The 112842-nt window shown below is 66.2% G+C and carries 109 protein-coding genes and 1 pseudogene (2 of these 110 running past the window's edge); 75 read left to right on the forward strand and 35 right to left on the reverse strand.

Going from position 1 to position 112842, the window contains the following annotated elements:
* The 5 genes from atpA to DFO58_RS09065 form a co-directional block, all read left to right on the forward strand.
* Window positions 1-998, forward strand: partial view of a F0F1 ATP synthase subunit alpha gene (atpA, locus tag DFO58_RS09045; protein WP_120990280.1) — the 3' portion only. It extends 640 nt beyond the left edge of the window; the window shows 998 of its 1638 coding nt (coding positions 641-1638); the start codon falls outside the window, past its left edge; its stop codon occupies window positions 996-998.
* A 78-nt stretch (window positions 999-1076) separates the two neighbouring features.
* Complete coding sequence (locus tag DFO58_RS09050; protein ID WP_047118750.1) at window positions 1077-1970, forward strand: F0F1 ATP synthase subunit gamma; 894 nt, start codon at window positions 1077-1079, stop codon at window positions 1968-1970.
* A 33-nt stretch (window positions 1971-2003) separates the two neighbouring features.
* Window positions 2004-3452 carry a F0F1 ATP synthase subunit beta gene (gene atpD / locus DFO58_RS09055; protein ID WP_047118751.1) on the forward strand — a complete coding sequence of 483 codons (1449 nt, stop codon included), beginning with the start codon at window positions 2004-2006 and terminating at the stop codon, window positions 3450-3452.
* Window positions 3453-3454: 2 nt separating this feature from the next.
* On the forward strand, window positions 3455-3724 hold the full coding sequence (locus DFO58_RS09060) for a F0F1 ATP synthase subunit epsilon (protein WP_047118752.1): 270 nt from the start codon (window positions 3455-3457) through the stop codon (window positions 3722-3724).
* 8 nt (window positions 3725-3732) lie between these two features.
* Entirely contained in the window at window positions 3733-4161 is a 429-nt protein-coding gene (locus tag DFO58_RS09065; protein WP_052772306.1) for a DUF2550 domain-containing protein, read from the forward strand.
* 199 nt (window positions 4162-4360) lie between these two features.
* Here DFO58_RS09065 and DFO58_RS09070 read toward each other — a convergent pair whose 3' ends face one another.
* Window positions 4361-5569, reverse strand: a complete 1209-nt coding sequence (locus DFO58_RS09070; RefSeq protein ID WP_047118753.1) for an N-acetylglucosamine-6-phosphate deacetylase — start codon at window positions 5567-5569, stop codon at window positions 4361-4363.
* A 9-nt stretch (window positions 5570-5578) separates the two neighbouring features.
* Window positions 5579-6274 (reverse strand): endonuclease NucS, encoded by a 696-nt coding sequence (gene nucS / locus DFO58_RS09075; RefSeq protein WP_047118754.1) that lies wholly within the window; start codon window positions 6272-6274, stop codon window positions 5579-5581.
* A 60-nt stretch (window positions 6275-6334) separates the two neighbouring features.
* On the opposite strand from nucS, the gene DFO58_RS09080 reads away from it, so the two are divergent.
* Window positions 6335-6715, forward strand: a complete 381-nt coding sequence (locus tag DFO58_RS09080) for an ATP/GTP-binding protein (protein ID WP_120990282.1) — start codon at window positions 6335-6337, stop codon at window positions 6713-6715.
* A gap of 27 nt (window positions 6716-6742) precedes the next feature.
* Here the strand turns inward: DFO58_RS09080 and DFO58_RS09085 are convergent, their stop codons facing one another.
* The gene (locus tag DFO58_RS09085) at window positions 6743-8146 is read right to left on the reverse strand and encodes an AI-2E family transporter (RefSeq protein WP_082124043.1); all 1404 of its coding nucleotides are present in this window, start codon (window positions 8144-8146) and stop codon (window positions 6743-6745) included.
* 161 nt (window positions 8147-8307) lie between these two features.
* On the opposite strand from DFO58_RS09085, the gene DFO58_RS09090 reads away from it, so the two are divergent.
* From DFO58_RS09090 to DFO58_RS09105, 4 genes are all read left to right on the forward strand, one after another.
* Window positions 8308-10023, forward strand: a complete 1716-nt coding sequence (locus tag DFO58_RS09090) for a hypothetical protein (protein ID WP_147407233.1) — start codon at window positions 8308-8310, stop codon at window positions 10021-10023.
* Window positions 10024-10025: 2 nt separating this feature from the next.
* Window positions 10026-10937 (forward strand): tetratricopeptide repeat protein, encoded by a 912-nt coding sequence (locus DFO58_RS09095; protein ID WP_183043141.1) that lies wholly within the window; start codon window positions 10026-10028, stop codon window positions 10935-10937.
* 139 nt (window positions 10938-11076) lie between these two features.
* Window positions 11077-11841, forward strand: a complete 765-nt coding sequence (locus DFO58_RS09100) for an ABC transporter ATP-binding protein (protein ID WP_047118758.1) — start codon at window positions 11077-11079, stop codon at window positions 11839-11841.
* Window positions 11817-13382 carry a transporter gene (locus DFO58_RS09105; RefSeq protein ID WP_120990285.1) on the forward strand — a complete coding sequence of 522 codons (1566 nt, stop codon included), beginning with the start codon at window positions 11817-11819 and terminating at the stop codon, window positions 13380-13382. Before DFO58_RS09100 ends, DFO58_RS09105 begins: the two co-directional genes overlap by 25 nt.
* Before the next feature lie 78 nt (window positions 13383-13460).
* On the opposite strand, the gene DFO58_RS09110 is transcribed toward DFO58_RS09105, so the two are convergent.
* Window positions 13461-15431, reverse strand: coding sequence for an HNH endonuclease signature motif containing protein (locus tag DFO58_RS09110; RefSeq protein WP_120990288.1), 1971 nt, complete (start codon window positions 15429-15431; stop codon window positions 13461-13463).
* Window positions 15432-15741: 310 nt separating this feature from the next.
* Here DFO58_RS09110 and DFO58_RS09115 point away from each other — a divergent pair, with 310 nt between their 5' ends.
* Genes DFO58_RS09115 through DFO58_RS09135 form a run of 5 tightly spaced genes read left to right on the forward strand, consistent with a single transcriptional unit; the run spans window position 15742 to window position 21155 of the window.
* On the forward strand, window positions 15742-15993 hold the full coding sequence (locus DFO58_RS09115; RefSeq protein WP_047118761.1) for a DUF3039 domain-containing protein: 252 nt from the start codon (window positions 15742-15744) through the stop codon (window positions 15991-15993).
* 58 nt (window positions 15994-16051) lie between these two features.
* Window positions 16052-17818, forward strand: a complete 1767-nt coding sequence (locus DFO58_RS09120) for a DEAD/DEAH box helicase (protein ID WP_047118762.1) — start codon at window positions 16052-16054, stop codon at window positions 17816-17818.
* Between the two features lie 51 nt (window positions 17819-17869).
* Window positions 17870-19561, forward strand: a complete 1692-nt coding sequence (locus DFO58_RS09125) for a phosphatidylglycerol lysyltransferase domain-containing protein (RefSeq protein ID WP_147407234.1) — start codon at window positions 17870-17872, stop codon at window positions 19559-19561.
* Window positions 19561-20436 carry a hypothetical protein gene (locus DFO58_RS09130; protein WP_120990292.1) on the forward strand — a complete coding sequence of 292 codons (876 nt, stop codon included), beginning with the start codon at window positions 19561-19563 and terminating at the stop codon, window positions 20434-20436. Before DFO58_RS09125 ends, DFO58_RS09130 begins: the two co-directional genes overlap by 1 nt.
* The gene (locus DFO58_RS09135) at window positions 20433-21155 is read left to right on the forward strand and encodes a DUF998 domain-containing protein (RefSeq protein ID WP_183043142.1); all 723 of its coding nucleotides are present in this window, start codon (window positions 20433-20435) and stop codon (window positions 21153-21155) included. The genes DFO58_RS09130 and DFO58_RS09135 overlap by 4 nt, the downstream gene beginning before the upstream one ends.
* Before the next feature lie 76 nt (window positions 21156-21231).
* Here the strand turns inward: DFO58_RS09135 and DFO58_RS09140 are convergent, their stop codons facing one another.
* Window positions 21232-21825 (reverse strand): isochorismatase family protein, encoded by a 594-nt coding sequence (locus DFO58_RS09140; protein ID WP_120990296.1) that lies wholly within the window; start codon window positions 21823-21825, stop codon window positions 21232-21234.
* A gap of 89 nt (window positions 21826-21914) precedes the next feature.
* The gene (locus DFO58_RS09145) at window positions 21915-23213 is read right to left on the reverse strand and encodes a nicotinate phosphoribosyltransferase (RefSeq protein ID WP_120990298.1); all 1299 of its coding nucleotides are present in this window, start codon (window positions 23211-23213) and stop codon (window positions 21915-21917) included.
* A 143-nt stretch (window positions 23214-23356) separates the two neighbouring features.
* Between DFO58_RS09145 and clpS the strand changes: the two genes are divergently transcribed.
* The 5 genes and pseudogenes from clpS (at window position 23357) to DFO58_RS09170 (ending at window position 26773) form a co-directional block, all read left to right on the forward strand.
* Entirely contained in the window at window positions 23357-23641 is a 285-nt protein-coding gene (gene clpS, locus DFO58_RS09150; protein ID WP_047120652.1) for an ATP-dependent Clp protease adapter ClpS, read from the forward strand.
* Between the two features lie 2 nt (window positions 23642-23643).
* Entirely contained in the window at window positions 23644-24222 is a 579-nt protein-coding gene (locus DFO58_RS09155; RefSeq protein ID WP_120990300.1) for a DUF2017 domain-containing protein, read from the forward strand.
* A 5-nt stretch (window positions 24223-24227) separates the two neighbouring features.
* Window positions 24228-25151 carry a glutamate racemase gene (gene murI / locus DFO58_RS09160; RefSeq protein ID WP_053797803.1) on the forward strand — a complete coding sequence of 308 codons (924 nt, stop codon included), beginning with the start codon at window positions 24228-24230 and terminating at the stop codon, window positions 25149-25151.
* A pseudogene (locus DFO58_RS09165) lies at window positions 25148-25942 on the forward strand (MBL fold metallo-hydrolase); the annotation flags it as partial. The gene murI and the pseudogene DFO58_RS09165, both read left to right, overlap by 4 nt.
* Window positions 25943-26323: 381 nt before the next feature.
* Window positions 26324-26773 carry a PACE efflux transporter gene (locus DFO58_RS09170; RefSeq protein WP_113608149.1) on the forward strand — a complete coding sequence of 150 codons (450 nt, stop codon included), beginning with the start codon at window positions 26324-26326 and terminating at the stop codon, window positions 26771-26773.
* Between the two features lie 100 nt (window positions 26774-26873).
* Here DFO58_RS09170 and DFO58_RS09175 read toward each other — a convergent pair whose 3' ends face one another.
* The 3 genes from DFO58_RS09175 to DFO58_RS09185 all read right to left on the reverse strand — a co-directional run bounded on the left by DFO58_RS09175 (window position 26874) and on the right by DFO58_RS09185 (window position 29295).
* Window positions 26874-28106 (reverse strand): FAD-dependent oxidoreductase, encoded by a 1233-nt coding sequence (locus DFO58_RS09175; RefSeq protein ID WP_120990302.1) that lies wholly within the window; start codon window positions 28104-28106, stop codon window positions 26874-26876.
* A gap of 56 nt (window positions 28107-28162) precedes the next feature.
* Window positions 28163-28717 (reverse strand): GTP cyclohydrolase I, encoded by a 555-nt coding sequence (gene folE, locus DFO58_RS09180; protein WP_053799365.1) that lies wholly within the window; start codon window positions 28715-28717, stop codon window positions 28163-28165.
* 104 nt (window positions 28718-28821) lie between these two features.
* Window positions 28822-29295: a hypothetical protein gene (locus DFO58_RS09185; protein ID WP_286163541.1), complete on the reverse strand. Its 474-nt coding sequence runs from the start codon at window positions 29293-29295 to the stop codon at window positions 28822-28824.
* Window positions 29296-29385: 90 nt separating this feature from the next.
* Here DFO58_RS09185 and DFO58_RS09190 point away from each other — a divergent pair, with 90 nt between their 5' ends.
* Genes DFO58_RS09190 through rdgB form a run of 3 tightly spaced genes read left to right on the forward strand, consistent with a single transcriptional unit; the run spans window position 29386 to window position 31457 of the window.
* Window positions 29386-30045 (forward strand): helix-turn-helix domain-containing protein, encoded by a 660-nt coding sequence (locus tag DFO58_RS09190; RefSeq protein ID WP_120990306.1) that lies wholly within the window; start codon window positions 29386-29388, stop codon window positions 30043-30045.
* A 45-nt stretch (window positions 30046-30090) separates the two neighbouring features.
* Window positions 30091-30825 (forward strand): ribonuclease PH, encoded by a 735-nt coding sequence (rph, locus tag DFO58_RS09195; RefSeq protein WP_047118770.1) that lies wholly within the window; start codon window positions 30091-30093, stop codon window positions 30823-30825.
* Window positions 30822-31457, forward strand: coding sequence for an RdgB/HAM1 family non-canonical purine NTP pyrophosphatase (rdgB, locus tag DFO58_RS09200; protein ID WP_120990308.1), 636 nt, complete (start codon window positions 30822-30824; stop codon window positions 31455-31457). The genes rph and rdgB overlap by 4 nt, the downstream gene beginning before the upstream one ends.
* Window positions 31458-31571: 114 nt before the next feature.
* Here the strand turns inward: rdgB and DFO58_RS09205 are convergent, their stop codons facing one another.
* The 3 genes from DFO58_RS09205 to DFO58_RS09215 are packed head-to-tail and all read right to left on the reverse strand — an operon-like array spanning window position 31572 to window position 34692.
* The gene (locus DFO58_RS09205) at window positions 31572-33224 is read right to left on the reverse strand and encodes a CotH kinase family protein (protein ID WP_120990310.1); all 1653 of its coding nucleotides are present in this window, start codon (window positions 33222-33224) and stop codon (window positions 31572-31574) included.
* 11 nt (window positions 33225-33235) lie between these two features.
* Window positions 33236-34027: a polyphosphate polymerase domain-containing protein gene (locus DFO58_RS09210; RefSeq protein ID WP_286163542.1), complete on the reverse strand. Its 792-nt coding sequence runs from the start codon at window positions 34025-34027 to the stop codon at window positions 33236-33238.
* Complete coding sequence (locus DFO58_RS09215) at window positions 34024-34692, reverse strand: DUF4956 domain-containing protein (RefSeq protein WP_120990312.1); 669 nt, start codon at window positions 34690-34692, stop codon at window positions 34024-34026. Before DFO58_RS09215 ends, DFO58_RS09210 begins: the two co-directional genes overlap by 4 nt.
* Window positions 34693-35025: 333 nt before the next feature.
* On the opposite strand from DFO58_RS09215, the gene DFO58_RS09220 reads away from it, so the two are divergent.
* The 5 genes from DFO58_RS09220 to DFO58_RS09240 all read left to right on the forward strand — a co-directional run bounded on the left by DFO58_RS09220 (window position 35026) and on the right by DFO58_RS09240 (window position 38850).
* Window positions 35026-35385: a GntR family transcriptional regulator gene (locus tag DFO58_RS09220; protein ID WP_047118773.1), complete on the forward strand. Its 360-nt coding sequence runs from the start codon at window positions 35026-35028 to the stop codon at window positions 35383-35385.
* Window positions 35386-35421: 36 nt separating this feature from the next.
* Window positions 35422-36339: an ABC transporter ATP-binding protein gene (locus DFO58_RS09225; RefSeq protein ID WP_120990314.1), complete on the forward strand. Its 918-nt coding sequence runs from the start codon at window positions 35422-35424 to the stop codon at window positions 36337-36339.
* Between the two features lie 8 nt (window positions 36340-36347).
* Window positions 36348-37031, forward strand: a complete 684-nt coding sequence (locus tag DFO58_RS09230) for a hypothetical protein (protein ID WP_231735970.1) — start codon at window positions 36348-36350, stop codon at window positions 37029-37031.
* A 331-nt stretch (window positions 37032-37362) separates the two neighbouring features.
* Complete coding sequence (locus DFO58_RS09235) at window positions 37363-38364, forward strand: exonuclease domain-containing protein (protein ID WP_120990316.1); 1002 nt, start codon at window positions 37363-37365, stop codon at window positions 38362-38364.
* 96 nt (window positions 38365-38460) lie between these two features.
* Window positions 38461-38850: a hypothetical protein gene (locus tag DFO58_RS09240; protein WP_053797806.1), complete on the forward strand. Its 390-nt coding sequence runs from the start codon at window positions 38461-38463 to the stop codon at window positions 38848-38850.
* A 71-nt stretch (window positions 38851-38921) separates the two neighbouring features.
* Here the strand turns inward: DFO58_RS09240 and DFO58_RS09245 are convergent, their stop codons facing one another.
* Window positions 38922-39863 carry an ADP-ribosylglycohydrolase family protein gene (locus tag DFO58_RS09245; RefSeq protein WP_052772310.1) on the reverse strand — a complete coding sequence of 314 codons (942 nt, stop codon included), beginning with the start codon at window positions 39861-39863 and terminating at the stop codon, window positions 38922-38924.
* A 52-nt stretch (window positions 39864-39915) separates the two neighbouring features.
* On the opposite strand from DFO58_RS09245, the gene DFO58_RS09250 reads away from it, so the two are divergent.
* From DFO58_RS09250 to DFO58_RS09260, 3 genes are all read left to right on the forward strand, one after another.
* Window positions 39916-41082 (forward strand): exonuclease SbcCD subunit D, encoded by a 1167-nt coding sequence (locus tag DFO58_RS09250; protein ID WP_113608141.1) that lies wholly within the window; start codon window positions 39916-39918, stop codon window positions 41080-41082.
* Entirely contained in the window at window positions 41079-44183 is a 3105-nt protein-coding gene (locus DFO58_RS09255) for an SMC family ATPase (RefSeq protein ID WP_120990318.1), read from the forward strand. The genes DFO58_RS09250 and DFO58_RS09255 overlap by 4 nt, the downstream gene beginning before the upstream one ends.
* A 158-nt stretch (window positions 44184-44341) precedes the next feature.
* Window positions 44342-45571, forward strand: a complete 1230-nt coding sequence (locus tag DFO58_RS09260) for an MFS transporter (RefSeq protein ID WP_286163543.1) — start codon at window positions 44342-44344, stop codon at window positions 45569-45571.
* A gap of 105 nt (window positions 45572-45676) precedes the next feature.
* Here the strand turns inward: DFO58_RS09260 and DFO58_RS09265 are convergent, their stop codons facing one another.
* Entirely contained in the window at window positions 45677-46372 is a 696-nt protein-coding gene (locus tag DFO58_RS09265) for a helix-turn-helix domain-containing protein (RefSeq protein ID WP_120990322.1), read from the reverse strand.
* 279 nt (window positions 46373-46651) lie between these two features.
* Between DFO58_RS09265 and DFO58_RS09270 the strand changes: the two genes are divergently transcribed.
* On the forward strand, window positions 46652-48022 hold the full coding sequence (locus tag DFO58_RS09270) for an MFS transporter (protein WP_053797810.1): 1371 nt from the start codon (window positions 46652-46654) through the stop codon (window positions 48020-48022).
* 119 nt (window positions 48023-48141) lie between these two features.
* Here DFO58_RS09270 and DFO58_RS09275 read toward each other — a convergent pair whose 3' ends face one another.
* On the reverse strand, window positions 48142-49155 hold the full coding sequence (locus DFO58_RS09275) for a LacI family DNA-binding transcriptional regulator (RefSeq protein WP_113608144.1): 1014 nt from the start codon (window positions 49153-49155) through the stop codon (window positions 48142-48144).
* 111 nt (window positions 49156-49266) lie between these two features.
* Complete coding sequence (locus DFO58_RS09280; protein WP_120990843.1) at window positions 49267-50946, reverse strand: glycoside hydrolase family 13 protein; 1680 nt, start codon at window positions 50944-50946, stop codon at window positions 49267-49269.
* A 267-nt stretch (window positions 50947-51213) separates the two neighbouring features.
* On the opposite strand from DFO58_RS09280, the gene DFO58_RS09285 reads away from it, so the two are divergent.
* The 7 genes from DFO58_RS09285 (at window position 51214) to DFO58_RS09315 (ending at window position 59058) form a co-directional block, all read left to right on the forward strand.
* Window positions 51214-52476 carry a maltose ABC transporter substrate-binding protein gene (locus DFO58_RS09285; RefSeq protein ID WP_120990324.1) on the forward strand — a complete coding sequence of 421 codons (1263 nt, stop codon included), beginning with the start codon at window positions 51214-51216 and terminating at the stop codon, window positions 52474-52476.
* Between the two features lie 129 nt (window positions 52477-52605).
* Complete coding sequence (locus DFO58_RS09290; protein WP_120990326.1) at window positions 52606-54201, forward strand: ABC transporter permease subunit; 1596 nt, start codon at window positions 52606-52608, stop codon at window positions 54199-54201.
* A complete protein-coding gene (locus DFO58_RS09295; protein WP_053797814.1) occupies window positions 54201-55094 on the forward strand; it encodes a sugar ABC transporter permease in 894 nt (297 codons plus the stop codon). The genes DFO58_RS09290 and DFO58_RS09295 overlap by 1 nt, the downstream gene beginning before the upstream one ends.
* Before the next feature lie 84 nt (window positions 55095-55178).
* A complete protein-coding gene (locus DFO58_RS09300) occupies window positions 55179-56168 on the forward strand; it encodes a hypothetical protein (protein ID WP_147407235.1) in 990 nt (329 codons plus the stop codon).
* Between the two features lie 52 nt (window positions 56169-56220).
* Window positions 56221-56964, forward strand: a complete 744-nt coding sequence (locus DFO58_RS09305) for a TetR/AcrR family transcriptional regulator C-terminal domain-containing protein (protein WP_120990330.1) — start codon at window positions 56221-56223, stop codon at window positions 56962-56964.
* Between the two features lie 140 nt (window positions 56965-57104).
* Window positions 57105-58595, forward strand: coding sequence for an MFS transporter (locus DFO58_RS09310; RefSeq protein WP_120990332.1), 1491 nt, complete (start codon window positions 57105-57107; stop codon window positions 58593-58595).
* 85 nt (window positions 58596-58680) lie between these two features.
* Window positions 58681-59058, forward strand: coding sequence for an META domain-containing protein (locus DFO58_RS09315; RefSeq protein ID WP_047118789.1), 378 nt, complete (start codon window positions 58681-58683; stop codon window positions 59056-59058).
* 22 nt (window positions 59059-59080) lie between these two features.
* Here DFO58_RS09315 and DFO58_RS09320 read toward each other — a convergent pair whose 3' ends face one another.
* From DFO58_RS09320 to DFO58_RS09335, 4 genes are all read right to left on the reverse strand, one after another.
* Window positions 59081-60178, reverse strand: a complete 1098-nt coding sequence (locus tag DFO58_RS09320) for an acyl-CoA desaturase (protein ID WP_120990333.1) — start codon at window positions 60176-60178, stop codon at window positions 59081-59083.
* A 122-nt stretch (window positions 60179-60300) separates the two neighbouring features.
* Window positions 60301-61941: an ABC-F family ATP-binding cassette domain-containing protein gene (locus DFO58_RS09325; RefSeq protein WP_120990335.1), complete on the reverse strand. Its 1641-nt coding sequence runs from the start codon at window positions 61939-61941 to the stop codon at window positions 60301-60303.
* Window positions 61942-61973: 32 nt separating this feature from the next.
* Window positions 61974-62639 (reverse strand): phosphoribosyltransferase family protein, encoded by a 666-nt coding sequence (locus DFO58_RS09330; RefSeq protein WP_120990337.1) that lies wholly within the window; start codon window positions 62637-62639, stop codon window positions 61974-61976.
* Between the two features lie 44 nt (window positions 62640-62683).
* Window positions 62684-63160: an HD domain-containing protein gene (locus DFO58_RS09335; protein WP_120990338.1), complete on the reverse strand. Its 477-nt coding sequence runs from the start codon at window positions 63158-63160 to the stop codon at window positions 62684-62686.
* A 144-nt stretch (window positions 63161-63304) separates the two neighbouring features.
* On the opposite strand from DFO58_RS09335, the gene DFO58_RS09340 reads away from it, so the two are divergent.
* Window positions 63305-63598, forward strand: coding sequence for an META domain-containing protein (locus DFO58_RS09340; RefSeq protein ID WP_047118795.1), 294 nt, complete (start codon window positions 63305-63307; stop codon window positions 63596-63598).
* Between the two features lie 112 nt (window positions 63599-63710).
* Here the strand turns inward: DFO58_RS09340 and hpaD are convergent, their stop codons facing one another.
* The 6 genes from hpaD to ilvD form a co-directional block, all read right to left on the reverse strand.
* Window positions 63711-64808 carry a 3,4-dihydroxyphenylacetate 2,3-dioxygenase gene (gene hpaD, locus DFO58_RS09345; protein WP_047118796.1) on the reverse strand — a complete coding sequence of 366 codons (1098 nt, stop codon included), beginning with the start codon at window positions 64806-64808 and terminating at the stop codon, window positions 63711-63713.
* 33 nt (window positions 64809-64841) lie between these two features.
* Entirely contained in the window at window positions 64842-66347 is a 1506-nt protein-coding gene (hpaE, locus tag DFO58_RS09350; protein ID WP_047118797.1) for a 5-carboxymethyl-2-hydroxymuconate semialdehyde dehydrogenase, read from the reverse strand.
* A gap of 52 nt (window positions 66348-66399) precedes the next feature.
* Entirely contained in the window at window positions 66400-67059 is a 660-nt protein-coding gene (locus DFO58_RS09355; RefSeq protein WP_047118798.1) for a GntR family transcriptional regulator, read from the reverse strand.
* Window positions 67059-68561 (reverse strand): fumarylacetoacetate hydrolase family protein, encoded by a 1503-nt coding sequence (locus tag DFO58_RS09360; RefSeq protein WP_113607875.1) that lies wholly within the window; start codon window positions 68559-68561, stop codon window positions 67059-67061. The genes DFO58_RS09355 and DFO58_RS09360 overlap by 1 nt, the downstream gene beginning before the upstream one ends.
* 1156 nt (window positions 68562-69717) lie before the next feature.
* Window positions 69718-71301 carry an HNH endonuclease signature motif containing protein gene (locus tag DFO58_RS09365; protein WP_120990341.1) on the reverse strand — a complete coding sequence of 528 codons (1584 nt, stop codon included), beginning with the start codon at window positions 71299-71301 and terminating at the stop codon, window positions 69718-69720.
* Between the two features lie 826 nt (window positions 71302-72127).
* On the reverse strand, window positions 72128-74056 hold the full coding sequence (gene ilvD, locus DFO58_RS09375; protein ID WP_120990344.1) for a dihydroxy-acid dehydratase: 1929 nt from the start codon (window positions 74054-74056) through the stop codon (window positions 72128-72130).
* 84 nt (window positions 74057-74140) lie between these two features.
* Here ilvD and DFO58_RS09380 point away from each other — a divergent pair, with 84 nt between their 5' ends.
* Entirely contained in the window at window positions 74141-74920 is a 780-nt protein-coding gene (locus tag DFO58_RS09380) for a helix-turn-helix transcriptional regulator (RefSeq protein ID WP_120990346.1), read from the forward strand.
* Between the two features lie 101 nt (window positions 74921-75021).
* Window positions 75022-76266 (forward strand): AAA family ATPase, encoded by a 1245-nt coding sequence (locus DFO58_RS18210; protein ID WP_147407236.1) that lies wholly within the window; start codon window positions 75022-75024, stop codon window positions 76264-76266.
* A 1059-nt stretch (window positions 76267-77325) separates the two neighbouring features.
* Here DFO58_RS18210 and DFO58_RS09385 read toward each other — a convergent pair.
* Window positions 77326-78030, reverse strand: coding sequence for an alpha/beta fold hydrolase (locus DFO58_RS09385; RefSeq protein ID WP_183043143.1), 705 nt, complete (start codon window positions 78028-78030; stop codon window positions 77326-77328).
* Window positions 78031-78209: 179 nt separating this feature from the next.
* On the opposite strand from DFO58_RS09385, the gene DFO58_RS09390 reads away from it, so the two are divergent.
* The 5 genes from DFO58_RS09390 (at window position 78210) to DFO58_RS09410 (ending at window position 84010) form a co-directional block, all read left to right on the forward strand.
* Entirely contained in the window at window positions 78210-78950 is a 741-nt protein-coding gene (locus DFO58_RS09390) for an NUDIX domain-containing protein (RefSeq protein ID WP_113607870.1), read from the forward strand.
* Window positions 78951-79039: 89 nt separating this feature from the next.
* Window positions 79040-80341: a quinolinate synthase NadA gene (nadA, locus tag DFO58_RS09395; RefSeq protein ID WP_120990350.1), complete on the forward strand. Its 1302-nt coding sequence runs from the start codon at window positions 79040-79042 to the stop codon at window positions 80339-80341.
* Complete coding sequence (locus tag DFO58_RS09400) at window positions 80338-82005, forward strand: FAD-binding protein (protein WP_120990352.1); 1668 nt, start codon at window positions 80338-80340, stop codon at window positions 82003-82005. Before nadA ends, DFO58_RS09400 begins: the two co-directional genes overlap by 4 nt.
* The gene (nadC, locus tag DFO58_RS09405) at window positions 82002-82868 is read left to right on the forward strand and encodes a carboxylating nicotinate-nucleotide diphosphorylase (RefSeq protein ID WP_120990354.1); all 867 of its coding nucleotides are present in this window, start codon (window positions 82002-82004) and stop codon (window positions 82866-82868) included. Before DFO58_RS09400 ends, nadC begins: the two co-directional genes overlap by 4 nt.
* Window positions 82865-84010 (forward strand): cysteine desulfurase family protein, encoded by a 1146-nt coding sequence (locus DFO58_RS09410; protein WP_120990356.1) that lies wholly within the window; start codon window positions 82865-82867, stop codon window positions 84008-84010. The genes nadC and DFO58_RS09410 overlap by 4 nt, the downstream gene beginning before the upstream one ends.
* Before the next feature lie 11 nt (window positions 84011-84021).
* Here DFO58_RS09410 and DFO58_RS09415 read toward each other — a convergent pair whose 3' ends face one another.
* Window positions 84022-85611 (reverse strand): MFS transporter, encoded by a 1590-nt coding sequence (locus DFO58_RS09415; protein ID WP_286163567.1) that lies wholly within the window; start codon window positions 85609-85611, stop codon window positions 84022-84024.
* 476 nt (window positions 85612-86087) lie between these two features.
* Here DFO58_RS09415 and DFO58_RS09420 point away from each other — a divergent pair, with 476 nt between their 5' ends.
* A complete protein-coding gene (locus tag DFO58_RS09420; protein WP_053799371.1) occupies window positions 86088-86597 on the forward strand; it encodes an N-acetyltransferase in 510 nt (169 codons plus the stop codon).
* A gap of 28 nt (window positions 86598-86625) precedes the next feature.
* On the opposite strand, the gene DFO58_RS09425 is transcribed toward DFO58_RS09420, so the two are convergent.
* Window positions 86626-87231, reverse strand: coding sequence for a dihydrofolate reductase family protein (locus DFO58_RS09425; RefSeq protein WP_120990361.1), 606 nt, complete (start codon window positions 87229-87231; stop codon window positions 86626-86628).
* Between the two features lie 117 nt (window positions 87232-87348).
* Between DFO58_RS09425 and DFO58_RS09430 the strand changes: the two genes are divergently transcribed.
* On the forward strand, window positions 87349-87825 hold the full coding sequence (locus tag DFO58_RS09430; RefSeq protein WP_120990363.1) for an SRPBCC domain-containing protein: 477 nt from the start codon (window positions 87349-87351) through the stop codon (window positions 87823-87825).
* 78 nt (window positions 87826-87903) lie between these two features.
* Here the strand turns inward: DFO58_RS09430 and DFO58_RS09435 are convergent, their stop codons facing one another.
* From DFO58_RS09435 to DFO58_RS09460, 6 genes are all read right to left on the reverse strand, one after another.
* A complete protein-coding gene (locus DFO58_RS09435) occupies window positions 87904-88362 on the reverse strand; it encodes a MarR family transcriptional regulator (protein ID WP_231735968.1) in 459 nt (152 codons plus the stop codon).
* Entirely contained in the window at window positions 88346-89482 is a 1137-nt protein-coding gene (locus tag DFO58_RS09440; protein WP_113607862.1) for an LLM class flavin-dependent oxidoreductase, read from the reverse strand. The genes DFO58_RS09435 and DFO58_RS09440 overlap by 17 nt, the downstream gene beginning before the upstream one ends.
* 222 nt (window positions 89483-89704) lie before the next feature.
* Window positions 89705-90079, reverse strand: a complete 375-nt coding sequence (locus DFO58_RS09445) for a flagellar assembly protein FliW (protein ID WP_120990365.1) — start codon at window positions 90077-90079, stop codon at window positions 89705-89707.
* On the reverse strand, window positions 90076-90951 hold the full coding sequence (gene flgL / locus DFO58_RS09450; protein WP_047118815.1) for a flagellar hook-associated protein FlgL: 876 nt from the start codon (window positions 90949-90951) through the stop codon (window positions 90076-90078). The genes DFO58_RS09445 and flgL overlap by 4 nt, the downstream gene beginning before the upstream one ends.
* A gap of 9 nt (window positions 90952-90960) precedes the next feature.
* Window positions 90961-92373: a flagellar hook-associated protein FlgK gene (gene flgK / locus DFO58_RS09455; protein ID WP_120990367.1), complete on the reverse strand. Its 1413-nt coding sequence runs from the start codon at window positions 92371-92373 to the stop codon at window positions 90961-90963.
* A 9-nt stretch (window positions 92374-92382) separates the two neighbouring features.
* Window positions 92383-92874, reverse strand: a complete 492-nt coding sequence (locus DFO58_RS09460) for a flagellar protein FlgN (RefSeq protein WP_047118817.1) — start codon at window positions 92872-92874, stop codon at window positions 92383-92385.
* 257 nt (window positions 92875-93131) lie between these two features.
* Between DFO58_RS09460 and DFO58_RS09465 the strand changes: the two genes are divergently transcribed.
* The 26 genes from DFO58_RS09465 to fliR form a co-directional block, all read left to right on the forward strand.
* The gene (locus DFO58_RS09465; RefSeq protein WP_183043144.1) at window positions 93132-93950 is read left to right on the forward strand and encodes a sigma-70 family RNA polymerase sigma factor; all 819 of its coding nucleotides are present in this window, start codon (window positions 93132-93134) and stop codon (window positions 93948-93950) included.
* Window positions 93951-94063: 113 nt separating this feature from the next.
* A complete protein-coding gene (locus tag DFO58_RS09470; RefSeq protein ID WP_047118819.1) occupies window positions 94064-94930 on the forward strand; it encodes a flagellin in 867 nt (288 codons plus the stop codon).
* A 147-nt stretch (window positions 94931-95077) separates the two neighbouring features.
* A complete protein-coding gene (fliD, locus tag DFO58_RS09475) occupies window positions 95078-96382 on the forward strand; it encodes a flagellar filament capping protein FliD (protein ID WP_147407237.1) in 1305 nt (434 codons plus the stop codon).
* On the forward strand, window positions 96382-96795 hold the full coding sequence (gene fliS, locus DFO58_RS09480) for a flagellar export chaperone FliS (protein WP_047118821.1): 414 nt from the start codon (window positions 96382-96384) through the stop codon (window positions 96793-96795). The genes fliD and fliS overlap by 1 nt, the downstream gene beginning before the upstream one ends.
* Window positions 96788-97111, forward strand: a complete 324-nt coding sequence (locus DFO58_RS09485) for a hypothetical protein (protein WP_120990374.1) — start codon at window positions 96788-96790, stop codon at window positions 97109-97111. Before fliS ends, DFO58_RS09485 begins: the two co-directional genes overlap by 8 nt.
* Before the next feature lie 123 nt (window positions 97112-97234).
* The gene (locus tag DFO58_RS09490) at window positions 97235-97576 is read left to right on the forward strand and encodes a flagellar basal body protein (RefSeq protein ID WP_047118823.1); all 342 of its coding nucleotides are present in this window, start codon (window positions 97235-97237) and stop codon (window positions 97574-97576) included.
* Entirely contained in the window at window positions 97573-97968 is a 396-nt protein-coding gene (locus tag DFO58_RS09495) for a flagellar basal body rod C-terminal domain-containing protein (protein WP_047118824.1), read from the forward strand. Before DFO58_RS09490 ends, DFO58_RS09495 begins: the two co-directional genes overlap by 4 nt.
* Entirely contained in the window at window positions 97968-98273 is a 306-nt protein-coding gene (gene fliE, locus DFO58_RS09500; protein WP_052772314.1) for a flagellar hook-basal body complex protein FliE, read from the forward strand. The genes DFO58_RS09495 and fliE overlap by 1 nt, the downstream gene beginning before the upstream one ends.
* An 8-nt stretch (window positions 98274-98281) precedes the next feature.
* Window positions 98282-99883: a flagellar basal-body MS-ring/collar protein FliF gene (fliF, locus tag DFO58_RS09505; RefSeq protein ID WP_120990845.1), complete on the forward strand. Its 1602-nt coding sequence runs from the start codon at window positions 98282-98284 to the stop codon at window positions 99881-99883.
* Complete coding sequence (fliG, locus tag DFO58_RS09510; protein ID WP_120990376.1) at window positions 99880-100902, forward strand: flagellar motor switch protein FliG; 1023 nt, start codon at window positions 99880-99882, stop codon at window positions 100900-100902. Before fliF ends, fliG begins: the two co-directional genes overlap by 4 nt.
* Complete coding sequence (locus DFO58_RS09515) at window positions 100892-101500, forward strand: FliH/SctL family protein (RefSeq protein WP_047118825.1); 609 nt, start codon at window positions 100892-100894, stop codon at window positions 101498-101500. Before fliG ends, DFO58_RS09515 begins: the two co-directional genes overlap by 11 nt.
* Window positions 101497-102825 (forward strand): FliI/YscN family ATPase, encoded by a 1329-nt coding sequence (locus tag DFO58_RS09520; RefSeq protein ID WP_120990380.1) that lies wholly within the window; start codon window positions 101497-101499, stop codon window positions 102823-102825. Before DFO58_RS09515 ends, DFO58_RS09520 begins: the two co-directional genes overlap by 4 nt.
* Window positions 102825-103247, forward strand: a complete 423-nt coding sequence (locus DFO58_RS09525) for a flagellar FliJ family protein (RefSeq protein ID WP_183043145.1) — start codon at window positions 102825-102827, stop codon at window positions 103245-103247. The genes DFO58_RS09520 and DFO58_RS09525 overlap by 1 nt, the downstream gene beginning before the upstream one ends.
* Window positions 103244-104065 (forward strand): C40 family peptidase, encoded by an 822-nt coding sequence (locus DFO58_RS09530; RefSeq protein ID WP_120990384.1) that lies wholly within the window; start codon window positions 103244-103246, stop codon window positions 104063-104065. The genes DFO58_RS09525 and DFO58_RS09530 overlap by 4 nt, the downstream gene beginning before the upstream one ends.
* Window positions 104066-104082: 17 nt before the next feature.
* Window positions 104083-105531 (forward strand): flagellar hook-length control protein FliK, encoded by a 1449-nt coding sequence (locus DFO58_RS09535; protein WP_183043146.1) that lies wholly within the window; start codon window positions 104083-104085, stop codon window positions 105529-105531.
* A 17-nt stretch (window positions 105532-105548) separates the two neighbouring features.
* Window positions 105549-106091, forward strand: a complete 543-nt coding sequence (locus DFO58_RS09540; protein WP_120990388.1) for a flagellar hook capping FlgD N-terminal domain-containing protein — start codon at window positions 105549-105551, stop codon at window positions 106089-106091.
* A 57-nt stretch (window positions 106092-106148) separates the two neighbouring features.
* Window positions 106149-107327 (forward strand): flagellar hook protein FlgE, encoded by a 1179-nt coding sequence (locus DFO58_RS09545; protein ID WP_047118830.1) that lies wholly within the window; start codon window positions 106149-106151, stop codon window positions 107325-107327.
* 67 nt (window positions 107328-107394) lie between these two features.
* A complete protein-coding gene (locus DFO58_RS09550; protein WP_047118831.1) occupies window positions 107395-107634 on the forward strand; it encodes a flagellar FlbD family protein in 240 nt (79 codons plus the stop codon).
* 15 nt (window positions 107635-107649) lie between these two features.
* Window positions 107650-108462, forward strand: a complete 813-nt coding sequence (locus DFO58_RS09555) for a MotA/TolQ/ExbB proton channel family protein (protein ID WP_113607847.1) — start codon at window positions 107650-107652, stop codon at window positions 108460-108462.
* A complete protein-coding gene (locus DFO58_RS09560) occupies window positions 108459-109298 on the forward strand; it encodes a flagellar motor protein MotB (protein ID WP_053797849.1) in 840 nt (279 codons plus the stop codon). The genes DFO58_RS09555 and DFO58_RS09560 overlap by 4 nt, the downstream gene beginning before the upstream one ends.
* Window positions 109299-109395: 97 nt before the next feature.
* Window positions 109396-110313: a flagellar motor switch protein FliM gene (locus DFO58_RS09565; protein WP_286163544.1), complete on the forward strand. Its 918-nt coding sequence runs from the start codon at window positions 109396-109398 to the stop codon at window positions 110311-110313.
* 2 nt (window positions 110314-110315) lie between these two features.
* Entirely contained in the window at window positions 110316-111062 is a 747-nt protein-coding gene (fliN, locus tag DFO58_RS09570) for a flagellar motor switch protein FliN (protein ID WP_120990392.1), read from the forward strand.
* 2 nt (window positions 111063-111064) lie between these two features.
* Window positions 111065-111583, forward strand: coding sequence for a flagellar biosynthetic protein FliO (locus DFO58_RS09575; protein WP_183043147.1), 519 nt, complete (start codon window positions 111065-111067; stop codon window positions 111581-111583).
* Window positions 111580-112413, forward strand: a complete 834-nt coding sequence (gene fliP / locus DFO58_RS09580; RefSeq protein ID WP_120990396.1) for a flagellar type III secretion system pore protein FliP — start codon at window positions 111580-111582, stop codon at window positions 112411-112413. The genes DFO58_RS09575 and fliP overlap by 4 nt, the downstream gene beginning before the upstream one ends.
* Before the next feature lie 3 nt (window positions 112414-112416).
* Window positions 112417-112692: a flagellar biosynthetic protein FliQ gene (locus DFO58_RS09585; protein WP_047118838.1), complete on the forward strand. Its 276-nt coding sequence runs from the start codon at window positions 112417-112419 to the stop codon at window positions 112690-112692.
* A protein-coding gene (gene fliR, locus DFO58_RS09590) for a flagellar biosynthetic protein FliR (protein WP_053797854.1) crosses the window boundary here: on the forward strand, window positions 112692-112842 show its 5' end (the start). 614 nt of this gene lie beyond the right edge of the window; 151 of the gene's 765 nt are visible here — the first part of the coding sequence; the start codon lies at window positions 112692-112694; its stop codon lies off the right edge, out of view. The genes DFO58_RS09585 and fliR overlap by 1 nt, the downstream gene beginning before the upstream one ends.

Raw genomic sequence — 112842 nt, forward strand, 5'->3', positions numbered from 1 at the left:
CTTCGACCATCGCAGCCGTGCGCCAGACCCTCGAAGAGCAGGGCGCCCTGGAGTACACCACGATCGTGGCCTCCCCGGCATCCGACTCTGCCGGCTTCAAGTACCTGGCACCATACGCAGGCTCGGCCATCGGCCAGCACTGGATGTACGGTGGCAAGCACGTTCTGATCGTGTTCGATGACCTGTCGAAGCAGGCTGAAGCCTACCGCGCCGTGTCGCTGCTGCTGCGCCGTCCGCCAGGACGCGAAGCTTACCCGGGCGACGTCTTCTACCTGCACTCCCGTCTGCTTGAGCGTTGCGCCAAGGTTTCGGACGAGCTGGGCGCAGGTTCGATGACCGGTCTGCCGATCATCGAAACCAAGGCGAACGACGTCTCGGCCTTCATCCCGACCAACGTCATCTCGATCACCGACGGCCAGATCTTCCTGCAGTCGGACCTGTTCAACGCCAACCAGCGCCCAGCTGTCGACGTGGGTGTTTCGGTTTCCCGCGTGGGTGGCGCCGCACAGGTCAAGGCCATGAAGAAGGTCTCCGGTACCCTGAAGCTGGAACTGGCTCAGTACCGCGACATGCAGGCTTTCGCCATGTTCGCTTCGGACCTGGATGCCGCTTCCAAGCAGCAGCTGACCCGTGGTGCACGTCTGATGGAACTGCTGAAGCAGGGCCAGTACCAGCCGTACGCCGTCGAGGATCAGGTTGTCTCCGTGTGGGCCGGCACCAACGGCTACCTGGACGATGTTCCAGTGGAAGACGTGCTGCGCTTCGAGCGCGAGTTCATCGACTACCTGCGTCACCGCACCGAGGTTCTGACCGTTCTGGCTCAGACCGGCAAGCTGGAAGACGAGACCGTCGACGCCATGAAGGCGGCCATTGCTGACTTCAAGGCCGGCTTCTTCGGCCAGGGCGACGACCAGCTGGTCGCCGCAGGTCACGAAGAGCACGACGCTCTGGATGCCGAGTCCGTCGACCAGGAACAGATCGTCAAGCAGAAGCGCTGACAATTTCCTTGACGTTTAGGGGTACGGCGCCGGCGACGGCGCCGCACCCCAAACGTTGGGAATAAGGAAAGGACACACATGGGAGCCCAGATTCGGGTCTACCGCCAGAAGATTGCCTCGACCTCGTCGATGCGCAAGATCTTCAAGGCGATGGAACTGATCGCTGCATCCCGCATCGGCAAGGCACGTAGCCGTGTTTCGGCTTCGCTGCCGTACGCCAATGCGATCACCCGTGCAGTTACCGCCGTCGCGTCCCAGGCCGATGTTGAACACCCGCTGACCACGGAACCGGCGAATGTTCGCCGTGCCGCGGTGCTGGTGATGACTTCGGACCGCGGACTCGCCGGGTCCTACTCCGCCAGCGTTCTGAAGCAGGCAGAGCACCTCGTGGAACTCCTGCGTGGAGATGGCAAGGAAGTCAAGACCTACTTGGTCGGCCGCAAGGCCCAGGCTTACTTCGATTTCCGTTCGCGCGAGTACGCCCGAGTGTGGACCGGGAACACCGATTCCCCGCAATTTGAAACCGCACGCGAGCTGCGCGAAATCCTCCTTGAGGACTTCGCTAACGATTACGAGCAGGGTGGCGTGGACGAGATCCACGTTGTTTATACCCAGTTCAAGTCGATGGTCACGCAGGAACCGACGGTTATCCGTCTGTTGCCGTTGGAGGTTGTCGAGGGTGAAACCGAGACTCCTACCGACGAGCTGTTGCCACTGTACGAATTCGAGCCGTCGCCGGAGGAAGTGCTGGACGCACTGCTGCCGCGTTACATCGATTCGCGTCTGTTCAACGCCCAGCTGCAGGCCGCAGCCTCCGAGCTCGCTGCACGTCAGCGCGCGATGAAGGCCGCAGGCGACAACGCCGGCGAGTTGATCAAGAAGTACACGCGACTGCGTAACAACGCCCGTCAGGCTGAAATCACCCAGGAGCTTTCGGAAATCGTCGCCGGCGCAGACGCGCTGAACGACTAGCCGAAACCTCCTACCAGACAAGAAGTGAGAAAGATGACTGCCCAACTCAACGAGCAGGTTACCGCAGGGGCCACCGGTCGTATTGCCCGCGTGATTGGCCCGGTCGTGGACGTCGAGTTCCCTGCCGATGCACTGCCTGCAATCTACAACGCACTCACCGCTGAGCTGACCCTCAACGGTGTAACCAAGACCATCACCTTCGAAACCAGCCAGCACCTCGGTGACGGCCTGGTTCGCGCAGTATCGCTGCAGGCCACCGACGGCCTGGTCCGCGGTGCAGCCGTGAAGGACACCGGCGCTTCGATCTCCGTCCCGGTTGGCGACGGCGTCAAGGGCCACATCTTCAACGTGCTGGGCGACGCCCTGGACGTTGACAACTCGGAGATCCAGGTCACCGAGCGCTGGCCAATCCACCGCCAGGCACCGAAGTTCTCCGATCTTGAGGGCTCGACCGAGATGCTGGAAACCGGCATCAAGTCGATCGACCTTCTGACCCCCTACATCAAGGGTGGCAAGATCGGTCTGTTCGGTGGCGCAGGCGTGGGTAAGACCGTGCTGATCCAGGAAATGATCACCCGTGTTGCACGTAACTTCGGTGGTACTTCGGTATTCGCCGGCGTGGGCGAGCGCACCCGTGAAGGCAACGACCTCTGGGTCGAAATGGACGAGGCCAACGTTCTGAAGGACACCGCCTTGGTGTTCGGCCAGATGGATGAGCCACCAGGAACCCGCCTGCGCGTGGCACTGTCCGCTCTGACCATGGCGGAGTACTTCCGCGATGTGCAGAACCAGGACGTGCTGCTGTTCATCGACAACATCTTCCGCTTCACCCAGGCCGGTTCCGAGGTGTCGACCCTGCTGGGCCGCATGCCTTCCGCCGTGGGTTACCAGCCGAACCTTGCCGATGAAATGGGCCTGCTGCAGGAACGCATCACCTCGACGAAGGGCCGCTCGATCACCTCGATGCAGGCAGTCTACGTCCCGGCCGATGACTACACCGACCCGGCTCCGGCGGCAACCTTCGCCCACCTGGATGCAACCACCGAGCTGTCGCGTGAAATCGCGTCGCGCGGTCTGTACCCGGCAATCGATCCGCTGACCTCGACCTCGCGAATCCTGGATCCGCAGTACATCGGTCAGGCTCACTATGATACGGCCATCCGCGTGAAGGCCATCCTGCAGAAGAACAAGGAACTGCAGGACATCATCGCGATCCTCGGCATCGACGAACTGGGCGAAGAGGACAAGGTCGTCGTGGCCCGTGCACGTCGTATCCAGCAGTTCCTGTCGCAGAACACCTACACCGCGAAGCAGTTCACCGGTGTGGAGGGTTCGACCGTTTCCATCAAGGACACCATCGAGGGCTTCACCGCCATCTGCGATGGCGACCTGGACCACATCGCAGAGCAGGCGTTCTTCAACGTCGGTGGTTTGGACGACGTCGAGCGCCAGTGGGCTGAGATCCAGAAGGCCAGCAAGTAACGATGGCCGAACTTCAGGTCGAAATCGTTGCGGCCGACCACTTCGTGTGGTCCGGCCCGGCGAAGCTGGTCAAGGCTCGTTCGGTAGACGGCGAGATCGGAGTTCTGCCCGGTCACGTCCCGATGCTGTCGGTGCTTGCCGCTGGGGATCTGGAAATCGATCCGGTTTCCGCATCCCGCTTCACGGTCCAGATCGATGGAGGGTTCTTCTCGGTCGACTCGGATCGCGTCGTGATCGTTGCTGACAACGCTGTTCTGGAAAACGCAGCGTAGGCGATGAATTGATTGAGATTACCGCACCAGTTCTCATAGCGCTGCTGGTTCTAGCCGGCATCGTCATGTTTTTTGGCGCCATGGCCGTGCGCCGCATTCAGTTGCGGCGCACGCTGGGCACCTTCGACGCCTCCATCCTCACGCCCAAGGGCAAGTGGATGATGGTGATCGGCCGCTACGGCGGCGGACATGTGGATCTGTTGCGGTTTTTCTCTGTCTCGCCGATCCCCAGCTTCGTGGTCGAGCGCCGCGGGCTGGATGTCACGGGGTGGCGTCGCGCCGACGAGCAGGAGGCCTTGCGGATTCCGCCGGGCTTCGTGATCGTTGAGCTGACCCGCAACGGCGAACCCCTGCTGCTGGCGATGGACTACCGGGACTATACTGGGTTCTCGTCCTGGCTCGAAGCAGGGCCGATTGCCGGCTCCTGGCAGATCTAGACAAAAACGTCTGATCCCGCTTCCGGGCGGCCGATCCATTCGTGGAACGGCCGCCCGGAGGCGGGATTTTTTGCGACCTCGCACCGGATGCGCCGGGTGCGCAGAGTCGGGGCAACGGGGGAGCCTATGCCAAGGCCCGCCGCTTCGGAAGCTGGTTCCGAGGCGGCGGGCCCGATGCATCATGCGGACGGCGCTGCGGCTAGAGCAGCTGGCCCTTGCGGAAGGTTTCCACCAGCTGCAGCTCGGCATCGAGCACCAGCACGTCGGCGGCGAAGCCGTAATGCAGGGAGCCGACTTCGTCGGCCAGCCCGATCAGCGAGGCGGGGTTCACGGTGGCCGCGTAGACGGCCTGCACCAGCGGGATGCCGGCGGCCACTGTCTCGCGCACGATCTGCAGCAGCGTGGCGGTGCCGCCGGCCAGCGAGCCGTCGGTGGCCAAGCGCGCCTGCCCGTCGGCGACTTTGACCTCCTGCGGGCCCAGCGAGTAGCTGCCGTCGGCCAGCCCGGTGGCGGCCATGGAGTCGCTGACCAGCAGGATGCTGCGGGCGCGCACGAGGTTGAACATCAGGCGCACGGTATCGGGGGACAGGTGCACCCCGTCGCCGATCAGCTCCACGTAGGCGTCCCCGCGCTGGGCGGTCTCCAGGCAGGCGGCCACCGGACCGGGCTCGCGGTGGTGCAGCGGCGGCATGCCGTTGAACAGGTGGGTCACCGTCGGCTTCTCGGTGAAGCCGTCCACGCCGGCGCTGCGCAGCTGCTCGCGGGCGAACAGCAGCGAATCGGAGGTCTGCGTGGCGGTGGCGTTGGTGTGGCCCAGCGACGGGACCACGCCGTAGGAAACCAGCTGGCTGATCAGCTCCTCGCTGCCCTCCAGCTCCGGGGCGTAGGTCATGGTGCGCAGCTGGCCGCGTGAAGCGGCGAACAGCTCGTCGACGAACTCGGGCTGCGGATTGGACAGGAAGCGCGGGTCCTGGGCGCCGCAGCGCGCCTCGGAGAGGAACGGCCCTTCGGCGTGGATGCCGGCGATCAGCCCTTCTTCGGCGAATTCGGCGAGGATTTCCGCCGCCTCCACCATGGCGCCGCGATCGGCGGTGACCAGGGAAGCCAGCAAGGTGGTGGTGCCGGCCTTGTGCAGGTAGCCCAGGGCCTCGGTGACCGCCTGGTGCTCCGGGGCCGCGAAATCGGCGCCCACCGCGCCGTGGCAGTGCAAGTCGATCAGTCCGGGGATCAGGACGGCGCCCTCGGGCACCGGATGCACGGCGAATTGGCCGGCGTCCTCCTTGGCGAGGAAGTCGTCGCGGTTGCCGGCGAAGGCGATGCGGTCATCTTCGATGGCCAGTGCGCCATCGGTGACCTTCATTCCGTCGGAGACCAGGGTGGCGAACAGTACTAAGCGCGAAGCAGTCATGCTCCTAGCTTAGAAGAGACGGCCCTCCGAGTCATCGACGCCGCGCATTGCATCGTAATCGAGGGTGAGGCAGCGGATGCCGCGGTCCTCGGCCAGGGTGCGGGCCTGCGGCTTGATCTGCTGGGCGGCGAACACCCCGGAGACCGGCTTGAGCAGGGGATCGCGGTTGAGCAGCTCCAGGTAGCGGGTCAGCTGCTCCACGCCGTCGATGTCGCCGCGGCGCTTGAGCTCCACGGCTACGGTGGCGCCTTCGCCGTCGCGGGCCAGGATGTCCACCGGGCCGATCGCGGTCATGTATTCGCGGCGGATGAGCTTGTGCCCGGCGCCCAGCAGCTCGATCTGCTCGGCCAGCAGGCGCTGCAGGTCGGCCTCCACGCCGTCCTTGATCAGGCCCGGGTCGTTGCCCAGCTCGTGGGCCGAGTCGTGCTCGATCGAGTGGAACTGGATGATCAGCCGGTCGTCGGTCTTCGCGCTGGCCACGGTCCAGGTGGTCACCGAGCCCAGTGCGGCGGCCTCCTCGTCGGGGGAGCCTTCCCGCAGGGTCAGCGGCGGGTTCATCCAGTTCAGGGGCTTGTAGCTGCCCCCGTCGGAGTGGATGAGCACCGAGCCGTCGGCCTTCACCATGATCAGGCGGGTAGCCAATGGGAGGTGGGCCCGCAGGCGGCCTTCGTAATCTACTGAACACTTCGCAACCACTAAACGCACCTGACACACTCTACTAGGTGCGTGCGGTGCACGCGCCCGGGATACGGCATGATTAATGACATGCCACGTTCGAACCGCCCCCGCCGCCAGTCCAAACCCCGAGGCAATTCCCGGGGTGCCTCCGGCGGAGGATCGCGCTACGAGGCCGACTCCGAGGCGGATTTCGGGTCGGCGCGCCGCGAGGACGACTGGATGCAACGGGCCCGCTACGGGGTGGTCATGCTGCAGGACGCGCCCGACGGCCAGTGGCATGTGCGCAAGATTTCCTCGCTGAACGCCCAGAAGACCTACACCTGCCCGGGCTGCCACCGGCAGATCACCGTGGGAGTGGCGCACCTGGTAGCCTGGCGCGCGGATCACTGGTCGGGGGACGACGCAGCGGCCACCGCCCGGCGCCACTGGCATCCGCGCTGCTGGGAAACCCGCTCCTACAAGTACTAGATGCCGCAGGACAGCCGCAGGGAATTCCTAGAGTCGGTCCTGCCGGGCGATGAACACCTCGCGCAGCAGGATCATCGCGCTGGCGGCGACCGGGATGGCCATCAGGGCTCCGGTCACCCCGGCCAAGGTGCCGCCGGCGATCACGGAGATCACCGCGACGGCGCCGGGCACCGCCACCGCGCGGCGCATGATGCGCGGCGAGACGAAGTACGCTTCGAGCTGCAGGTAGCCGAAATAGCACAGCGCGTAGATCAGCGCCGTCTGCCAGCCCAGCGAGAGCGTCACCAGCGTGACCAGGATGCCGGCGATGACCCCGCCGACCAGCGGGATGAACGCCAGCACCGCGACCAGCAAGGTGAGCAGCGCCGCGAACGGCACGCCCAGGATCGTCATCAGCAGCAGCGCCACCAGCGAATTGAGGAACGCGACGGTGGCCTGCCCCATCACGTAGTTGCCGACCGAACTGGTGATGCGCACCGCCAGCTCGCCGGCGCGTTCGCGCTTGGAACGCGGGGCCAGGCGCAGCCCGAAGGCCATGATGGCGGGCAGCGAGGCGAGGAAGTAGATCGCCAGCACCAGCACGATCAGGATGCCGAACATCGACTGCGCCACGGTCTGCGAGACGCCCAGCACGCCGCCGAAGACGTTGGTGATCGCGCCGGAGTCGCCGAAGAATCGGTTGACCTCGTCGTCGAGCCGCTGCGTCAACGCGTACTGGCGGTCGATCTGCACCAGCCAGTCGCTGCTCAGGAAGTTGTTGATGATGGTCGGCGCATCGGTGATGAACGAGGTGATCTGCGTGACCAGCGTCGGGATGATGAGCGCCATGAATCCGCCGAAGAGCGCCAGGATGCCGAACATCGTGGCGGTCACCGCCAGCGGACGGCTGAGCCCCTTCGAGACCATCCAGCGCACCACCGGGTCCAGTCCCAGCGCGATGAACAACGCGATCGCGATCCAGGTAAGCAGCGATCCGACATTGGTCAGCACGTAGTATCCGCCCAGGGCCAGGCCCACGCCGGTGGTGCCCAGGAAGCCCATGGCGATCGGGTGCAGCGCCGGGATCGGATCCGGTGCGCCCTGGTCGTCATAGGGCACCTCGCCCAGCGCATCGTGGCGCGGGGTGTTCAGCATGGCCGTCAGACGCCGGGCGAGCCGGCGGCGCAGCGAAGCCTTCTCGGCTGGGGCGGGGGACTCGCCGCGCGGGGCCGCAGGCTGCGTCCCGGGAACCCGCGGAGTTGATGCGGTATCAGGCGCCGGATGCTCAGCGGCGGATTCAGCGTCAGGGTCGCGGTGCTGGCGACGGGGAAGCTGGTGCAGCGGATCGGCCGGCGACGGGTTCTGCCGGCCGTCCGATTCCCCCGCGGCGGAGGGGATCTGGCCGGTGTGCGGAGCTGGCTCGTGTGGCTCGTGCGGCTGATCTGACTGCATGGCACCGAGCATACCGCGCAAACGGCTTTTCGGTGTGCCCAAAGACACCGCGGACTTGGGCGATTGAGGCAGTTCACAGGCAGTGGCAGGAACCATGCGGGCACCGGACTCGTTAGACTGGGGATAGTACAGCTGTGAGACGTAGGTGAATAGGTGAAATCGTGCGAAAAGTAATCTCCGTGATCGCGATGCTGCTCGGGGCCGCGGCCCTGATTGTCGGCATCGGGCAGAAGACCTTTTGGGCTCCGCCCGAAACGGTGACCGCTACCATGCCGCAGTTCGACGGCAAGGCCCCGCTGACGCTGATTGAATCCAGCGTGAACTCCGAAAAGCTCGCCCCGGTCGAACTGGTCATCAGCGGCGAGGGCGAATTCACCGCCTCGCTGGGACGCAGCTACGACGTCGAGGCCTGGGTAGGCAAGACCGCCCACGCAGCCGTCACCGGCATCGACACCGAAAACCACCAGATGCAGGCCAACTTCGTCGAGGGCGACGCCACCGCGCCGGATCCGAAGAACGCCGACATCTTCTTCGACTCGCAGACCGCGCAGGGCACCATGACCTACCGCTGGACCGCCCCGGACACCGGCGACTGGTCGCTGCTGCTGGCCGCCGGCGGCAAGGACGCCGCCCCGGTGGACATCTCCGTCACCTACGCCAACGACGAAGCTATGCCGTTCGCGCTGCCGCTGATCATCGCCGGCGCGCTGCTGCTGGTCTTCGGGCTGGCGCTGCTGGTGATGCGCACCGCAAAGCCAGGCGCCGCCGCACCGGCCAAGGCCAAGAGCACCACCCAGAACTCCGTGGCCGCCGTGGCCGTCGTCGCGCTGGCCGTCTCCGGCGTGGCCCTGCCGATGGCCCCGTCCGAGGACGCCTCGCAGTCGCCGGCCCAGAACGCCACCGAAAGCGCTTCGCCGAGCGCCACCGAGCAGGCCAGCGAGTCCGCCGAGGCATCCGCCCCGGCCGAGTCCGAGCCGACCGCCTTCCCGGTGGTCACCGAGGAGCAGCTGACCCGCATCCTGGGCGATGTGCAGAAGCAGATCGGCAACGCCGATGAGAAGCGCGATAAGAAGCTGCTCGAATCCCGTGCAGCGGGCGCGTTCAAGTACATCCGCTCCAGCCGCTACGACATCCTGAACGACGACATCAAGGTCGCCAAGCCGCTGACCCTGAATACCTCGGTGATCCGCTCGGCCGCCGTGCCCAACACCTCGGACGCCAGCTTCCCGCGCGTGATCACCGTGGTGACCGCCAAGGATTCGGACGCCGAGACCCTGCCGCAGGCGCTGACCCTGGTGCAGGCCACCGCCCGCGACAACTACCAGGTGATCTTCGCCGAGCAGATGCTGCCCGGCGCCAGCTTCCCGGGCATCGCCGTCGGCGACCCGTCGATCAAGCAGCTGGACGTGAACGCCAAGGGCCTGCAGCAGACCCCGAAGGACGCGCTGAAGTCGCTGGCCGACGTGCTGACCAACGAGAAGTCGAAGAACAAGGACAAGTTCGCCGAGTCCGAGTTCATCAAGGCCATCCACGCGGGCCAGAAGACCGAGTCGCAGAATGCGAACGAAGCGAAGGTCAAGTACGCGCGCACCGTGACCGAGGGCGACACCCGCGTAGTCTCCACCCCGGACGGCGGCGCGATCGTGACCGGTAAGCTGAACCAGCGCGCGGTGTTCGAGCGCACCGAGGACTCCGATCCGCTGGAGGGCACCGACGAGCTGACCAAGAAGCTGCTGGGCAAGGCCAGCTCCACCGGCGACGTGGAAATCAACTACGCCGAACCGGTCATGTTCTACCTGCCGGCCGAGGGCTCGGAGGATAAGATTCAGCTGATTGCGGCCGAGGTAGTGCTGCTGAACGTGAAGGAAGTGAAGTAACCGTGAGCGAAGAGCCAACGATCCCATCGTCCCGCGGCGCCGTGGATCTCAGCGCGCTGTCCTCGCACCGCCTGCAGGCCACCGACGCGACTGCGCCGGAAGCCGGCGCCACCTGGGCCATGGAGCTGGACGAAGCGGCATTCCAGCAGTTCGTGGGCCTGTCCCAGCGGGTTCCGGCCATCGTGTCGCTCGGTTCCCCGCGCGTGCCTGCCTCGACCGAGCTGGACGCCTCGCTGCGCAAGCTCGTCGACGCTCGCGGCGGCAAGTTCGTGCTCGGCCTGGTCGACGCCGAGGCGCGCCCGCAGATCGCCCAGGCCTTCCAGGCCCAGCAGATCCCGCTGGTGGTCGCGCTGGTCAACGGCCAGCCGGTGCCGCTGTTCCAGGGCCCGGCCGGCGAGGAGCAGATCGAGCAGGTCTTCGGGCAGCTGGAGCAGCTGGCCGCGCAGCAGGGGCTGGGCGGCACCGTGCCTCCGTTCGCCGGAGCCCCTGCGGAGCCTGCGCTGCCGCCGCTGCACCAGAAGGCGGTGGACGCCATCGAGGAGGGCGACTACGCCGCCGCCGAGGCCGCCTACATGCAGGCCCTGAACGAGAAGCCGAACGACCACGAAGCCCAGGTGGGCCTCTATCAGGTGCGCCTGCTTTCGCGTACGCAGAACCTTGATTTGAACCAGGCCCGCGCCGAAGCGGCCTCGAACCCCGACGACCTGAACGCCCAGCTGAACGTGGCTGACCTGGACATCGTCGGCGGCCATGTGGAGGATGCCTTCTCCCGCCTGGTGTCGCTGGTGGCCCGACTGGCCGACGAGGACCGCGAACGCGTCCGCCGCCGCCTGGTCGAGCTCTACGCGGTGATCGGCACGAACGATCCGCGGGTCGCCGCCTCGCGCCAGAAGCTGGCCCGCGTGCTCTTCTAGCAACGCGGTTCCACGCCAACGCCCAGGGCGCCGGTGCACCTCGAGAAGTATTCTCGTGAGGCATCGGCGCCCTTTGTCGATCGCGGATTAATTCAAAAGGATGATGATGGATGACTTGGGCTGTTGCTAGGCTCGAGGCATGAATCCGATCGCACTAGATATTCGCTCCCTGGCCAAGCAGTTCGGGGCCAAGGTCGCAGTGAACAACGTCAGCCTGCAGGTTCCCGCCGGCTCCTTCTATGGGTTGGTCGGGCCCAACGGCGCCGGCAAGACCACGATGCTTTCCATGGCCACCGGGCTGCTGCGCCCGGATGCGGGCTCCGCGCTGGTCAACGGGATCGACATCTGGGCGGACCCGCACGCGGCCAAGGCCACCCTCGGGGTGCTGGCCGACGGGGTGCGCCAGTTCGACCGGCTGACCGGCCGCCAGCTGGTGACCTATTCGGGCCTGCTGCGCGGCATGGACCGCGAGGAAGTCGCGGTCCGCACCGAAGACCTGCTGCGCGTCATGGACCTGACGCAGGACGGCGACAAGCTCGTCGTCGACTATTCCGCGGGCATGACCAAGAAGATCTCGCTGGCCACCGCGATGATCCACTCGCCGAACCTGCTGGTGCTCGACGAGCCCTTCGAAGCGGTCGACCCGGTCTCCGCGGCGAACATCCGCGACATCCTGAACGGCTACGTCCAGCTGGGCGGCACCGTCATCGTCTCCTCGCACGTGATGGACCTGGTCCAGCGCATGTGCACGCACGTCGCGGTGATCGCCGACGGCGTGCTCAAGGCCCAGGGAACCGTCGACGACGTCCGCGCCGGCAAGTCCCTGGAAGAACGCTTCGTCGACCTGGTCGGCGGACGAGCTACGAACGAGGGGCTGTCATGGTTGCGCACATCCTCCAACTGAAACTCCGTCTGCTGGGCAACGGCTTCAAGCGGTCCACCGGCCAGCTGGTCGCGGTGATCATCGGCGGCCTCTATGCATTGGGCATGGTCGTGCTGCTCTCCGGGGCGAGCTGGGCTACCGCGGAGCAGAACCCGTTCCCGGGCCAGCTGACCATCATCATCGGCTCGGCCGTGGTGCTGGGCTGGGCGGTCATTCCGCCGCTGCTCACCGGTGTCGACCTGACGCTGGAGCCGGCCCGCTTTGTGCATTTCGGCATCGATACCAAGGTGCTGGCCCCCGCGCTGGTGCTCGCCGGGTTCATCTCGGTGCCCGCCGTGCTGACCTTCCTGGGCCTGCTGGGCGCCTCCATGATGTGGCGGCTGGATCCGGCGGTGCTCGCTCTGGCCATGGTCAGCGCGGTTGCCACCGCGATCATGGCGGTGCTGGTCTGCCAGTACCTGACCATCATGGCCACTGCGCTGCGCTCCAAGCGGCGTTTCCGCGAGTTGACCTTCGCCCTGCTCTTCCTGCTGCTGGTCTCCCTCGGGCCGTTGCTGTCTTCGGTGTTCGCCGCGGCGGAGAGCATCGCCGACTGGATCAACCCGATCTCCGCGGTGCTCGCCTATACGCCGCTCGGCGCCTTCGCCGCCCTGCCTGGGGCACTGGCCGCCGGGAACATGGCGCAGCTGGCGCTGTGCGCCGTGCTGGGAGTCGTCTACCTGGTGGGCCTGTACCTGCTGCTGGTCCGGGCTACCGGGGCCGCGACCGTCGCGCCCCCTGCGCAACAACGTGCGGCCACTGCCCGCGGGCTGGGATTCTTCAAGCTGCTGCCGGCAACTCCCACCGGAGCCGTGGCGGCACGCTCGCTGACCTACTGGTTCAAGGATCCGCGGTACGCGCTGAGCATCCTGATGGTGCCGATGCTGCCGCTGATCTTCTGGTTCGCCGGACGCCAGTCGGGGGAGTACACGATGATGTTCGCGCTCGGCCCGCTGATCGGCATCCTGATGGGTTTCGCGATCTCCGCCGATGTCTCCTATGACAACACCGCTTTCGCCCTGCATGTGCTGACGGGGGTATCGGGCAAGGCCGACCGGGCTGGACGCGTCATGGCCTGCTTCGCCATCGGCATCATCCCGCTGCTGCTGGCGGCAACGCTTCCTGCCATCCTGTCCGACCAGCTGTGGCGTCTGCCAAGTGATCTGGGCTTGTCGCTGGCCGCGTTCCTGGTATCGCTGGGCGTCTCATCCGTTGTCTCGGCACGCTACACCTACGCCGTGCCGCTGCCGGGCGAGAACCCGATGAAGACACCTCCGGGCAACGGCCTGCGTGTAGCGCTGACCCAGATGGGCACCATGGGTTTCATGGCAGTGCTGCTGATTCCAGTGGTCATCCCGGCTGTGATTTCCTGGACGACGCAGTCGCAGGTCGCAGGGTTCATCGCACTGGGTATTGGACTCCTGCTCGGTGTCGGGATGCTGATCGGTGGCGTGCATTTGGGTGGCAAGTGGTTCGACCGCCGCCAGCCTGAACTCATGCAAGCGGTCATGATCAACCGATAGCTGGTGCACATGGTGGGGTTGCCATTCGAATAGTCGAATGGCAGCCCCACTTTTTCGTGGGTACCGCTGAGAGAGGAATCAGCCGGAGTCCGGTAGCGGGATGCTGGTCGGGACGCCCGGTGGACTGTAATTCCTGCGCAACCGCTGCGCCGGATCCCTGTCCTTGGGCAGCAGCACCCACGGCAAGCCCTTCACCCACACGATCTTGATCATCTCATGGTCGAACTCGATGTGGTGGTTCTTGCACCCCGGAGCGATCTTGTCCAAGTTCGTTTCCCCGCCCAAGGCGTACGGGTCGGTGTGGTGGAATTCCAGCTGCTCCACCGTCGCGGTGCACCCGGGCACCAGGCAGTACCGGTCCCTGGCCAGCACCGCACGCTGCAGCACCTCGGGCACGAAGCGTTTGGTCCGCCCGAAGTCCAGCAGCACCCCGTCCGTGTTGAACACCGCCGGGATCAGATCCGCCTGGCACAGCAGCTGCCGCAACGCGGCCGGCGGCAGGTCCACCCCGTGCGCGGTCTGCGCCGTCGAGGAGGCCAGGTGTTGCAGGTCGTTCAGCTGCAGGTGGGCGATGACCACCGGCCGCAACCGCTTGCGCTTGTGCTGTGGCGGGGATCTGTCGGGCTCCCCGGCGGAGCACTCCTCCCCATCCTCGGCCCAGCCGGCCTTGCCGGTGCCGCCGGCGCTGCCGTCGTCGGCGTTCGCGGGGTCGGAATCGAAGAGGGATCCCTGGCCCGGGCCGCCGTCCCCGAAGGCGGTTCCGGGCGGGTCGTCGCCGGTGGCGTCCAGCAGGATCTCCAGCAGCGCGTTCAACGCGCGTTCGGGCGGGGTCGCTTCGGGGATGAACAACTCGTCATCGTCCCAGCGCAGCTGCTCGGATCCTTCGGGCAGCAGGTCCTGGATGGACCAGCCGCCTTCCCCGTCGGGGCCGGCCCCGGTAACTCCGGTAGCCCCGGCGCTGGTGGCTTCGGTCCCGGTGGTTTCGCTCTCGGTGGCGGCATCCGCCTGCGGCTGCGGGTCCTGCCCCGTGGGCTGGTTCGGATTATCGGCAGGGTCCTTGAAAAACGACGCCCCCGCCACCGGCCCGCCTGAGCCCGGCCCCCGGTTCGGGTTCGCCGAGGCCGGGTTCCTCCGCGCGGCCTGCCCGGCCCGCGTGGTGGCCTTGTTCGCCGCCGCGATCAACGCATCCACCCACGCCCCCTCCGCCGTGGAAGTCCGCACCAAAAACTCGCGGAAGTGCGGGCTGCGGATCGGCAGCGGGAACACCCCGCGCCGCAGCGACGCCGGCGGGACCGGCCCGGACCGGTTGATGGCCTCCAGAATCAAGGAGGCGATCTTCTTCACCGCCGCGAACGGGATGAACTCCGCCGCCAGGACGTGGGCGGCGTGTTCCTCCACCGTGCGCCCATCGGCATGCAACAGGGTCGGGCTGGTGGCGGTGCCTTCGAAGGTGCGGTCTTCGGGTTCGACCTTGGCCAGTTTCCGGCTGGCCTGCCGCACCACCGTCGGATCCACCCCGGCCTGGAAGAGCAGGGCGGCCAGGTGCTCGAAGCGTGGGGCAACCCGGGCCCCGGTGAAGTCCTTGCGCCCCACCAAGTCCATCGAGTCCAGGACCAGGCGGTGGGTGTGCCAGTAGGGGGTGCGGGTCCAGGAGGCCAGCAGTTCTTCGGGGTTGCGGTAGCAGGCGCGTCCGGAGGCGCGCACCGGGGTGCTGGTGGTGTCGGCGGGGTGCTCGCGCAGTGCGTCCAGTTCGCTTTGGGCCAGGGTGTGGGCGGCGGTGGCGGCAGTGCGTTCGGCGGCGACCAAATCCATGCGGGTCGCTTCGAAGCCGAGCTGCTGGGCGGTGGTCGCCAGTTCCAGGGCCAGGCGGGGATCGGTGGTATCGGAGAGGGTTTCGCGCAGGGCGGCGAAGGTGTCCAGCAGGCTGGTGCGCAAATCCCGCAGCTGGGTGCCCGATAGTTCGGGCAGGGCGGCACCGGGCGCGGGACGTACCTGGGTCAGTACGTGGTGCAGGCTGGTGAGGCCTTGGGCCAGTGCGGTGGTGTTCATGGCTCCAGTGAACGCCCGGGCGCACTGGCTGGTGGTGGGTGGGGTGCGGATTGTGGAGAAGTGCCGGAAAATTTTTTTGCGGGTTCCGGACATGCCACGCGGCACCATGGCGTGTGGGACACGGCACTGGACGCTGTCCGGCGCGGATGCGGCGGGCCGACGGAGCGGTCGAACATCGATAGAACACTCTGTGACCTGTAGATACCGTGCGCGGCGGAAGCGCCGGGAGGCGGGGGAGGAGCGGGCGATGTGGACAAGCTCCCATGCCTGTGCGCCCCATGAAAGCGTCGTACGTACTAGACTGGATGGCATGGTGGAACAGTCTGAAGAAACCCGCGGTGGCACGGCCACGATCGAACGCACCGAGACGACCCAGAGCGTCGAGGCCGGCGATCACGAGCGTTTTGCGCACTATGTGCAGAAGGACAAGATCATGGAGTCGGCGCTGTCCGGCGAGCCGGTGATCGCCCTGTGCGGCAAGGTCTGGACCCCTGGCCGCGACCCGAAGAAGTTCCCGGTATGCCCGGAGTGCAAGGAAATCTACGAATCCTTGATGGGGTAGTGCGGCGTTTCAAGCACGCACTTCCTACAACTTCTGCACGCGGCCGGGAAAAGGGTAAATGACGCAGGCACTTTTTGACTTTGGTGACAAGCTTCCTCTGGAAGACAAGCTACCGGTAGCGTATCCGGAGCGAGCGGCCTGGGGCACCGGGCCGAAGCTCCGCGCCTGGCAGGCCGAGGCGCTGGCCAAGTACTTCGAGGCGGAGCCCAAGGACTACATGGCCGTGGCGACCCCCGGAGCGGGCAAAACCACGTTCGCGCTGCGCTTGGCCAAGGTGCTGATCGACTCCGGAAAGATCAACCGAATGATCGTCGTCGCGCCTACCGACCACCTGAAGAAGCAGTGGGCGGACGCGGCGGCGCGCGTGGGCATCGCGCTGGATCCGAACTACAAGAATTCCGACGGGCGCCACGGCTCGCACTACATGGGCGTCGTCGTGACCTACGCCCAGGTGGCGCTCAAGCCCGCGGTGCACCGCGCGAAAACCGAGAACGCGCGCACCCTGGTGATCATGGACGAGGTCCACCACGCAGGCGACGCACTCAGCTGGGGCGATGGCATCCGCGAGGCCTTCGAGCCCGCCGCCCGGCGCCTGGCGCTGACCGGCACCCCGTTCCGTTCCGACGCGGCCCCGATTCCCTTTGTGCAGTACGTCGACGAGGGCGACGGCATCCGCCGCTCCAAGGCCGACTACACCTACGGCTACGGCAGCGCGCTGGCGGACCACGTCGTGCGCCCAGTGCTGTTCATGGCCTATTCGGGCAACATGCGCTGGCGCACCGCCGGCGGGGAGGAGATGGAGGCTAACCTCGGCGAGGGCTTCACCAAGGACGTCACCGCGCACGCCTGGCGCACCGCGCTTGACCCGCACGGCGACTGGATCCCCTCGGTGCTGCAGGCGGCCGACCGCCGCCTGTCCGAGGTGCGCCGCACCGTGAAGGACGCCGGCGGCCTGGTGATCGCCACCGACCACGAGGATGCGCGCGGCTACGCGGCCCAGCTGGAGGCGATCTGCGGGGAGAAGGTCACCACGATCCTCTCCGACGACCCGAAGGCCTCGGAAAAGATCGACGAATTCTCCGCGTCCGATTCGCGCTGGATGGTCGCCGTGCGCATGGTGTCCGAAGGCGTCGACGTGCCCCGGCTGTGCGTGGGCGTGTACGCCACCTCCACCTCCACCCCGCTGTTCTTCGCGCAGGCCGTGGGCCGCTTCGTGCGAAGCCGCAAGCGCGGCGAGGTCGCCAGCGTGTTCCTGCCCTCCGTGCCGGTGCTCATGGCGCTGGCCAACGAGATGGAGGTCGAGCGCGACCACGCGCTGGACCGCGAGGGCGACAAGGTCGAGGACGGCCTGGACGATGCGCTGCTGGAAGAAGCCAACAAGGAGGACAAGGCCAGCGACGAGCTGACGCGCAACAAGTTCGAGGCGCTGAACTCGCAAGCCTCCTTCGACCGCGTCTTGTTCGACGGCGGCGAGTTCGGCACCGGCGCCGACATCGGCAGCGACGAGGAGCTGGGCTTCTTGGGCATCCCCGGGCTGCTGGACACCGAGCAGGTCTCCGAGCTGTTGCGCGCGCAGCAGAACAAGCAGATCAGCCGCGGCGCCTCCAAGCCCGCCCCGGTCTCCGACCACCGCCGGATGATGGACCTGCGCACCAAGCTGTCCAAGAACGTGTCGGCCTGGTCCGCGCGCACCGGAACCCCGCACGCGCAGATCCACACCAAGCTGCGCACCGTGTGCGGCGGGCCGGCCGTGCCGCAGGCCACGGCCGAGCAGCTGCAGGCCCGGCTGGACAAGCTCTCCGACTGGTTCGTCGGCCGCAAATAAGCCGCCGGAACCGGGCGCACGCCGCCCGGCTTAAGTGGCATACTTCCTGCTATGACCAGCAGGAATCCCTCCATCGCCGTCCGGGTGCAGCGGCGCGACCGCTCCCGGGCGGCGTCCGCGTACCTGGGCATCGGACTCGGGCTGCTCAGCCTGCTCTCCGCGCTGCTGCGCCCGCTGCACTCGTGGCTGCACGGGCCGCTGGCGGTGCTGCCCGAATTCCTCATCCAGGTCTCCGCGATCTACGTGGTGTTCGGCTCCTTCGGCCTGTTCGTCCTCGCGCGCTACCTGCGCTCGGGCAACCGGGTGGCCTGGGCCGGATCGGTGCTGCTGCTGGCGCTGATCGCGGTGCTGCACGCGGGCAAGCGCGCTGACTGGCCGCTGGCGGCGCTCTGCGCGGCGGCCGCGCTCTGGCTGGGGCTGCAATACCGCGCCTTCCCGGTCCGGCCCGGGCGGCTGGCCTTGAAGCGCGCGCTGCTGGTGGCCGGGGCGGCACTGGCGCTGGCGAGCCTGCTGGCCGGCGCGCTGGTGCTGCGCCTGGCCCTGGCCACCGACCAGGACCTGGGCTCCGGCGCCCGGCAGTTCGCCGCGGTGCTGGACGCCGAACTGCATGAACACCACCTGGCGCTGAGCTTCGCGCTGGTCGCCGCGGTGCTGCTGGGCCTGGCCGGGCTGCTGTGCTGGTACCAGTACACCGGCTCGCACACCGCCCCCGCCGACGCCGCCGCGCACCTGGCCGACCGCGAACGGGCACGGGAGATCGTCGCCCGCCACGGCGGCGGCACCCTTGACTATTTCGCGCTGCGCGACGACAAGCGCTGGTTCTTCCTCGGGCAGAGCGTGATCGCCTACGCGGTGCGCGGCTCGGTCTGCCTGGTCTCCCCGGATCCCATCGGGCCGGCCGCCGAGCGCGGGGAAACCTGGGCCGAATTCATGGTGTTCGCCGAGCAGCGCGGCTGGTCGGTCAGCGTGCTGGGCGCCGCGGAAAACTGGCTGGAGACCTACGAGCGCTCGGGCCTGCGCACGGTGTACCTGGGCGACGAGGCGATCGTGGACAGCGCAAGCTTCAGCTTGGCGGGCAAGAAATCCAAGTCGCTGCGCCAATCCCACGCCCGGCTGCTGCGCGCGGGCTACCGCGTCGAGCACGTGGACCCGCTGCGGCTGGATCCGGCGGTGCGCGCCCGGCTGGCCGACCTGGCCGGCGAGAGCCGGCGCGGGGAGGCTGAGCGCGGCTTCTCCATGACGCTCTCGCGCCTGTTCGACCCGGCGGACACCGGCCTGCTGCTGTCCATCGCCTACGACGGGGCCGGCACCCCGCAGGCGTTCATCCAGTGGGTGCCGGCCCCCGCGCTGCGCGGCTGGTCGCTGGATGTGATGCGGCGCAGCACCTCCGGGCAGCTGCCCGGCGGCCTGATGGACTTGTTGATCATCGAGATGCTCGGCAAGCTGGCGGGCGAGGGTGGCGGCGAGCTGGGGCTGAACTTCGCGGTGCTGCGCGAGGCGGTGGCCGGCGGGCAACAGGCAGCCGGCGGCTGGTTCGAACGCCTGGTCGCCAAGCAGGCTTCCAAGCACGCCCAGGTGGAGTCGCTGTACCGCTTCAATACGAAGTACGATCCGCGCTGGCAGCCACGCTACGCCGCGGTGGGCACCGTGGATTTGTGGCTCTCCCAGGGCCTGCGCATGGCCCAGGCCGAGGGGCTGGCCGAGCTGCCGGCGCTGCCCAGGCTGCGTCCGGAGCGTGCCTGATGCTGCCGGGGCTCACCGCGGCGCTGGCCGCCAGCATCGGCTACGGCACCGCCTCGGTGCTGGAAGCCGTGGCGGCGCGCCGGGTCGGCGGGGCGAAAGTCTACGCCCACCCGCTCTACCTCGCCGGGATCGGCCTGGACCTGTTGGCCTGGCTGTGCTCGCTGCTGGCCCTGCAGCATCTGACCCTGTTCACGGTGCAGGCGTTGCTGGCTGGATCGCTGGTGGTCACCATGCTGCTGGCGCGCTGGGTGTTCGCCAGCGAGCTGAGCCGCGCGCAGCTTCTCGCCATGGGCCTGCTGATCGCAGGGCTGGCGGTGCTCGCCCTGTCCACCGGAACCCAGCCAGCGCAGCCCGCCGCCCAGCCGCTGGTCTGGACGCTGGCCGGAGCGCTGCCGGTGCTCGCTGCGGCTCTGGCAGTGCTCTACCGGAAGCGGGCGCCGATGCCGACCGCGGTGCTCGCCGGGCTGGCCGCCTCCGGCGCTGCGCTGGGCGCCCGCGGGCTGGTGCTGGACGGCGGGGTGATCCAGCTGCTGCGCGAGCCGATGCTCTGGCTGGTGCTCGGCTTCGGGGTGGTGGCGATGGCCGGCTACACCCGGGCGCTGGAATTCGGCCACGTGGGACCGGCGACAGCGGTGTTCACCGTGATCGAGGTGGTGGTGCCGGGCATTGCAGGCATGCTGCTGCTGGGCGATGCGGCCCGCGAGGGCTGGGAGCTGGCCAAGTACGGCGCCATCGCGTTGAGCCTTGGATCCTGCCTATGGCTGACCCTGGGCTGCCCGGGCGCAGGACTGCCGGCCGAGCCGGCGCTGAAGGCGGGCGGCTCCGAGAGGGAGCACGACGCAGCGGAGCACGGCGAAGGGAGCGCAGGAGAATGAACGAAATCCAAGACCCTGGCGGGGGCGCGGAACTGCGGCGTGCGAGGATCCGGGCGGCGGCGCTGGGCGCGGGCGCCGCGGCCTACTCGCTGGGCATCCTGGGGGAGGCGGTGCTTGGCTGGCCGCTGGATCCGCGCACCGCCATGCTCTCCGAGCTCGCCGCCCGGGACCGCTGGCATCGGGGGCTCTTCCAATGGACAGATATGGCCTCGGCCGGGTGCTACCTGGTGGCGGCCTGCGCCTCGCGGCCGGGGGACTCGGATCCGCGCGGGCTGCTGAGCGCGTCGCTGGCCGCCTTCGGGGCCGCGACCATCGGCGATGCGCTCAGCCCGCTGGACTACCCGGTGTCCTTCGACGATCCAGGATCCCCGCGGCGCGCCGAGCGCCCGGAAGACTCCGGAACCAGTGCCAGCCACGGGCGCCACTATGCGACCACGGCGCTGGCCTCGGCCGCTTCGATGGGGCTGGTGGCGAGCTACTGGCGGGAGTTCGGCCGGCAGCCAGGGGCCTCGGCGCGCCGCCGGCTGGCGGCTCCCGCGGTGCTGGGCCTGCTGGCGGCCAGCGCGGCGAGCCTGGTTTCCCCGAAGCTGCACCCGGGCACCGTGCAGCGCCTCTACACCCTGGGATTCAGCGCGCTGTGCGTGGACTTCGCCCGCCGGGACCTTGCCCGCAGCAATCCGGCCAGCAGCGGCCCGGCCCACGCCGTCGCACCGCGCTAGGCGGTACCAGTCAGCGCAACGCAACAGGCCGCCGGAAAACCGGCGGCGGACTGCCGCAGGAGCGTGGAGGGGAAAGCTAGCCCAGGGTCAGCACCGTGACCCCGGCGGCGCGCAGCTGGTCGTTCACCGCCGGCATGTTCTCCGGGGAAACCGCGGCGGTCAGCGGGGCGAGCACGGTGGTGGCGAAGCCCGCCGCGGCCGCGTCCAGGGCGGTGGCGCGCACACAGTAGTCGGCGGCCAGGCCCACCACGTCCACGGCGGTGATGCCGCGTTCGGTGAGCCAGTCGCCCAGCAGCGCACCGGACTCGTCGGCGGGGTCGGCGGCCGGGTCGAGCCGGCGCGCCTCGAAGCCCGAGTAGGCGGCGGCGAAGCGGCCCTTGGCGAAATGCGCGTCGACTTGGAGCCCGGCGATCTGCGGGTGCAGGGCCGCCCCGTCGCTCCCTGCCACGCAGTGCACCGGCCAGGAGTCGATGAAGTCCGGCTCCTGCGAGAAGTGCGCCCCGGGATCGATGTGCCAGTCCTGGGTGGTGGCGATCGCGGCGTAGCTTGCGCGGCGCGAGCGCACGTCCCCGGCGATGCCCGCGGCGACCAGGTTGCCCCCGGCCACGGCCAGCGCACCTCCTTCGCAGAAGTCCGGTTGCACGTCGATGATCAGCAGGGCGCGGTTCATGGCAGCCTCCTTGGGGCGTGGCGGTATAACGCTCGGGTGGATGGATCTTAACGCCCGCCGCTGTGCGTGTGGTGGGCATCGGGTGCGGGTTAGCTGCGCACCATGACGGTGGGGATGACCGGTTCGCCGCGCTGCAGCTTGCGGGCCTCGCCGGGCATTTCCTGGATCGAGGCGCGGTGCCGCGCGGCGGCCTTGGCCACGCCCTGCGGGCCGATGAACGAAGCATCGATCTCGCCGTTGACCACCAGCGGGACCATCAGGTCGCGCTCGGGCCCGCCGGTGGTGTGCTCGGAGGTGGAGACGACCTCGGCGACGGCGCGGCCGCGCTCGTTCAGCTCGCGCACCGCGTACTTGCGTCCGCCCACGCTGGCCTTGTTCGCGGCGGCCTTGGCCACCGGGATCCAGTCGCCGGCGTCGTTCTGCCGGGAGACCAGCTTGTAGACCATGGAGGCGGTCGGGTGGCCGGAACCGGTGACCAGGGCGGTGCCCACGCCGTAGGAGTCCACCGGGGCGCTGGCCAGCGCGGCGATGGCGTATTCGTCCAGGTCCGAGGTGACGGTGATCTTGGTGTTCCAGTTGCCCAGATCGTCCAGCAGGGCGCGCACCCAGCCGGCCTGCTGGACCAGGTCTCCCGAGTCCAGGCGCACGCCGCCCAGCTCGGGACCGGCCACCTCCACCGCGGTGCGCACGCCGGTTTCCACGTCGTAGGTGTCCACCAGCAGGATGGTGTCGCGGCCCAGCGAGGCGACCTGCGCTTCGAAAGCCGCGCGCTCGGTGTCGTGCAGCAGGGTGAAAGAGTGCGCGGAGGTGCCCACGGTCTTCAAGCCGTAGCGGGCCCCGGCCTCCAGATTGGAGGTGGAGTCGAAGCCGGCGATGATCGCGGCGCGGGCCGCGGCGACCGCGGATTCCTCGTGGGTGCGGCGCGAGCCCATCTCGATGCACGGGCGGTTCGCGGCGGAGGCGATCATGCGCGAGGCGGCGGAGGCGATGGCCGAGTCGTGGTTCATCACCGAGAGCAGGTAGGTCTCGATCACGCAGGCTTCGGCAAAGGTGGACTCGACCATGAGCAGCGGCGAGTTCGGGAAGTACAGCTCGCCCTCGGCGTAGCCGGTGATGGTGCCGGTGAAGGTGAAGTTCTCCAGGTACTTCAGGGTCTCGGCATTCACGACCTTGTTGTCCGAGAGGAACTTCAACTCGTCATCGCCGAAGTGGAAGTCGGCCAGTCCTTCGAGCAGGCGGCCGGTGCCGCCGACCACGCCGTAGCGCCGACCCTCGGGCAGCCGGCGGGAGAAGGCTTCAAACACGCTCGGGCGGTGCGCCGCGCCGGAGGCCAAGGCGGCCTGCAGCATGGTCAGCTCGTAGTGGTCGGTGAAGAGGCTGGTGCGCATGAACGCTCCTGAATCGTGTGTGTGCTCTGGACTCTGCCGCCTCCTGGGAGGCGAACCAGCTTTTACTGTATAACGGCTGACCGCTTTGCCGTGATTCGGGGCGGACGGCGCCGCGCTCAGGAAGCGGGCGTAAAATGGTTGGCATGACCGCAATGCCCGATGTACTTTCCTCCCCTGAGATCCGGGAATCCACCGAGAAGGCCTGGCGCCTGATCGTGTGGAACGACCCCGTCAACCTGATGAGCTACGTGTCCTACGTGTTCCGCTCGTACTTCGGTTTCAGCCCGGAAAAAGCCGACAAGCTGATGCTCCAGGTGCATCACGACGGCTTCTGCACCGTGCGCAGCGGCGCGCGCGAGGCGATCGAGTCCGACGTGCACGCCATGCACGGATTCGGACTGCAGGCCACCATGACCCAGGAGGCCTAGGCGTGGCGAAAGCCTTCAAGTACGGCTCGTGGGGCATCTCCGGCTCGCTGCATTCGGCCGAGCGCAAGCTGCTGCGCGACCTCTTTTCCGACATCATCCACATGCTCGAAGAGCGCGCCGAGATGCACCGCCTGCCCGAGGACATCGATCCGCTGTACGCGCTGACCGGCATGCGCCCGGCGGACTTGAAGCTGCCGCCGATCAGCGACCCGGCGCTGGCCCGGCTGCTGCCCGACGCGAGCGATGACCCGCAGGTTGCCGAGGAGCACCGCCGGCTGACCGAATCGGATCTGATCGGTGAGAAGATCGGCCGGCTGCGCGAGGCGCAATTCCTGCTGGAAACCGACAAGATCGTGCTCGACCCGGCCGGGGCCCGGCGTTTCGCCCAGGCGCTGAACGACGTGCGCCTGGTGCTCTCCGAGCGGCTGGAAATCCGCAGCGAGGCGGACTCCGAGCGCATCTCGCAGATCAACGACGCCAAGGACGTGACCACCCCGGAGGAATACCTGGGCCTGGTCTACAACCTGGTTTCCTGGGTGCAGGACACCTTGATGCACGCGCTGATGAATGCGGAGTACTAGGACACGTGAACTCATTTTTCGCCACCGGACAGGTTTCCGCACCGGACGCCGACACCCCCATCGGCATCTTCGACTCGGGCGTGGGCGGGCTGACCGTCGCGCGCGCCATCATCGACCAGCTGCCCGGGGAGTCGCTGATCTACGTCGGGGACACCAAGAACTCTCCCTACGGCCCGCTGCCCATCGCCCAGGTGCGCGCGAACGCGCTGGGCGTGATGGACGAACTGGTGGACGCCGGGGTGAAGCTGCTGGTCATCGCCTGCAACTCGGCCTCCGCCGCGGTGCTGCGCGACGCCCGTGAACGCTACACCGCCCGCTACGGCATCCCCGTGGTCGAGGTCATCCAGCCGGCCGTGCGCCGCGCGGTGGCAGGCACCAAGAACGGCAAGATCGGCATCATCGGCACCCAGGCCACCGTGGGCTCGCGCGCCTACGAGGACGCCTTCGCCGCCGCCCCGAACCTGGAAGTGACCTCCGTGGCGTGCCCGCGGTTCGTGGAGTTCGTCGAATCCGGCATCACCGCCGGACCGGAGCTGCTGGGCATCGCCGAGGAGTACCTGGCCCCGCTGCAGGCCAAGGGCGTGGACACGCTGATCCTGGGCTGCACCCACTACCCGCTGCTCACCGGCGTGATCTCCTACGTGATGGGGGATTCGGTGACCCTGGTGTCCTCCGCGGAGGAGACCGCCAAGGACGCGTTCAGGGCGCTGACCAAGCATTCCCTGGTCCGCGAGGACGGGGCGACGGCGCGTCACGAATTCCTTGCGACGGGCAACGCTGATAGCTTTGGGATACTGGCACGCCGCTTCCTCGGCCCCGAGGTATTGCAGGTGCGCCATGTGGACCATGTGGCCGCCCACTATCCGACAGGAGCCATCGCGCGGATTACCCCGCAGATGATCGCCGCGTCGAAAGCGAGAACCGAATGAAGTTGACCATCATTGGATGCACCGGGTCGTTCCCGGGGCCGGGCTCTCCCGCGTCCTGCTACCTGGTGTCGGCCTTTGATGGCACGCGTGACTGGAAGATCCTGCTGGATCTGGGCTCCGGCGCGCTCGGCGTCCTGCAGCGCTACACCGATCTGAAGGACATCGACGGGATCATGATCTCGCACCTTCATCCGGATCACTGCATGGACTTGTGCGGCCTGCACGTGGCGATCCGCTGGGATCCCACCGGCTGGGGCCGCGAGAAGATGCTGGTGCACGGCCCGGCCGACACGGCCAACCGCATCGAGACCGCCTACGGGCTGCCCGAGGGCGACACCATGCACCAGGACTACAACTTCCAGGTCTGGGAGCCGCTGACGCCGGTGCACCTTGGACCGTTCACGATCACCCCGTACCCGGTACGCCACCCGATCGAGGAGGCCTACGCCCTGCGCGTGGAGGCTCGCGAACCGACCCCCGAGGGCGAGATCATGACCAGCGTGCTCACCTATTCGGGCGACACCGACACCTGCCAGGGCCTGGTCGATGCAGCCCACAAGGCGGACATGTTCCTGTGCGAGGCAGCCTTCGAGGAAGGCCGCGACGACGCGATCGACGGCGTGCACCTGACCGGCAAGCGCGCCGGCGAAATGGCGACCGCCGCGCAGGCCGAACGCATGCTGCTGACCCACATCCCGGTGTGGACCGACATCAACAAGGTGGTCGAAGAGGCTCGGGAAACCTACGACCGCGGCATCGCCGTGGCGGTTTCCGGTGTCACTTACGGCGTGTACTCGGGCAGCCTGAAGGACGGCAAGGATCCGGAGCTGTTCAAGGGCGACCGCGGCACCGACTACATCGTCTCGGAAACCGGTACGCTGCCGGTGGTCAAGTACGAGAAGACCCGCAAGTTCCCGCTGCTCAAGCGCAAGAAGTAGCAACGCGGCAACGCGCATCAGGCCCGGAACCGGTATCACCGGTTTCGGGCCTGATGAGTTAATGCGTAGGTGGTGAGCTTGATTACCAGTTAATGCCCCGGTGTTTCCTTGGTGCTAGCGTTAAATCAGCAGGGCAGGCAGGATTACCGCCGCCTTGCCGGTTTATTCACTGACCATGGACGCGAAACCTCATCGAGGACTTCCTGTGGCATCAACGTATTGGGAGAGATTTTCGTGTCCGCCACGCTTCGCCGGGTTGTTTACGTCGTCAGCTATGAGCTCATCGCCATTGTCGCGACCACCTTCGGCCTTTCGCTTCTCGGGTTTTCCGGATCGCATTCATCCACCGTCGCAGTCGTTTCCTCGGCGGTCGCGCTGATCTGGAACTACCTCTTCAACATGATGTTCGACGCGTGGGAGCAGCGGCAGGACAACACCCAGCGCACGCTGCGCCGCCGCATTGCCCACGCGCTGGGCTTCGAGGGCGGACTGGTGGTCATCCTGGTCCCCATCCTCGCGCTCATCCTCGGCGTCACGATTCTTGAGGCGCTGATGCTGGAAGCAGGCCTGCTGGTCTTCTTCCTGATCTACACCTTCGTTTTCGCCTGGGTCTTCGACAAGATCGTCCCGCGCGCCAAGCAGAAGGCAGCCGCGCCGTCCACGGAGCACTGCGCGAGCATGTAGCCGCTGGCTGCCGGCCAAGGCAATCGGCCATCCGGGACTTCCCAGAAGGGAGGTTCCGGATGGCCGACTGCTTTAACCTGATGGTGCCTGACCGGATCTCCTAGAACAGATCGCCCAAGGGAACTGACGGATCGGCGAGCTTGGCCGGATCAACGCCCTTCCGGGACAGGATCAGCGCCTTGAAGTCGTCCATGACATCCCAGATGTTCACGTTCATGCAGGCGAGCACCTGGTTCCGGGCATTGACCCAGAACGCCATGAATTCGCGCACTGATGGATCCCCGCGCACGATGATGCGGTCGTAGGATCCGTGGGGCGCGTGCCCGATGTACTCCATACCCAAGTCGTACTGGTCGCTGAAGAAATAGGGCAGCTCCGTGTATTCGGTGCGTGTGCCGGTGATGCTCGCCGCCACGGCGGCCGGCTGGTTCAGCGCGGTGGCCCAGTGCTCCACGCGCACCCGGCGTTCAAGGACCGGATGGTTGTGGTTCGCGATGTCGCCCACCGCGTAGATGTCCGGATTGCTGCTCTGCAGCGCGGAATCCACCAGCACGCCGTTCTCCGTTTTCAGCCCGGCGGCCTGCGCCAGCTCGATCTGCGGGGCGACGCCGATGCCGATGACCACCGCATCGGCCGGCACCACCTCGCCGTCGGCCAGCAGGACCCCGGCGGCCCTGCCGTTCTGGGTGGCGACCTCGGTGATCTTCACGCTGCAGCGCAGGTTGACCCCGTGGTCGGTGTGCAGCTTGGCGAAGTGCGAGGAGATCTCCGGGCCGAGCACCGCCAGCAGCGGCTGCGCGGCTCCCTCCAGGATGGTCACCTCGGTTCCTGCCAGTTGCGCTGCGGCGGCGACCTCGAGTCCGATCCAGCCGCCGCCGATGAGCACCAGCCGCCGGCCGGGCCCGAAGTGCTCGCGGATCGCGGTGGAGTCCTCGACGGTGCGCAGGTAGTAGACGTTCTGAGCGTCGGTGCCGGGCAGCGGCAGGCGGCGCGGGACGGAACCGGTGGCGAGGATCAGGGTGTCCCAGTCCACTGTGTCCCCGGCCGAGGTCCGCAGCTTCTTGTCCACCGGGTCGAGCGCCACGACGCTGGTTGCCTGCCGGACATTGACGTGGTTGACCGCGTACCACTGCTTGGGGTGCACCAGCGCCTGGTCGAACTCAGACTTGCCCTGCAGGTAGTCCTTGGAAAACGGCGGGCGCTCGTAGGGCAGGTGGTCCTCGCCGGCGAAGATCGTGACCGGCCCCGTGTAGCCCTGCAGCCGCAGGTGCTCTGCGCTCTTTGCCGCGGCCAACCCGCCGCCGACGATCACCAGATGTCCATCGCTGCTCATTGGATGTTCCTTTCACTAGGCGTGCAGTCCGGGCAAAGCGCTGTCGAGCCGGAATCTCAGTTGTTCATCAGGCCGGAGAAGGACAGGAATTCCTGCCGTGCGCCGGCGTTGTCCCGCAGGTGCCCGAGCAGGGCGGAGGTCACCGTGCTGGTGCCCGGGGTGTTGGCCCCGCGCAGGCTCATGCACGAATGCTCGGCGGAGATCACCACTCCGACCGCCCGCGGGCTCAGCACCTTGCGCAGCCAATCGGCGATCTGCTGGGTCAGCCGTTCCTGGGTCTGCGGACGGCAGGCGAAGTGCTCGACGATGCGCGCCAGCTTCGACAGGCCCACGCTGCGCTCGCCGGGCAGGTAGCCCACGCCGGCCCGCCCGGTGAAGGGGTGCAGGTGGTGCTCGCACACCGAGCGAACCGGAATATCGCGCAGCACCACCAGCTGGTCGTAGTGCTCCTCGTTGGGGAATGTCGTGAAGGTGAAGTCGCGCGGGGTCAGCATCTGCGCCCAGGCTTGCGCCATGCGGGCGGGGGTGCGCTGCAGATGCACCGCGCCCAGGTCCATGCCCAGCGCGCGCAGGAATTCGCCGGCGGCGTGTTCGGCGGCCGCGAGGTCCATTTCCCCGGCCTGCTGAGGAGACAGCACCCGGGTGGGCAGGCCGGGAGCCTGCCCGTCGAGTTCCTCCACCTCGGCCAAGGTCTCGTCGAGTTGGTCGAGTGGATTCATGAGGTGCGTGCCTTCCGCTGGCGCGCACCGAAGGGCGGATCGAATTCCGCGGCGAGGCGGGAGAGCGCCAGCGCCGCGACGAGCAGCCCGACATCGCGCAGGGCGACATCCAGCACGCCGCCGAGCAGCAACAGGTTCACGATGATGCCAAGCAGCCAGAGGGCAACGATGTAGCTGGCATAGCGCGGCTTGATCGCGATCGCGATGCCTGCGATGATCTCCACCGCCCCGACCAGGTACATCGCCGTGGCCGCCGAGAACGGCAGCAGCGAGAGAACCCACGGGGCCAGGTAGTCCGGCCAGTAGGTCATGCCGTTGATGAACTTGTCCACGCCCATCAGCAGCGGCAGGAGGACAAAACCGATGCGCAAGATCCAGAACGCACCGAACGACGGATCACTGAAGATCCGCGCACCAAAAGTTGCCGGGGCCAGGGACGCAGGGAGACGTCCGCTGTAGGCAGCATTCATGATCACCACCCTCTAAAACTAATGTATGTGCATCTTAGAATTCTCCGCTTAACCCTATTTGTCAAGATCTATTGTTGATAGAATTCGGTCATGTCGAAGATGCAGAAACCCATGACCCAGCAAATGCTCAAAACGCTGACGGATCCGGTGCGCCGCCGCCTCTTCGACTACGTCCTTTCCCGTAGCGAGCCGGTTAGCCGGGACGAGGCGGCGGCCGCCGCCGGGATCAGCCGCACGCTGGCCGCCTACCACCTGGACAACCTGAGCGAGGCAGGGCTGCTCGCGACTACCTATGCCCGGCTGCAGGGGAAAACCGGGCCCGGCGCCGGCCGTCCGGCCAAGCTTTACGAGCCTGCGCAGCAGGAGATCTCGCTGACCGTGCCACCGCGCAACTACCGGCTGCTCGGAAGCCTGCTGGCCACCGCTGCCGCGAGCGATAGCAGCGGCGTCGTGATGGGTGCGCTGCTGGCCGCCGCGCGCAGCGCGGGGATCGAGCTGGGGGAGTCGGGCGAGAACTTGATGCAGCTGCTGCGCGAGCTGGGCTACGAGCCGGTGCAGGAGGAGAACGGCGACATCACCATGGCCAACTGCCCCTTCCACCTGGTGGCCCAGCACCAGACCCAGATGGTCTGCTCGATGAACCAGGAGCTGGTCTCCGGGGTGCTCGCCGGATGCCGCTGCGATGCGCGGCGCGCCGAGCTCAGCCCCGCCGAGGGGCGCTGCTGTGTGGTGATCCACCCCGAAGCGTAGGCCCGATGTGCGCGGCGGAGCCCGGCCAGTGGATAGGATGGAAGCATGACTTTACGTGCCGACGGCCGAGGCGCCGCGCAACTTCGAGACATTACCATCACCCGCGGCTGGTCCGCCCAGGCCGAAGGCTCGGCCCTGATCGAATTCGGCAACACGCGCGTGCTGTGCACCGCGTCGTTCACCGAAGGCGTGCCGCGCTGGCTGAAGGGCGAGGGCACCGGCTGGGTCACCGCCGAATACGCCATGCTCCCGCGTGCCACCAACACCCGCAACTCCCGCGAATCGGTCAAGGGCAAGCTCTCCGGGCGCACCCATGAGATCTCCCGCCTGATCGGCCGCTCGCTGCGCGCCGTGGTGGACACCAAGCAGCTGGGCGAGAACACCATCGTGCTCGACTGCGACGTGCTGCAGGCCGACGGCGGCACCCGCACCGCCGCGATCACCGGTGCCTATGTGGCGCTGGCCGAGGCCATTGAGTGGGCCCGCTCCCAGGGCATCCTGAAGCAGAACGCCAAGGTGCTGACCGACTCGGTCGCCGCCATCTCGGTGGGCATCATCGACGGCACCCCGATGCTTGACCTGCCCTACGAGGAAGACGTGCGCGCGGAGACCGACATGAACGTCGTGGTCACCGGCTCCGGCGACTTCGTCGAGGTGCAGGGCACCGCCGAGGGCGCGCCGTTCAAGCGCGCCGAGCTGGACGCGCTGCTGGACCTCGCCCTGGGCGGCACCAACGAGCTCGCGCAGATCCAGCGGGAGACCCTGCGGGCCGCCCAGTGAGCGCGCCCGTGCTGGTCCTGGCCTCGCACAACGCCGGCAAGCTGCGCGAACTGCGCGAGCTGCTGCGCGGCAAGGTGCCGGGGCTGGACGTCGACACCCAAGTGATCGACGCCGCCGCCGCCGGGGCCAGCGACCCGGTCGAGGACCAGGTCACCTTCGCCGGCAACGCGCTGAAGAAGGCCCGCGAGGTCGCCGCCTCCAGCGGGCTGATCGCGCTGGCCGACGACTCCGGGCTGAGCGTCGACGTGCTGGGCGGCGCCCCGGGCATCTTCTCCGCCCGCTGGTCGGGCGTGCACGGCGACGACGAGGCGAACATCGACCTGCTGCTCGCTCAGCTGGGGGATATCGGCGCAGAGCACCGCGCCGCGCAGTTCGTCTGCGCCGCCGCGCTGGCCACCCCGGCCGGTGCCGAGCACGTGGAACTGGGCGCCTCGGCCGGAGTGCTGCGCACCCAGCGCGCCGGATCCCACGGCTTCGGCTACGACCCGATCTTCGAACCCGAGGGCTCCGGCAAGACCATGGCCGAGCACACCCCCGAGGAGAAGAACGCCATCTCGCACCGCGCCCGCGCGTTCGCCGCGCTGCTGCCGGTGATCATCGACGAGGTGACCAGGGCGCTCGCCGCCCGCTAGCAGCCGGCTGCAAAATCACAATCCGGCATCCTTCCGCCTCGCAGCGGCGGGATGCCGGATTTTTTCCTGCCCCTGGATGGTTCAGGACTGGCCGGAGTCGGGGTCCGCCGTGTTTTACGTCGCCTCGTCCTGCCGGGAACCGCGTTGCGGAGCCTGGCCTGGAACCAGACCCGGCGCCTGGCCCGCGCCCGAGCCGGTGTCCTTGGTGAAGTAGGCGCTGATCGCTTCCGCCTCCGATGCCACCGTATCCGCGTCGACCAGGTCGTCTGCCTGGCTGGTGAGCAGCGCGCTCCAGGTGTCCAGGATCTGCTGCGCCGCCCCCGAATCGTAGAGCTTCGCGGTCAGTTCGGTTTTCGCCTGTTCGACCTTGGCACTGAAGTCCGTGTTGGCCAGGAACCGGGTGACCAGCGGATTGTCGTTCGCTGCGCGCGGGCGCCCTGCCTGGAGATCGCCCTGCCCGTCGCCCTGCGCCCCGGGGTCGGCAGATCCGCCTGCGTCCTGCTGCCCGGGGCCCTGCCCGTCCTGCAGTGACAGGCCGGCGGGCATCTCGCCCTTGGCCAGCTGCTGCAGCACCTGCAGCAAGGTGGTGTCCCCGGTGAGCTTCATGCCTTCGGGCAGGGCCGCGCCCTCGGGCAAGATTCCCTGCGTGATCTGCGCCGTCGCCGCCTGCACATCCGCGCCGGCGGGAAGGAAGCGTTCGAGCATCGCGTCGGTCCCCGGGCCGCTCCCGACTGGGCCGTCGGCGTCGCCGCGAGCACTGCCCATGCCACCCATGCCGCCGAAGGACAGGTTCTGGTCCCACGCGACCACGGTCATCGTGCCGCTGGAGGTGTCGTAGCGCAGGAACGAGTTGTTGCCCGGCCCGTCGATGTCATCGGAATTCGCGACCAGGTCCTGCATCGCCAGATAGGTCGCGAACTGGTCGACGTCCAGGTGCTCGGCCAGCTGTGCGGCGAAGTCCGCGTCGGAGGAGTTGTTCACGAAGTCCAGGAACTCGGCGATCGGCGTCAGGTCCTCGGCCCCTGACTCCACGCTGAAGGCGCTGTCGTAGTCGCTGCCGCTGGCGCCTCGGTAGGAGTAGTCGCCGCTGGAATCGGCCTTGTAGGTGATGCCTTCGCCGGTGAACACCGCCGCGCTGTACAACTCATCGGAGGGATTGTCGATGACCAGCCGGAGCTGGGCCGCGGAGCCGTTCAGCATGAACCGGGTGGCCGCCGCCTGCTCGGTGGCCAGCCCCGCCTCGCCGAGCAACGCCAGCGCCACTGCCTCGTTCAGCGAGGTCTGCGAGGTGTTGGTGCGCACCACGAACTGCGTGCGGCCCGCGTAGCTCTGGCCGTCGACGAATTTGTCCAGCCGGATCTGCCAGGGCAGGTCCTGCGGGTCCGAACCGGTGTCCGCCTGGCGCAGCGTGGAATTGCCCTTCAGCCGCAGGCCGGCGTTCAGGAATACGGTGCCGTCGATGGTGACGGTTGCGCTGATCCATTCCTTGGACTGCTCCGACTCATAGGCCTCCAGCGCTGCGGCCACGTCCTGCTCGTCGGCCTCGACGTTGATCTCGTGCACCGAGTCGCTGTTGAAGAAGCTCGCGGTCTCGGCGCTGACCTGGGTGTTGACGATGCCGTCGGAGGCCTGGGCGCCGGGGACCGGGCTGCATCCGGCCAGCGCCATGGCGGCGATGGACAGCGTCGCGGCCATGGTCATCAGGTTGCGGGCGCCGCGCCGGGGACCGTCGGGGGCGGAATGCGTGAATTTGTCGCGGGGATACATGTTCCGTGCTCCTAGTCCTGGAGGGAAAACTCGGTGGTGATCTTGTATTTGGTGCTCTGGTGCCAGCGGTTCGCCGGGAGCCCTGCGTGCAGCAGGCCCATTCCGGTGGCGAACTTGGAGATGCGCGAGGGGCGCACCCCGTGGCGCCACAGCAGCCGGTCGACCTCCCCGGCATTCAGCGCCGACTTGGTCTCCAGCACCACCTCGTTGCAGCGCAGCAGGCCGCGCCCGAGCGGATCGGCCCAGCGCAGCTGCTCGTCGATCGTGACGCGGCTGCCGGATTCGGCCCGGTAGAGCGTGGTGCGCCGGTAGGAGGACTCGATGACCGGTGCGAGCAGTTCAACGTCGATTCGGCAGTCGCCCAGTTCGTGCTCCAGCGTCTGCCGGACGTAGTCGCGGGCTTCGGCGTCCAAATTGCTGCGTTCAGCCGGGTTGTGTTCGATGCGCTCCTTGACCGTCTGCTCCCGTGCGCCTTCGGTCTTGACTTCCAGGAAACAGGCTCCGGTGTCCAGGTAGCTTCGGGTGCGGACCTTGAAGCGCCGCCGCCGCGGGTGGGCCGCGAGGTGGAAGCTGGCCAATTCGGGGGTGTCGAAGTAGACCGACGAGTACCTGAAACTGCGCAGCTGGTCGATCTGCAGCACCTGGGCCCCGGCGGCCAGCACCGGAAGCAGCTGACCTGCTTGCGCTGCGGTGAGGATGTACTTGCGGTCGACACGGGTTTGCAGCGCCGCGTTGTCGTTGAGCTCCTCCAAGGTGATGGAGGGAAGCTGATGGACCCAATCCATGACGGTTTCCCGGTTCATCGCGACTCCTGGGAGATGGCTTCATGGTTTTCGGCGGTCAGTGCGGTGCCGGCCGGCTTCGTGCGCGGCAGCGGCGGAACGGGTCTGGCCGAAGCAGGGCCGCCAAGCCCGCTGGACGGCGCGGCGGCGGAGAAGCGGACCTTGACGATCGTTTTGTCATTGACCAGATCCACCTGCTGCACCGTGCACTGGTGGATCCAGGCACCGGGAAGGACCGAGGACAGATAGGCGTGCAGCTCCTCGTCGCCGCCCAAGGCCCGGTCCAGGACGATTTCCTGGTGTCGGTAGCGGGGCAGCACCTTGGAGCCGTCGGCGGCGAACATGACCAGCAGGATCAGCGCGATCAGCGCGATCGGCAGCCACAGCGGATCCGGGGCCATGCCCGCAATCAGGCCGATGGCCAGGGCACAGAAGTAGTAGGCGATCTCATGCTGCTCAAGCTCGGTGGAACGCAGGCGGATGATCGACAGAACGCCGAACAGGCCGAGTCCCATGCCGATGCCGACGGAACTGCCGGATAGGGCCGCGGCCACGGCGAAAACGCCGACGTTGATGCCGAAGTAGGACACCACCAGATCGCGTCGTCGATGCCGGGGCAGGTAGAGGCCGATGGCCAGCACCGCGATGGCTACCAGGTCCACGGCGGCGAAAAGCAGGATATTCATGGGGTTTCTTCCTTGGAGGGGACGTTGGGGAGGGGCGCTTTCAGCTTTGTACCAGTGACTGTGTGCTTTCTTTGGCTGCCTCCTGAAACACCTAAGGCGCAGGTCAGATGCGGGTCAACGGGCTTCCGGCGGAGCTTTTTGCTGTGAATGGAATCGCTGGATTTCCGCGGGAATCCGGGCGTTGGACGACTTTGCTTGAGCAAGCAGTTTGAGAATTCTTAGAATCCATTCGCCCCGAGGTATTGCGTCACCATTGCCAAGGTCCTATGGTTAGTTACATGAGTAACGAACCCACTAAGTAAGGTGTGGGATCGGGCGTGGAGAGGAGCAAAGATGATCGATGATTCCAAGCCGATCTTCATGCAGATTTCCGAACTGATCGAAAACGACATCATTTCCGGAACCCTGCCCGAAGAGTCGCAGGTTCCATCCACCAACGAGTTCGCCGCCTTCTACCGGATCAACCCGGCAACCGCCGCCAAGGGCATCAACAGGCTGGTGGAAGAGGGGCTTTTGTACAAGAAAAGGGGCATCGGAATGTTCGTCGCCCAGGGCGCGCCGGCCAAGCTGCGCAGCAGCCGCCGGGAACACTTCGCCAAACAGTTCGTCACCCCCTTGACCGCCGAAGCGGCCAAGCTCGGGATCGAAATGGATGAACTGATTGCCATGATCAAATCAACCTCGGCCGGTTAACACCGCCGGACTTAGAAGCACAGGCAGGAATGAGCCATGAGTGAAACACCAGCCATCACCACCCGGGACCTGGCCAAGACCTACAAGGATGTCAGGGCGCTGGATGGGGTCAGCCTCAATCTCGCGCCGAACCGGATCTACGGGCTGCTCGGACGCAACGGAGCGGGCAAAACCACGTTGATGTCCATCCTCACCGGGCAGAACTTCGCGGACCGGGGCACGGCTGAAATTTTCGGGCACACGCCCTTTGAGCATGACCCCACCTTGGAGCGGCTGTGCTTCATCCGCGAATCGCAGAAGTACCCTGACGATTTCAAGGTCCGACAGGCATTCAGCGCCGCGGCTATCTTCTTCGAGAACTGGAACGAGCAGCTCGCCCAGGACCTGGTGAAGGCCTTCAACCTTCCGCTCAATCGGCGGATCAAGAAACTCTCGCGCGGCCAGCTTTCCGCGGTGGGCGTGATCATCGGGATGGCCTCGCGTGCCGAGATCACCTTTTTCGACGAGCCCTACCTGGGACTGGACGCCGTGGCCCGGCAGATCTTCTACGACCGCCTGGTCGAGGACTTCGCGCAGCACCCGCGCACCATCGTGCTCTCCAGCCACCTGATCGACGAGGTCGCCAACCTGCTGGAGCACGTGATCGTGATCGACCAGGGCAGGATCATCATCGATTCCGAGGCCGAGGATCTGCAGGGCGCGGCCGTCACCGTCACCGGCAGCGCCCAGAAGGTCGAGGAATTCATCGCCGGCTACCCGGTCATCCACCGCGATGCACTGGGCTCGCTGGCCAGTATTTCCATCCGCGCCCGGCTCACCGCCGAACAGCGCGAACGGGCGCAGATCCTGGGGCTGGAACTCAGCCCCGTATCGCTGCAGCAGCTGGTGGTCCGCAGCACGCTGAGCTCCCAATCGGACCGGGAAAAGACTACCGAGAGGCAGGCCATCAAATGAGCCGCATCATGAAAGTCGCACGCATGCAACTGATCAACAAGTGGACGTTCATCGGCATCCCCCTGATCGTGCTGGCCGGATCGTTCCTGTTCACCCTAGCCGTATGGTACCTGGTACGCCGCGGCGGAGGCGAAGGAACCCTCTACGGCGGAGGTGCCCAGGCGCCCATGTGGTACTTCCTGGCCCTCGGCATCCAGGCCCTGACGCTCACCTTCCCGTTCGCGATGGCCATGAGCGTCTCGCGGCGCAGCTTCTACCTGGGAACTCTCGCGCTGTTCGGCGGCTGCGCCATGGTGCTGGCAGTCTTCTACTACCTGATGGGCCTGCTGGAGGAGGCCACAGGTGGCTGGGGAGTGGACGGCCGGTTCTTCGCCCTGCAGTGGATCGCCGAGAACAACTGGCTGACGCAGATCTTGTTCTACTTCATGCTCACGGTGCTGCTGTTCATGGTCGGCTTCTACGCCGCGACGCTGTACATGCGCTGGCGGACCACCGGAGTGCTGGTCTTCACCATCGGACTGGGGCTTGCCCTGCTGGGAACGGTTGCGCTGATCACGCTGACCGAAAGCTGGCCCGAGGTCGGCCGCTGGCTGGCAGGCTGGACCGCGGCGGGGGTCACTGCACTCGGCGCAGGACTGGCCGTCCTGCTGGCGGGATCGTCCTACCTGACCCTGCGCAAGGCCACCATCTAGGGCACGGGAGACGAAGTCCTGGAGATACGGCGGACCGGGAAGCCTGTGCGGAATGCGGCAGGACCCCGGTCCGCCGTTGCCATGCCCGCTCGTCGTGCGGCCATGTGAGACGCCTTGCGGGGTGGATGCGGAAACCAGAAAGTAGTCGCGGCCCGGCAGGCCGTCCGAATACCGATGAAAACACTGGTCAACACGAAGATGCGGGGATCTGGAGCGGCACCTTGGCAACTCGGCCCGCAACCCGCCCGCCCACGAGAAGGTGCCGCCGGGAGCGCGCCCCACCGGGCCTGCGTCACAGCCAGGAGCTGCAAAGCAGAGTAAACTGTGTGGCGTGGCTTTGGACTTCACTGCAGTAGATTTTGAGACAGCAAACGGTTTTATCGGCTCGGCCTGCTCGGTCGGCCTGGTCAAGGTACGCTCCGGGCGCATCGTTGAAACCGAGCAATGGCTCATGAAGCCGCCGGCAGGGTTCGACCATTTCGACCCGCGCAACGTCTCCATCCACCACATCACCGCAGACATGGTCGCCGACGCTCCGCGCGTGGATACGAAGCTGCCTGACCTGCTGGACTTCGTCGGCTCCGACGTGCTCGTGGCGCACAATTCCGCCTTCGACTCCGGGGTGATCCGCGCGGCTTCCGAGGCCAGCGAGCGCCCGGTGCCGCAGATCGCGCACCTGTGCACCGTCAAGCTCTCCCGCAAGGCCTACGACCTGCCCAGCTACTCGTTGCCGTTCGTGGCCGAGGAAGCCGGCCATCCCATCGAGAACCACCACGAGGCGCTCGCCGACTCCGTGGCCTGCGCCTGGGCGATGATCGACATGGCCGAGCGCAGCGGCACCAGCTCGGTGCTGCAGACCGCCGACCACTACCGCGTGGGGCTTGGCCTGACCCAGGCCTGGAACCCGGGCGACGCGCTTTCCCGTGCCACCCGCGACGCGCAGGGCTGGCTTGCCTCCGGCAACCTGCTGCCCCCGCAGGGTGAGTTCGGCAACTGGCCGCAGGAAGGCCCCAACCCGCAGCCGAACCTGGATTCGGATCCCAGCCACCCGCTCTACGGCCAGGTCATCGTGTTCACCGGCAACCTGAGCCTGCCGCGGCCCAAGGCCAAGGAAATGGCGGCCGAGCACGGCGCCCAGTCGGCATCCCGCGTCACCCGCGCCACCACCGCACTGGTGGTCGGCGACGGCTTCGTCCCGCAGGATCTGGCCACCGGCCGGCTGACCAACAAGGCCAAACACGTGCTGCGCCTGCGCGAAAAGGGCCAGCGCGTGTCCATCATCTCCGAGGGCGAATTCCTGCAGATGGTCGGCGGTTTCGGGCTGACCGCCTAGGTGCCAGTTCACTGGGAATACCGCTGGTGTTCACCTCCGGCACGCCGCGCAGCTGATAGGTTTGCACTGAACTAGCCGCCGAACGAAGCACTGTGCATGATCGATTTTCTTTCCGAACCGCCTGCAGGTTTTGTCCTGTCGCTGGCGGGACTGCTTTTCGCCGCCTGCCTGGCCATCTTCCTGGCCCGGCGCACCCGCATGGCCCGTTGCGGCGCCTGCATCGCCGGGGCCGCGGTCCTGCTGACCGGCGCTGCAGCGCTGGCCATGCTGTGTCCGCTCTCCTTCCAGGGGGCCGCCTGCGGCATGCCCGCCGGGGCACTGGATCTGGGCGCCGCGGCCGGCGAATGCGGGATCGTCGCCAAAACCGTGTTCGACACCGCGCTGTGGCTGGGCCTGGCCGGAGCCGCCGCAGCGTTCCTCAGCTTCGCCCCGGGACTGCGCACCACGCAGCCGGGAAGCGCCGACCCGCACGGCACGCACGCATAGCAGGCCACCTAAAACAGAACGCCGCACACCCCGAAGGGTGCGCGGCGTTTTTTATCCGGGCTTGGTGCGGGCTAGACGAGCAGCGCCATCCAGCGGTCGTGCAGCTCGGAGATGATGTCATCCAGCGCGCTGGCTGGGCGTTCGCCCACCGCATCCGAGCCGTGGATGGCCGACAGCAGGGCCACCGCGTAGGCGTCGACCTCCGGATCGCGGACCACCTCGGCCTGGGAGGAAGCTGCCGGCATGGCGGCGATGTCCGAGTCCTCCTCGGCCTGCTCCTGCTCGTCCTCGGCGAAGTAGGCGTTGTAGGCGTCGACCGGCGACTGGCCGAGCCCCTCGCCGACGCGGGACACGATCTCGCGCAGCGCCTGCGCGGCGGTGCCTTGAAGCGGCTCCAGCAGCTGCTGCCACTCGGCGGCGGCGTCCTCGCCGCGTTCCATGGCGGAGCGGATGATCTTCGCGGCGGCGATGCAGGTCTCGGCGGCCTGGGCGTCGTGGGTGAGGTACGCGGCAGCGCGGGCCAGGGTCGCGGTGGTGCTCACCGGCACGCGCCCGAGCAGCGCGGCGATCGCGGCGCGCGGCAGCACGCCGGTGGAGTCGGCGCCGGGACCTGTCGGGCGCCCGGGCTGGCCCATGTCCTTGGAGTCCAGGCCGGCAAGGTTCAGCGGGTCGCCGGGGTGGATCGTCTCGAAGATCTCCACGCGGGAGAATTCCTCGTCGATCCAGCGGTTCAGCGGCTGCGGGGCGTTGTCCGGGAAGGACCCGGCCAGCTTGTTGTAGCCGCGCAGCGCGGCGAGCCACATGCAGGCGGCTTCGTCGCTGGCCACCCCGTCGTTGGCCCATTCGAGGGCTTCGAGCAGGCCGTCGGCCAGGTAGAGCGGGAGGATTTCGGTGGCACCGGGATCGATGTCGTCGCGGGCGTGGGTTGCGCCGTCGGCCAAGCCGAGCAGGATGGCGAACACCTTGTCTGAGTAGTTCTCTGGCAGGAGTGCAATTTCACCGGTTTCATTCACATCTCCCAGTCTAATGTCCTTTGTGTCGGTGGTTTTGCATAAGGTGGGTTTTATGCGCTTGCTTCACACCTCAGACTGGCATTTGGGCCGCACCTTCCACGGCGCTTCGCTGCTTGAATCCCAACGGGCGGTCCTCCAGGAGATCATCGACATCACCCGCGAGCGGAACATCGACGCGGTGCTGATTGCCGGGGACATCTACGACCGGGCGCTGCCCCACGTGGATGCGGTGAAGCTGTGCAACTGGGCGCTGCGCGAGCTGGCCGGCACCGGGGCGCGGATCATCATGACCAGCGGCAACCACGACTCCGCCTCGCGGCTGAACTTCGGCGCGGACCTGCTGGACGCCGCCGGGGTGCACATCATCGCGGATCTCGAGCGCATGCTGCAGCCGGCGGTGCTCGACGCGCCGGACCACCGGGTGGCGATCTACGGCATTCCGTACCTGGAGCCGCGGATGGTCATGGACCAGCTGGGCGTGCAGAAGGCCACCCACCAGGCGGTGGTGGCCGCTGCCATCACCCGCATCGACGAGCACCTCGAACAGCTGCGCGCCGAGGGCACCGCGGTGGTCTGCGTGTCGCTGGCCCACCTGTTCGCCGCCGGGGGAGTCGGCAGCGATTCGGAACGCGAACTGAGCACCGGCAACCTGGACGTGGTCCAGGTGGAGCTGTTCGAGCACTTCGACTATTCGGCCCTGGGCCACCTGCACGGCCGCCAGCAGGTGCGCGAGCATGTGCGCTACTCGGGCTCGCCGCTGGCCTATTCCTTTTCCGAGGCGAACCACAAGAAGGGCGTGTGGATTATCGAAACCGGCCCGCAGGGGATTGCCGGCATCGAGGAGGTGCTGCTGGGTGTCCCGAAGCAGCTGGTGATCCTGCGCGGCGAGCTGCAGCAGCTGCTGGCGGACCCCGAGCTGGAATACGCGGTGGACGCCTGGTGCCAGGTCACGCTCACCGACCCGGAACGCCCTGCCGACGCCATGCAGGCGGTCCGCGGCCGCTTCCCGGACACCGTGGTGCTGAACTTCGACCCGCAGGGAATCGAGGACAAGGACAAGCCGACCAGCTACGCCGAACGGCTGGCCAAGGCAGCCAGCACCGAGGAGGTTGTTCAGGACTTCATCGAGCACGTACGCGAACGCGCCGCCGATGAAGCCGAACGCGACATCCTCCAGTCAGTCATCCAGCGCACCCGAGAGGCACAGGTCAGCCGATGAGAATCCACAAGCTGCAGATCCAGGCGTTCGGCCCGTTCGCCGAAACCGAGGTGGTCGACTTCGACGAGCTCGCCGAGGGCGGGCTGTTCCTGCTCGACGGACCCACCGGCGCCGGCAAGTCCAGCATCCTGGATGCCATCTGCTATGCGCTCTACGGCTCGCTGCCCGGCAACCGCACCGGCAGCCGCCAGATCCGCTCGGACCACGCCGCCGCCGGGCTTGAACCGCGGGTGGTCTGCGAACTGACCATTGGCAACCGCCGCTTCGAGGTGACCCGCTCCCCGGCGTGGATGCGCCCGGCCAAGCGCGGCAAGAACAAGGTCACCGAGCAGAAGGCAGTGAGCCTGCTGCGCGAATTCACCGGCGGCGCCTGGGAACAGCTCTCCACCCGCAACGACGAGGTCGGGCAGGTGCTCGGCGGGCTGCTGGGGCTTGACCGCGACCAGTTCACCAAGGTCGTGATGCTGCCGCAGGGCGGCTTCGCAGATTTCCTGCGCGCGAAGGCAAAGGACCGCGAGGACCTGCTGGCCAACCTCTTCGACACCAGCGACTATGCCGCCATCGAGGTCGAATTCGCCGCACGCCTGGCCGCCGAGCGCCAGAAGACCGAGGCGCTGGAATCGACGCTGGCCGCCAGTGAGAATGCGATCCGCGCCGACGCCACTGGCTTCCTGGCCGTCCATGAGGTTCTCGAACCGGTTGCACAAACGGGTGGCGGCGCCGAGCCCGCCGTGGACATCGCGGAGGAAATCGGGGACGACCCGGCCGCCGAGGCAATCGGCGTGGAGCAGGAATTCGAGGCCTACCAGCAGCGGATCGTGCGCACCCACCACCGGCTCGCCGACGCCGCAGGCCAGCTGCGCACCAAGCTGTCCGCCGCGCGGGAGCGTTCGGCCAACCTGGCCGAGCAGGTCCGGGTGTTCGCCCGCCGGCAGGAGCTGGCGCAGCTGAAGGCGGCCTACGCCGAACGGCATCCGGCCGCGGAAGCCGCCGGGGAGAAACTCGACCGCGATGCCCGGGCCGTTGCCGTCAAGGCCTACAAGGAGCAGGCCGACCAGGCCGCGCAGAAGCACCGGGCCACGGCCGCCGCCTGGCGCGAGATCCAGGCCAAGCTTGCCAAGGAATGGGATGTCACCGGCCAGGCCGACGCCGACACCCAGCAGCGGCTGGCCAAGCTGCTCAAGGACAACGAAGCGGAGCTGACCCGGGCTAAGGACGCGGCCGCTGAGGAGGCCGGCCGTGCCGGGCTCGTGTCCAAGCTCGACGCGCTCACCGCCCAGGTCGCCGCCCAGCAGAGCGCCAAAACCGCAGCAGACCAGCAGCTTGCCGTCTTGCGCGCCGAACGCGCAGCTCTGGAAGAACAGGATTTGGACCAGGAATCCGCGGCCGCGCTGGTGCAGCAGCTGCGCGAATCCACGCAGCTGCTGGCCAGCCGTCTGGAGCATGCGAAGACCCGCGACAAGCTGGAAAAGACCGTGGCAACGGCCGAATCGGACTTCGCCGCACAAAGCCTGAAAGTTGTCGATGCTGAAAAGTCGCTGGTTGCGCTGCAGCGCCAGCAGCTGGAACAGAGTGCCCTGCGCTTGGCCGCGGCTTTGGAAGACGGCCAGGCCTGCCTGGTCTGCGGCGCCACCGAGCATCCGAACCCCGCCCAGGCCGATGCCGGAGCGGAGCTGGTCGATGACGAGCAGATCCAGCGGCTGGACGACGCAGTCCGCGCCGAACGCGCCACGCTGGATGCGGCCACCAGCAAACGAGACATCGCCGTCACCAAGTTCGAGGCCGCCAGCGAAGCGGCCGCCGGGCAGCCCGTCGACGTGCTCGGCGAGCAGCTGGCCGCCGGCGCCAAGCAGCTGGAGACCGCCGAGCAGGAACAGGCCCGGATCGCCGCGGTGATCAAAAAAATCGATCTGCTGCGCACCCGGATCGAATCGGAAGCGGAGCGCGCCACGCAGGCAGCGGTGGAGCATGCAGCCGCGGTGAAGGCCGCCGAGGCGCTGGCCGAGAAGCTTGCGGACCTGGATGCCAAGCTGGAGAAGGTCCGCCAGGGCCAAGGCAGCCTGGAGCAGCTGGTCGACAAGCTGCAGCGGGCCGTGGCCGACTACACCCGGGGGCACAACGCCGTCTACCACTATCGCGAGGCCGATGCGGCGGCGCTGAAGGCGGAGAACACCTGGCACACCGAGCGCAAGGCCGCAGGCTTCCCGGATCCGGCCGCCCACGAGGCCGCGCTGCTTCCTCAGGCCGAGCGCGCACAGCTGCGCGCGCTGGCCGCAGCGGATGCCGACCGGGCCAGCTCCATCACCACCCTGGAAGCCTCGGAGGACTGCCGTCGCGCCGCGAAGCTGGCCGCCGAGGGCATCGAGCCTCCCACCGAACTGGATCTCGAACTGGCCGCCGAGTCGGTGGCCCAGGCGGATGCCGATTTCGAGCAGGCCCGCGAGCGCGAAGTGCTGGCGCAGACCACCGCCACCCGGCACGAGCAGTCGGTGGCGGCGTTGGAGGCGCTGCGCGCGGATTCAGGGCCGGTGATCGAGGCCTACCGGCGGCTTCGCGGGCTGGCCGACGTCATCCGCGGCGGGGGAGAGAACCTCTACAAGATGACGCTGAGCACCTACGTGCTCGCCGCGCGCCTGGAGGAGGTAGCAGTGGCCGCCTCCCAGCGCCTGGATGTCATGTCCGGCGGGCGCTACTCGCTGCACCACGACGACTCCAAGCAGGGCAACAACAAGTCGGGGCTCGGCCTGCGCGTGCTGGATGCCTGGACCGGCAAGCACCGTGAAACCCAGACGCTCTCGGGCGGCGAGACCTTCATGGCCTCGCTGGCCCTCGCGCTGGGGCTGGCCGACGTCATCTCGCACCACTCCGGCGCGGTGGACATGCAGACCTTGTTCGTGGACGAGGGCTTCGGTTCGCTGGACGCCGAGACCCTGGAGCAGGTCATGAGCGCGCTGGAGAACCTGCGCGCCGGCGGGCGGACCATCGGCCTGGTCTCGCACGTGGCGGAGATGAAGCAGCGGATCACCAACCGGGTGACGGTGGTGAAGACCCAGCATGGTTCGCGCATCGAACGCGAGGTGCAGCCGCTGGTGTCCATCTAGAACTGGACATGTCCGGTGGGGCTGGCTATGTTGAGGATAGTGCCAATCGGCATATTTGGGCAGATTGTGCGTCGGGGGGTGTGGGACGACGCACGCTTCGTCATGGAGTTGTGTTGTCTCAACATATCTTGTCGCGCGAAAATGCTGAGGAATCCGCGATGAAATCCGGATATTCGGCGCTGGTCCCCATGGTGGGACTGCCATACATTCCGCTGACCTTCCTGGCCCGCCTTCCGCTGGCCATGCTCACCATCGGTTCGATGACCTTGGTCACCGCCAACACCGGTTCCTACGGCCTCGGCGGCCTGGCCGCTGCGATGGTCGGGCTCGGCTCGGCCGTGGGCGGGCCGAGCATCGGCTACCTGGCCGACCGGCGCGGACAGCGTCCGGTGCTGCTGGCCGCCGCGGTGCTGCACACCATCTTGCTGGTCACCTTCACGCTGTTCGCCAATTCCGGCTCCGAGCTCGCCGTCGGAACACTGGTCGCCCTGAGCCTGCTGGCCGGCGCCACCGGTCCGCAGGTCGGCCCGATGTCCAGGGTCCGCTGGATCGCCATGTCCCGCAGGCAGAACCAGAAACCCAAGACGCTGACCGCCGCCTTGAGCCTGGAATCCATGCTCGACGAGCTCGGCTTCGTGTTCGGACCGGTGGCGGTCGGCCTGCTGGCCTCGCTGGTCTCCCCGGTGCTTCCGCTGTATCTGGCCGCCGCGCTGACCATCGTGCTCGTGCCGCTGTTCGCCATGCACCGCACCGCCGGGGGTCTGCAGCCGGGAGCCGCCGCCCATTCCGCCGCCAAGGTGAAGATCACCGCGGGACAGGTGGCCGCGATCGGTTCGCTGGTGCTGAGCATGATCGCGCTGGGCACCGTCTTCGGTTCAACCGCCGCCGGCACCCTGGCCTTCGCCGGGGCGCAGGGCGACTCGAACCAGGGCGGCCTGCTCTACGGCGCCATGGGCGTCTCCAGCGCCATCGCCGCGATTTCCGTCGCCGCCTGGCCGCAGGGCTTCAGCCAGATCAGCCGTTGGATCGCCTGCGGCGCCGCGCTGAGCGTGCTCAGCTTCGGGCTGCACGCGGCCGATTCGACCCCCTGGATGCTGGCCGCGTTGTTCGTGGCAGGTTTCGCGGTGGGCCCGGTGATCGTGACCGTGATGACCCTCGGCGGCGAGGTCGCGCCGCCGCAGCGCCTGTCCACCGTGATGACCATGCTCTCGGCGGGCATCGTCGTGGGCACCGCCATCGGCAACGGACTGGCAGGCCTGCTGGCCGACTCGCTAGGCTACCTCGGAGCATTCTGGGTCGCCACCGGGGGAGCCTTCGTGATCCTGCTGGCCGGCGTGATCATGAAGGTCCTCGCCTCCCGGGCCGCCTCCCTGAAGCGCGTCCGCTAGGACCTGCAGCTTCACGCACGAACCCGCCGATGGAATTTCCGGATTCCATCGGCGGGTTTGTTTTTCGCGCTCGTATTTCAGCCAGCGTGTCCAGCCGGCTGGCGCTTAGCTGCCCAGCTCCTCGGCGATGTTCAGCGCTGCTTCCTTCAGTGCGCGGATCACGCTGTTCCGGTCGGTGACGGTGCTGGCCGCGAATACCACTGCGAGCGACGCCGGGGTGGTGAGCGGGCTGGGGATCGGCACGGCGATGGACGCAACGCCTTGGATGACCTCGTTCTCGCTCGTGGCGTATCCGTCGATCCGGGCTTCGCGCGCCTGCTCCCGGTATTCGATCTCTGTATCCAGCGCCTGCCACTGTTCCTTGGTGTACATAGACTGGATGGCGATGCCTGCGGCGCCGACGTCCATGCCGTGCACGGATCCGGGCCGGTGCACGATGGCGCTGTGCGAATGCAGCGGTTCCACGGATTGCAGCGTGGTGCACAAATCGTGTTCCCACACCGCGAGGAACGCGGTCATGGAGAGCTTGTTGGCCAGCGTGGTCAGTTCGGGCGTCGCCGCGGCCTGCAGATCGCGCTGCACCGAACGAGCCAGCACGGCAAGTCCGGAGGCGGGTCGGATAAGCCCGGCCTCGTCCCGGCTCAGCAACCGGTGGTTTTCCAGCGTCCGGATAATGCGGTAGGCGATCGAGCGGTGCACTTCGAGCTCGGCGGCGACCTCGGCGATGGACAGGTAGGTCGATGAGGCGGCGACGATTTCCAGCACGCGAATGCCTCGGGAAAGTGTCTGTGAAGTTGGCATGTCGATAGTCATTCTGGCGCGGGGCGGACCAGGGACAGGGCCGGGCACCGTTGGTTCGAGCGAATGGGGATTCTGGTCCTCGTGTTCTCTATTAGAACAGATTGTCCGGACGGTGCGGTAATTTCGCGGGTAACCCGGGGATTTATCGTGACCCGGACCTCGCTGCCATGAAATATGCATCACTCCATGTTGTGAGGTGATTCACTTGTCGTTTATAGTGTTGTCTACGTAACTGTCCGAACGGTCGGTAACTTAATTCGCATCAAGGGATCATTCACTATGTCTCAGAACGTTTCGCGCACTCAGGAGGAGCGCCGGGTCCTTGCCGGCACCCTGGTGGGCACCACGATCGAGTGGTACGACTTCTTCATCTTCGCCCAGCTGACGGCAACGCTGCTGACTCCGCTGTTCCTCGCCCCGCTGGGCGAATCGAACCCGGGTCTGGCACAGATTCTCTCCTTCGCCATGATCGGCATTTCCTTCTTCTTCCGCCCGCTGGGCGCCATCGTCGCCGGACACCTCGGTGACCGCTACGGACGCAAGCGCATTCTGGTCCTGACACTGATCCTGATGGGTGTAGCCACCGCGTTGATCGGTGTGCTGCCGACCTACGCTGCCGTGGGCATCGCGGCACCGATCATGCTCGTGGCGCTGCGCATCATCCAGGGCTTCTCGGCCGGCGGCGAGTGGGGCGGCGCGGCCCTGATGGCCGTTGAGCACGCCCCGAATAACCGTCGTGGCTACTTCGGTGCCTTCCCGCAGATCGGTGTGCCCCTGGGCATGATCCTGGCGACCGGTCTGCTGTACGTCCTGCGCATTTCGATGACTCCCGAGCAGTTCCAGGCATGGGGCTGGCGCATCCCGTTCCTGATGTCCGTCGTGCTGATCATCGTCGGCTACATGATCCGCCGCGCGGTGGAGGAATCCCCGATCTTCAAGCAGATGGCACTGCGCAAGGCTTCGGAGCACACCCCGCTGAAGGAGCTCATGCGGAGCAACTTCAAGCAGGTGATCCAGGCCGCACTGATCTTCATCTCGAACAACGCCGCCGGCTACCTGGTGATCGCGTTCTTCATCTCCTACACCACGTCCGTGCTGAAGATGCCGGTCGCGCCGGTCCTGCTTGCGACCACCATCGGCTCGTTCGGCTGGCTGATCTTCACCTTGGTTGGCGGTTGGCTGTCCGACGTCATCGGCCGCCGCGCGACATTTGTGATCGGCTACGCGCTGGTGTTCGTCTGGATGATCCCGATGTTCCTGCTCGTGAATACCGGCAACATCATGCTCTACGGCGTGGCGGTCTTCGTATTGACCATCGGTCTGGGCCTGTCCTACGGGCCGCAGTCGGCCATGTACGCCGAGATGTTCCCGGCGCACATCCGCTACTCGGGCATCTCCATTGGCTACGCGCTGGGTGCGATCCTCGGCGGCGCGTTCGCTGCCACCGTGGCGCAGATCCTGCTCGAAGCCACCGGCAACTCGATCTCCATCGCCATCTACATCATGGTGCTGACCATCATCTCGGTGGCGGCTGTGCTGTGGGTCGGCGAGACCCGCGGGCGCAACCTGCACGTGGAGGACATCGACGAGGAGCTGGCGGCCGCGGCCGCCCACGAGGCAGAGGTCGAGCGCAAGCACCACTCGAACTAGTCTCAGCCGCCGATGCCGGCGCAGCTATCCAAGGCCCAGGCGGCCCGCGTTCGACGCGGGCCGCCTGGCCCTTTTCGGGACGTAAACCTGGGAGCAGATAGGGCTGCTTCCAGGAGTGGCTAATGGTCGGCCGGCGGCCGGCTGGTGGAGTTGCGTACGATCAGTTCGTGGCCCAGCGTGTGGGCCCGTGCTGGTTCCTCCTTGCGGATGGCGCGCAGCAGCATCGCAACGGCGAGTTCACCCTGCTCGTGCGGAAGCTGCCGGATGGTGGTCAGTCCGAAGAACTCGGCCAGTTCGTGGTCGTCCACGCCGACCACCGAAAGCTCGCGGGGCAACTGCATCCCCAGATCCCTGGCAGCTAGGATGGCGCCGATAGCCATTTCGTCGCTGGCTGCGAAGATGGCGGTGGGACGGGCATCCGGGTTTCCCAGCAGCTGCTTGGCCACCGTGTATCCCTGGGCCATCGTGAAGTCTGCGCCGACGCACAGAGCCTCATCGAGGTCGATGCCAGCTTCGGCCAGCGCACGTTCGTAGCCGATGCGCCGGTGGGAAGGGACACGGAAATCCACATCGGTTTCCGATGAACCACCGATGTAGCCCACCCGGGTGTGCCCCAGGGACAGCAGGTGCGCAGTGCCCAGCGCGGATACCGCTTCGTCGTCCACCTGCAACGTCGGGACACCCGGCAGCGGACCACCTACTCCGACCAGCGGCTTGTCCAGTGCGTGCAGGGCCACCACTTCGGTCTCGCTGAGTTCGACGTTCACTGCGATAACTGCGTCGACCCGTTGGCGCTGCAGGAAATCGGAGAAGATCTGGTGCCGCTGTGCGGGATCCTTGGTCAGCTGGTAGAGCGTGGTGTCGTAGCCCTCGCGCATCAGGGCCGTGCAGATGCCCTCCAGCACGCTGGCGTAGAACCAGTGGTTGATTACCGGTACCAGCACGCCGATGTTCCGGGTGCGCCCGGAGGCCAACCCCGAGGCGGTGGAAGATACCACGTACCCCAGATCGTGGGCGGCCTGCTGGACCGCGGCCAGCGCGCTAGGGGAAACGTTGCCGCGTCCGGAAAGCGCGCGCGAAACGGTCGCCACGGAGACGCCCGCGGCTCGGGCTACGTCCTTGATGCCGGCCAAGAAATTCCTTCCGACACAGTGGTGGATGAAAATACAATATAGGTTTGACTGGGCGCGACGGAACCGGGAAGGCCAGTCGCGCCCTGTTCACCAGACTACCTGCTGGGGCGATCAGCCGCGTAACCATACAGTGGATTCCGCTGCGATCTGCCGTTCCGACGGCTGAGGTGCGCTGGAGGCGATGACGGTCAAGTCTATGGTGCAGGCAGGCAGCTCGCGCTCGGAGCCTGCGAAGCTGGAGACCACCACCACGTCATTGTTCTTGAAGGCCAGAACGTCGGGGTCGCCGGTGTCCAGCCATTCCAGTGTCCCCAGCCCCAGATCGTGATTGCGGCGCAGTCGGAGCAGAGATATGTAGAGGTTCAGGGTGGAGTCGGGGGTCGCGCTTTGAAAGTCCCGGGCGTAGTCTTCCCACCCCGCGGGCTGCGGCAGCCAGCTGTTTCCAGTAGGGGAGAAGCCCGCAGCGGGTGCTCCTGTTTCCCACGGAATCGGCACCCTGCACCCGTCCCTGCCGTAGCGTTTGCCGTTGGTGCGGAACCACGTGGGGTCCTGGCGCGCCTCGTCGGGCAGCTCGACGACTTCCGGGAGCCCGAGTTCCTCGCCCTGGTACAAGTAGGCTCCGCCGGGCAACGCGAGCATCAGCGTGCTGGCGGAACGGGCGCGGCGCAGGCCGATGGCGGGATCCGGGAGGTTCGGTGTCAGTGGGCCTATGCCCTCGCCTTGGGGATTGTCCTCAGTTAGCGCGAGCCTAGTTGCATGGCGGACCACGTCGTGGTTCGAGAGCACCCAGGTGCTCGGTGCGCCGACTGCTGCGAACTCCTGCAGCGATTCGTCGATCGTCGCGCGGATTTGAGCGGCGTTGAAGCTACAGGACAAGTACGGGAAATTGAAGGCCTGGTGCATTTCGTCGGAACGAACCCATTTGGCCATCAGGGATAACGGGCTGACCCAGGCTTCCGCGCAGAGCACGCGATCACCTTCGTATTCATCCAGCACCTTGCGCCAGTCGCGGTAGATTTCATGCACGCCATCTTGGCCCCACCACGGGGCCAGCTCCTCGGTGCCGCCCATCGACGCAGCGGCCGGGTCTACCACGTAATCCGGCAGCCCATCGGATTTGATCAGTCCATGGGCTACATCCACCCGGAAGCCGTCCGTTCCGCGGTCCAGCCAGAACCGCAGCACGTCGCGGAACATCTCCCGGACCTCATCGTTGTGCCAGTTGAAGTCCGGCTGCGAAGAATCAAAGATGTGCAGATAATATTGCCCCGGGGTGCCATCTGGGTTGACTGTCTGCGTCCACATGGGACCGCCAAATACCGATTCCCAGTTGTTCGGAAGCCCCGCATCCGGCGCATCGTGGAAAATGAAACGTTCACGCTCCGGGGACCCCGGTGCGGAGGCTAACGCTTTCTGGAACCACGGATGCTGATCCGAACAGTGATTCGGCACCAGATCCACGATGACGCGCAGCCCCAGCTCGTGGGCGTGGGCAATCATGGCATCGAAGTCTTCCAGCGTCCCGAACAGGGGATCCACATCGCAGTAGTCGGAGACATCGTAGCCGGCGTCTTTCTGGGGGGATTTGAAGAAGGGGGACAGCCAAATGGCATCGACCCCGAGGTCTGCCAAGGATTGCAGCCGTGCAGTGATTCCTGGTAGATCACCCATGCCGTCGCCGTTCGCATCAGCGAAGGAGCGCGGATAGATCTGGTAGATCACCGAAGAGCGCCACCAATCGGTAGCCGCCTCGGGCTCTCGGGTCTCTGCGAGGGAGCGGATTTCAGTCATGACGGTAACCATAAACGAATTTTCGGCATATGTAAACGCTTACATTATCGGCCTAGTAGACGCCGCTAGGTGTTGCCTGTTTTGGGGAATCTGGCGCGAAAATGACTGATTTACATGAATTTCTTGTCAAAAAGCATGATCTATGCCACTCTGGAAACGCTTACATTCGAGTTGTCACTCGCACTCGAAAGAACCGACCGGCCCATACCGCGGTGACTCGCAGTCGATCCGGTCCTCTGGACAAAGTTGTCACGAAAGGACACCCCCATGATGGTGAACAAGCGCTCCCTTCTTCTGGGTGGGGCGGTGACCGCAATTGCGGCGCTATCCCTGACCGCCTGCGGTGGTTCGAACAGTTCAACCCCGCAGCCTTCGGAAACGGCTGCGCAGTCCTCGCCGGCCGCCGCCGAAGCAGGATCGCTGACCGTGTGGGTCGATGCCAACCGCGAGCCGGTCCTGAAGGATGCCGCAGCGGATTTCCAGGCCAAATCGGGCGTCAAGGTCGATCTGGTGATCAAGGACTTCTCCAAGATCCAGGAAGACTTCCTCAAGCAGGTACCAACCGGCAAGGGCCCGGACATCACCATCGGTGCCCACGACTGGCTGGGCAACCTCGTCAACAACGGCGTAGTCCAGCCGGTCGAGCTTGGCGACAAGAGCGCGGACTTCCAGGATGTCGCCATGGACGCGATGAGCTATGAGGGCAACACCTATGGCGTCCCGTACGCAACGGAGAACCTCGCACTGCTGCGCAACAAGGATCTCGCCGACAAGGCCCCGGCAACCTTCGACGAGATGATCGCCGAGGGAGAGAAGGCGGGCACCGAATTCCCGTTCCTGGTACAGGTATCGGAGCTGGGCGACCCGTTCCACGCCTGCCCATTCCAGACCTCCTTTGACGCTCCGGTGTTCGGAACCGATGAAAACGGCGCCTACGACGCCAGCGACCTGCAGATCGGCAACGAGGGCGGCCTGGAGTTCGCCCAGTGGCTCGCCGACCAGGGCGAAGCGGGAACCTTGAAGACCTCCGTGGACGCTGACATCGCCAAGGAGAAGTTCATTTCCGGCGATTCGCCCTTCCTGCTGACCGGCCCGTGGAACGTGGAAGCGGCCGAAGACGCCAAGATCGACCTGGCCATCGACCCGATCCCAAGCGCCGGCGGCGACGAAGCACAGCCATTCGTGGCAGTCCAGGGCTTCTTCGTCTCCTCCAAGACCGAGAACCTGCTGGCAGCAACGGAGTTCCTGACCAATTACATCGGCACCGCCGAGGTCCAGACCAAGCTCTACGAAGTGGGCAACCGTCCGCCGGCCAACAAGGAAGCCTTCGAGGCGGCCAAGTCCGATGAGACCATCGCGGCCTTCGGCGCGGTCGGCGAAGACGGCGTTCCGATGCCGAACATCCCTGAAATGGCAGCCGTGTGGGAATTCTGGGGCGTCGCCGAAGCAGAGATCATTTCCGGCAAGGCCGAACCGGCCAAGCGCTGGAAGCAGATGACCGCCGATATCGAAAAGTCCATCTCAAAGTAACACCGCCGCACGTGCGCGTGCCGGACGTGTCGGGGCGGCAATTTGCCGTCCCGACACGCGACCACATCCTCGGCACGGCCTACGCCGTACCGCAAGTTCGCCGACCTCCGACCCAGGAACAAGCCACAGATGTCACTGACCCACCAGAAGCCGCCGCACAGCAGCGAGCCTGAGCAGGCCGACGCGCTGTCCCCGGCCGCCAAGCGGCTGTCCACCGCAGCATCAACCTCCACCGGCTTGATCCTGGCCAAGATCGCGATGATCGGCATCGTGGACGCCACCGCCATATTCGCGCTGTTCACCGCGATCGGCCGCGAAGCCTGGGCGATCGCCGCGGTGGTCGCCGTGATCACCGCGGCCATCAACGTCGTGTATTTCAAGCGGGGCTGGCTGCCGGCCAAGTACCTGCTGCCGGGCACCATCTTCCTGCTGATTTTCCAGGTGTTCGTGATCGGCTACACCGGCTATATCGCCTTCACCAACTACGGTTCGGGCCACAACTCGGACAAGGACGACGCAGTCATGGCGCTGCTCCAGTCCAACCAGAGCCGCGTCACGGACTCCCCGGGGCTGCCCGTGACGGTGCTGGATGACGGCGGTGAATTGTCGCTGCTGGTCGAGCGCGACGGGGTGCAGATGGCAGGCACCACGGAGCAGCCGCTGGAGCCGATCACCGCGGATGAGCTTGCCGGATACACGCAGCTCAGCTTCGCCGACCTGCTCGGCCGCCAGCAGGAAGTCACCTCCCTGGCGGTGCCGATGAGCGATGACCCGGCCCAGGGGTCGCTGCGCACCTCCGACGGGCGCACCGCCTACCAGTACACGTCGAACCTGGTCTACGACGAGGCCGCCGGAACCATGACGGACTCCACCACCTCGGTGGTCTACAGCGACACCGGCGTCGGCGCCTTCACCGCCCCGGACGGCACCCAGCTGATGCCCGGCTGGTCGATCAACGTGGGCTTCGACAACTTCGCCAAGGCCTTCACCGACTCCTCCATTCGCACCGCCTTGGGATCGGTGACCGCATGGACCTTCGCCTTCGCCCTGCTGTCGGTGGCCACCACCTTCTTCCTGGGCCTGTTCCTGGCGCTGGTTTTCAACGACCTGCGTATGAAGGGCCGCAAGATCTACCGAGTCATCTCGATCCTGCCCTATGCCTTCCCGGCGTTCCTGGGCGGCCTGGTCTGGGCAGGCATGCTCAACAAGGATTTCGGCTTCGTGAACCAGGTGCTCTTCGGCGGTGCGCCGATCCCATGGCTGACCGATCCGTGGCTGGCGAAGTTCTCCGTGCTCTGGGTCAACCTCTGGCTCGGCTTCCCCTACATGTTCCTGGTCTGCACCGGGGCGCTGCAGTCGATCCCGGATGAACTGGCCGAGGCGGCCAAGATCGACGGTGCCAAGCCGTTCCAGGTCTTCCGCCTGATCAAGCTCCCGCTGCTGCTGGTCTCTGTGGCCCCGCTGCTGATCAGCTCGTTCGCGTTCAACTTCAACAACTTCAACGTGATCTACATGCTCACCGAGGGAGGACCGCGGCTCGAAGGGGCAGGGCTCAACGTGGGCTCCACCGACATCCTGATCTCCATGGTCTACAAGGTCGCCTTCGTCGGCTCCCAGCGCGACTACGGCCTGGCCAGTGCATTCTCCATCATCATCTTCGTGCTGGTCTCCGTCATCGCGGTCATCAGCTTCAAGCAGACCAAGGCTCTGGAGGAGCTGAACTAATGTCGACGCAAACTCCCGTCCAGCAGCCCGCAGCACGCCGCAGCTTCGGAAAATGGTTCGCTACTACCGGTTGGCGCCACCTGATCGGCGTGGCGCTGTGCATCTACGCGGCGTTCCCGCTGCTCTACGTGCTCTCGGCGTCGCTGAACCCCAACGGAACGCTGCTCTCATCCAACGGGTTGTTCACCCAGCTCGGCCTGCAAAGCTATGTCGACCTGTTCCGCAACGAGCAGCGGCCCTTCGCCGCCTGGTTCGGAAACACCCTGCTCATCGGGTTGACCACCGCCGCCGCTTCGGTATTCCTCGGCGCACTGGCGGCCTACAGCTTCTCGCGCATGCGTTTCACCGGGCGCCGTTTCGGATTGGTCAGCCTGCTGGTCGTCCAGATCTTCCCGCAGCTGCTGGCAGTCGTGGCCATCTTCATCCTGCTGACCTCGCTGGGCGATGTGTACCCGGCCCTGGGGATCGACAACAAGATTGCACTAATCATGGTGTACCTGGGCGGAGCGCTCGGCGTGAACACCTACCTGATGTACGGATTCTTCAACACCATCCCGGTGGAGATCGACGAAGCCGCCAAGATCGACGGCGCCGGCCACGCCAGGATCTTCTTCACCATGATCCTGCGCCTGGTCGCACCGATCCTGGCCGTGGTGGGGCTGCTGTCATTCATTTCCAGCACGTCGGACTTCGTCATCGCCTCGGTTGTGCTCGTCTCGCCGGAAAACCAGACACTTGCGGTGGGGCTGTACTCCTACGTGTCCGAGGAGTTCACTTCCAACTGGTCGGTGTTCGCCGCCGGGGCGGTACTGGCGGCGCTGCCGGTCATGGTGCTCTTCCTCTTCCTGCAGAAGTACATCGTGGGCGGTTTGACCGCCGGCGCGGGAAAATAGCGCGTCGCCCCCGTGCAGCTGGAGCGCGCCGCGCGAACCGCCAGACGATCGCCAACTCTCAGGCTGGCCACGTAAGCTGGATGGATGCAATCTCATCTGCCGCGGGCCGCGCGCAACTATCTTGAACAGCTGCGTCGGGAATTGAGTTTTCTTTCCGACGCCGAGCGCACCGAGATCCTTGCACATACCCGCGAACAGATATCCCGGCTACCCGGCAAGGGCCGGCGCAAGTCCGAACTGCTGCGCCGCCTGGGGGAGCCGGCTGCGGTCGCCGCCGGGTTCACCCCTACCGAACCAACGGTGCTGAAGGTCAGCAGCGGCCGCCAATTCCTGACCCGCATTCTGGCCTGGCCGATCTTCGCGCTGTCGGTGCTCACCGCCGCGCTGCTGGTGCTCGGTTCGCAATTTGTTGCGCTCGCCGAGCCGTTGTCCTTCGGCTACGTCGACGGCACGATCTTCGGCACCCTAGCCGAGCTGGAATTGTCGCTGGGCTCCGCGGTGATGATTTTCGCCTTCATCCCGGTGCTCTTCAGCCTGCTGCCGCTGGTTGTCCACGGAATTCCCGGCCTGATCCTGCAGGTCATTGGAGCGTTGGCGACCACCGCCGCCTGCGTACTGGGACTGGCGAGCCTGGGCGCGTTCCTCCTCCCGCTGGCGGTGCTGCTCTGGGCGCAGGTGTTTACCCCGCTGCTGATGATGCGCGGATCCATGGCCAGCCCCGGTCCGGCCTGGCTGATCTGCGCTTCCGCGGCCCTGCTTGCGGCCATCGGCTACACGACCTACCGTGGCCTACAGGGCTTCACCGGGAATGCGTGGCTGATCCTTGTTCCGGCGGCGGCGCTTGCGGCCCTGGCGCTGCTGCTTCCGCTGCGGCGGCGCTGGAGCCACATCGGATTGATCGCCACCGGCCTGCTGGTCATGGTCGCGGGCTTCATCGCGGCGCTGCCGACCACCTACGAAGCGCCGCTGCTGTGGCCGTGGCTTGCCGGGGCGATGTCCTTCGCCGGCGGCCACCTGGCCCTGGCCGCCGGCATGTGGCATGAACGGGCGCGAAACCTGCTGGCGCTGTTGTAACCAGGGGTCGTTGCCGGATGATGGACAATGAACACCGTGAAAGGGTAGCCAGATGAGCGACGTGGATCGCACTGAAGACGATACTCCGGTGAAGCGGGGGCGGGGACGCCCGCGCAAGGACGCCTCCCAGGTTCCCATCACCAAGGAAGCCATCGCTTCCGAAGCGTTGAAGATCATCGGTTCCGAAGGCTTTACCGCGCTGACCATGAACGGCCTGGCGGGACGGTTCGGGGCCACCTCGCGGGCGTTGTACAACTACGTGAGCGACCGGCAGGAGGTCGTGAACATGGCGGTGGAGCTTTTCATCCGCAGCACGCCGCTGCTGGAGTTCGACCCGGTCAATTGGCGTGACACCGTGCGCAAGTTCTACCGGGTCAGCCGAGCGCTGTACCGCACCTATCCGCTGGTTGCGGTGGTTCCGATCTCCGAGCGCGTGGAGGTGGACGGCGGACCGCGCTACATCGAGATGATGGAACGGCTGCTGCGGTTCTACACGGACATGGGCTTCGAGATGCCGCAGGCGCTGACCCTGATCCGGGCGTTCAGCCGCGACATCATGTCATTTGCCCTGCAGGCGGACTACTTCCTGGACCGTGTCCCGGAAGACCGGAACGACTACATCTCCCGTGTGGTGCCGCAGGCTTGGCTGGAGCGCTACCCGGAGGCCGAGGCCCCGCTGGTACGCGAATCCCTGAAACAGCCGCGCATGGACAGCGACGACCTGTTCGAAGAGCTGCTCCAGCTGCGCATCCTCTCCATCCAGGGAATGCTGGACGCGCTGCCAGCCGCTGACTGACCAGAGCAAACGCCAGCCCCGCAGCAGGTGCGGGGAATATCCCGGTGCCTCCGGACGCTATACCCAGCGCGTGCCATGAACCGCCCGGCGGCTTCGGCGCGCACCGAACCAGCTCCGCCAGCCGTTGTCCGAAAGTTGCCATGCCTGCCATCCAGCCCCCGCAAGACCCCCCGTTGGCTGCCGAGGTTGCGCCCGCCGCAGCCGCCATTCCGGCGCCTGGGGTGCTTTCGCCGGCCGGACGCTGGAAGCTGCTCGGTGTGCTGCTGGCCGTCATGTTCATGTCGCTGGTCTCGGTCAGCATCGTCAACGTGGTGCTTCCCTCGATCGAAACCACCCTGCAGGCCACCGAGGCCGACATGCAGTGGGTGCTCGCCGGCTACGCGCTGACCTTCGGCGTAGTGCTGGTAGCCGCCGGGCGTGCCGGGGACCTGCTGGGCCGCGGCATGATGTTCATCGCCGGCGTCGTGATCTTCACGCTGGCTTCCGTGCTGGCCGGGCTGGCCGCCGACCCGCTGATGCTGAACATCGCCCGCTTCGTCATGGGCGTCGGCTCCGGCCTGCTCAACCCGCAGGTCATGGGCCTGATCCAGCAGCATTTCACCGGCGCGGAACGCGGACGGGCCTACGGGCTGCTGGGCACGGTCATCGGATTCTCCGTGGCCATCGGCCCGGTGATGGGCGGGGCGCTGATCAACTGGCTGGGGGCCGAGGCAGGCTGGCGCTCCACGTTCCTGATCAACGTGCCGATCGGGATCATCGCGTTGCTGCTGGCAGTCATCTGGCTGCCGCGTCCGCTGTTCACCAAACCCTCCGGTCGGCTCGATCTGGATCCGGTGGGCGGGCTGCTGCTGGCGCTGGGCATCTTCGCCTTCCTCTTCCCGTTCGTGCAGGGTCGCGAGAACCCGTGGCTGTGGGCCCTGCTGCCGGTGGCGCTGCTGTTCATGCTGCTGTGGATCGCATGGGAGAAACGCTACAAGGCGCGCGGCGCGGCCCCGATGGTGGACCTGGCGCTGTTCAGGGTGCGCAGCTTCACCAACGGCACAGTAATCGCCGGCCTGTACTTCATGGGCGTGTCCAGCGTCTGGGTGCTGGTGGCCGTCTACACCCAGCAGGCGCTGGGCTTCAGCGCGCTGCAGGCAGGGCTGATCGCGCTGCCAGCGGCCTTGCTCTCGGCGCTCAGCTCGAACGTCGCCGGCCGCTACGTGATGACCGCCGGGCGCCGTCTGGTCATCGGCGGCACGCTCAGCGCGCTGTTCGGGCTGGTCGCCACGGTGGCCGTGGTCGAGCTGGAAGCGCGCGGGATCGTGAGCATCTGGTGGATGCTGCTCTCGCTGGCGTTCATCGGCGCCGCCCAGGGCTTCATCATCTCCCCGAACCAGGCACTGACCCTGATGGAGGTACCCGTTCAGAACTCTGGCTCCGCCGGCGGGCTGATGCAGACTTCGCAGCGCGTGGGCACCGCCGTGGGCATCGCGGTCATCACCGCCGTGTTCTACGGCATGAACCAGGTTGTCGGCTACCCACTGGCGATGACGCTGTCCTCCGCCGCCACGGGCCTGCTGGTGATCGCCACGCTCTGGGTCGCCGTGGCCGACTGGCGCCACGACCATCACGGAGCCCAGCCTCAATAGCAGGGCTGGCACCGCTGGCCGAAACGACGCTCCGGGTCTGCGATTGCACTGGTCAGCGCGCTAAGCGTGGCTTAAGCTGAAAGACATGAAACGACTTGCAGGATTGATGGCAGCAGGAGCGCTGGCGCTGGGCCTGGCCGCATGCGGATCGAGCAGCGGCCCGGCCGAACAGGCCCCGGCGAGCCCGGACGGCACCTGGGGCACGGAGGCCGAAGGCCAACCGTGGATGAACCTCGGCTCCGACGGCAAGATCAGCGGCAGCGACGGGTGCAACAACCTCATCGGCCAGTGGACCGAAAAGGACGGCACCGTGGACTTCGGCGCCATGGGCAGCACCCAGATGTACTGCGAGGGCGTCGATTCCTGGCTCGGCGGGGCCGCCACCGCAACGATCTCCGGCGACAAGATGACCTTCTCGGATGCCAAGGGCGACCAGATCGGCACGCTCACACGCAGCAAGTAGCCGGGCAGGGTCCATCTGGTCCCTAGCTGCTGCGGTATCCGGAAATCATGGGGCACTCGAACGGGTCGCGGCCCGAAAGCCCGACCTTGTTCAGGTAGGAGATGACCTGGGCGTAGGACTCGCGGACGCTGGCCACGGTGTAGGGGATCCGGTGCTCGGCGCAGTAGCTGCGCACGATCCTTGAAACCCCTGCCAGATTGGCGCGCGGCATCGAGGGGAACAAGTGGTGCTCCACCTGGTAGTTCAACCCGCCGTAGACGTGCGAAAGCACGCTGTTGCCGAAGCTGGAGCGAGCCAACACGTTGCGTCCCGTGAGCACCTGGCGCGAGAAGAAGTCGATGCGGGCGTCCGTGGGCACCAGCGGCATGCCCTTGTGGTTGGGCGCGAACGAGGCGCCCATGTAGATGCCGAAGACCGCCAGCTGCACGCCGAGGAAGGCGAAGGCCATGCCCATCGGCAAGAGGAAGAAGACGGCGCCCAGGTACAGGGCAATGCGCAGGCCGATCGAGATCAGTTCGCGGCGGCGGTGCTTCACCCTCTGGCCGACGAACAGGTACTTGATGGACTGCAGATGCAGGTTCAGCCCTTCCAAGGTCAGCAGCGGGAAGAACAGGTAGCCTTGGCGCTGGGTGATCCATTTGAGCAGGCCGCGCTGGCGCTTCGCGTCGGCCGGCTGGAACGAGATGGTGTCCCATTCGATGTCCGGGTCCTTGCCGATGGTGTTCGGAGTTGCATGGTGTTTGCTGTGCTTGTTCATCCACCACTGGTAGCTGATGCCGACCACGAAGTTGGCCAGGAAGCGGCCGAGCTTGTCGTTGGTTTTGCCGGAAGCCAGGATCTGGCGGTGCGCCGCTTCGTGGGCCAGGAAGGCGAACTGGGTGAGCAAGAGGCCAAGCGCGGCGGCCATGAGCAGCTGGAACCAGCTCTCGCCCAGCAGCAGCATGCCTGCCACGGTGCCCGCCAGCAACGCGGCAAGCACGATGCCGATGCCCAGGTAATGCCCGGGTCGGCGGCGGATCAGCCCGGCTTCGCCGACCAGTTTCTTGACGTGGAAAAAGCTTTTGGGGTCTCCGGGCCGCACCGAGGGAGCGGGCGATGGCAAAACGGGAGTGCTACTCAAGTTGGATCCTTGGGTGTGGCAGCTGTCGACGTCTCAGTCGTAAAGAACTGAAAGTCTCGGCTCCTCTGCGTTTCACTGTACGGCAGATTGCTGAGCGCCCGCTGGTCGATGACGCGGCCGAGCTAGAAGGCGGCGGTCAGCTGCCCGTCCTGCACCTGCCAGCGCGCGTCCAGCCGCACGTTCTGGAGCATGCGCCGGTCGTGGGTGACCAGCAGCAGCGCGCCCTGGTAGGCCTCCAGCGCTTCTTCGAGCTGCTCGATGGCGGGCAGGTCAAGGTGGTTGGTGGGTTCGTCGAGCACCAGCAGGTTCACGCCGCGCGCCTGCAGCAGCGCCATCGAGGCGCGGGTGCGTTCGCCGGGGGAGAGCTTGCCCACCGGCGAGGCGGTCTGCTCCGCCTTGAGCCCGAACTTGGCCAGCAGCGTGCGGGCCTCCGCCGAGGAGTACTCCGGCACCGCCGCTTCGAAGGCCTCGCCCAGCGGAAGCTGCGCCGGCAGCTGGCTGCGCGCCTGGTCGATCTCGCCGATCAGCACCGAGGCGCCCAGCACCGAGCTTCCGGCGTCCGGGGCCAGCCGGCCGAGCAGCAGGTTCAGCAGCGTGGACTTGCCCGCGCCGTTCGGGCCGGTGATGCCGATCCGGTCACCGGCGTTGACCTGCACGCTGGCCGGGCCGAACGCGAAACCGCCCAGCGAAACCTGCGCCTGGTTCAGCGTGCACAGCACCGAGGAGCCGCGTGGGGCGTCGGCGATGGAGAACTGCAGCACCCATTCCTTGCGCGGTTCGGCCACCTCGTCGAGCCGGGCAATCCGCGATTCCATTTGCCGCACCTTGGCTGCCTGCTTCTGGGAGGATTCGCTGTTGGCGCGGCGGCGGATCTTGTCGTTGTCCGGGGCCTTGCGCATCGCGTTGCGCACACCCTGCGAGGACCACTCGCGCTGGGTCCGGGCGCGCGCCACCAGATCCGCCTTCTTCCCGGCGTACTCGTCGTAGGCCTCGCGCGCGTGCCGGCGGTTCACGGCGCGCTCCTCCAGGTAGGAGTCGTAGCCGCCCTCGTAGACGGCGACCTGGTTCTGCGCCAGGTCGAGTTCGATGATCCCGGTGGTGCAGCGGGCCAGGAACTCGCGGTCGTGCGAGACCAGCATGACCGGGGCGCGCAGCGCCATGATGAACTGCTCCAGGCGCTGAAGCCCGGCCAGGTCGAGGTCGTTGGTCGGCTCGTCGAGCAGCACCACGTCGAAGCGGGAGAGCAGCAGCGCGGCCAGCGCGACGCGCGCCATCTGCCCGCCGGACAGCGCCGCGGTCTGGGTGTCCAGCGGCAGCGTGAAGCCCAGCTCCGCCAGGGTCTCTGGGATCCGGTCCTCCAGGTCCATGGCGCCGGAGGCCATCCAGGTCTCGAAGGCCGCCGCGTAGGCGTCGTCCGCCCCTGGTTTGCCCTCGGCCATGTCCTGCGCGGTGGCTTCCATGGCCCCGGTCGCCTGGGCGCAGCCGGTGCGCCGGGCCAGGTAGGCGGCGATGTCCTCGCCTGCGAAGCGCTCGTGCTCCTGGGGCAGCCAGCCGATGAACGCGCCGTCCGGGGCGGTGGACACCGAGCCGCCCTGGGGTTCGTCCACCCCTGCCAGCAGGCGCAGCAGCGTGCTCTTGCCTGCGCCGTTCACCCCGACCACCCCGTACACATCTCCCGGGGCGGCGGTGAAATCCAGGTGCGCGAAGAGGGTACGGTGGGCGTGGCCGCCGGCGAGGTCCTTGGCGACGAGCGTTGCAGTCATGGACTCAATTCTAGGTGGGTTGCCGGCACTGCCTAATTCCCTGCCGCGCGCAGCAGCCGCAGCGCCTCCTCGCGCTGCACCGGGGCGAAGTCCTGGTAGTGGGCGCCGACCGCCCGGAAGTCCGGCGGCTGCCAGGCGATCACCACCTGGTCGGCCGGATAAGCCAAGTTCTGCACCAGGTCCGACGGGGCCACCGGGGCCGCGACCACCACCAGCTTGGGCTTCAGCCGCCACACCAGATCCAGCGCGGCCAGCATCGTGGAGCCGGTGGCGATGCCGTCGTCGCACACCAAGACCTGCTGCCCTGCCAGATCCGGGTCGTAGGGCTTGAACTCCCCGGCCAGCTCCATCAGCTCCCGGGTGGCGCGGAATTCCACGGATTCCAGTTCGGATTCACCGAAGTAGCGCAGCGCCCGCCGGTGGATCTCCTGGTCGAGGTAGCGTCCGGACGCCATCCCGTAGCTGGCGATCGCGCCGAAGGCGATTTCCGGGTTGCTCGGCACCCCGAGCTTGCGCACCGCCAGCGCCCCGAGCCGTCCGCCCAGGCTGCGCGCGACCTCGGACGCGACAGGCACCCCGCCGCGCAGCAGCCCGAGCACCGTGTAGTTGCCGGCGGGCAGCTCGCTGGCCAGCGCCATGCCCAGCGCGGCGCCGGCATGGCTGCGATCCCGGTATCCCTCGTGCGATTGCTGGGCCATGCTCCCAGTCTTGCCCAAAGCATCACAAAGTCAATGCTCCTGCGTCAATGTTCCGGACGAACACCCAGCAGCTGCGCAGTGCGCGCGTACTTGGCCGCCAGCCGCGCCCGGGTGTGCTCCGGCAGCAGGCAGGTGCGTTCCGGGTCGGTGTTGTCGGCCAGGTCGGCGCGCTTGACCAGCAGCGCCAGCGGGTTGGCCAACACCCCGGTGCAATACTCTTCCAGGCTCTGCCCGGGCCGTTTGCTCAGCAGCACCACGGCATCGCAGACCTCCCGGGGGATGCCGGCTGCGGAAAGGTCCGTGGCGCTCACCTCGCAGTCCTCGATGACGTCGTGCAGCCACGCCGCGGCCACCGCGTACTCGTCGCCGCCAAGGTGCCGGGCATGCTCGGCGACCCGGGCCGGGTGGCCGATATAGGCGGCGCCGAGCTTGTCCGTCTGGCCCTGGTGGGCCTTGGCGGCGATGGCGCGGGCCAACGCCACCACGTCTTCCCGGCTTGTTGCCGGCTGCCGGTTGTCCATTGCGCTCCTGCTGGGTTGCCCGGGTTTGGGATGCCGGGGCTTGGGATGCAGAATTAATTTCTCCTGGGTCCCACGCTAGCAAGTCGGTGCGACACCCGGGGTCGATTCGGCGGAAGCCCGGGCACGGGGACTACCCTCGGTGGTATGGATGAAAAGATGATCGCGCAGTGGGGGAGCGAGGCCGCAGGACAGCCCTCGCTGGTGCTCTGGGAAGACGGCCGGGCCAGCGGTTCGGATGGCTGCAACCGGCTCATGGGCTCGTGGAGCCGTGAGGGGGACGGCTATCTGTTCTCGCAGATGGCCAGCACCATGATGTATTGCCAGGGGGTGGACACCTGGCTCTCAAGATTGGCCAGCGCGCGTCAGGTCGACGGGCAGCTGGTCATCAGCGACGCGCAGGGCCGTCAGATCGGGCGGCTGGCCCCGCTGGAATCCTGAGCCGCCCGGGATTGCGGGCCCCGGGATGCAAAAAAGAACTGCGGTTCGCACAGTGTGCGAACCGCAGTTCTTCACGTAGCAGCCAGGGAAGGGCTGCATTCGCGCGAAGGGTTTAGAGCTGGTTGCCCAGCTTGAAGCCCTTCGAAGCCTGGCCGTGGTACGAGCCGTCCTCGTCGCCGGCGCGGGTGTAGGAGAAGCCGTCGGCGCCGATGGTGACTTCCAGTTCGGAGTCGTCGGTGCGCTCGATGATTTCCTGCACGTTGCCGTCCAGGTCCAGGACCTTGGAGGCCTCGGTGTACCACGAAGGCACAACCGGGTTGCCCCACCAGTCGCGGCGCTGGTTATCGTGGACGTTCCAGGTGATGGTCGGGTTGTCCGGATCGCCGGTGTAGTAGTCCTGGGTGTAGATCTCGATGCGGTGGTCGTCAGGATCCAGGATGTACAGGTAGAACGCGTTGGACACGCCGTGGCGGCCCGGGCCGCGCTCGATGCGGTCCGAGATGCGCAGGGCGCCCATCTTGTCGCAGATCTGGATGATGTTGTGCTTCTCGTGGGTGGAGAAGGCCACGTGGTGCAGGCGCGGGCCGTTGCCGCCGGTCAGCGCGGTGTCGTGCACGGTGCCCTTGCGGTGCATCCAGGCTGCGTAGGTGGTGCCCTCGTCGTCCTGGATGTCCTCGGTGACGCGGAAGCCCAGGTCTTCGAGGTACTTGCGGCCGCGCGGAACGTCCGGGGTCACCTGGTTGAAGTGGTCCAGGCGGACCAGCTCGCCGGCCGAGTACAGGTCGTAGCGCATGTGCAGGCGCTCGACGTGGGTGGTCTCGAAGAAGAACTCGTACGGGAAGCCCAGCGGATCCTCGACGCGCAGGGCGTCGCCGATGCCCTTGACGAAGCCGTCCTTGCGGCGCTCGGTGCGGCAGCCCAGCTCCTGGTAGTAGGCCTCGGCCTTGTCGACGTCCTCAGGGGTGCGCACGCGGAATGCCATGGCCTTCAGCGCGGCCACCGGGCCCTTGGTCAGCACCAGGTTGTGGTGGATGAACTCCTCGAAGGAGCGCAGGTAGATCTGGTTCTCGTCCTCGTAGGACACGTGCAGGCCCAGGACGTCCACGTAGAAGTTGCGGGACTTGGCCAGGTCGGTGACGACCAGTTCAGCGTAGGCGCAGCGCAGGATATCCGGTGCTGGTGCGACTGGCTTGGGGATTTCGTTGCTCATTGGGTTGCTCCTTTGCAAGCAGAAATTTTGTGGTTAGGCGCCGAACTTCGGGGTGTGGACATCGCCCAGGGTGATGTGCACTGCCTGCTGGTCGGTGTAGAAGTCGATCGAGCGGTAGCCGCCTTCGTGGCCCAGGCCCGAAGCCTTCACGCCGCCGAACGGGCTGCGCAAATCGCGCACGTTGTGCGAGTTCAGCCAGACCATGCCGGCTTCGATGTCCTGCGCGAAGTTGTGCGCGCGCTTCAGGTCGTTGGTCCACACGTAGGCAGCCAGGCCGTAGCGGGTGTTGTTCGCCAGCTGAAGGGCTTCCTCGTCGGTGTCGAACGGGGTGATGGCGACAACCGGGCCGAAGATCTCTTCCTGGAAGATGCGGGCATCCGGGGCGACGTCGGCGAACACGGTCGGTGCGACGTAGGAGCCGTTCTCCTGGCCCTCGGGCAGGTTCTCCGGGCGTCCGCCGCCGGCCACCAGGCGGCCTTCGGACTTGCCGATCTCGACGTAGCTCATGACCTTGTCGTAGTGCTCAGGGTGCACCAGCGCGCCGACCTGGGTGGCCGGATCGTGCGGATCGCCGACCTTGATGTTCTTGGCGCGGGCCGCGTAGGCCTCGACGAACTTCTCGTAGATGCCGCGCTGGACGAGGATGCGGCTGCCGGCGGTGCAACGCTCGCCGTTCAGCGAGAAGACGCCGAACAGGGTGGAGTCGATGGCCGCGTCGAAGTCGGCGTCGTCGAACACGATGGCAGGGGACTTGCCGCCCAGCTCCATCGACATGCCCTTGAGGTTCTCGGCGCAGTTTCGGAAGATCAGCTGGCCGGTGGAGGACTCGCCGGTGAAGGAGATCAGCGGGACGTCCGGGTGCTTGACCAGTGCGTCGCCTGCGTCTTCGCCCATGCCGTTGACCAGGTTGAAGACGCCCTTCGGCAGGCCGGCTTCCTCGAAGATGGTGGCCCACAGCGAAGCGGACAGCGGGGTGAACTCGGCAGGCTTGAGCACGACGGTGCAGCCCGAAGCGATCGACGGGGCGAGCTTCCAGGACTCCAGCATGAACGGGGTGTTCCACGGGGTGATCAGGCCTGCGACGCCGATCGGCTTGCGGTTCACGTAGTTGATCTGGGTGCCCGGCACCTTCAACGCGGTGTCGTGCTGGGCGACAATCAGGTCGGCGAAGAAGCGGAAGTTCTCCGCGGCGCGCTGGGCCTGGCCCTTGGCCTGGGTGATCGGCAGGCCGGTGTCGAAGGTTTCCATCTCGGCCAGGCGGTCCTGCTGGGCGACGACCGCGTCGGCGATCTTGTACAGAACGTTGGCGCGCTCGCGGGCCTTCATCTTCGGCCATGGGCCGTTCTTGAATGCCTCGGTGGCAGCGGCCACGGCGGCGTCGATGTCGGCCTTCTGGCCGGCTGCGGCGGTGGTGTACGCGGTGTTGGTCACCGGGTCCAGGACCTCGAAGGTCTCGCCGCCAATGGAATCGACGAATTCGCCATTGATGTAGTGCTGGATCTTGGCCGGCAGATTTTCTGGAACGAAGTGCTTGCTCATCAGCGGGCATTTCCTTTCGTGCGGTGTGAAAAATTGGTGCGGGATAAGTTTTCTAGATGGCGCTGGGCGGCATTCCGGCCGAAGCCAGGTACGCGTTCAGCGTGTTCGCGCGGTGCGCGCGGCATGCAGTCTCGATCTGCGCCGGGGTGGCGTGGTTCGCGATCAGCTCCAGCAACGCCTCGTGCTCCTGGACACTGGCCTTGGCCCGTGACGGGATGTGAGTGAAGGAGCTGGCCCGCATGGCCGCCAGTCGGCGCCAGCCGCGCTGGACCAGGTCCAGGATGTGCGGGTTAGGGCACTGGCCGTAGAGCAGCTTGTGGAACTCGGTGTTCATGCGGGTGAACGCGACCGGATCGAAGTCCTCAAGGCACTGGCGCATCGCATCGTTCAGCTTGCGCGCTTCGGCCAGCCACGCGGCGTCCATCGCGTCGGCTGCCAGTGCGGTGGCGGCCGGTTCGATGATCATCAGCGTCTGCATGGTGTGCAGGTAGAGCGTGGAATCCACGTGGGCGACGGTCGCCCCGACGTTGCGGGTGAAGTGCACCAGCCCTTCAGCCTCCAGCCGGCGGATCGCCTCGCGCACCGGGACCACGGAGCAGCCCAGTTCGTCGGCAATGGTGCCCAGCACCAGGCGGTAGCCCGGGGAGTAGGCGCCATTGACGATGCGCTCGGAGACCAGCTGGTAGGCGGCCTCGGACTTGGAAGCGGTCATTACAGCGCCCATGAGTCCAGGTCCGGGCTGCCTGCATCCTTCCAGGCATTGAACTTGGTCTTCCACTCGGCGTTCATCGGGAACAGGCCCTCGATGCCGTGGCCGCGCTTGACCATAGCGAAGATGAACTCGTCGTTCTCCTCGGTGGCCGCCGCCTCGGCGGCGATCTGCTCGACCATGGCCGGCGGGATCACCACGATGCCGTCGGAATCGGCCACGATCACGTCGCCCGGCTGCACCGAGACTCCGCCGCAGGCGACGGTGATATCGCGGTCCCAGGCCACATGCTTGCGGCCGAGGACTGCCGGGTGCGGCCCGTTGTGGAAGACCGGGATATCCAGGTTGCTCACGGCATCCAGGTCGCGCACGCCGCCGTCGGAGATGATGGCCGCGGCGCCGAGCTGCTGCGAACGCAGTGCCAGGATGTCGCCCAAAGTGGCCGAACCGGTCTCGCCGCGGGCCTCCATGACCAGGATCTCGCCGTCCTTGACCGCGTCGATGGCCTGCTTCTGCATGTTGTAGCCGCCGCCGTGGGCCTTGAACAGGTCTTCGCGGTTCGGGATGTAGCGCAGGGTGGCGGCGGTGCCGATCACGCGCTGCATGCCCTTGGTGGCGCCGGAAACCTCGATGTTCACGTTGTTCATGCCGTGCTTGCGCATGGTGCCGGACAGGGTTGCGGTCGCGACGGAGGCCAGCTGCTCGCGGATGGCGTCGGTCAGCACGTCCTTGCCGGTCAGCTTCGGAGCCAGGCCGGCGGACTCGCGGTCGCCGTAGGCGTCTTCCTTGTCCTTTTCGTTGACCTTTGGCTGGTTGCCAAAGTCAGCGAAGGTGGCGGTGCCTTCCACTGCGGTGGTCTTCAGCTTGCCGGTGGTGGCACCGGAGACGAGGTCGGTGACCTCAACCTCGACGATGTCGCCCGGGAAGAAGACGGTGGACCCGGCAGGGGTGCCGGTCAGGATGATGTCGCCGGGCAGCAGGGTCATCTGCTGGGACAGGTCTGCAACGATCTGCGCGAAGGAGAACAGCAGCTCGGAGGTGTCTGCGTCCTGGGCGATGACGCCGTTGACCCAGGTCTGCACGCGCAGCTTGGCAGGGTCGACCGAAGCGGCGTCAAGTGCCATAGGACCCAGCGGGGTGTAGCCGTCGCCGGACTTGGAGCGGATGTTCGATCCCTTGTCCGCGTACTTCATGTCGTGCACGCCCAGGTCGTTCGATGCGGTGATGGAGCCGACGTAGCTCCAGGCATCCTCGACGGAGACGCGGCGGGCTGCCTTGCCGATGATCAGTGCGATCTCACCTTCAAAAGCCAACAGCTCGGTGCCGGCCGGGCGCTCAACGGTGCCGTTGGTGGCAGCCAGGGAGCTGGAAGCCTTCATGAAGTAGCTCGGGAACTTCGGGGTGCGACCGCGCTGCGCTGCACGCGAAGAGTAGCTCAGGTGTACGGCCAGAACCTTTCCTGCCTGGCTGAAGGTTTCCTCGGTGACCGGAATCGGAGTGCTCATCGGTGAATTGCCCACTTTCGTCGTACATGATCTCGTACATCAAATCGTATACGATCAGTGTGCTCTCAATCTCAGGGACTGTCAAGATGGCAATCCACAATTGTTTTCCGGGACCGGACCAAGGGCTCCGAACTCCAGCGATTCCGCGGGTTTCGACAAGTGATTTAATTCTTCGCGGTGCCGTAACGCGAGGAGCTAGAGGCATACGATCCAAACGTCGATTGGGCCCTGGTAAATATCTCGGTTTGTGTGCGATTTCCACGGTGTTCATCTCAGTTTGCCCGTGCCTGCCAAGATGCTTTTATCGTGGCGTGGTGGATCGAATACGTGGAGACGTCGCCATGGACCACAAGCGAACTGCCGGTGAAAAATGAACAGAAAATGTGTTCAGTTCCTGTGGGAGCGCTTCGCAGACCGGCACGACGCCCGAATATCAGGTATCCCTCGTAGCACCTGAAACAGGCGATGCGCAGGGCGGGTGGGGAAAGCCAGCGCCCGAGCTGCCGGTTCGCCGTGCATTCGAGACGCTCTGGGGAACGTCCGGCAATTGGCGATCCGAGAGCCCCGTCCTGCCGATGAACAAAAATAATGCTCATGCTGCAATCCGCTGTTGCCAGGGAGTTGGATTTACGCGGTGCATCTACTTACTTCTGGATCTCAGCACTCCGGACCTATCTTTCGGGAATCCATGCGACCCGAACATGACGATAATTCAAATCCAGAGCGCGTGATGGCGGAAAGTGAACAGAATAATTGTTCACAACAGTGCCTGCGGGGGATGTGGGTGGATGGTGTGCCGTGCTCTTAAAGCGGCGAGTTGTCCAACCTGATATTGGTGAACCCCTGCAGGGTTGCGGCAAATGACTAGAGTCGGCGACAACTAATAACGCGGTGGAAATGAACAGAATTTTTGTTCATTTAGCAGGTCGCTTTTGCTCGATCAGAGAAAATGCAGAAACCGTAGGCGAACTGCCGCCGTCCATTGAATCAATAATTCGTTCATGCGAGGATGGCAACTACTCGCGGCGCTGAACCGAATTCAAAGCACACGAACATGTCAATTGACATGTTGTTTTCTGCCTTGAATCCATACGTAGGCTCGACGATGTGAGGCTGTGGAACGGGGCAACAATCCTGTTTTGGAAACTCGCAAGAGCTAGTTCGCGTCTACTTCAGGCGGTTCTTCGAATTCGTACCCCAGAACTTTCCTTACGCGGTCTGTGAGCTCGATGTCGAGACGTTGCGGGGTGCGATCTGCGTTGAAATCGAAGTTCTGAACGCTCGTCACTGATCCTGGAATTTCGATGCATGTCTGCCCATGAGGAGTGCGCCACATGACTGAGCCATCGGGGAGGTAAGTGTAGTTCCAGCCCAAAGCGTGCTTGAACATCTGATGTCGTTTGCAGCAAAGCTTGGTGTTGGTGCGGTTGGTTCCGCCGCCTTTGGCCCAGTCATCGATGTGTTCAACTTCGGATCGCTCTGGCAAGCGGTTGCATCCCGGGAACTGGCACTGCGTATCCCGGAATCTAAGCAGGTCTCGAAGAGCTTGCGGTGGGCGGTACTTCTTGCGGTCGACGTCGATAACGGCGCCGCTCCACGGGTCAGTCAGCAATCGAAGCATCGACGGGGCATCCGCCGCCAGCTTCAAAGCCGTTCCAATCGGGATTGGACCGTATCCTTCGAGGTCTGCCAAGGCCTTTCGAGGATCTGCCAGCATCTCGACAGCCGGAATCGTTACGGCCACCTTGGTTTTCAGCGTACTGCCGCCGCCCTCCGGCCAACCGTCCAGCAAGGCGTCCCTCAGTGTGTCGTATCTTAATTGACCGCGTGTTCGGGGATCTTCGGGATCGACGTTTGAAACGACATGATGTTCGACGGTGTTTACCACTGAAATGATATCTTCCGCTGGGCCGCGAAGTTGCGCGACCGCCATACCGTCTTTCTCCATCCACCAACGCAGATCCCGAGTTTCTTTTGCATCTTTGTGGCGTTCGTCGATTGGCTTCGGGTGCATCTTTTCGTGAAGCCGGCGTGCCCGTTGCCGGACGGCCGAATCGCTGGCGTGTTTGGCAAATGGCAGCAGGAGTTCTTCCATGCGGTGCACGTCTTCAGTTTCGAGGTCCTGAGCATTTTTGATGATCTCGCGCGCGGTCTGAGTTGTAATTTCACCGGCGCTCAACGCATTCAAGGTTTCAAGGCATAGATGCCGCAAACCTTCAGCCATGGTGAGTTTATTGGAAATGTGATTGTCTGTATCTCTCATGGCGATGGATGCTTCGGCAACAAACGAGGAGCGTGCTATTTCTTGGTCATGTGGGGTGACGCGATAGTAGCCTGCAGACAAATTCGCCAGAATGTCGTCGGCGGAGACACCCATTTCCGCAAGTTGTTTAGGGGTAGGTTCGTCCTCTGCTTGAATGCGGTTGTCGCCGTTGGATTGGAGAGCGACACCTCGCGCGAAGAGTTCGTAGGTGTCCGCCATGAGGACTGCCTCGCTAGCATCCAGCATGCTGCGGAGCCTGCTAAGCATGGCCAGTTGGTCTAGCCCGACGGCCAGGTCTTGGGCAGGCATCTGCTTATTGAGTTCGGTCAGCACTTCCAGGGGACCGGTGAAGTACTTCTGACGCTGAATAGCCGCGCCCCATGTACCTGTCGTTTGGACGGTGTCCCTCAGCCCCGGTGCTTCAATCGGGAGGCGGTGGGAGTCGTCGTCATTCTCGAAAATATCTCTGATACCCATAACTTAATTGTCCTCCGTCTTCCGACAGTATGGGTAAGTATCTACGACTTCGGGATATCTCATTCCTGATCGATAGGGATCAGGTTCGATTCAAAATCATGGTGGTGGCGTCGGTCTTCGCCCTGGGACATCCAAGGGCCTAATCGTGACTGGATGCCTCCGAAGAGAAGCTTCCGATTGTATTTCGACATCCCCGTCACGATCTTGACCGAATCCGCTCTTAACTCATGTCGGGCGAAGTTATCTGAATCCGTGAACCACTGCCATGGGGTGACCATGGAACCGTAGGCCTCGGAGGGAAGCATTCAGGTGGCTTCGCTCGACGTCTTTCTGGAGGAATGCCAGAACGATGAAGCTCAAAAATTCGTCAAGGACTGAATCCTGCGAGAGTTATTCTTGGTGGAATTTCGAAAAACTCTCCTATCCGCAAAAGAGTTCTGACATGCATTTTTATCGGACAGTGGTGCGGAATCATTCCCAAGGAAAGAGTTATTTTTAGAAAACCGCGTCACGAAGCGGCAGTGAAGCACTCTTAACTGGTGAAAGACGAAATCAGCCGCACAACGAACTCATGCCATGGGGATGGCGCAGTTCAGGAATTGCACTTGGGGGTGCGCGGAGAGATTTTGTCTTGTTGGATGCATGCTCACTTGGGGGTGGGAAAGTATCTCGACAGGCCTGGGACTCACAATGGATGAGTCCCAAGTCATTTGTCGTTTCTGGGCCTGTCGGCATCATGCAGCCGAGCTAACGGGCCCGCAAATGCGCGAAGGGCTCGGAGCATTCAGATCGAATGCTCCGAGCCCTTCGCGGCTGTCAGTACGGGTTAGGCCTGTGCGGTTGCTGCCGTACGTTCTGCTGCAGCGGCGCGCTCGTCGGCCTCGCGCAGGGCGCGCTCCACGCGGTCGACGTCGCGCACCGCGCCCTTGTCCGCAGACAGGGCCATGGCGGCGTAGGCGCGCAGCGCAGGGGAAACCACGCGCTCGCGGTTGGCCGGGCGGTAGCCGGTGGTGGCCAGCAAGCGCTCGCGGCGCTCGGCCAGGACGTCGTCGGAGACGTTCAGGGTCAGGCCGCGGGTCGGGATGTCGATCGAGATCGAGTCGCCGTCCTCGACCAGTGCGATGAGTCCGCCGGAGGCCGCCTCGGGGGAGACGTGGCCGATGGACAGGCCCGAGGTGCCGCCGGAGAAGCGGCCGTCGGTGATCAGCGCGCATTCCTTGCCCAGGCCGCGGCCCTTGAGGAACGAGGTCGGGTAGAGCATTTCCTGCATGCCTGGGCCGCCCTTGGGGCCTTCGTAGCGGATGACGACGACGTCGCCGGCCTTGACCTGCTTGTTCAGGATCTTCTCGACTGCCTCGTCCTGGGACTCGCAGACCACAGCCGGGCCCGTGAAGGTCCAGATGGAAGGGTCCACGCCGGCGGTCTTAACCACGGCGCCGTCCACGGCGATGTTGCCGCGCAGCACGGCCAGGCCGCCGTCCTTGGAGTAGGCGTGCTCGACCGAGCGGATGCAGCCTTCGGCTGCGTCGGTGTCCAGGTCCTCCCACTGGGCGGATTGGGAGAACGCGGTGGAGGAGCGCACGCCGCCCGGGGCTGCGTGCCACAGGGCGAGGGATTCCTCGGTGGCCGCACCGCCGCGGATGTCCCAGGCGTCCAGCCATTCGCCCATGGTCTTGGAGTGCACGGTGTGCACGGTCTCGTCCAGCAGGCCGCCGCGGCGCAGCTCGCCGAGGATGGCGGGGATGCCGCCGGCGCGGTGCACGTCCTCCATGTAGTAGATCTTGCCGGCGCCTGCCGCGTTCGGCGCGACCTTGGCCAGGCACGGCACGCGGCGGGAGACCGCGTCGATCTCGTCCAGGCCGAACTCGACGCCGGCCTCGTGGGCGGCGGCGAGCAGGTGCAGGATGGTGTTGGTGGAACCGCCCATGGCGATGTCCAGGGCCATGGCGTTGCCGAAGGCCTGCTCGGTGGCGATGCTGCGCGGCAGCACCGAGTCGTCGGATTCGCCGTAGTAGCGGTTGGAGATCTCGACAACCAGCTTGCCGGCGTTCTCGTAGAGGTCCTTGCGGGCGGTATGGGTGGCCAGGGTGGAGCCGTTGCCCGGCAGCGACAGGCCCATGGCCTCGGTCAGGCAGTTCATCGAGTTCGCGGTGAACATGCCGGAGCACGAGCCGCAGGTCGGGCAGGCAGACTCCTCGATGCGCAGCAGGTCCGCGTCGGAGACGTTCTCGTTCACCGCCTCGGAGATGGCGTCGACCAGGTCCAGGGTGCGCACGGTGCCGTCCACCAGGGTGGCTCGGCCGGATTCCATCGGGCCGCCCGAGACGAACACGGTCGGGATGTTCAGGCGCAGTGCGGCCATCAGCATGCCCGGGGTGATCTTGTCGCAGTTGGAGATGCAGATCAGCGCGTCGGCGCAGTGGGCGTTGACCATGTATTCGACCGAGTCGGCGATCAGGTCGCGGCTGGGCAGCGAGTACAGCATGCCGCCGTGGCCCATGGCGATGCCGTCGTCCACCGCGATGGTGTTGAACTCGCGCGGGATGCCGCCGGCGGCGGTGATCGCCTCGGAGACGATGCGGCCCACTGGCTGCAGGTGGGTGTGGCCCGGAACGAATTCGGTGAAGCTGTTGGCCACGGCGATGATCGGCTTGCGGCCCAGATCTGCGCCGTTGACTCCGGCCGCGCGGAACAGGGCGCGGGCGCCTGCCATGTTGCGGCCATGGGTGACGGTGTGGGAACGAAGTGTGGTCATTGCATAATCACATCACAGGTTTTGCCGCAGACCCAGACGGTGACAATACTAGTACTACTACTACCAGATGACGATGGGACGCCGATGAACGCTAGTCAGCGCCGCAGGGAAGAGCTCGCCGGTTTCCTCAAGGACCGACGGGCCCGGGCGGACCGCGCTGCCCACGGACTGCCCGCGGTGGGGCGCAGCCGGCTGCGCGGGCTGCGGCGGGAGGAAGTGGCCACGCTGGCCGGCATCAGCGTCACCTGGTACACGTGGCTTGAGCAGGCGCGCGACATCAACCCCTCGCGCCAGGTGCTCGACTCGCTGGCCCGGCTCTACCGGCTGACCCCGGTGGAAACCACCTACCTGCTCTCGCTGGGCGGGCACCGCGACACCATTCCGGCCGCTTCCGAGGGCATGACCCCGGCGCTGCAGCGATTGCTGGATGCATTGGACTTCCCGGCGTTCCTGCTCTCCGCGGACTGGAGCATCATCGGCTGGAACCAGCACTATGCGCAGCTGTACCCGAGGATTCAGACGCTGGAGGAGGGCGATCGGAACCTGCTCTGGCTGGTGTTCACCGACGCGGCGCTCCGGGAAATGCTGCCCGATTGGGCGGAGCAGAGCCGCCGGTTCGTGGGGAGTTTCCGCGCCGAGACCCGCGGTTGGCTGAATCCGGCGGGGGAGAGCGGCATCGTCGCCCGCGTCTCGGCGGCCTCGCCGGAGTTCGCTGCGATCTGGAAGGAGCGCGACGTCGCTGGCTTCGGCACGCGCGAGCGGCTGTTCAACCACCCGGCCAAGGGGCTGACCCGCTACGAGCAGCACAACCTGATTCCGGCAGAAGCCTCGGATTTGACGCTGCTATGCTACGTGAAAAGTTGAGCATCCGGTCGCGTCGCGGCCCAGAGGCGAACGTATTTGATATAAATTAGGCGTAATCGTTTGGCAAACAATGGTACTGGGTACCGATGATGGGAATTGGCTTGGCAACTTACCACGTACACGAAATTTTTACACCAACATCGAAAGCAAGTCTGAATTATGTTGAAAGACAAGATTTGCATGACCAAATGTACGATGCTTTGATGACTCCAGGAACTCAAATTATAGTTTTTGGAGAATCTGGTGCGGGTAAGTCTACACTTCTAAGGAGAAAACTTGCAGACTTCTCGAAAGGTTCAATTACAACTTTTTGCACTAAAGACTCAACTTATGAATCAATACTTTTTGCGGCCTTTGACGAACTAAACGCGCTTGAGATAAGTGAATCTTTCGACTCTGGGGATTCGCAGGTCGTGGCATCAATTTCAGCCGATGCGGTGCTTGTTAAGTCGGCTCTGGAAGCAACTGAAAAGACTTCTTCCAGCACCAAGGAAACACGTCTACTTCCACCCCAACTAACTCCTCAGAGGCTAGCAAAAATGCTGTCCCAGCGGCAGTATATATGGGTTTTGGAAGACTTTCATAAGGTTTCCGATGAAGTTAAAACATCTATAGCTCAGATCCTTAAGGTCTTTTGTGATGTGGCTGATATCTCTGGGGACGTACGCGTAGTGCTCCTAGGCGCGGTGGAATCCGCTTATCAAGTTGTCAAATTCGATCCCGAGATGGAGGATCGTGTTTGTGAAATTGAAGTTCCTGTACTGACTGATCAAGAGTTGTCGGAAATAATTACACAAGGATCCAAACTTCTAAAGGTCGATATGAGTGAAATAAAGGAATCTATTGTCGACCATTCAAGTGGATTAGCCAAGGTTTGTCATCAGCTCGCATTGACTGCATGCCGCAATGCCGGTGTTTACCAAACAATGGAACAGGAAGTTTCTGTAACTCCAGAACATTTACATATGGCTATCAAGCGATATGTGAATAGCTCTAGCGACACTCTTAGAGAGAAATTTGACCGCGCTGTCGATAGAAAAAGGGTCCGGAAGTTTGATAACGGTACTATTATTCTTGGGGCTTTATGTGCAGGAGAAAAAAGCGGATTGAATCATGCTGAGCTTATGGAATCAATCACCAAGGATTTCCCGGATTACCCCTCAAGTAATCTCACTACATATCTGAATAGAATGCTTGATTCGGACGATCCTATAATTCGGAGGGTTGGCCAATCGAAATATCGATTCTCTAATCCGTTCCTTCGTTCTTATGCTCAGTTTAGAATACTGGGATCGGTGCAACTTGACCGAGAGCTGCAAGATTTGTTTAAGAGTATTGAAGACTAGGATTCAGTAGCTAAATCTATCTTAAAATTCAGTAGCTACATCTATCATAAAATGCCGTATCTGCAAGCGTGGACATTGGTTGCCTTTTACTTGGTTCAAATTAGGCGGGATTATAGAAATATTTTACTTCGTTGCAACCAATTTTTGAAAGAAATGAATTGCATCTAATGGTGAAAGGTCGGCTTCAATTCATTGAATTTGCTTCACTTAAGGTAGTCAGGTCAAACCTGTGAATGATTCGGTCCGAGATTTTGCTCATATCCCCGTAACGGTACGTCAGCTTTTTGATCTGATGAACTTAGGTCAAATTTTCTTGGCCTTCCACAAGCCCACCGGGCCGAAGCCCACCGGGCCGAAGCCCACGCTGAACACTGGTGGGTTTTATGGTTCTGAGGCGTGGCAATCGGCACCACCCCCTGTTGCTCGTGCTCAGTAGAGGTACTTGGAAGTACCCGCGTATAGAATCGGTAAGAGTGATGGATGGACTGGATATCAATGTTAATCGCAGGCGTCCCAGCGGTAAGTTACAGGTCCAGTAAACCGGGAAAGACTGCTCGGTATTCGTACCTGCGTATGTTTGGCCCTCTAGTAAGCGCAACATGCTCTTTGATGCCAGTCGGCTCAGGAACGACTCCGAGAAATCTGCTGTGAGCTGCGACTTGAATCAGGGCTTGTTGCCCGGCTGTGAGTTGACAATTGTTGACCTACTATGCTCCTGTATCTCTAGCGCATTGGATGCTTCATGCGCGAGATGAGGAGGTATCAGTGCGGATCGTAGTCGTCTAACCTACGACAACGGTGAATTCGGAAAGCGCTACCCGATCGTTACGCAGGTGCTAACCGATACCCGCAGCGGTACTTCCATATACGTTTGCTATGCAGCTCGTAACGGCAGCTACTTCCAGGAAATTGCTGCTGTTGATTGAATCATGGGCCGTTGTCAATTGATCCAAACACTAAGTCGCATCTGCCTGCCTCCACCAGTCTGACAAGACGCTGATCGGCTCCTGAAACAGTAGCCGTTTGACTAGCGTCCCTGGTGGGGCTAGCGCTAATGACCTATAACTTCATGAAATCAAAGGTCTTTTCCTTGAATTCGCGACTCGTGACGGCGTTCGCATGGTTGCGTCCGGTCAGCCAGAGCACCTCGTTGCGAGTGCCGGCATCCTTGAGCAGGCGGCGCAGCTGCGGCATCGTGGTGGCCAGATCATCGAGGTCGCCGGCGACCAGCAGCGTAGGCGTGGAGGGGACCTTGGCTTCAGGTTCGAAGGGCTCGGTCTTGATGCCCTCGATCAGCTTGAACAGCGCTTCGGCATCGTTGGACGGCTCCGCGGCGACAATCTGCATGATGGACGCGGTGAGGTCGTCGTTGATCTCCTCGCCGCTGGCAAGGAACTTGCGGGCCTGTTCGATCTCGAAGCCGGCGAGCATGTCGTTGGCGCCCGGGCCGCCCATGACCAGGTGCTCGACCAGATCCGGGTTCCACGCGGCGAATTCCCATGCAAGGCGCGAGCCCAGCGAGTAGCCCAGCACGTCGACTGGACCTTCGTCCAGATCAATCACGATGGCTGCCAGCGCCTGGCGGATCTGGCTCGGAGCCCAGCTGCCTTCGTTGCGGTGCGGGTCGGTGCCGTGGCCGGGAAGGTCGACAAGCAGGACGTTGCGGCCGTGGTCGGTGAAATAATTCGTCCACCGGGCCCGTTCCCAATTCGATTCGCCGGATGAGGCGAAGCCGTGGATGAGCAGTACGGATGGTCCGCTCACCTCGAAGTTTGTGCGAATGACGCGGAGATTCAGATCAAGGGTCATGCTACCGATCATAGGCCACAAAACAGGTAAACATCGTCTTGCGCTAGCGCGACGAGGTAGTTAATGTCAGAATGACTCTAACGCGGTCCGGACCGCGGAAACTGCTGGAAAACCTGAAACGGGGCTTACACCTGATGACATCGGTACCAAGCTGGGCAAACGTCGACGAACGGCGGAACATGCCGCCGACGCTGGCGGTGTCCACGGTGATCCTCGGCATCCGCGAGGGCGTCGAGGGCGGGCCGGACAAGCTGTGCCTGCCGCTGGTGCGCCGAATCCGCCAGCCGCATGCGGGATTGTGGGCGCTGCCCGGCGGTCCGGTGGGGGCGCGCGAGTCGCTGGGCCAAGCGGCCGGGCGCACGCTGGCTGAGACGACCGGGCTGCGGCCGAACTACCTGGAGCAGCTGTACACCTTCGGGGACATCGACCGCTCGCCTACGCACCGGCTGGTGACCATCGCCTACTTCGCGCTGATGCACGTGGACCAGGTGGGCGCGACGGTGCGGGACGAGAACGTCGCGTGGTTCGACATCGATGATCCGCAGATTGCGCGGATGGCCTTCGACCACCGCCAGATCGTGGACTACGCGCTGTGGCGGCTGCGCAACAAGACCGAATACGGGCAGATCGCGCACCGGCTGCTCGGCGAGCGCTTCACCCTCGCGGCGCTGCGCGGGGTGTACGAGGCGATCCTCGGTCGCCGGCTGGATCCGGCGAACTTCCGGCGCACGCTGAACTCGACCGCCAGCATCGAGGCGACCGACGAATACCAGGCCGGCGGCAAGCACCGTCCGCCGCGGCTGTACCGCTACGTCGGGCACGGGCCCGATCCGCTGCAGGTCGACCCGCTGCAGGTCGAGCCGCCGCAGGGCTGAGCGCGAACTTCACCACACATCCTTCAACTACACATCTTTCAACCGCATAGTTTTCAACGGCACAGTTGAATCCCTGAAGGGGGAGCACCATGAGCACCAACACCATCTTCACCGACGCGGCTTCAGCCCAGCACAACGCCTCGGTCGCGCAGAACATCGCGCGGCTGAACCTGCTGGCCCCGGGCTCCACCTGCTCGGACGATTTGAAGTCCAACCCCTGGGACACCCCCGGCGGCTACGGCCCTGGCGCCTCGGAAACGGACGAGGTGCCTGCCGGCTACCCGGTGCAGGGCAGCATCCCGCAGGAGTACCTGAAGGCCAGCGATCAGGAGCTGGACGCGCGCATCCTGGCGGCCAAGGAAACCCTGGGCGAGCGCGCGGTGATCCTGGGCCACTTCTACCAGCGCGACGAGGTGGTGAAGTACGCGGACTTCGTCGGTGACTCCTTCCAGCTGGCCAACGCGGCGCTGACCCGCGAGACGGCGGAGGCGATCGTCTTCTGCGGTGTGCACTTCATGGCGGAGACCGCTGACATCCTCTCGCGCGAGGACCAGGCGGTCATCCTGCCGAACCTGGCCGCCGGCTGCTCCATGGCGGACATGGCCGACGGGCCGAGCGTCCAGCAGTGCTGGGACGAGCTCACCGAGCTCTACCGGGACGAGGAGGACGACGGGCGCCTGCCGGTCATCCCGGTCACCTACATGAACTGCTCGGCCGAGCTGAAGGCGTTCGTGGGCCGCAACGGCGGGCTGGTGTGCACCAGCTCGAATGCCGCCACGGTGGTTGAATGGGCGTTCGAGCGCGGCCGGCGCGTGCTGTTCTTCCCCGACCAGCACCTTGGCCGCAACACCGCCAAGGCCATGGGCGTGCCGCTGGAGCAGATGCCCATGTGGACCCCGCGCAAGGCGCTGGGCGGCAATGACGAGGCGACCCTGCGCGATGCCAAGGTCATCTTGTGGCACGGCTTCTGCTCGGTGCACAAGCGCTTCAACCCGGGCCAGATCGCGAAGGCGCGCGAGGAGTACCCCGGCGTGCGCGTGATCGTGCACCCGGAATGCCCGATGGAGGTCGTGGACGCGGCCGACGAGGCCGGCAGCACCGACTACATCCGCCGCGCGATCGCCGACGCGACCGAGCCCACGGTGTTCGCGATCGGCACCGAGATCAACATGGTCAACCGGCTGGCCGCCGAGTACCCGCAGCACACCATCTTCTGCCTCGACCCGGTGATCTGCCCGTGCTCGACGATGTACCGCATCCACCCCGGCTACCTGGCCTGGGTGCTGGAGGAGCTGGTCGCCGGGCGCGTGGTCAACCGGATCACCGTGCCCGCCGAGCAGCAGGGCGACGCGAAAATCGCCCTGGAACGCATGCTGGCCGCCCGGCCATGAGCGCCGCGGGGGAGAAGCAGCTGGTCATCATCGGGTCCGGGGTCGCCGGGCTGAGCGCCGCCCTGCAGGCGGCGGCCGCCGGAGCGCATCCGGTGCTGCTGACCAAGGACCGGCTGGGCGACTCGAACAGCGAGCTGGCCCAGGGCGGGCTGAGCGCCGTCACCGCGCAGTCCATCGCCGCCGGGGACTCGGTGGCCGCGCACGCGGCTGACACGCTGGCCGCCGGCGCCGGGCACTGCGGGGAAAGCGCGGTGGATTTCATGTGCGCCTCGGCCGCCGAGCTGGTTGATGCGCTGGAAAACCATGCGGTCGCGTTCGACCGCACCGCAGAAGGCGGCTACCAGCTGGGCCTGGAGGCAGCGCACAGCGCCCACCGCATCCTGCACATCCACGGGGACGCCACCGGGGCGGGGCTGGTTGCGGCCCTGTCCGCCGCGGTGCTGCGCGCCCGCGACGCCGGCGAGCTGACGGTGCGCGAGCATGCGCTGGCCACGTCCTTGGTGCTCGACGAGCGCGGTGCGGTGGCCGGGGTCGAGGTCCTGCAGCACGGCACGTCGCACCGGATCGAGGCCGACGCGGTCCTGCTGGCCACCGGGGGACTGGGCCGGCTGTACGCCGCGACCACCAACCCGGCAGGGGCCACCGCGGACGGGATCGGGCTGGCGGCCCGGGCCGGCGCGGTGATCGCCGACGCGGAATTCGTGCAGTTTCACCCCACGCTGGTCGACCCGGCGGCCCACCCGGAGGCCGGCATGGTCTCCGAGGCGGTGCGCGGGGAGGGCGCGGTGCTGGTCACCGGCACCGGGGAGCGCTTCATGCCCGCCGAGCACCCCGATGCCGAGCTGGCCCCGCGCGACGTGGTGGCCCGCGGCATCCACCGCCAGCTGCTGGCCGGGCGCCGGGTGTACCTGGACGCCCGCGGCCTGGACGCGCAGCGCGGCGCGGGCTTCACCGCCCGGCGCTTCCCCTCGATCACCGCACGGCTGGCGGCCTGCGGGCTGGATCTGGCCGCGGACCTGGTCCCGGTGGTCCCTGCCCAGCACTACGCCATGGGCGGGATCGCCACGGACACCAGCGCGCGCACCACCGTGCCCGGGCTCTACGCGGCCGGCGAATGCGCCAACACCACGGTGCACGGCGCCAACCGGCTGGCCAGCAACTCGCTGCTGGAGGCGATGGTGTTCGCCCGCACCGCGGTGCAGGCCATGCTTTCCGACGATCCCGGGGCCTGCGCGGACCTCGACGGACTCGACGGGATAACCGTCGCCCAGCTGCCGACGGCGCTGTCCGCGCACGGCGCGGCCGAGGCCCCGCTGGACCTGGACACCCTGCAGCGCGAGGCGAGCGAGGCCATCGGCGTGTACCGCACCGGCGAGCAGCTTCAACGCTTCGCCGAGCTGCTGAGCGCCTCCGCTCCGGTGGCAGAGTCCCCTCGCGCGCAGCAGGAGCTGGAGAACCTGTGGCTTGCAGCCCGCTTCACCGCGGCCGGCGCGCTGGCGCGCGGAGGATCGCTCGGCGCCCACCATCGGCTGGACTCGGCGCCCGGGCTATCGCAGCCTGCCATCCGCTACGGCTGGCAGCTGAATTGTGCCGAACGAACCGCCGAACAGCTTTCTCCACCCCTGACCACTTCAAGCCCAAGCAGCAAGGAACACACCGCGTGAACGCACCCATCCATCCCGTCCCGCTGCGCGTGATCGACCGCATCATCAATTTCGCGCTTCAGGAGGACAACCCCCGCGGGGACCTGACCGCCGACACCATCGTGCCTGCGGGCGCGGTCGCCACCTGCCGGGTGCGCGCCCGCCAGCCCGGAATCCTGGCCGGCGGCACGGTGTTCGCCCGCGCCATGCACGCGGTGGACCCGGGCATCGCCACCACCCAGCTGGTCGCCGAGGGGCGCACCTTCGCAGCGGGGGACACGCTGATCGAGGTCAGCGGCCCGGCGGCCTCCATCCTCACCGCCGAGCGCGTGGGGCTGAACCTGCTGCAGCGCCTGAGCGCCATCGCCACCGCCACCGGTGAGCTGGTCGCCCTGGTCGCGCACACCAAGGCGCGCATCGCCGACACCCGCAAGACCACCCCGGGGCTGCGCGCGCTGGAACGCTACGCGGTGCGCTGCGGCGGCGGGGTGAACCACCGCGACAACCTCTCCGACGCGTTCATGGCCAAGGACAACCACCTGGCCTTGTTCGATACCCCGCAGGCGCTGACCGAGGCGCTGCGCGGCGTGCGCGCCAGGCTGGGGCACACCACCGCCATGGAGGTGGAGGTGGATTCCATCGACCAGCTGCCGGCGGTGCTGGAGGCGGGGGTGGACGTGATCATGCTTGACAACTTCGACCCCGCTGATATCCCGGCGGCCATCGAGCTGATCGCCGGGCGCGCGATCGTGGAGGCCAGCGGCAACATCAACGCCGGCACGGTCGCCGCGGTGGCCGAATCCGGGGTGGACATCATCTCCTCGGGCGCCATCACCCACTCGGTGGCGGCGATCGACCTGGGACTGGATATGGTTGTCGAATGATCTACATGGACGCCGCCGCCACCGCCCCGCCGCGCCAGGAGGTGCTGGACACCGTATCGCCGCTGCTCACCCGCGACTTCGGCAACCCCGCCTCGCACCATGAGGCGGGGCACCAGGCCCGCCGGGCCGCTAACTGGGCGCGCGCCCAGGTCGCCGCGCAGCTGGCGGTGCATGAGGAGGAGATCTACTTCACCTCCGGCGGCACCGAGGGCGCGAACACCGCGGTGATCGGCGGCGCGCTGGGCAATCCGCGCGGCCGGGTGGTGGTGGCCAGCACCATCGAGCACCCCGCGGTGCTCGAAGCCTGCCGCTACCTGGTGGACTTCCACGGTTTCACGCTGCGGCTGATCAACGTCACCGCCGGCGGGCTGGTGGACCTGGAGCATGCGGCGCAGCTGATCGACGACGACGTCGCCGTGGTCTCGGTGATGGCGGTGAACAACGAGGTCGGCACCATCCAGCCGGTGGCGCAGGTCGCCGCGCTGGCCCACGCGGCTGGCGCGCTGATGCACACCGACGCGGTGCAGGCCGCCGGATGGCTGGACCTGGCGCCGCTGGCCGCAGCGGTGGATGCCTTGAGCATCTCCGGGCACAAGATCGGCGGGCTGAAGGGCAGCGGGGCGCTGTACCTGTCGGGGAAGCACCGCTTCGTGCCGCTGCTGCATGGCGGCGGGCAGCAGTCGGGCCTGCGTTCAGGCACCGAGAACCCGGCGGCCGCCGCCGGCATCGCGGTGGCCCTGCAGGTCTGCGCTTCCCAGCGCGCGCAGGGGCTGGGCGAGGGCTTCGGCAGCTACCTGATCGAGAAGATCACCCGCGGGCTGGAAACCAAGCACCCCGGCAGCGTGCAGCTGACCGGCAGCGGGCAGCAGCGCATCGGCGGCATCGTGTCCTTCGTGTTCCCGAAAACCGCGGGGGAGACCGTGCTGATCGAGCTCGAGCGCAAGGGCGTGCTGTGCTCCTCCGGGTCCGCCTGCGCGGCCGGGTCCACCGATCCCTCGCCGGTGCTCACCGCCATGGGGTACCAGGAGCAGCTGGCGCACACTGCGGTGCGGCTGTCCTTCGGGCGCGGCATCAAGGAGAACGAGCTGAGCCAGGTGGCCAACGCGGTCATCGCCGCGGTCGGCGGGCTGCTGGCCGCGTAGGCAGGTGCATCCTAGCGATCACTTGCCGCGGCCAGCCGGGTGGCGACCCGCTGGGCAAAGAGCAGGCGCCAAGCGCCCACGGCGCCGAGCAGCAGGAAAAACGCCGCGGCCAGCATCGACAAGCGGGTCGCATCGGAGAAGCCGGCGGAGAGGGCGTCGATGGTCGAAGCGGTGTCTTGCCCTCCCGGGGGCTGCAGGCGCAGCTGGGAGATGGTGGTGCCGGCGCTCTGCCGGGTCGACTCGGCCAGCTGCGAGGCCTGGTCGGCGGGAACCAGGGCGTCGTCCAGCCGCGAGGGCAGGGTGATGGCCAGCGCCGCGGAGAGCACGGCGCCGGAGATCGCGGTGCCCAGCGCCGAGCCGATCTGGCGCACGGTGCTCTGCGTGGCCGAGCCCTGGCCGGAAATCTGCACCGGAACCTCGGCCAGCACCGTGCCGGTCAGCTGCGCGGAGGCAAGTCCCAGGCCCAGCCCGTAGACCACCAGGGTGACCGCCACAGCCCACACCGACACCCCGGCGCTGAGCACCAGGGCCAGCACCAGCACACCGGCGGTTTCCAGTCCCAGTCCCAGCAGCACGGTGCCGGCAGGCGAGAGCACCGCGGCCAGGTGCCGGGCCGAAGCTCCGGAGAAGAAGGCGCCCAGCGCCATCGCGGCCAGGATGAAGCCTGCATGCAGCACGCTCAGCCCCAGCGCATTGACCAGGAACAGCGGCAGCACAAACAACAACGCGAATTCGCCGATGGCAACACTCGCGGCCGTCAGGTTGCCCCAGGAGAACGTCTTGTGCTCGAACAAGCGCAGTTCCAGCAACGCGGCGCGGCCGTTGCGGGCACGGTGCCGCTCCCAGAAGATGAACAGCGTGATGGCCGCAACCGAGACCAGCAGCGCGATGCCGGGCAACGATACCGCCGCATCGGCCGGCCAAGTGAACGAGCCGATTTTCAGTTCCTTGGTGGGGGTGATCCAGCCGGCGTCCGGTCCTTCGATGATCGCGAACACCAGCGCGCCCATGCCCAGCGCGCTGAGCAGCGCCCCGTCCACGTCCACGCCGCGGCCGGTGGTTCCGCCCTTGGTTTCGGGCACGAAGATCAGTCCCAGCACCAGCAGCACGGAGCCCAGCGGCAGGTTCACCAGGAAGATCCAGTGCCAGGAGGCGTATTCGGTGAGCAGGCCGCCGGCCAACGGGCCGATGGCCGCGGCGCCGGAGATCACCGCGCCCCATACGCCGAAGGCGGCGGCGCGCTGCTTGCCCTGGAACAGCGAGTTCACCGTGGACAGGGTGGAAGGCATGATGCTCGCGGCGCCGATGGCCTGTACCGCGCGGGCGGCGATCAGCGGCCCGGCGGCATCCGCATTGGCCGCCAGCAGCGAGCCGCCCATGAATACGAGCACGCCGAGAATGAACATCTTCTTGCGGCCCCAGCGGTCGGCCAGGCTGCCGGTGGACAGCAGCAGCGCCGCGAGCACCACCGCATAGAGGCTGTTGACCCACTGCGCGTCGCCCAGATCCAGGCGGATGTCGGCGATGATGGTCGGCAGCGCCACGCCGACGATGGTGCCGTCCAGCACCACCAGTCCAAGGCCTGCGGCCAGGATGCCCAGCGCCGCCCACGGGTGCGCTGCGGAGCGGGGGACGGCGCCGGGTGCGGTGTTTCGTGTTTTGTCTGTCGTCACGTCTCTGGCCTCTGGTGGTTGCTGGTGCGCCGGCGTGCTGCCGTGCGGTGTGCCTTTAATTCCTGATCGTAATCCGGGAAACCGAACTGGTCATCCACCAAATGGTTGAATGTGGACAACGTTCGGGTCCTCTTACAGAGCGGCAGCCAGCGCTGCGGCCCGGCACCAACGCAGCGCGCCGCGCGGTGCGATGCACGGACATGGCCAACCTCCGGATGGTGCGCTGATGGTGAACGCCTCATGGCACCTGCCGGCCGCTGCGCACAAGGGCTGGCCGCCAGCGGATGTGCGTTGTGGCCTGCAGGAATCCGGGCGGGACGGGTGCGGAAGGAGCAGGGGGAGCAGGCCGGGCAGTAGCAAGATTCGATTTACCAAGACGATGCTGGTTTGGTAGGTTGGCGATCATGCAGATTCGTCCAGAGGGCTTCGATGACCGGGCCGCAGTCTATGCGGTGACGCATGCGGCTTTTGCCGGAATCGATCCGATGGTCGAGCCCGAGGAAGTCGGGCTGCTGCAGCAGCTCTTCGACTGCGAGGGCTACGATGCGCGCTTTTCCATCGTCGCGCTCGACGACGCCGTGGTGATCGGCCATGTCATCGCCACCTGGGGAAGGGTCGATGGGCAGCAGATGCTGGGCCTGGGCCCGCTGGCCGTGGCTCCGGAGTACCAGCACCGCGGTGTCGGCTCGATCCTGATGCAGCAGATCCACGACGCCGCGGAGAACGCGCAGCTCAGCGGTATCGTGCTGCTCGGCTCGCCGGGCTACTACCACCGCTTCGGCTACGAACCGGCGTCCCGCCGCGGCATCATCCCTAGCGACCCGACCTGGGGCGAGCACTTCATGGTGCGCGTGTTCGACGAGAGCGCACTGCCGCGCGGCGACTACCGGTACGCCAGCCCCTTCGGCTGCTAGGGCACTCGGCTCCGAAGCCTGTGCCGGGTCAGGCGGATTCCCGCGGTGCGAGATCGTAGATCACGTGGGTGACCAGCCCGGTGCTGCGCGAGGAGCGCGGGATGAACTCCTGCCCTGACACGCCCTCGAAGAGGCGCTCGCCGGAGCCCAGCAGCTTCGGGGAGATGTGCAGCCGCAGTTCGTCCAGCAGCCCCGCGTCCAGGAACTGGTTGATGGTCGACGCTCCGCCGGCGATCGCGACATTCTTCCCGCCGGCCGCCTCGCGCGCCAGCTGAAGCGCCTGGCGGATCCCGCCGGTCACGAAGTTGAAGACCGTGCCGCCCTCCATGGCCAGCGGTTCGCCCTCGTGGTGGGTGAGCACGAAGACCGGTGCGTGATACGGGGGATCCTCGCCCCACCAGCCGCGCCAGCTGCCCGAGGGCGCCCCGCGCTCGGGGCTGAACATGTTCCGGCCCATGATGTAGACGCCTGCCTCCAGGATTCCGGCGCGCTCCGCGGCGTCGTCGTCCCGGGCTTCGAACTGCCATTGGTGCAGCTGTTCGCCGCCGCGGCCCAGCGGCTGTTCAAGGCTCTGCTCCGGCCCGGCCACGAAGCCGTCCAGTGAGATCGTGACGTCGCAGGTAACCCGTGCCATGATGCGCTCCCTCAGCCGTTCGAGAATCCGATGGTGACAGGATAGCCTTGGACACCGCGGCTGGGAATGTGCGCCGGGCTCTTGCCCCGCTGGGAGCACGAGGTGTAGAAAAGTGCCGTGAGCCACGACCCAGCCCCCAGCCAGCTGTCCTTCAGCGTTTCGGGACACATCGCCAAGACCTGCACCCAGGTGTACGAGGCGGTGGCAGATCCCGAGCAGCTCTCCGCCTACTTCACGACCGGCGGCGCCAAGGGCCGCCTGGAAACCGGCGCGACCGTGAGCTGGGACTTCCACGACTTCCCGGGCGCCTTCCCGGTCAAGGTGCTGGAAGCCGAGGTTCCGCGGCGCATCGTGCTGCAGTGGGAAGCGAACCATTCCGCGGCGCCTGACGCGCAGAACACCGTCACCTTCGACTTCCAGCCCCAGGACGACAACTCGCGCACCAAGGTCGTGATCACCGAATCCGCGTGGCAGGACACCGCCGAGGGTGCCACGGCGGCCTTCGGCAACTGCGAGGGCTGGACCGGCATGCTCGCGGCCATGAAGTGCTGGCTGGAATACGGCATCGTGCTGCGCGAGGGCTTCTACAAGTAGCGGCGGCCGGACGAATAACGCGGCAACGCCGGCGGAACCGCCCCGCAGGGCTGGATCCGCCGGCGTTCGGCGTGCGCGCTACTGGATGGCGCTGCGCAGCTTGGAGGTCAGCTGCTGCAGCTGGATGAACTCGTCTTCGCTCAGCGCCGTGCCGATCTGCTCGTAGATGTGCTTGACGTGTTCCCGGCCGATCTCCTGCTGGACCGCCAGCCCCTTGGGAGTCAGCGACAGCTGCATCGCGCGCTGGTCGGTCGGGTCGGCCTCGCGGGTGATCAGGCCCTTGTCCTCCAACCGGGTGACCATGCGGCTCAGGCTCGGCTGCGAGATCAGCAGGTAGCGGTTCAGGTCGACCAGGCGGCTGCGGCCGCCCGGGCAGATGCGAAGGTTGAACAGCACATCGTATTCGCGCATGGAGAGCTTGTGGAACTCCGGCTTGGCGCTGACCTTCCTCATGACGGCCACCTGCGCCCGGAAGAGCGACTCCCAGGCGTCGATGGTGACCTTCACGGGGGCGGGGGTGTTACTGGTCCCGGTCACTGACTTCAGGCTCCTTTGGGGCGTTGGCTTGCTCAGCCTTCAGTTTAGCGTCACGAGCTGCCACGAGGCCTGCATGTGTCGGTGCCGGGGTCAGGTCCTTCGGCGCGCGGGCGTCCATTTCCCTGCGCAGCTCGGGCAGCACGTACTCGCCGAACATGTCCAGCTGGTTCAGCACGGTCTTCAGCGGCAGGCCCGCATGGTCAATAAGGAACAGCTGGCGCTGGTAGCTGCCGAAGTACTCCTGGAAGCTCAGCGTCTTCTCCAGCACCTGCTGCGGGGAGCCGACGGTCAGCGGGGTCTGCGCGGTGAAGTCCTCCAGCGACGGGCCGTGGCCGTAGACCGGGGCGTTGTCGAAGTACGGGCGGAACTCCTTGACCGCCTGCTGCGATTCCTTGGCCATGTAGAACTGCCCGCCCAGGCCCACGATAGCCTGGTCGGCGCGGCCGTGGCCGTAGTGCTCGTAGCGCTCGCGGTACAGGCCGATCAACTGCTGGTAGTGCTCCTTCGGCCAGAAGATGTTGTTCGCGAAGAAGCCGTCGCCGTAGTAGGCGGCGATTTCCGCGACCTGCGGGGTGCGGATCGAGCCGTGCCAGACGAACGGGGCCACGTCGTCCAGCGGGCGCGGGGTGGAGGTGAAGTTCTGCAGCGGGGTGCGGAAGCGGCCTTCCCAGTTCACCACGTCCTCGTCCCACAGGCGGCGCAGCAGGTTGTAGTTCTCCACGGTCAGGTTGACCGAGTCCTGAATGTTCTTCCCGAACCACGGGTAGACCGGGCCGGTGTTGCCGCGGCCGAGCACGAGGTCGGTGCGGCCGTTGGACAGATGCTGCAGCATGGCGAAGTCTTCGGCGATCTTCACCGGGTCGTTCGTGGTGATCAGCGTGGTCGTGGTGGACAGGATGATGCGTTCGGTCTGCGCCGCGATGTAGGCCAGGGTGGTGGTCGGCGAGGAGGAGAAGAACGGGCGGTTGTGGTGCTCACCGATGGCGTAGACGTCCATGCCGATTTCCTCGACCTTTTTGGCGATGGCGACCTGGGCGTCGATGCGTTCCTTCTCTGTTGGCACACGACCGGTGGTGGGATCGCGGGTGATGTCGCTGACTGAGAAAACTCCGAACTGCATGCCTACTCCTATTAGCTGGTGAAACGTCACATCGTGTGCTCGTCTCCAATTTATATGCGTATGCATGTAACAACAAGTTGAGGCGTCAATTATTCCCGAGGTGGGAAGCTGCGACGCAGAGACCAAATCGGATTCCGCCTGAATCGCTACTATGCAGTATCCAGGCGGAAAAGAAAACTCCGCCGGAAGGAAAGTAAACAATCCTTCCGCCGGAGTTCGAGGTTAGGCGCTCAGGTCATGGCGCAAAGGCCAATCCTGCGATTCAAGCAGGACCTGGGTGCACTGCCCGGTGTCGTCGTTGACCAAGAGCGGCGCGAAGAGGTTGGCGCTGGGTCGCTGGTCGGCGGTGTTGACCACGGCAAGGACCAATCGCGCGTTCTGCGACGGCCGGCCGACCGCCGCCAGGTGGTCTTCGGAGAACTGCGGTGTGTAGTGCGGCAGGTGCACTGCGGTCTCGAGGACGAACCAGCGCAATGATGGCGCCTCGGGGGATGACAGTGCAAAGAGGCCCGGGGCGCCGTCGACAGCACAAAGATCCAGCGTTTGCGCCTGCGGGAATCCGGGCAGAGCGGAGGACGGGATCAGTTTGCGGCTCATCGCAGGAAGTCCATGAGTGAAGGCTGCAGGGTGCGGGCCGCGGCGGACAGCGCCGCCTGGTAGGCGACCTCTTGACTCTTGAGCTCCAGGATGGCGGTGGCGAGGTCGATGTCCTCGGTGCCCGCGCGCCGGGCCTCGAGGTTGACTGCATCGCCCAGCAGGCTCTGCTCGGCCGTGCGCACCGTGGCGTGGCTGGCGCCGACGGAGGCCTGGGTGGCAAGGATGTTCTGCAAGTGGGCATCCACCGTTTCAAGTCGTGAGGACACATTGACGCCATTGCGCAAATCCTGCGCGATGGAGGAGATGAGGCTGAAGACGCTGTCCGGGCCTTGGCCGAAGGCGGCAGCGCCGTCGGCGTCCACGCGCACCGAGGAATTCGGCCCGATCCGGCGCAGGACCTCGCTGCCCTGGGAGAACTGCAGGTTCTCATCCAGCGCGCTGCCGGCATCCGAGGTGCCGGCAAACAAGAAGCGCCCGCGGTACTGGGTGTTGGCCACCCCGACCATCTGCTCACGCAATTGGTCGAGTTCAAGGGCGATCGCTTCCCGGGCCTCCGGTCCGAGCGCTCCGTCGTTGGCTCCTTGGGCGGTCAGGTCGCGCACCCGGTGAAGCAGGCTGGTCGCGGCGGACAAGGCGACGTCCGTGGAAGACAGCCAGCCATTGGCATCCGCTGCGTTCCGGGAAAACTGCGCGTTCTGGCGCTGCTCGGTGCGAACCGCCATCGCCTCGGCGGCCCCCGCCGGGTCGTCGCTGGGCCGGCTGATCTGCTTGTTGGAGCCGATCTTGTCCTGGATCGTGGCCAGCCGGGCGGCCGCGGCGGCGAGGTTGCGTTCGGCATTGAAGCTGAGCGCCGACGTGGTAATGCGTGTCATCTGCAGGTCCTATCGTCCAACACGGCCGGTGCCGTTGATCAGGGTGTCCAGCATTTCGTCCAGTGCGGTGAGCACTCGGGCAGCGCCCTGGTAGGCATGCTGGTGGCTGAGCAGGGCGATGTTCTCCTCGTCCAACGACACCGCGGAGGCGCTGTGGCGCGCGGTGACGGCACCGTCCGCGGCCATAGCGCTGGACAGCGCCTGGGTTGCCTCGGCGCGGCTCGTGGCTCCCACCTCGATCACCAGCCGCGACCACAGCGCGTCGGCGCCGTCCGGTGTCTTGCCCAGCTCGGCCAGCTTCTGAGCGTTCGAGCCGTCCAGCGCGCCGCCGCCGGGCAAGCCGGTGGCCAGCTGGGACCCGTGGTGGAGCAGCACCTTGATGCTGCCGGCTGGGTTTGCCGGATCGATGCCGAAGAAGTCGCCGCCAGGCGTGCCGGCACTGGTCAATCCCGAGTGGTGCACCTGGTTGACCGCCTCGGCAAGGCGCAGGGCGATCCGGTCCAGCTGCGCGGCAGCCTGCGCCAGCGGCCCCGAGCTGTAGGAACCGGTGGCGGGGGAGAGCACCGCGAGCCCTGCCGCGATGCTGCCGGCATCCAGCGACACCTGGTCGTCAGGCCGGTGCGACCAGCGCACGGAGACCGCGGCGTCCTCGCTGTTCCGGCCTCCGGACAGCTGCAGCGAGCGGGCAGTAGTCCCGGTGACCAGGGGGCTGCCCTCCAGCAGTACGTCCACGGTTCCATCGGGCAGCTCGCGCACGCTCGCGCCGGACAGCTCGGCCAGGCGCTCGACCAGCTGCGAGCGCTGGTCGAGCAGCGCAGCGGGCGAACCACCGGCGGCGGTGAGCGAACGGATCTGCCCGTTCAGCGCCGCGACGCCCTGCGCGGTGGCATTCAGATCGTCGATGCGGGTGCTCAGGTCCTGGCGCTGGGAGGTCCACTGGCCGTTGATCTCGTCATCCATCTGGACGATGCGGTCGACCGCCGACTGCGCGCGCTGGAGCAGCACGGCCCCCGCGGCGGCGTCGCCTGGCTGGCCTGCCACGTCTTCCCATCCGGCCCAGAAATCGTTGAGCAACGCGGAGAGGCCGTTCTCGCCCGGTTCGCGCAGGATTGATTCGAGATCTGCCATCGCATCGGCGCGCACCGAGCTCTGCGAGGCCAGCGCGACGGTGCCTCGGACGCGGGCGTCCAGGCTGGCGTCGGCCAATCGGGCGATGCCGGTGAACACGACGCCTTGGTCGATGCGCCCGGACGAGGTGATCTTGCCGGTGGAGGCCACCGCCCCTGCGGATTGGAACTCGGCACGCTGCCGGGTGTATCCCGGGGTGGCGACATTGGCCAAGTTGTTCCCCGCAACCTCCATGGCAGCTCGCGCCGCGTTGAGCCCCGACAGGGCGGTATTCAGGCTCCCGAAGGTGCTCATCTGGATTCCTTAGACATTGGTGTCGAGTATGCGGGCGTCGGTGCCTGGAACATCGGCCGCTCCGCTGCGGCCATAGGTCGATGCCGAATCGCCGAGGTTCGCAAGGGTTTCCTGGGCCGAGCGCTGAGCGGCTCGGAGGAACTGCTCATTGGCGTCGCGAGTCGCCGCGATGACGTTGGTGTATTCATGGATCGCCGTCAGATGGGAGGTGAGGATCTCTCCCCACGGCCCCACTGGCGCGAGCGCAGCCAATTCGGAGAGCGACGAGTCCGGGTCGCCGCCCCAACTTTCGGCCACCTCGCGGGCGACCAGCGTGCGTTCCAGGCTGGTATGGTGCATGCGTTCCAGCACATGTTCGATTTCTCGAGTCGCTGCCGAAAGCCATTGCGTTTTGCCGGCAATGAGCAGTAAATTCTGTTCCTCGAGTTTGAAATGGAGCAGTTCAAGGCATTCCCGTTCCTTGAACAGGAGCGTCGACAGCTCATTTACCCGATTGGTCATGATTCTCCAATTCTGGCATTTCCCCAAAATGCCTCGATAACCAATAGTATCGGCGGCGAGTGGAAGACGGTTAGCGGCGCCGGGTCGCCAGGCGCCTACGAAGGCCCGAAAAACCGGAGACAATACGTCCGAAAACGCCTCATAAATAGCGTTTGTCAAAAACCCTCATGTAGTTCTAATGTTAGTTCGCGTGGCCGATTGTCTAGTTGGGGTAGACACATAGCCAATCGCACTCTGAGATAAAGGACTCCGGCACAGTGGAGCTTGAAGCACGCAATGAATTGGTTTTGGCAAACCTCCCCCTTGTCGGATATCTAGCAGCTGAACTTTGCTCGAAAGCGACGCATCTTTCGCGCGAAGATCTCGTCTCCGTCGGCACCATCGCGATGATCAGCGCTGCCGAATCATTCGACCCCTCCCGTGGAGTGCCTTTCGGCGCCTTCGCCCGCCGCCGGATCATGGGTGCCTTTGCCGACGATATGCGTTCGAACGATTGGGCGACCCGTGGGGCGCGCCAGAAAATCACTGCAACCCGCAACGTCCAGGAAGCCTTGACCGGTGTTCTGGGACGCCAGCCATCGGAGCATGAGTTGGCCGACGCCATGGGCGTGAGCAGCGCGGACGTGCGCGCGGTGATGGCCGATGCCGAGCGCAGCGTGGTGGCGCTGGAGGAAACCATGCATGACAGCCTCCTGTCCGAGATGGGAATCCCGGAGGAAAACATCCTGCACCGCGAACGCATCAGCGTGATCCATGCGGCCGTGCAGTGCCTGCCCCAGAAACTCCAGATCCTGATCCGCCGACTCTTTTTCGATGGCGCCACGGTCAAGCAGATTGCTGCCGAGGCGGGCGTGACGCATTCGGCAATCTCGCAGCAGCGCACCGTCGCCCTCAAGCTGCTGCACGAAGCCATCCAGACGCATTACCTCACCGACCGGCCGCCCGTCGTGCAGCCCAAGCTCACGAAGTCCGCGCAGGCGCGGCGCGACAGCTACCTCGACGAGTTTGCCCACCAGGCAACAGGCGGACGCTTGGACGACTGGACCGGTCCGCCGATGACAGCGGATATTGCGTGATGGTCGAGGTGGAAGCATCCCGCTAACCGCTCGCGGAGTACGGCCGATAGTTGTTCACGAGGTCCATGGACGGACCTAGGTAAACAACACCCGTTCTCACGGAGGAAAACATCATGGGTATGCAGATCAACACCAACCTCGCGGCGCTGAATGCTCACCGCAACCTGTCCAACACCCAGAACGACCTGTCGAAGTCGCTGGAAAAGCTGTCCTCGGGCCTGCGCATCAACCGCGCGGCAGACGACGCCGCCGGACTTGCCATCTCCGAAGGGCTGCGTTCGCAGGTCAACGGCCTGAACGTTGCCGCCCGCAATGCCCAGGACGGCATCTCCGTCATCCAGACCGCTGAAGGCGCGCTGACCGAGGTCCACTCGATCCTGCAGCGTGTGCGCGATCTGGCAGTACAGGCCGGCAACGACTCGAACAATGCGGAATCCCGCAAGGCCATCACCACCGAAGTCACCGCCCTGGTCGACGAATTGGGACGCATCGGCGACACGACCAACTTCAACGGCATCAACCTGCTTGATGCCACTGCCGGCTCAACCGGCAACGGCGTCATGTCCTTCCAGATCGGCGCCGGCACCGGCGGCGACAGCCAGATTACGCTGGATCTGAGCCAGGGCGGCATCGACATCAAGACCCTGGCCACCGATTTGAAGGCCGCGATCGTGACCACCGACGGGTTCGCGTCGGCCTCGGTTGCGGCAGCGACCATCGGCACCGTCGACACCGCCATCACCAGCGTGTCCAGTGGCCGCGCGGCCTTGGGCGCAGTGCAGAACCGCTTCGAATCGGCGATCAACTCGCTGAACGTGTCGCGCGAAAACCTGCAGGCGGCCGAGTCCCGCATCCGCGACGTGGACATGGCCGGCGAGATGGTGAACTTCACCCGCTCGAACATCCTGTCCCAGGCTGGTACCGCCATGCTTGCTCAGGCCAACCAGTCCAACCAGGGCGTCCTGAAGCTGCTGGGCTAACCACCCGCTGGCTAGCCGCTGCCGGCCACGCGCGTCGGCGCGCCGGAATCCGGCAGCCTGGCGCCCCGCGCCCGGAAAGAGGCCGAAAGGCCCTTTCCGGGCACGCGGGCACGTACATCATCTTTCACAGTCCGGGAGGCAGTATCCGTGGGAATTTCTCTTGATGGCCTGGCCAGTGGATTGGACACCGCCGCCCTCATCAAGTCGCTGATGCAGGTCGAAGCGATTCCCCAGACCATGCTGAAAAATCGGGTCACCGCAACGCAGACCATGGTCTCGGCGCTCCAGTCGCTGAATACCCGCGTCGCGGACGTAGCCAAACTTTCGGCCACCCTGGCCAAACCCGAGGCGCTGCAGAAATTCACCTCGGTATCCAGCTCAAACTCGGTCACCGTGAAGACCTCCGACGGGGCCGCGACTGGATCTCTGGAATTGACCGTCGACCAGCTCGCCCAGCAGCAGGTTACCGTCACCGGACCGCTCACCGAATGGGACAGCTCCTCCTTCACGCTGACCTCGGCCGGCAAGGACTACAGCATCACCGCCGCCTCCGCGTCCCTGGACGACGTGATCACCGCGGTCAACGCTTCCGAGGCGGGAGTCAAGGCCGTCAAATTCGCGGTCGGCGACGGAACGTACCGCGTGCAGTTCACCGCGGACGCCAGCGGAGCGGCGAATTCCTTCTCAGTGGCCGGCACGGCCGTTCCCCTCACCCAGATCCGTGCCGCGCAGGATGCCACGGTCACGCTCTGGGCCGGCAGCGCCGCGGAGCAGACAGTCAGCTCCGCGTCGAATACCTTCGCCGGGCTCATGCCGGGTATCGACGTGAGCGTTTCCAAGACGTCGAGCGAACCGGTCACCCTCACCGTGCAGCGCGACATGGCAGCGGCCGCCAAGGAAGCCTCCTCCCTGGTGGAATCGCTGAACGGACTGCTGAACTTCATCTCCGCCAACTCCTCGGTCACCATCGGCACCGGTGGCGCCACCAGCGGCATGATCTTCACCGGCGACAGCATGGTCCGAAGCATCACGCAGCGCCTCACGGATGCGGCGATCAGGCCGGTGGACGGGCGTTCGCCATCGGAAATCGGCATTTCGATCACCCGAGAGGGAAAACTCGATTTCGACGAAGAGAAATTCACCAAGGCGCTGAACGCCGACCCAGCGCGGGTGCAGTCGGCCTTCGCCACCCTGGCCAAGCGCGTGGAAACTGTCAGCAGCGAACTGTCCGACAAGTATTCCGGGGACATCAGCTCGCGCATCAAGGGGCAGGAAACGACGATCACCCGGCTCAATGACCAGATCTTGAATTGGGACCGCCGGCTGGAAAGCCGGGAAGCGAGCCTGAAGCGCATCTATTCAGCCCTGGAAGTGCAGCTGAGCAACATGAACGCCCAGCAGTCCTACCTCGCTTCGCAACTTGCCTCGCTGCCGAGCACCAAGGAGAAATAATGCTCAATCCTGCCCAGAAGATCGCGCAACTAAACCGGGAGGCGATCCTTTCCGCCAGCCCGGCCAAGCTGCTGACCATGCTCTACGACCGGCTGATGGTCGACCTGCATCGGGCCAAGAGCGCCCAGGACTCGGCAAACTGGGGCGCAGCGGCAGAGAACCTGCTGCACGCCCAGGCGATCATTGCCGAGCTGTCCTCCAGCCTCGACGACTCGGCGTGGTCCGGCGGCGCGGGGCTGCGATCCCTCTACGTTTTCGTCACCCAGCTGCTCATCGATGCGAACATCCAGCGCAACATCCAGCTCACCGCCCAGGCCATCGAGTTGCTCAAGCCGCTGCAGGAAGCATGGCACGAGGCCGCGGCTTCCCCGGGCGGCCCTGCAGTGCAGCACGCGGGGGTCAACGTTGGCTGAAGTACTTGCATCGCAGTGCAGCACCTGGGACCAGCTGCTCGACGAACTTGAGGCCCGCTGCGCCCGTCTGGCCGCCGCGCTGCACGTGGACGCACAGCTCGTCGACCTGGACATCGCCGCCTGGAAGGCCCCTGAATCCGGAATGCCGCTTCCAGCCCGGCTTCGCCAGCGCGCCGCCGAGGTCCTGGGGCAGCTGGGCGAGCTGATCGATGCCTACGCCCGACGCAGAAACGACATCGCCGCCCAGCTCAGGGCCGTTGACAGCGTGCCCCGTCCGCCAGCGGACGCCGCCGTGTACCTTGACGCGGTTGGCTAGGGAATTCGGCTAACCGGGACCGCAAAGCAACCGATAGTTGCTTCTGTCATGGGGGAGCATGGATCGCTCGCAAGCCCCGTTGCCCATGGATGGGCCCAGCTGAAGACTCTGGAGCGACACGTCTTGTTTGAATCTGTGACCTCTGCAGCGATGGAGAGCGCCCTGAACGCGCTCTCCCTGCGCCAGCGCGCCATCGCGAATAACATCGCGAACGTGAACACCCCGGGGTACCAAGCCCGTCGGGTGGACTTCGAGTCCGCGCTGGCCGCATCGATTTCGCAAGGCAGCGGCGAGGCCGTCGCCAGCACCAACCGGTCCCTGGAACCCACGCGGCTGGACGGCTCGAATGTCAACCTTGACACCGAGACGCTGTCCAACGTGGACACCATGCTGCGCTACCAGTTCGCGACCCAGGCCGCTTCGGGCACCTTCAGCTCCATCCGCACCGCATTGAAGGGCAGCTGATGTTCGACGCCATCGGAATCGCCGGAACCGGCCTGACCGTCCACCGCAAGTGGCTGGACGCGGTGTCGGACAACCTGGCCAACGCCAACACCGCGCGCAGCACCGACGACGAGGCTTTTCGCGCCCAGTACGTCCTGGCGCGGGCGGGGGACGACGCCAACGGGGTGTACGTCGCTGGCATCGAACGCGGCGACGCCGAGGGCCGGATCGTGCACGAGCCCGACCACCCGTTGGCCGATGCCGATGGCAACGTGCGTTATCCCGATATCGACCTGTCGGAACAGATGGGCTCCCTGATCCTTGCCCAGCGCGGCTACCAGGTCAACGCCGCCGTGGTCGACCGCGCCCGTGAAAGCTATCAAGCCGCCCTGCAGATTGGACGTGGCCAGTAATGAACTTCGAGATCACCCCCGTGTCGGCCACCACCCCGACAACCCCTGCCGGCTACCGCCAGGCGGAACCCCGCAGCAGCGACGGCTCGGCCTTTGCCGCCACGCTGGGCAGCGCGCTGGCCGAGGTGCAGCAGCTGCAGTCGACCTCCAACGACCTGTCGCTCAAGGCAGTCACCGGCGAACTGGCCGACATCCATACCGCGACCCTGGCCTCCGCGCGCGCCTCGCTGGCCCTTGAAACGGCAGCGACCTTCCGCAACCGCGGCGTGGAAGCCTTCAACGAGATCATGAGGATGCAAGCCTAGTGGCAACCATGCCCAAAGCCCTGGTGAAGCTCGGAGAAAGCATCCGCGGTTTCACCCTTGCCCAGCGCACCATCGCCGTCATCGGCCTGGCCATCGTGGTGCTGGGAACCGTCGCGCTGGTGAGTTTCGCCAGCCAGCCGAAGATGACGCCGCTGTTCACCGGGCTCTCCGCCGAGGACGCCTCGGGCATCGTCGAGCAGCTGCAGGCCGACGCGGTGCCCTATGAAATCACCGGCGCCGGCGGAACCATCCTGGTCCCGCAGGAGAACGTGTACGAAGCGCGGCTGAAGGCCGCCACCGCCGGCCTGCCCACCGCGGGCGCCGGCGGCTATTCGCTGCTCGACCAGATGGGTGTCACGGCCTCCGAGTTCCAGCAGGACGTGACCTACAAGCGGGCGCTGGAGGGCGAACTGGCCTCCACCATCATGGCCCTGGACTCGGTCAGCATGGCGTCGGTCAAGCTCGCCATCCCGGAGCAGACGGTGTTCGTGGACTCCGCGACCACCCCGACCGCGTCGATCTTCGTCCAGCCCAAGCCGAACACCACGCTCACCGCCGACCAGGTGCAGGCCATCGTGCACCTCACCTCCGCCGCGGTGGACGGACTGAAGCCTGCCGACATCTCCGTCGTCGACTCGAACGGCACCCTGCTCTCGGCCGCCGGCGTTGGCGTGGAGGGATCTGCCGGCAAGCAGGCCTCGGAGTACGAGCAGCGTGTGGGCTCCATGATCCAGACGATGCTCGACCGCGTGGTCGGCCCCGGCAACGCGACCGTGGCGGTGGCCGCCGACGTGTCGCTGGAATCCGCGGAGCGGACCGAGGAAAGCTTCAGCGCACCCAAGGACAACCCGGTATTGGCTGAAAAAAGCAAGAAGGAAGACTACCAGGGCAGCGGCAACGGCAGCGGCGAAGCGGGTGTCCTGGGTCCGGACAACATCGCGGTGCCCAGCGATGAGGCCAAGGACGGGACGTTCACCTCCTCCGAAACCGACCGGACCAACGCGGTCAACAAGGTCACCGAGAACCGGCTGGTGCCTTCCGGGAACCTGAACCGGCAGAGCGTTTCGGTTGCGCTGGACGCGCAGGCCGCCTCCGGCCTGGACGTGCAGGAGCTGACCGCCATGATCAGCGCCGCCGCCGGAATCGACACCGGGCGCAAGGACACCATCAACGTCTCGGTGCTGCCGTTCAGCACCGAATCGGCGACCGCGGCGCAAAACGCGCTGACCGAGGCCTCCGACGCCGCGAAAGCCGCACGGGACGCGGAGCTGCTGCGCACCCTGGTCATCGCCGGATCGATCGTGCTGGTGCTGGTCCTGCTGGCCGTCTACCTGCTGCTGCGCCGCCGCAACCGGCGCAGCAGCGAGCTGGTGGATTTGGGCGAGCTGCAGGACCTGCGCAGCCTGCGCGAGCCCAGCGCGGCGGTGTCCGTCGTGGCCGACACCCCGACCACCACCATCAGCCAGATCCCCGCCACCGTCAGCACGCCGCACGTTCAGCAGCTGGACGCCCAGACCAAACGCGAAGAACTGAGCGCGCTGGCCGCGCAGAACCCCGCCAAGATGGCCCAGCACCTGCGCAGCCTGATGGATTCAAAGGGTGATGCATGAGCCAGGAAACAGATAGCACGCCCCGTGAACTGAGCGGAATCCAGAAGGTCGCAGTGGTGCTGATGCAGCTGGACCAAGAGCAGGCCGCCGAGGTGATGCGCCAGTTCAACGAATTCGAATCCGAGGAGATCGCCGCCGAGCTGCTGCGCCTGCGGCGGGTGGACGACGAGGTCATCCAGGCCACCTTGGGGGAAGTCCACGAGCTGGCCACCGCGAGCCTGGTCGGCGGCCGTGACGCGGCCTCCGGCCTGCTGGAAGCGTCGTTCGGCAACGAGAAGGCGACCATCGTCATGAACCGGCTGTCCTCCTCGACGGCCGGCAGCGGCTTCGAGTTTCTCGAAGGCACCGATGCGGCCCACCTGATCTCGCTGCTGGACGGCGAGCTGCCGCAGACCGCGGCCCTGGTGCTGGGCTACCTTCGCCCCGAGGTCGCCTCGCAGGTGCTCGCCGGGCTGCCCTCGCAATTGCGCACCCAGATCGCCGCGGCGCTGGCGACCATGGGCACCGCGGTGCCCGAAGCTGTCCGGGTGGTCTCCGAGGAGCTCAAGCGGCGCACCGGCAGCCTGGTCGCCCGCCACGAACCGGTGGAACAGGTGGGCGGCATCCAGCCGCTCGTGGACATCATCAACCGTTCGGATATCGCCGTGGAAAAGGAGATCCTCGCCTCGCTGGGCCAATTCGACGCCGCGCTGGCCGAAGAGGTCACCTCGCGGCTGCTTTCCTTCGCCGACCTGCTGCGTTTCGAGCGCCGCGACATCCAAAGGGTGCTGCGCGGAGTCAACGCCACGACGCTGGCGTTCGCGCTCAAGGGCGCGGCCGACGAGCTGGAAGCGGTCATCCGCGAGAACATCTCCGAACGCACCGCCGAGCTGTTGGACTCGGAAATCGCGGTCATGGACCGGGTGCGGGTCTCCGAAGTCGAGGCGGCACGGGCCGATATCGTGCAGCAGATCCGCGCGTTGGAAGCCAGCGGCGAAATCACCGTCCGACGCGGCGACGGAGACGACTTTGTCTCCTGAACAGAATTTCCGTCCCGTGGCCTTCCGCTCCCTGGACTCCGCGCCGCAGGAACAGGTCCTGGCGCACGCGCGTTCCACCGGCTACGCCGAGGGCTACGCGACGGGGATCCGGGCCGCGGAACAGGCGGCCCGGGCCCAGCGCGAAGCCGTTGAGCTGCAGGCAGCCCAGGCCCAGGCCCGGCAGGCCGAGGAACAGGCCCAGGCCTTGGCCGCCCTGCGCGCCGCCGGCCGGGCCGTCGCCGCGCTGGCAGTTCCGCCGGTGCAGGAATCCGCCGCTGCGCTGACCGCGGCGGCCGTGGAACTGGCCGAAGCGATCATCGGGCAGGTGCTGTGCGATGAGCAGTTCGCCGCCCGCGCGGCGATGGAACGCGCAGCGAAGCTCTCAGGCACCGAGCCGGTGTGCGCGGTGCGGCTGAACCCGCAGGACCTGCAGCTGCTGGGACGGAAGACACTTCCCGGCAGCGGGATCGAGCTGCGCGCGGATGCGGCGCTGTCCGCCGGGGACGCCGTGGCGGAGCTGGAGCACGGATTCCTGGACGCGAGGATTTCCACCGCGCTGCGCCGGGCCAAGGACGCGCTGTGCGGCGGTGCGCCATGAGCGCACCGGCGCACCACAACCTGCTGCAGCCGCACTGGGCGCAGGCGCTGTCCGCCGCGGCACCCGAACGCGTTGGGGTGGTGAGCGAACTGATCGGGCTGGGCCTGGGCGTGCAGGGACTGGACGCCCCGGTCGGGTCGGTGCTCAGCGTCGGCTCGGAGGAAGTTGCGGTCGACGTTGTTGCGGCCACCGGCCGCGGGCTGCACTGCATGCCGCTGGCCTCGCTGCAGCGGATCCGGCTGGGGGACCCGGTGCGCCGCGGACGCCACGGGCACTTGGTGCCCGCCGGGCCGGGGCTGCTGGGCCGCGTGCTCAACGGCTTGGGCCAGCCGATCGACGGACTTGGCGCACTGGGCGAGCACGAGCTGGTCCCGATCGAGAACGACAGCCCGCCGGCCATGGAACGCCACCGCATCACCCGGCCGCTGCCGCTGGGGGTCAGGGTGCTGGACACCCTGTGCACGGTGGGCGCCGGGCAGCGCCTTGGGCTTTTCGCCGGATCCGGCGTCGGCAAGTCCTCGCTGCTGTCCATGATCGCCCGGGGGACTACGGCGCAGCTGAACGTCATCGCGCTGATCGGTGAACGCGGACGCGAAGTGCGCGAATTCCTCGAAGACGACCTGGGCCCCGAAGGCCTGGCCCGGTCGGTGGTGGTGGTCTCCACCGCGGACGAACCCGCCCAGATGCGGTTGCGCGCGGCGCTGGCCGCAACACGCATCGCCGAGCATTTCCGCGCCTGCGGCATGCAGGTGCTGCTCATGATGGACTCGCTGACCCGCGTGGCCATGGCGCAGCGCGAGATCGGGCTGTCGGCCGGCGAGCCCCCGGCGACCCGCGGCTACCCGCCCTCGACCTTCTCGCTGCTCGCCCGGCTGCTTGAACGGGCGGGCACCGCGCAGCAGGGAGCGATCACCGGAATCTATACGGTCCTGGTGGACGGCGACGACCACAACGAACCGGTGGCCGACGCGGCGCGCTCGCTGCTGGACGGGCATGTGGTGCTGGACCGCGCCTTGGCGGTGCAGGGGCATTTCCCGTCCATCGACGCGCTGGCCTCGGTCTCCCGGCTGGCCTCGAAAATCAACGATCCCTCCCGCAAGGCCGCCTCGGGGCGGCTGCGCCAGGTGATGGCGGCCGGGCGCAGCGTACAGGACCTGATCGACGTGGGGGCGTACCAGAGCGGCTCGAACCCGCTGGCCGATGCCGCGGTGGAGCATCGGCTGGCCATCGACGCCTTCCTGCAGCAGCCGCTGGATGAAGGCTGCCCGGTCGACGAATCATGGGCGCAGCTGACAGCGCTGCTTGCCCGGTTGGGAGTTGAATGATGAGCCGGAAATTCTCGTTGGCATCCCTGCTGCGGTTGCGGCAGATCGGCGAACGCCAGGCGGCGCGCGCCGTGGCCGAGGCCAACCAGGCGGTGCGCGCCCACACGCTGCAGCGCGAACAGACCCTGCAGGAACTGCACGACAGCGCCAACGATCCGGTGGACAGCGCAACGCTGCTGGCCATTGCCGCCGCCCGGTCTGCCGGGCGATCGGCGCTGGCGGACCTCCAGGCGCTGGAAGCCCAGCTGGACGAGGACCGCGAGCTGGCGGCCGAGGCCTACCGCGCACAGCGCCGCGGGGTGAAAGCGCTGGAAAAACTCGAAGCCCGCCATCACCAGGCGGTGCAGCACGCAGATCTTGCCCGGGAGCAGCACCTCCTTGACGATCTGGCAGGAACCGCTCGGGGAAGGACTCGACAGTGAGCTACGCTGACGTCGCCGCGCGTATCGGGGCCATCGAATCCAACTTGGCCCGGGTGACCGGCTTTCCGAAGCCCGCCGCGCCTGAAACCAGGTCTGCCGCCACTGCGGGCAACGTTCTGGGCGGATCCCTGCAGGGGACGGCGAATGCCGCAGCGAACAGCACCAATGCGGGCATCACGTTCGATTCCCCCGCCGGAACTGAGTTCCAGCAGGTGCTCCAGAACGCCCTGGATGCCTCGGCGAACGGCGCCGCGCCCGCAGCTGCCGGCGCCGGACCTGCCAGGGAAGCCGAGCGGGGACAGCGCGAGGCAGTTGGCAAGACTGCAGCTACCACGCGTGCGCAGGGCGCCTCCGAACCTGCGGCCGCAGGGGGCATCGACGGCGCCAGGGTGGTCGCCGCGTCGAAAAAGTACTTGGGAGTGCCCTATGTCTGGGGAGGCAACAACCCGAAGGTGGGCCTTGACTGCTCCTCCTTTGTCCAGCACACCTTCCGCGATCTGGGGATTCAGCTCCCGCGCGTCGCCAGGCAGCAAGCCAAGGAAGGCACCGAGGTGCCGTCGTTGGCCCAGGCCAGGCCCGGCGACCTGATTGTCACCCGCGGTGGCGGGCATATCGGCATCTACCTGGGTGGGAACAAGATGATCCATGCCCCGCGGCCGGGCGAGAGCGTGAGCATCCGCGAACTGTTCGAAACCGACAAGGACATCATGACCATCCGCCGCATCGTGCCATCGGAGGCAGCCGCGAACTCCGGTCCAGCTGACGCGCGGGCCGCGCAGCGGGCACTGTTCGACAGCGCGCGGGCGGTTTCACGATGACCAGGATCCCCTCCACCTTGCCGCTCCAATTGGCGGACTCTCCGGCACCTGTCGCGCAGATGCCGCCGGGCCAGGCTTCGGGAGCGCAGCGTTTCGCCGGGCTGCTGGCCCGGGCCGGGGATGAGCCGGCGGCCGCACTGGATCCTCGGACCCTGCCCGTGCCGGAGCCGGATCATCGCGCACTACCTGCAGAAGCCGCAGTCCCGCCCGCCGCGCCGGAATCATCAATGCCGCCGGTTCTCGCGCAGAACCTGTTGCTGACCATCGAGCTGCCTCCCGAAACCAGCGGGGGAGCCGGGCCTGGGTCCTTGCCGGTGCTCGACCGTGCGTCCGGAGGGACCGAATCATCCGGGACAGTCGAGCAGCAGGGCAAGGTCCCTGCCCGCATCCAGCCGTTGGACGGTCCCGCCGCAGGCATCACGCTGCCGGTGGAGCCTTCGGCCGATCCTGCTTCCACGGGGAGCATCGCCCCGACCGAGAAGCCGGCCGGCGCGGCAATACCGAGCGCCGCTCCGGGGTCCGCCGTGGCTGCGCTCACCGCCCCCGCCTCCGCCGGCGCGCAAGCGGCAGGGCGGATGCCTGCCGGCACCTTGATTCCGGGTGCTGTCGGGACGATTCCTGTGCAGAACCCCGCGACCGCGACCGCAACCGCGCTGCCGCAGAACGCTGTTGGCGGCGGGAGAGAAGCAGATGCCGCCCCGCTCGAGGTTTCCGAGGGCCAAGTTCCCCGCGCGCTCCCGCACCAGCATGCACCCCAACTGCCCGAGGTTGCCGTGGCCGGTGAGCCGAAACCAACAGGTGCGGTCGCCGCAGGAGCAGGGGAGCGGCTTGCGCAGGCCCCGCCCGAATCGCCGCTTCCCGCGGTGGCGCTGGCGAGCGCTGGCAACCTGCAGGGAACCGCTCCGCCGCAGCGGGCTGACGGCCTGCCACCGCTGGAAGAGGTCCCGACCGCACGCCCGGCATCCGTGCACCCGCCCTTGCTGAAGCAGCTCACCGCGCCGCTCGTGACCGTCCTCAGTGCCGTCCCTGGCCAGCGAACCATGAATATCCATGTGGCACCGGAAACGTTGGGACCGATCACCGTCAGCGCTCAGCTGGGTCCCTCCGGACTTCGGGTCGACTTGTCGGCACCGACCGATGCGGGAACCCACGCCTTGCGTGCCTTGCTGCCGGAACTGCGCCGTGAGATGGCAGCGCTCGGGCAGGGCAGCGTGCAGGTGCTCTCGCCAGAGAATGCCGCGTCCACGGGGAACACCGGTTCCGGTGCGGGCCAGGGATTCGCCGGCTCCGGCCAGGGGCACTTCCAGCAGCGTCACCCCGACAACGCTCCCGCCCGGCAGCATCCGAGCCCTGGAATCCCACTGGCCGAGGGCGCGGATACCGCCCCTGCAACGGAGAATCCAGCCCTGCCTGGCACACCCGCTCCACCCGCTCGCCCCGTCGCCAGGCTCGACCTGCTGGCCTAACCGAAAGACCTCCGACGATGACTATCAGCCCCCTCGACGCATCAGGCGGCACGGCAGCCGCCGCCGCCAGGCAGCGTGTTCCCAAACAGACCATGGACTCGGAAGTGTTCCTGCACCTGCTGGTCACCCAGTTGGCGAACCAGGATCCCAGTGCGCCCATGGACACCAATCAAATGATTTCCCAGACCGTGCAGCTGGCGACCATGGAACGGCTCAACACGCTGACTGCCGCGCAGCAGACCTCGCTGGAAGTCCAGCAGCGCACCGCGGCCTCGTCCTTCATGGGACAGCACGTGACCTCGGCTGACCAGCCGCCGGTGGAAGGAATCGTCACCGCGGTCACCTTCACTGCCAACGGACCGGTGCTCAGCGTGGGGGAGAAGCAGATTGCGTTGACCACCGTGATTGCGGTCCGGGACCCGCAGAAGACCGAAGCCCCCGCTGCGGCGCAGCACAACGATCTTCCCGAAAACACCAGGTCTCCTGAGGAAACTGCCCCCGCGAACCCCAACGCGGCGGCCTCCTTGCCAAACTCGTTGCCCAACGTATTGCCCAGCTAGGCCGCCGCCGAGCTGCCCCATTAAACAATTAAATTCCACTCACAGAAAGCCCCCCTCATGCTGCGTTCACTTTATTCGGGAATCTCCGGCCTTCGCGCCCACCAGACCATGCTGGATGCCACCGGCAACAACATCTCGAACGTCAACACCACCGGGTTCAAGTCGTCCTCGGTGCAATTCCAGGACACCCTCTCGCAGCTCACCCAGGGCGCCACGGGCCCGGCCGCCAACCAGGGCGGATCCAACCCGGCCCAAGTGGGTCTGGGCGTGCAGGTCGCCGGCATCTCCACCAATTTCGCCCAGGGGTCCAGCCAGAACACCGGCCGATCCACGGACATGATGATCTCCGGCGACGGATTCTTCATTACGCGCTCGGGCGGCACGACCTCGCTGACCCGCGCCGGCGCCTTCGACTTCGACGCCAACGGGCGGCTGGTCAGCCCGGACGGCGGACTGGTCCAAGGCTGGATGGCCGGGGCCAACGGGCAGCTGGCGACCGGTGGGGAACTGAGCGACATCACCCTGCCGAACAACCTCATCGCTCCGGGCACCGCGACCGGCAAGGCCAGCGTCGGCGGCAACCTGCCCAAGGACACCGCAGTGGGCGAAAGCCTGGTCCGCGATGCCCAGATCTTCGCCGCCGACGGATCCGAGCACACCCTGACCCTCACCTTCACGCGGACCGCCACCGGCTGGAGCGTGGCAGGCAAAAACGGCGCCAGTGGAGCGACCGCCACCCAGAACCTGACCGAAGACGCCTCCGGGAACCTGTCCGACGCTGTGCTCAGGGTGGGCGCGGTGGCGGTGGACCTGGGCAGCCTGACCAGCTTCGCGGAACTGAACACCGCGAGCATCTCAGGGGTCGACGGCAACAAGGCCGGCACCCTGGAAGGATTCACCCTGGGGGCAGACGGCACCCTCACCGGCAGCTTCTCCAACGGCGCGCAGCAGGTGGTTGCGCAGATCGCCATCGGCAACGTCACCAATCCTGCCGGGCTGGAAAAGGCCGGCGGGTCCTCCTACACACTGACGGGCAACTCCGGCACCCTGCAGTTGGGAACCGCCGGCAGCCCGGGTTTCGGAAAGTTGGCCGGCGGCATGCTGGAGATGTCGAACGTGGATCTGTCCCAGGAATTCACGAACCTGATTGTCGCCCAGCGCGGGTTCCAGGCCAACGCCCGGATCATCACGACCAGCGACGAGCTGCTGCAGGAGCTGTCGAACCTCAAGCGCTAAGCGCTCCGGCTAACGTCCGGCGCCCGGGCGCCGACAGTTGACAGTGGACTAATGAGGTGAGGGCACCATGATCGTGTTAACCAGGTTGAACTCCACCCGGCTGGCCGTGAACGCGGACCTGATCGAACGGATCGCGCAGTCGCCGGACACCGTGGTGGTGATGGCCAACGGCGCCCAGTACGTGGTGCGCGAAACCCTGGACGAGATCATTGCCCTGACCGTCGACTACCGGGCCCGGGTGCTCACCGCGGCCCGCACCGCAGCCGCTCAGGCTGCCGGTGCGGCGCCGGCTCCCGGAGCGCCTTAATAAGGGGAGATATCCATGGATCCGGCAACAATTATCGGCTTGCTGCTCGCCTTTGGCGCGATGTTCACCATGCTGTTCATGGAGGGCGCCAGCCTGTCCTCCATCCTGTTGCCCGCACCGATGATCATCGTGTTCTTCGGGACGATCGCGGTGGGCATCGCCAGCGGTACCATCAAGGACATGCTCGCGGCGTTCAAGGCGCTGCCGCAGGCGTTCCGAGGCAAAATCGGCAACCCCCGGGATCTGGTCGAGCAGCTGGTCCACTTCGCCGAGGTGGCGCGGCGCGACGGGCTGCTGGCCCTGGAAGCCGAGGTGGCCAAGGCCAAGGACCCGCTGGTGGCCCGCGCCCTGCAGGCGATGGCCGACGGGGTCGACGCCGACGACCTGCGCGACATGCTCGAAGACGACATCGACACTCAGGAGCGCGAGAAATCCGTGGCCAGCAAGTGGTTCGCCACTCTGGGCGGGTACGCGCCCACGGTGGGGATCATCGGCACCGTGGTGTCCCTGACCCACGTGCTGGAAAATCTGTCCAAACCCGACGAGCTGGGGCACATGATCGCCGCCGCTTTCGTTGCGACCCTCTGGGGACTGGTCTCGGCGAACTTCATCTGGCTTCCCATCGGGGCGAGGCTGGGACGGCTGGCCGAACTTGAATCCGAGCAGCTGAACCTCGCCGTCGAGGGGCTCATGGCCATCCAGTCCGGCACCCCGGCACTCGTGCTGCGTGAAAAACTCGAAGGCATGCTCCCGGCCGACTCGGCCAAGGCTTCGGGATCCAAGGACTCCATCAGGTTGGCTGAGCAGGACTTCGAGGAAGCCGCATGAGCCGTCCCGGATCATCCCGTGCCGCGGGGCGTTCGCGCCGCCGCAGGCGATCGGCGCAGCAGGGCCATTCCGAGAACTCCGAGCGCTGGATGGCCTCCTACATGGACATGGTGACCGTGCTGATGTGCCTTTTCATCGTGCTGTATGCGATGTCCACGGTGGACCAGGACAAATTCGCGGCCTTACGCAATTCGCTGGCCACCGGCTTCGGCGTCCAGGAAACCCAGTTCGCCGATACCGCCGAAGGCATCGTGGTCCCGGCCGATATGGCCGGCGCCCAGGGGCTGCTCAGCACCGGCACCGGTGAGGAACTGACCAGCGAGCAGCTGGAAGCCATGGCCAGCGCGGAAACCCGGAAGCTGCTCAAGCTCAAGGAGCAGATCCAGGACGCCCTGGTCGAGCAGGGCTACCCCGATGCCGCGGTCTACCGCATCGACCAGCGCGGCTTGACGGTGCGGCTGGTCAGCGCCGAAACCTTTTTCGTCCCCAACAGCGCCGAGCTGACTCGCCAAGCGGGCCGGATCATCGACGCCATCGGACCGGTGCTGAAGCAGGCGAACCTGAACATCGCCGTGGAGGGCTTCGCTGACGTGCGCCAGCCGGTCCATCCGTATCCGACCAATTGGGAGCTTTCGGCGAGCCGGGCCACCGGCGTCCTGCGGGTCCTGGTGGAGGACGGCGGCATCAAGCCGGGCAGGATCTCCTCGGTGGGCTACGGCGACGCTCGGCCGCTGAAGGACCGGGGGGACTTGTCGCTGAACCGCCGGGTGGACATCGTGGTGCTGTCCAACAAGAGCGAGGCGGTTCGCGAGAAACTCCCGGAACTCGATGGATAGCACCCCTGGGCGATGACAAAACTATGTCGGGGGCTGGCTGTCAATTGCCTGCCGAAACCGGCTAACGATCGGCGTCCGGCTGCCGAGAGTAGCCACCGTGACATCTTTGCCTTTGGGAGGCCCGGGCTACGGCGTGCCGCGGGATACCACGTCCGCGCATGCGCTGGCCGAAGTGTACGACTTCCGCCGCCCCACGACCCTTGCCCGTGAACACGCGCGTGTGCTCGAACTTGCCTTCGAGACCTTTGCGCGTCAGTGGGGTACCCAGCTGACCGCCAAGATCCGGGTGATGTCGCAGGTCAGTTTCGAATCGGTGCAGATGCAGACCTATGACGACTACGTCGCTGGATTGCCGCCACTGACCACCATGGTGCTCTGCGCCGCCGAAAGCACCGAGGCTCGCAGCGTGCTGCAGTTCCCCGCCAGCGAGGCGCTGAGCTGGGTCTGCCACATGCTCGGCAGCCATGCCCCCGGCGAACTGCCGGACCGGGCGTTCACCCGCATCGAAGCGACGCTGATCCGCTCGTTGATGGGCGAGGCGCTGGAGGACCTGCACTATTCGCTGGGAACGCTGCTCTCCGAACGGCTTGTCGTTGCCTCCATCGCCCACCAGTCGCAGTTCGCCCAAGCCGCCGCGAAGTCGCAGGTGATGATCGTCGCCCGGCTGGGGATCAGGGTGGGCGAGCGCAGCGCCGGCGCCTCGGTGGCGCTGCCGGCCGAGCTGCTGCTTGAACAGCTCGGCGAGGCCAACCCGCGGTCCGACGCGGAGAACTCCGAAGAGCTGCTGGCCCAGTCCCTGGGGACGGTCCCGCTGCAGGTGCAGCTGTCCACCGTCCCTAACCTGGTGAAGCCCCAAGCGATCCTGGAGCTTGCGGTGGGAGACGTGCTGCCCCTGGGCCACCGCGTGCACCAGCCCTTTGACTTGCTCGCCGGCGGGCACCGCGTCGGTACCGCCGCCGCGGGATCGCGCGACGGCCGCGCAGCCGCCGTCATCGTCACGAATCAGGAAAGTTAACCATGCCAGCCTTCAACGAGACCTCCGCGGTCCTCCACTCCACCGCGCTGTACACCTCGGCCGCCCAAGCGCTGGCCGCGATGCTGCCCACCGCCACCTCGCTGAGCGCGGTGCTGCACACCGGGCCGCGGCAGGACTGGGTCGCCTCGGCCGCCGGGGCGGTGCTCTGCGCGACCTTTGTCGGGGAGCAGTCAGCCGACGTGGTGCTGCACGTGGCCGAGCGCGAGCTTGGAGGGATCTCCGAACGCCGCACCGCCCGCGTGGGCACCGAGGATCTGCTGCGCCCGGCGCTGGAAGCTGCAACCGGCGTGCTGGGCATCGGGGTGCTGAGCCTGGAATCCGGCGAGGATGCCCAGGGCACGGTCACCGCGGCTGACACGGTGGGCTTCATGCTGCGCACCCAGTCCGGGGAGGACGCCGGTTTCTTCGCCCTGCGCCTTCGCGAAACCGCACCGGTCTCCGGCCCGGCCCCCTCCGTCGAGGAGCCGGAGGACATGGCCAGCCGGCTGGGCCGCATCTCGAATGTGGAGATGGCGCTGACCGTCCAGATTGGACGCACCCGATTGTCGGTGCGCGATGTGCTGAACCTGGAACCGGGCGCCGTCATCGAGCTTGACCGTTCCGCCGGGGCCCCGGCGGACGTGCTGCTCAATGGACGGCTGATCGCCCAGGGCGAGGTGGTAGTCATGGACCAGGACTACGGCGTACGCATTACCAAGATCCTTGACATGGATTCGGCGGGCGCCTGAGCGTGGACGGCATTCTCCTGTTCCTGAGGGTAGTGCTCTCGCTCGCCGCGGTCTTCGGCCTGCTGCTCTACCTGCGAAGGAAATTCTCCACCCGCCTCGGCACCCCGGGCAGCTCGCTGTTGTCAGTGGTGCAGCGGCAGCCGCTGGGCCCGAAATCCTCGGCGGTGCTGATCGACGTCGAGGGCCGGCGTTATCTGCTGGGCGTCAGCGAAGCCGCGGTCAACGTCATCGACAGTTATGACGCCCCCGCGGCAGCGCAGGTCGCCGAGTCGGCCACGCAGCCCGGGCAGCCTGCCGCCGGCCCGGTGCTGGTTGACGATCTGCCGGACGGCGAACAGGACCGCGACACCCCGCCGGCGGCGCCCACCCGCAAGAGCCTGCGCGCAGTGAAGGCGTTCGAAGCCGAGCTGCGCCGCAGTTCCCAGGCCTCCACGCGCCCGGGCATGCTCTCCGGCTCCATCCTGGACGTCCAGACCTGGCGCGACGCCCAGCATGCGCTGCGCCGAGGGCCGCGCCGGTGAGGCGCCCCCGGGCGAACCGGGGTGCTGCCGGGTCCGGGAACCAGCAGCGGCTGCTGGTTGCCGCCGTACTGGCCGCCGCCTACCTGGCCTGGTTGCTGCTGGCCGCCCCGGCGGCCTTGGCGACCCCCGCCACCCCGGAGCCTGCCGTGCCCGGCGGCGGCATCTCGGTGGACATTAACGGCCCGAACGGCACCCCGAATTCCGCGATCGTCACGCTGATCGCCATCACGCTGCTGTCGGTGGCCCCGGCGTTGCTGCTCATGATGAGTTCATTCACCAAGATTTTTGTGGTGCTGGCGCTGACCCGCAACGCGCTGTCGCTGCCGAGCATCCCGCCCAACCAGGTGCTGGCCGGGCTGTCCCTGTTCTTGTCGTTGTTCATCATGGGGCCGGTCCTCGGTCAGATGAACGAGCTGGGAGTGCAGCCGTACCTGTCCGGGGAGCTGGATCTGAATGGAGCGCTGGACATCGGCATGGAGCCGCTGCGCGACTTCATGCTGGCCCATACCCGGGAAGCGGACATCGCGCTGATGACGCGCGCCGCCCAGCTGCCCAACCCCGCAAGCCCCGCCGATGTTGACTTGACCACCCTGATCCCGGCGTTCATGATTTCCGAGCTGCGCGCAGCATTCATCATCGGCTTCGTGATTTTTGTGCCATTTTTGGTCATCGATCTGGTTGTCGCCTCCGCGCTGATGTCCATGGGCATGATGATGCTTCCTCCGGTGATGATCTCGTTGCCGTTCAAGATCCTGCTGTTTGTGCTGGTCGACGGGTGGTCGCTGATCATCACCGCTTTGGTCGGTTCCTACCAGATTGCAGGCGGGTGAGCCATGGATTCCAATGCAGTGCTGGACATCGGGCTCTCCGGGCTGATGCTGGCGGCCAAGCTGGCCGCCCCGGTGCTGATCACCTCGCTGGTGGTCGGCTTCGCCATCTCGCTGTTCCAGTCGATGACCCAGATCCAGGAAGTCACGTTATCCTTCGTGCCCAAGGCGGTGGCAGTGGCGGTGGCCCTCGTGGTCTGCGGGCACTGGATGATCTCCGAGGCAGTGCTGTTCACCCACGAGCTGTTCGGCAAGCTGCCCCTGCTGCTGGATGGCAGCTAATGCATTTCACTTTGCAGCTGCACTTCCTTGAGGTGCTGATGCTCGCCGCCGTGCGCATCACCGCCTTCCTGATGCTCGCCCCGCCCTTTTCCCACAACTCGATCCCGCTGCGCATCAAGGGCATGCTCGGCGTGGCCCTGGCCCTGACGG

Origin of the sequence: Arthrobacter sp. AG1021 (genome assembly GCF_003633665.1) — a bacterium.
GTDB classification, from domain to species: Bacteria; Actinomycetota; Actinomycetes; order Actinomycetales; family Micrococcaceae; genus Glutamicibacter; species Glutamicibacter soli.

Excerpts from the sequence above, each read along its gene's own strand:
- DFO58_RS09130 (WP_120990292.1), top strand. The coding sequence starts at position 19,561 with ATGCTGCCGGGGCTCACCGCGGCGCTGGCCGCCAGCATCGGCTACGGC.
- DFO58_RS09470 (WP_047118819.1), top strand. The coding sequence starts at position 94,064 with ATGGGTATGCAGATCAACACCAACCTCGCGGCGCTGAATGCTCACCGC.
- DFO58_RS09080 (WP_120990282.1), top strand. The coding sequence starts at position 6,335 with ATGCCACGTTCGAACCGCCCCCGCCGCCAGTCCAAACCCCGAGGCAAT.
- DFO58_RS09240 (WP_053797806.1), top strand. The coding sequence starts at position 38,461 with ATGATCGATTTTCTTTCCGAACCGCCTGCAGGTTTTGTCCTGTCGCTG.
- flgL (WP_047118815.1), bottom strand. The coding sequence starts at position 90,951 with ATGACACGCATTACCACGTCGGCGCTCAGCTTCAATGCCGAACGCAAC.
- DFO58_RS09135 (WP_183043142.1), top strand. The coding sequence starts at position 20,433 with ATGAACGAAATCCAAGACCCTGGCGGGGGCGCGGAACTGCGGCGTGCG.
- DFO58_RS09525 (WP_183043145.1), top strand. The coding sequence starts at position 102,825 with ATGAGCCGGAAATTCTCGTTGGCATCCCTGCTGCGGTTGCGGCAGATC.
- fliS (WP_047118821.1), top strand. The coding sequence starts at position 96,382 with ATGCTCAATCCTGCCCAGAAGATCGCGCAACTAAACCGGGAGGCGATC.
- DFO58_RS09555 (WP_113607847.1), top strand. The coding sequence starts at position 107,650 with ATGGATCCGGCAACAATTATCGGCTTGCTGCTCGCCTTTGGCGCGATG.
- DFO58_RS09340 (WP_047118795.1), top strand. The coding sequence starts at position 63,305 with ATGGATGAAAAGATGATCGCGCAGTGGGGGAGCGAGGCCGCAGGACAG.
- DFO58_RS09425 (WP_120990361.1), bottom strand. The coding sequence starts at position 87,231 with ATGGCACGGGTTACCTGCGACGTCACGATCTCACTGGACGGCTTCGTG.
- DFO58_RS09335 (WP_120990338.1), bottom strand. The coding sequence starts at position 63,160 with ATGGACAACCGGCAGCCGGCAACAAGCCGGGAAGACGTGGTGGCGTTG.
- DFO58_RS09365 (WP_120990341.1), bottom strand. The coding sequence starts at position 71,301 with ATGGGTATCAGAGATATTTTCGAGAATGACGACGACTCCCACCGCCTC.
- DFO58_RS09265 (WP_120990322.1), bottom strand. The coding sequence starts at position 46,372 with ATGCCAACTTCACAGACACTTTCCCGAGGCATTCGCGTGCTGGAAATC.
- DFO58_RS09305 (WP_120990330.1), top strand. The coding sequence starts at position 56,221 with ATGAGCGACGTGGATCGCACTGAAGACGATACTCCGGTGAAGCGGGGG.
- DFO58_RS09540 (WP_120990388.1), top strand. The coding sequence starts at position 105,549 with ATGACTATCAGCCCCCTCGACGCATCAGGCGGCACGGCAGCCGCCGCC.
- DFO58_RS09560 (WP_053797849.1), top strand. The coding sequence starts at position 108,459 with ATGAGCCGTCCCGGATCATCCCGTGCCGCGGGGCGTTCGCGCCGCCGC.
- clpS (WP_047120652.1), top strand. The coding sequence starts at position 23,357 with ATGACCGCAATGCCCGATGTACTTTCCTCCCCTGAGATCCGGGAATCC.
- fliN (WP_120990392.1), top strand. The coding sequence starts at position 110,316 with ATGCCAGCCTTCAACGAGACCTCCGCGGTCCTCCACTCCACCGCGCTG.
- DFO58_RS09295 (WP_053797814.1), top strand. The coding sequence starts at position 54,201 with ATGTCGACGCAAACTCCCGTCCAGCAGCCCGCAGCACGCCGCAGCTTC.
- DFO58_RS09360 (WP_113607875.1), bottom strand. The coding sequence starts at position 68,561 with ATGAGCACTCCGATTCCGGTCACCGAGGAAACCTTCAGCCAGGCAGGA.
- DFO58_RS09085 (WP_082124043.1), bottom strand. The coding sequence starts at position 8,146 with ATGCAGTCAGATCAGCCGCACGAGCCACACGAGCCAGCTCCGCACACC.
- DFO58_RS09225 (WP_120990314.1), top strand. The coding sequence starts at position 35,422 with ATGAGTGAAACACCAGCCATCACCACCCGGGACCTGGCCAAGACCTAC.
- DFO58_RS09410 (WP_120990356.1), top strand. The coding sequence starts at position 82,865 with ATGATCTACATGGACGCCGCCGCCACCGCCCCGCCGCGCCAGGAGGTG.
- DFO58_RS09440 (WP_113607862.1), bottom strand. The coding sequence starts at position 89,482 with ATGCAGTTCGGAGTTTTCTCAGTCAGCGACATCACCCGCGATCCCACC.
- nadA (WP_120990350.1), top strand. The coding sequence starts at position 79,040 with ATGAGCACCAACACCATCTTCACCGACGCGGCTTCAGCCCAGCACAAC.
- DFO58_RS09100 (WP_047118758.1), top strand. The coding sequence starts at position 11,077 with ATGAATCCGATCGCACTAGATATTCGCTCCCTGGCCAAGCAGTTCGGG.
- DFO58_RS09290 (WP_120990326.1), top strand. The coding sequence starts at position 52,606 with ATGTCACTGACCCACCAGAAGCCGCCGCACAGCAGCGAGCCTGAGCAG.
- DFO58_RS09280 (WP_120990843.1), bottom strand. The coding sequence starts at position 50,946 with ATGACTGAAATCCGCTCCCTCGCAGAGACCCGAGAGCCCGAGGCGGCT.
- DFO58_RS09285 (WP_120990324.1), top strand. The coding sequence starts at position 51,214 with ATGATGGTGAACAAGCGCTCCCTTCTTCTGGGTGGGGCGGTGACCGCA.
- rph (WP_047118770.1), top strand. The coding sequence starts at position 30,091 with ATGACTTTACGTGCCGACGGCCGAGGCGCCGCGCAACTTCGAGACATT.
- DFO58_RS09585 (WP_047118838.1), top strand. The coding sequence starts at position 112,417 with ATGGATTCCAATGCAGTGCTGGACATCGGGCTCTCCGGGCTGATGCTG.
- DFO58_RS09520 (WP_120990380.1), top strand. The coding sequence starts at position 101,497 with ATGAGCGCACCGGCGCACCACAACCTGCTGCAGCCGCACTGGGCGCAG.
- DFO58_RS09230 (WP_231735970.1), top strand. The coding sequence starts at position 36,348 with ATGAAAGTCGCACGCATGCAACTGATCAACAAGTGGACGTTCATCGGC.
- fliG (WP_120990376.1), top strand. The coding sequence starts at position 99,880 with ATGAGCCAGGAAACAGATAGCACGCCCCGTGAACTGAGCGGAATCCAG.
- DFO58_RS09420 (WP_053799371.1), top strand. The coding sequence starts at position 86,088 with ATGCAGATTCGTCCAGAGGGCTTCGATGACCGGGCCGCAGTCTATGCG.
- DFO58_RS09110 (WP_120990288.1), bottom strand. The coding sequence starts at position 15,431 with ATGAACACCACCGCACTGGCCCAAGGCCTCACCAGCCTGCACCACGTA.
- DFO58_RS09125 (WP_147407234.1), top strand. The coding sequence starts at position 17,870 with ATGACCAGCAGGAATCCCTCCATCGCCGTCCGGGTGCAGCGGCGCGAC.
- DFO58_RS09060 (WP_047118752.1), top strand. The coding sequence starts at position 3,455 with ATGGCCGAACTTCAGGTCGAAATCGTTGCGGCCGACCACTTCGTGTGG.
- DFO58_RS09300 (WP_147407235.1), top strand. The coding sequence starts at position 55,179 with ATGCAATCTCATCTGCCGCGGGCCGCGCGCAACTATCTTGAACAGCTG.
- DFO58_RS09550 (WP_047118831.1), top strand. The coding sequence starts at position 107,395 with ATGATCGTGTTAACCAGGTTGAACTCCACCCGGCTGGCCGTGAACGCG.
- DFO58_RS09445 (WP_120990365.1), bottom strand. The coding sequence starts at position 90,079 with ATGAGCCGCAAACTGATCCCGTCCTCCGCTCTGCCCGGATTCCCGCAG.
- DFO58_RS09215 (WP_120990312.1), bottom strand. The coding sequence starts at position 34,692 with ATGAATATCCTGCTTTTCGCCGCCGTGGACCTGGTAGCCATCGCGGTG.
- DFO58_RS09050 (WP_047118750.1), top strand. The coding sequence starts at position 1,077 with ATGGGAGCCCAGATTCGGGTCTACCGCCAGAAGATTGCCTCGACCTCG.
- DFO58_RS09145 (WP_120990298.1), bottom strand. The coding sequence starts at position 23,213 with ATGCGCACCAGCCTCTTCACCGACCACTACGAGCTGACCATGCTGCAG.
- DFO58_RS09250 (WP_113608141.1), top strand. The coding sequence starts at position 39,916 with ATGCGCTTGCTTCACACCTCAGACTGGCATTTGGGCCGCACCTTCCAC.
- DFO58_RS09310 (WP_120990332.1), top strand. The coding sequence starts at position 57,105 with ATGCCTGCCATCCAGCCCCCGCAAGACCCCCCGTTGGCTGCCGAGGTT.
- DFO58_RS09105 (WP_120990285.1), top strand. The coding sequence starts at position 11,817 with ATGGTTGCGCACATCCTCCAACTGAAACTCCGTCTGCTGGGCAACGGC.
- DFO58_RS09260 (WP_286163543.1), top strand. The coding sequence starts at position 44,342 with ATGAAATCCGGATATTCGGCGCTGGTCCCCATGGTGGGACTGCCATAC.
- DFO58_RS09380 (WP_120990346.1), top strand. The coding sequence starts at position 74,141 with ATGAACGCTAGTCAGCGCCGCAGGGAAGAGCTCGCCGGTTTCCTCAAG.
- DFO58_RS09355 (WP_047118798.1), bottom strand. The coding sequence starts at position 67,059 with ATGACCGCTTCCAAGTCCGAGGCCGCCTACCAGCTGGTCTCCGAGCGC.
- fliF (WP_120990845.1), top strand. The coding sequence starts at position 98,282 with ATGCCCAAAGCCCTGGTGAAGCTCGGAGAAAGCATCCGCGGTTTCACC.
- DFO58_RS09460 (WP_047118817.1), bottom strand. The coding sequence starts at position 92,874 with ATGACCAATCGGGTAAATGAGCTGTCGACGCTCCTGTTCAAGGAACGG.
- DFO58_RS09190 (WP_120990306.1), top strand. The coding sequence starts at position 29,386 with ATGTCGAAGATGCAGAAACCCATGACCCAGCAAATGCTCAAAACGCTG.
- hpaD (WP_047118796.1), bottom strand. The coding sequence starts at position 64,808 with ATGAGCAACGAAATCCCCAAGCCAGTCGCACCAGCACCGGATATCCTG.
- ilvD (WP_120990344.1), bottom strand. The coding sequence starts at position 74,056 with ATGACCACACTTCGTTCCCACACCGTCACCCATGGCCGCAACATGGCA.
- DFO58_RS09220 (WP_047118773.1), top strand. The coding sequence starts at position 35,026 with ATGATCGATGATTCCAAGCCGATCTTCATGCAGATTTCCGAACTGATC.
- DFO58_RS09330 (WP_120990337.1), bottom strand. The coding sequence starts at position 62,639 with ATGGCCCAGCAATCGCACGAGGGATACCGGGATCGCAGCCATGCCGGC.
- DFO58_RS09120 (WP_047118762.1), top strand. The coding sequence starts at position 16,052 with ATGACGCAGGCACTTTTTGACTTTGGTGACAAGCTTCCTCTGGAAGAC.
- fliE (WP_052772314.1), top strand. The coding sequence starts at position 97,968 with ATGAACTTCGAGATCACCCCCGTGTCGGCCACCACCCCGACAACCCCT.
- DFO58_RS09255 (WP_120990318.1), top strand. The coding sequence starts at position 41,079 with ATGAGAATCCACAAGCTGCAGATCCAGGCGTTCGGCCCGTTCGCCGAA.
- DFO58_RS09270 (WP_053797810.1), top strand. The coding sequence starts at position 46,652 with ATGTCTCAGAACGTTTCGCGCACTCAGGAGGAGCGCCGGGTCCTTGCC.
- DFO58_RS09325 (WP_120990335.1), bottom strand. The coding sequence starts at position 61,941 with ATGACTGCAACGCTCGTCGCCAAGGACCTCGCCGGCGGCCACGCCCAC.
- DFO58_RS09205 (WP_120990310.1), bottom strand. The coding sequence starts at position 33,224 with ATGTATCCCCGCGACAAATTCACGCATTCCGCCCCCGACGGTCCCCGG.
- DFO58_RS09115 (WP_047118761.1), top strand. The coding sequence starts at position 15,742 with ATGGTGGAACAGTCTGAAGAAACCCGCGGTGGCACGGCCACGATCGAA.
- DFO58_RS09315 (WP_047118789.1), top strand. The coding sequence starts at position 58,681 with ATGAAACGACTTGCAGGATTGATGGCAGCAGGAGCGCTGGCGCTGGGC.
- atpD (WP_047118751.1), top strand. The coding sequence starts at position 2,004 with ATGACTGCCCAACTCAACGAGCAGGTTACCGCAGGGGCCACCGGTCGT.
- DFO58_RS09400 (WP_120990352.1), top strand. The coding sequence starts at position 80,338 with ATGAGCGCCGCGGGGGAGAAGCAGCTGGTCATCATCGGGTCCGGGGTC.
- DFO58_RS09185 (WP_286163541.1), bottom strand. The coding sequence starts at position 29,295 with ATGAATGCTGCCTACAGCGGACGTCTCCCTGCGTCCCTGGCCCCGGCA.
- DFO58_RS09210 (WP_286163542.1), bottom strand. The coding sequence starts at position 34,027 with ATGAACCGGGAAACCGTCATGGATTGGGTCCATCAGCTTCCCTCCATC.
- DFO58_RS09140 (WP_120990296.1), bottom strand. The coding sequence starts at position 21,825 with ATGAACCGCGCCCTGCTGATCATCGACGTGCAACCGGACTTCTGCGAA.
- DFO58_RS09545 (WP_047118830.1), top strand. The coding sequence starts at position 106,149 with ATGCTGCGTTCACTTTATTCGGGAATCTCCGGCCTTCGCGCCCACCAG.
- DFO58_RS09070 (WP_047118753.1), bottom strand. The coding sequence starts at position 5,569 with ATGACTGCTTCGCGCTTAGTACTGTTCGCCACCCTGGTCTCCGACGGA.
- DFO58_RS09390 (WP_113607870.1), top strand. The coding sequence starts at position 78,210 with ATGACATCGGTACCAAGCTGGGCAAACGTCGACGAACGGCGGAACATG.
- flgK (WP_120990367.1), bottom strand. The coding sequence starts at position 92,373 with ATGAGCACCTTCGGGAGCCTGAATACCGCCCTGTCGGGGCTCAACGCG.
- hpaE (WP_047118797.1), bottom strand. The coding sequence starts at position 66,347 with ATGAGCAAGCACTTCGTTCCAGAAAATCTGCCGGCCAAGATCCAGCAC.
- DFO58_RS09175 (WP_120990302.1), bottom strand. The coding sequence starts at position 28,106 with ATGAGCAGCGATGGACATCTGGTGATCGTCGGCGGCGGGTTGGCCGCG.
- folE (WP_053799365.1), bottom strand. The coding sequence starts at position 28,717 with ATGGACCTCGCGGCCGCCGAACACGCCGCCGGCGAATTCCTGCGCGCG.